We start from the raw sequence: 112,203 nt of genomic DNA on the forward strand, positions 1-112,203 counted from the left end.
GCGTAACCCAGCTGCTGCGCCTCGGCCAGCACTTCGGCGAAACTCGCGCCCTTGTCGCGCATCTCGGTCAGGATGAAGTTGGAGGTGCCGTTGATGATGCCGGCTATCCACTCGATGCGGTTGGCGGACAGGCCTTCGCGCAGCGCCTTGATGATGGGGATGCCGCCGGCCACCGCGGCCTCGAAGGCCACCATCACGCCCTGTTCTTGGGCGCGGGCGAAGATTTCGGTGCCGTGCAGCGCCAGCAGTTTCTTGTTGGCGGTGACCACGTGTTTGCCGTTGGCGATGGCCTTGAGCACCAGTTCCTTGGCCACGGTGTCGCCGCCTATCAGTTCCACCACGATGTCGACGTCGGGGTTGTTCACCACCTGCATCGCGTCGGCCACCACGTCCACGTCCGGACCCAGCAGCGATTGCGCGCGCGCCTGATTGCGGTTGGCCGCCTGCAGCAGGCGGATTTGACGGCCGGCGCGGCGGCTGATTTCCTCGGCGTTGCGTTTGAGAACGGTGGCGGTGCCGCCACCGACAGTCCCCACGCCCAATAGGCCGATATTGATCGGTTTCATTCTTGCTCCCTGTCTCTAGTATTCTGTCCCTGCCCGCGGCGGCCAGGCGCAAGATCCTTGCGCGCGGCCCGCGCCGGCGGCCGGCCCTGATCAAGAGCCGCGCCGCCAGGCCGCTGCTGGCGCAGCGGGCGCGTGTCCCAAGTTTTCCTTGGCAGCGGACGCTATCCGCTGTCAAGGAAAGCCTGATGGCCAAACGGGGGCCGCAGCCCCCGTCCGCCGGCTCAAGCCGCCATGATTTCAGGCTTCGCCGCCGTGGCGCTTGCGATAGTTTTCCAGGAAGCGCGCGATGCGGCCGATGGCCTCCACCAAATCGTCCGAGTTGGGAAGGAATACCACGCGGAAGTGATCGGGCGCAATCCAGTTAAACCCTGAACCCTGCACCAGCAGCACCTTTTCCTCCTGCAGCAGTTCCAGGATGAACTGCTGATCGTCGCCGACCGGGTAGATCTTGGGATCCAGCTTGGGGAACAGGTAGAGCGCGCCCTGCGGCTTGACGCAGCTGACGCCGGGGATGTCGGTCAGCAGTTTGTGCGCCAGGTCGCGCTGACGCGCGAGGCGGCCGCCCGGCGCCACCAGATCGTCAATGCTCTGGTAGCCGCCCAAGGCGGTCTGGATCGCGAACTGCGCCGGCACGTTGGCGCACAAGCGCATCGAGGCCAGCATGTTCAGGCCTTCGATATAGTCCTTGGCGTGTTTCTTCTCGCCGGACAGAATCATCCAGCCGGCGCGGTAGCCGCAGGCGCGGTAATTCTTGGACAGGCCGTTGAAGGTGACCACGAACAAATCCGGCGCCAAGGAAGCGATGGAGGTGTGCTTGACCTCGTCGTACAGCACTTTGTCGTAGATTTCGTCGGCGTAGATGATCAGCTGGTGCTGGCGCGCCACTTCCACGATCTGCTTGAGCAGCGCCGGCGGGTAGACCGCGCCGGTGGGATTGTTGGGGTTGATCACCACGATGGCGCGGGTGGCCGGCGTGATCTTGGCGCGAATGTCGTCGATGCTGGGGAACCAGCCCTGCTCTTCGTCGCACAGATAATGCACCGCCTTGCCGCCGGCCAGGCTGACGCCGGCGGTCCACAGCGGGTAATCCGGCGCCGGCACCAGCACTTCGTCGCCGTTGTCCAGCAGCGCCTGCATCGACATCACGATCAGCTCGGACACGCCGTTGCCGACGATGATGTCGTCCATGCCCACATTGGGCAGCTGCTTTTGCTGGGCGTAATGCATGATCGCCTTGCGCGCGGCGAACAGGCCCTTGGAATCGGAATAGCCGGAGGCGGACGGCAGGTTGACGATCACGTCCTCGATGATTTCGTCCGGCGCGAAAAAGCCGAACGGCGCCGGGTTGCCGATGTTCAGCTTGATGATGCGATGGCCTTCGTCTTCCATCTTCTTGGCGTGCTCAAGCACCGGACCGCGGATGTCGTAACAAACGTTGGCGAGTTTTTGCGATTTATGGACTGGCTGCATGACGACAATGGTTTCCGTGGCTTGCCGCCCGCCGGAGACGGCGGTCTTGCCCTGGCGGCGCGGTTTGTGTTCTTTCATCTGATCTCTTTGGATGTCCCCGCTGAAGCGATGACCACGTTGACGTTGTGGCGGCAATCAGCGGCGGGGTCGAGTTATAATCCTATCCCAATCTCTGATGCACTGCAGCAGGTATTCGCGCCCGGAAAGGGCCGTCCGCCGCAGCGCTCGCAATCGGGAATCCGCTCACATGAAAATGCAGCAATCGCTGGGGCAAGGCCGCAACTTGTTCACCGGCTATGGCGACGGCCATGTTCTAATCAACGCCCAGCGCCACGAGGGCAATCTGATCGTCACCGCGGACAGCGTGGCGCCCTGGCCGGTGGACGCTTTCGAGGATTTGCAGGAAAGCCATTTCAGCACGCTGCTGGCGCTGCAGCCGGAAGTGGTGTTCTTCGGCACCGGCAAAAGCCTGCGCTTTTGCCATCCGCGCCTGTCCGCCGCGCTGGCCAACGCCGGCATAGGCGTGGAGACCATGGACACTCAGGCCGCCTGTCGCACCTTCAACATCCTGCTGGCGGAAGACCGCCGCGTCGTCGCCGCATTGCTGGCGATCTGACTCAGACGGCGGCCGGCCGCGCCGCCTGCGGGCACATCCACACCAGCCAGGCCGCCAACAAGGCCGGCGTCGCCGCCAGCATGAACAGGCTGGCCAGGCTCCAATCCTGGCGCAGCAGCTCGCCGCCCAGCCACGGTCCCAACACCGAGCCCACCCGGCCCACGCCCAGACTCCAGCCCACGCCGGTGGCGCGCAAGGACGTGGGATAGGCGTTGGCCGCCAGGGCGTTGATCGCCGGCTGGCCGCCCACCACGCAAAAACCGGCGGCGAACAATAAGCCGAACAAGCCGGCCTGCTGCGCCCCCCACTGCCCCAGCATGGCCACGGCGGCGGCGGCCAGCGCGAAACTAGGCAGCATCACCCGCAAGAAACCCAGTCTGTCTATCCAGACCCCCAACAGCAAGGTGCCGGCCACGCCGCCCAGTTGCAGCGCGGCGCCGGCGAGGATGGCGTTTTGCGTGTTCAGGCCGGCGTCCCGCGCCAAGGCCGGCATCCAGTTGGACAGGAAATAGAGCAAGAGCAGGTTCAGAAAGCTGAGCGCCCACAAGGTCAGCGTCAATCGCGCGCGGCCGGCCCGAAACAAATGCGGCAACGACGCCGCGGCGACGGGTTCGCGCAGCGCCAGGCTGGACGCCGCCGCCCCGCTCATCGCCGGGTCCAGACGACGCAGCCAGGCCAGCGCCTGTTCCCGCCTTTGCCGCGACAACAGAAACTGCAGCGACTCCGGCAATTGCCGCCACATCCACAGCGCCAGCAGCAGCGGCGCGACGCCGCCGGCCAGGAACACCGCGCGCCAGCCGTGCGCGGGCACCAGCCAGGCCGCCAACAAGCCGCCCAGCAGCGCGCCGACGGTAAAGCCACAGGAAATCAGCATCATCATGCTGACTCTGCGCCGGCTCGGGCTGTACTCGCCGGCCAGCGCCATCGCGTTCGGCATGATGCCTCCCAGGCCCAGGCCGGTCAGGAAGCGCAGCCACAGCAGCTGCTCCAGCGTGGCGGCGAAGCCGGTGGCCAACATGCCCAGGCTGAACCACACGGTGCACAGCAGCAGCAAGGCGCGGCGGCCGAAGCGATCCGCCAGCGGGCTGAACAGCAAGGCGCCCAGCAGCAGACCCAGCAAGCCGGCGCTGAACACCGGCCCCAAGGCCGGCTTGGCCAAGCCCCAGTCCGCCAATAGCGCCGGCGCGACGTAGGCCATGGCCTGCACGTCGAATCCGTCCAGAATCATCAGCAAGCCGCAGATCAGCAGCAGCCGGCGCTGAAACCTGCCCAGCGGCCGTTGATCCAGCCAGGCGTCTATCTCCAGGCGAGAAGCTTGCGTCATCCCCATCCCCATTTATGCAAATGGCAATAAAGATGTTCGCAAACCGCCGCCCGGTCAAGCCGCGCCAACGAAAAGCCCACCTCGAAGGTGGGCTTGGCATTGGACGGGAGCGGCTCAGTGCAGCTTCAAGGACGGCCGCGCGGCGCGGCGCAGCTTGTCGCCGACGTAGAGCAGAGTGGCCAGCACCCAGCCATGCACCGCCGCCTGATGCATGCGGTACAGCGAGCTGTAGATCAGTTTGGCGCCGAGGCCTTCCACATAGTAATCGCGTTTGGGGCCGACCACCGCCGCCAGGCTGCCCACCGCGCTGTGCTTGCCCAGCGACACCAGCATGCCCTGCGGTTTGAAGACGAAGGGCTTGCCCTGGCGACCGGCCACGCGCCGGCTCAATTCGTCCGCCAGATAACGCGCCTGCTGGTGCGCCACCTGGGCGGTGGCCGGCAGATTGCGGCCGCTGTCGCCGTCCGGCGCCTCGGCGCAATCGCCCAAGGCGTAGACGCAGGCGGCGCCCTGGCAACGCAGCCACTTATCCACCTGCAGTTGATTGATGCGGTTGGTCTGCAAGCCGGCGAGGCCGGCCAGCCAGGTCGGCGCCTTGACGCCGGCGGCCCAGACGGTGATGTCGGCCGCCACCTTGTCGCCGCCCTGCAATTCCACGCCGTCGGCGCGCACCGCCGCCACCCGGCTGCCGGTCAGCACCTTGATGTTGCGCGCGGCCAATTGCTCCTGGGCGTAAGCGGACAAGGACGGCGGCGCGGCGGCGAGGATGCGGTCCGCGCCTTCGATCACGCTGATTTCCACGCGCTCCGGCTGCAGGCGCGCGCCGTAATGATGCAGTTCGCACAGGGTGTGGTTCAGCTCCGCCGCCAGTTCCACCCCGGTGGCGCCGCCGCCGACGATGGCGATGCCCAGCTTGGACAGCGGTTGCTGGCCGCTGCTGCAGCGGAAGGCCAGTTCCAGCACCCGGTGACGCAGTTTCTCCGCGTCGTCCGGGGTGTTCAGGAACATCGCGTGCTCGCCGACGCCGGGCGTGCCGAAGTCGTTCGCTTCCGCGCCCACCGCCAGCACCAGCCAGTCGTAGGGCACCTCGCGCGGCGGGCTCAGCTGCTCCCCGCCGGCGTCGCGCACTTCGGCGAGCTGAATGCAGCGCCGCTCGGTGTCCAGCGACTGCATATAGCCGAATTCGAACTCGTAGCCGTTGCGATAGCCATGGGCGAAGTAATTGACCTCGTCCTCGCCGGTGTTGAGCGCGCCGGTGGCCACCTCGTGCAGCAGCGGTTTCCAGATATGGGTGGGCGAACCGTCGACCAGCACGACGCGGGCCTTGTGTTGCGCGCCCAAGCTGCGTCCCAGACGAGTGGCCAGCTCCAGGCCGCCGGCGCCGCCGCCGACGACGACGATGCTGGGCAATGCGGAATTGCGACTTAACATGACAGATCCTTACAAGGTAGAAATCACTAAACAAGCGTTCTGGCGGCAGCACGCTTGTTTAGTGAGTTCTTGCTTCAGATCAAAACGGAAGTATGCACAGACTGGCAGGGCAAGCCAATCTTTCCGTGCCACAAAATGCCGAAGACATTATAAAAAGCCGCCTCCGGGCAAGGCGCCGCCGCGCTGTGGACGGTACAAGGGGGAAGATCAGGGCGAGACGCGGCCGTCAAGGATGGCCGCGCAAGAGGAGAGGAACGGCGGCGCTGCCAGGCCGCGCGCTGACTGCCGACTTAGAATGGCGCTTTGGCGTCGAAGCTCATCTCTTCGCGAGTGATGGGATGGCGCAGCGTCAGGCGATCCGCATGCAGCAGCAGGCGATCGGCCTTGGCCAGCACCGCTTCCGGCGCGTAGATGTCGTCGCCCAGGATGGGGTGGCCCAGATGCAGCATATGCATGCGCAGCTGATGGGCGCGGCCGGTCAAGGGCTCCAGCTCCACCCGACTGGTCTGGCGCAAACCGTCGCGCAGCACCACACGGAAATGGGTGATCGCCTGCTTGCCATGTTCGAAATCCACCTTCTGACGCGGACGGTTCGGCCAGTCTATGATCAGCGGCAGATCCACGGTGCCACTGTTCTGTTCCACGATGCCGTCCACCACCGCCACATAGCGCTTGTCCACCTTGCGGTCCATGAAGGCGATGGACAGTTCTCGCTGCATGCTGGCGCCGCGTCCCATCACCACCAGGCCGGACGTCGCCATATCCAGCCGGTGCACGGTCAGCGCGTCCGGATAGACCCGCTGCGCGCGGCTGATCAAGCAGTCCGCCTTGTCTTCGCCGCGCCCCGGCACCGACAGCAAGCCGGAAGGCTTGTTCAGCACCAGCAAGGCCTCGTCGGCGTAAATCACGTCTAGGCCCGCGTCCGGCGGCGGATTGTAATGTTCCAGATTATGGCGAATGGTCATGAGAGCAATGGGCAGGAAGGCGGAAAAAGTCGGCGATTATCTGCGCTAAACGCTGTTGCGACAAGCTGTTGCCATGATTTTTCGCCAGCGCTGTCTCTTGAAATACACAGCCGGCGGCAGCATTCTCAAAATTATCGGGACCGGCGGCGACAAGCGACGCCGGTCTTCCCAGCATAGTCTGAAAAGGAATCACCGCATGGCAGAGCGCTTTTACATCGATCCCTACCAAACCCGCCTGGAAACCCGCGTGGCGCGGCATGACGACGCCGGCCTGGTGCTGGAGGACACGCTGTGCTATCCGCTGGGCGGCGGCCAGCCCGGCGACAGCGCCGCGCTGAGCTGGGACGGCGGCGGCTGTGCGATCAGCGATACCCGCCGCGACCGCGAAACGCGCGCCATCATCCACCTGCTGCCCGCCGATGCGCCCCGGCTCGCCGCCGGCACGCCGGTCGTCCTGGAACTGGATTGGGCGCGCCGCCACCGCCACATGCGCATTCACACCTGTCTGCACTTATTGTCCGTGGTGATCAAGGCCGGCGTCACCGGCGGCAATCTGAGCGCCGAATCCGGCCGTCTGGACTTCGATCTGCCGGAAGGCATGGAGTTGGACCGCGAGCACATCGAGCGCGAGCTGAACCGGCTGGTGGCGGAGAACCGCGCGGTGCGCATCGAAATGAGCAGCGGCGAGGCGCTGCAGCGTCAGCCGGAGCTGATCAAGACCATGTCGGTGACGCCGCCGCTGCACCTGCCGGAAATCCGCTTGATCAATATCGACGGCATCGATCTGCAGCCCTGCGGCGGCACCCATGTGCGCAGCACCAGCGAGATCGGCCCGGTCGTGGTCAAGAAGATTGAAAGCAAGGGCGCGCGCAATAAGCGGGTGGTGGTGGCGCTGCGCGACTAAAAACCGGCTCAAAGCCTGCGCTCAGGCTAGCTCGCGAGACTTTGCACTGCCGCTAAGCCCCCGTCGGCGCGGCCAGCCTCCGGCTGACCGCGGCCAGCTCGGCCTTCAGACTGTCGACGAAGCGCTCCAGCAGCGGGGAGGCGGGCCGGTGCAGCGGCCGCACCAGATTGACCGCGAACGGAATCGACACGCTGAAGCGCCTTGCGGCCAGGCCTGAGCCGGCATAATCCAGCGCCGTCAGCGGATTGACGACGGCCACGCCTATGCCCTGCCGCGCCATCGCGCATACCGAAGCGGCGCTATGCGTCTCCACCACCATGCGCCGCTTGACCCCCCGCTCGGTGAACACCTGATCCAGCTGTTGCCGATAGCTGTCGGTCGCCGCCAGACTGATGAAGGCCTCGCCTTCGAAATCCTCCGGCGCCAACACCGTCTTGCTCAGCAGCCTATGCCCCTCCGGCAACACGCACAGCTCGTCCGCCAGCAGCAAGGGCTCCATCCGCGTTCCCGCCGGCGCGTGCGCGCTCTCGCTCAAGCCCAGGTCATGACGCTGCGCCGCCAGCCACTCTTCCAGCAAAGGCGACTCCTGCGGCGCGATGTTCAGGCTGATGCCCGGCGCTTGCGACAGAAATCGCCGGCACGCCGCCGGCAACAGCGATTGCGCGAATACCGGCAAACAGGCAATCGATAACTGCCCCTGCTCGAACTGGCGAATCGCCACCGCGCTGCTGACGATGCGTTCCAGGCCTTGATAGCTGCGCTGCACTTCCTCGAACAACTGCAACCCCTGTGCGCTTGGCCGCAAGCGGCCGCGGCTGCGCTCGAACAAGACCATGCCCAGCAATTGTTCGCAACGCGCCAGTTCTCGGCTGACCGTGGGCTGCGAGGTGCGCAGCAGGACGGCCGCCTCGGTGACGCTGCCGGTGGTCATCACCGCGCGAAACACTTCAATGTGGCGCAGACTGATTTCCATCCCCTACCCCTTGCGCATAGGCGGCGCCAAGCCCGCCTTTCCCCTTGGCAATCCATATCATAAATGAAAGAGGCAGCGATAATTTGATATTTTATTTTTGCCGCGGCGCACGCCATGATGCAGCTGTCTATCACCTACGCCATCGCCACGCCATGAAATGCTTCGACGCCCGCCAACTGGCCGAACTCGCCCGCCAATACGGCAGCCCGCTCTGGGTGTACCACGCCGACACCATTCGCCGGCGCATTGCCGAGCTGAAAGGCTTCGACGTGATCCGCTATGCGCAAAAAGCCAACTCCAACACCCACATCCTCAGCCTGATGCGGGAACAGGGCGTCAAGGTGGACGCGGTGTCGCTAGGCGAAATCGAACGCGCGCTGGCCGCCGGCTATCGGGCGGACTCCGCCGAGCCTTCCGACATCGTCTTCACCGCCGACGTGCTGGACCGGGCCACGCTGGCGCGAGTGGCGGCCGAAGGCATCGCCGTCAACGCCGGTTCCATCGACATGCTGCGTCAGCTGGGCGCGGCTTCGCCCGGCCATAGGGTCTGGCTGCGCGTCAACCCCGGCTTCGGCCACGGCCATAGCCAGAAAACCAATACCGGCGGCGAGAACAGCAAGCACGGCATCTGGCATGAACAGGTGGCCGACGCGCTGGCGGTGATCCGCCAGTTCGGCCTGCACTTGGTGGGCTTGCACATGCATATCGGCTCAGGCGTCGATTACGGCCACCTGCAACAGGTCTGCGGCGCCATGGTCAGGCTGGCGACCCAGTTGGGCCACGACATCGAGGCGATCTCCGCCGGCGGCGGCCTGTCCATCCCTTACCGCGACGGCGACGCCCGCATCGACACCGCGCATTATTTCGAGCTGTGGGACGAGGCGCGGCGGCGGATCGCCGCTCACCTGGGCCACCCGGTGCGGCTGGAGATCGAGCCCGGTCGTTTCCTGGTGGCGGAATCCGGCGCCCTGATCTCCGAGGTGAGGGCGGTCAAAACCATGGGCAGCCGGCGCTTCGTGCTGGTGGACGCGGGATTCAACGACTTGATGCGCCCCGCCATGTACGGCAGCCACCACGATATTTCCGTCCTCAGCGCGGACGGCGAGGAAAAATCAGGCGAGCGCGCCCCCTGCGTGGTGGCGGGCCCCCTGTGCGAATCGGGGGATGTCTTTACCCAACAGGAGGGCGGCCTGGTGGAAAGCCGCCTGCTGCCGGAGGCTCAGGTAGGGGATTTGCTGGTGTTTCACGACGCCGGCGCTTACGGCGCCACCATGTCGTCTAACTACAATAGCCGGCCGCTGCTGGCCGAGGCCATGATAGACGGCGCCTCCAGCCGGCTGATCCGCCGCCGTCAAACCATGGCGGAGTTGCTGGAGCTGGAACGCGTCTAAGTCCTGCTCAGCTGAGCTTCAGGTCGGCCAGCGTCTCCTGGAAGGCCTGATAGATATCCTGATAACTGGCGTAGCCGTCGAACACGCCCACCACCTGGGGCGATTGCAAGCCGCGCGCCAGCAATTGCTGGCCGCGGCGCGAACGCGGACTCAGCGCGCGCAGCCGCTGGCTGCGTTCGTCCCAATACACCAGCTTGGCTTCGTCCGCGCCCTCCAGCCGTGAAATCAGTTTGTCCACCTGCTCCGCCGGTTGCAGCATCATGCGGTGGGAAACCCTCTTGCCAAGTGCGGATGCATATTCCATGAGTCGTGTCCGGTGCTTCGCAGTGGGCCGCGAGCGATCCATACTGCTGATTGGAAAAACCTTGCCGGCTCCAGCCTCCGGAAAGGCCGTCAGCCGGCAACACCACATATTTTTCGCAATAAGAGAAGGCACCACAATCGGATTAATCTTAAATTCCCGGCGAAAACTGGATGGATAAAATGACAAAAGGGCGCCGAAGCGCCCTTTGCTGCCGCCGGACAAGCCGCCGGAGCAAACCTTTTTAGTTTTTCAGCACCATATTGTTGATGACAAACTTCACGCCCGGCACTTTTTCGGCAATCTGCCCCGCTTTGAACATCTGCTGGTCGTCGGTCATGCCGCCTTCAATCGTCACCTCGCTCTTCTTGCTGCTCACCTTCAGGCTCAGCGGCTGCAGTTCGGCATCGCCGTTCAAGGCCTGTTGCACGCTGGCGGCCAACTCTTCATCGGTCGGCGGGGTCTGCTCGGCGTAAGCCGGCAGGCCGGCGGACAGCAAGGTGGTCAACAACAAGGCGCGGATGCAAAAACGTTTCATCAGATTCTCCAGTGATATGGCCTGCATGCGCTCAAGCCCAAGCTTCAGCGCGAATGTTTTACCGCATACTAGCGAGGAAACTTTTCAATTTTGTTGCCGGTCCATGACAACGCGGCGCGACGGTCTCGCCTGTTGGCGCCGCCGCAACAATCGCCGCGGCCGTCATCGCCCCGTCATGCGCGTCCCAGCGTAGAATCAGACCGGTTCGCAGCGCGTCGCTGCCCTAGCCCCGTTTCAGAGAACTTAGCGCATGTTAAAAAAATGGCTGTTGTTACTGCTTGTCGTCGGCCTGGCCGCCTGCTCCACTTCCAGTCCGCCCGGCAAGACGGGCGGCGCGGCGCGGGAAAGCGGCGCGCCGACCGCCTTGCCGGCCTGGAGCCAGCAGGACTTGGGCGATACCCTCGTCGCGCTGAAGCAAAGCTGTAAGGCCATCGCCAGAAAACCGGGCTGGACCGAAGTGTGCCGGCAAGCCGACGGCATCGCCGCCGACAACGCGCAGGCGGTGCGCCAGTTCTTCGAAAACCGCTTCGCCGCCTGGAAGGTCAACGACGGCAGCCGCGACAGCGGCTTGATCACCGGTTATTACGAACCGCTGCTCAGCGGCAGCCGGACGCGCAGCGAACGCACCCCCTGGCCGGTATACGGCATCCCTGCCGATTTTTACAGCGTGGACGTTCCGCCCTCGGTTCGCGGCAAGTCCAGCCTGACGGCGCGCCGCAGCGGGCCCAACCGGCTGGCGCTGAGCGCGGCCGGCGATATTGAAATCCGCCCCGGCGACTTTCCCGCCGACAACCGCGGCACGCGGCTGAAGGGCCGCCTGGAAGGCAAACGCCTGCTGCCGTATTACACCCGCGCGGAAATCAACCAGGGCAAGGGCGTGGCCAACGCGCCCATCCTCGCCTGGGTCGAAGATCCGGTGGAGCTGTTCTTCCTGCAAGTGCAGGGCTCGGGCCGCATCCAGCTGGACGACGGCAGCTTCATCCATATCGGCTACGCCGAGCAAAACGGTTACGGCTATCAATCTATCGGCAAATGGCTGGTGGACAAGGGCGAGCTGACCATGGGCGACGCGTCCATGCAGGGCATCAAGGACTGGCTGGCGCGCAATCCGCAACGCCGGCAAGAGCTGTTCGCGGTGAATCCCAGCTATGTGTTCTTCAAAACCTTGCCGGGCGACAACGGCGGCCCCATGGGCGCGCTGGGCGTGCCGCTGACCGGCGGCTACAGCATCGCGGTAGACCCGCGCTACATCCCGCTGGGCGCGCCGGTCTACCTGCTCACCACCTGGCCTCATTCCACCCAGCCGCTGGCGCGGCTGGTGCACGCCCAGGATACCGGCAGCGCGATCAAGGGCGCGGTGCGCGCGGACTTCTTCTGGGGCTTCGGCACCGAGGCCGGCATGTACGCCGGCAGGATGAAGCAGCAAGGCAATCTGTGGATGCTGCTGCCCAAAGGCATGAACCCGTCCCAGGCCCTGTAAACCTTTAGCCTTCTCCGGCGGCGCATCCCTGCTTGCGCCGCCGCTTCCGCGCCCCGCGGTCCTCCTCCAGCACACCCATCCCGTCTTCTCGCCGTCCCGCGACGTCAGCGCCGCCTCACACTCTGCTGCGCCTGGCGTGACGCAAAGCGCTGAGCGCCGCCCGAAGCCCTCATCCGCCGTGCGTGGGTTCCGTTTCTCAGCCGCAAGGCCTTGTCTCTCTCGCTTGCGAGAACGTAAACAGGCGGCCAAAACCGCCGCCGCGCCAGCGCCAAGCCAAATTCATCCTCAATAGCCTGATCCGCCCCAAGACCAATCAAAGCCTTGCCTGGCAAGGCTTTTCCGGCCCATTCCAATTATTCCATACGAATTATCGTTTATCGAATTTTCCTAATATTGACTTTCATCAAACGCTGAACATGGCGAAATAAATAATATTTTCGAAATTTTATGTTTGAACGTTTTTATTTATTTGTTCGATGGAGATGAAAATGACGACAATCGATAAGGCGCCTCCCAAGATCAGCGTCTTCGCCTTCGTCATGATCACCGCCGCCGTGGTCGTCAGCGTCCGTACGCTGCCGATGACGGCGCAGCCGGGGATGATGACGATTTTCCTGACCTTGGCGGCCGCGCTGCTGTTCCTGGTGCCCACCGCGCTGGTGTCCGCGGAGCTGGCCACCGCCTGGCCGCAGGACGGCGGCCTGTTCATCTGGGTGCGCGAGGCCTTCGGCGAGCGCATGGGCTTTGTCGCGGTGTGGATGCAGTGGATACAGATGGTGTTCGGCATGACCTCCATCATCATGATCATCGCCGCCACCTTCGCCTATGTGTTCGACCCTGCGCTCGCCAGCAACAAGCTCTATATGCTGGCGATGATTCTGGGCATCTGGTGGGCCTGCACCCTGGTCAACATGCGCGGCGTGAAAACCCTGGGTTGGGTCTCCACCATCTGCGTGAGCCTGGGCGTGTTCCTGCCCGGCGTGGTGCTGATCGGCTGCGGCATCGCCTATCTGGCCGGCGGCCACCCCATCATGACCGACGTGTCCTGGAGCTGGAACAATCTGGTGCCCAGCTTTAGCGACAGCGGCACCCTCGGCCTGTTCATCGGCTTCATCTTCGTGGTGATGGGCATGGAGGTGTCGGCGTCCAATGTGTCCTCCATCAAGGATGCCCGCCGCAATTATCCGATCGCCATCATCCTGGTGTCGGTCATCATGGTGCTGCTGTCCGTGATCGGTTCCGCCGCGATCTTCATCGCCATCCCCAAAGAGAAGATCTCGATGACCGCCGGCCTGATGCAGGCCTTCGAGCTCTACTTCAATCAATGGGGCATGGGCTGGCTGGCCCCGGTCATGGGCCTGTGCATCGGCCTGGGCCTGGTGGGTCAGGTGAACTCCTGGGTGCTGGGCCCGGTGCGCGGCCTGCAAGCCACCGCCGACTCCGGCGCGCTGCCCAAATTCCTGCAGACGACCAATCGCCATGGCGTGCCGGTGACCCTGGTGCTGATCCAGGCGGCGGCCATCACCATCGTCGGCGTGCTGATCACCGTGATGCCCAATGTGGACAACTTCTACTTCATGCTGATGGGCCTGACCGGGCTCGTCTATCTGGTGGCCTATCTGTTCATGTTCTCCGCCGCCATCTATCTGCGCTACAAGCGCCCGGACGTGGAACGCAGCTTCCGCGTCCCCGGCGGCAAGGCGGGCATGTGGATCTGTTCCGGCCTGGGCATCGCCATCTCCCTGCTGGCCGGCTACCTGGGCTTCATCCCGCCGGGCAGCTTCCATGGCTCCGCGCATGAATACCTGCAGTTCCAGCTCATCGGCCTCGCCGTCATGCTGGTGATTCCCTTCCTGGTGTACGCCTACGGCCAAAAAGCCAAGCACGCCCGTTCCGCCGGCGCCGCCCCGCGCACCTCGCCCGCCAGCAAGGCTCGTCCCGCCGAAGGCAAATGAGCCGGCTCACGCCTCTCTTAAATAACAAGGTTACTCAGTCATGACCAATCCGACTTTCTCCCCGCTTAACGTCGATGCCCTGTTCATCGGCCCCAAATCCGAAAACCGCGTGTTCTTCAAGGAAATGATGGAATACGCCGTGTCCGAACACCTGCACTGGCGCGCGGACTTTCACCCGGAAGACCCGGCGCTGGTCACCCCGGTGGAACAGCACGCCGGCGATTTCCGCCAGACCCTGTATCGCACCGAAGGCATCTTGCGCCAGCTGTCCTCCAAGCTGAAGAACACCTCGGTGCCCTGGTTCTCGCCGCGTTATCTGGGCCATATGAATGCGGACACGCTGATGGTGTCCAATCTGGCCTACGTGATGACCATGATGTACAACCCGAACAACTGCGCGCACGAAGCCTCGCCCACCACCACCGAACTGGAAGTGGAAGCCGGCCTCGATCTGTGCCGGATGTTCGGCTACGACCCCAAGCGCAGCTGGGGCCACATCACCTCCGGCGGCACCGTGGCCAACTACGAAGGCATGTGGGTGGCGCGCAATCTGAAGACCATGCCGCTGGCCATCGCCCAGCATGAAAAAGCCCGCGATCTGGTCGCCGGCAAGAGCGAGCGCGAACTGCTGAACCTGTCGCCCAGCGCGGTGCTGGACCTGACCGACGAATTGAAAAAACGCGGCCTGTTCGAAGAAGTGCGCGCGATGTCCTGCCGCGGCGTCGGCATCAAGCAAGGTTCGCTGGGCAAGATCCTGGTGCCGCAATCCAAGCACTACTCGTGGATGAAGGCGATGGACGTGCTGGGCATCGGCCAGGAACACATCGTGCCGCTGCCGGTGGACGAGAACTACCGCACCGACGTGGCCAAGATGCGCGAGATCACCTTCCGCCTGATCGAGGAAGGCCACCCCATCCTGGCCATGGTCTCCGTGGTGGGCACCACCGAGGAAGGCTCGATCGACCATGTCGACGAAGTGATCAAGCTGCGCGCCGAGTGCGAACAGAAATACGGCGCCTCCTTCTACGTGCACGTGGACGCGGCCTACGGCGGCTATGTCCGCGCGATGTTCCTCGATGACAACAATCAGTTCATGGACTACGACGCGCTGCTGGCCCGCTACCGCGCCGAAGACATCATCCCGGCCGGCGTGACCTGGCCCAAGCGCGACGTCTACGAAGGCTTCAAGGCGATGGCGGAAGCGGACTCCATCACCGTGGACCCTCACAAGGTGGGCTACATCCAGTACGCGGCCGGCGCCGTCTGCATGAAGGACAAGCGCATCGTCGACCTGATCTCCTACCACGCGGCCTATGTGTTCGAAGAAGTGGACGAGGCCGAAGGCGCGGACACCAAGGTGGTGCTGGGCTCCTCCATCATGGAAGGCTCCAAGGCCGGCGCCACCGCCGCCGCGGTATGGGCGGCCCACCGTCTGGTGCCGCTGAACATCGGCGGCTACGGCAAGGTGATCGGCCGCGGCATCGTCACCGCCGACTGGTTCGCCCAGCGTCTGGCCGCCGCCAAGCCGCTGACCGTCGGCCGCCGCCAGTTCGAAGTGCGTCCCATCATGCACCCGGACTTCCACATGGTGAACTTCACCTTCAAGGAAATCGGCAACGACAGCCTGGAAGACCACAACCGGCTGAACAAGAAGATGTACGAGATCTGCTCCTACGCTTCCGGCCGCACCTACACCAACGACTTCCTGACCTCCTCGACTTCGCTGTCGGTGGAAGAGTACGGCGACACCCCTTGGCACTACGTGGCCAGCCGCGGCTTCAGCCGCGCCGAATGGGACAAGGTGGAAAGCGTCTACATCCTGCGCGCCGCGGTGATGACCCACTTCCTGCGTAAGGCCGAGGACTTCGACGCCTACTGGGAACAGCTGCGCGAAGTCTTCGCCGCCAAGCTGGCCCAGATCGTGGACATGGAAGACAAGACCGGCGCCGACGCCCTGATCGCCGCCTGATTCCCCTCCGCTCCCGGCCTGGCCGGGAGCGTTTTTTTCACTACCAGACCCAATACCGACTATGAGTTTGTCCGGTTTTTACGAACGCATCCTTCTCTTCATCAAGGATGGTTGAGGATTCCACATGCAAGTCAATTTCAAGGCCATCGGGGCCACCTTGCTGATTTCCGGCACCATGCTGGGCGCGGGCATGCTGGCGCTGCCGCTGGTGTCCGCCGGCATGGGCTTCGGCTACGCCTGCCTGACCCTGTTTCTGATCTGGGCGCTGATGACCTATACCGGCCTGATGCTGCTGGAGGTCTGTCTGTCCTTTCCCGAAGGCTACGGCTTCGACGCCATCGCCCGCTCGCTGTTCAACGCCAAGGGCAGCTATCTGATCAACGCCAGCCTGTTGCTCCTGCTCTACGCGCTCTCCTCCGCCTATATCTCCGGCGGCGGCTCCACCTATCAATCCGGCCTGCACCAATACCTGGGCCTGACCCTGTCGCCCGGCCAAGTCTCGCTGGCCTTCACCGCGCTGATCGGCGGCATCGTCTTCGCCAGCACCACCGCGGTGGACAAGGTCAACCGACTGCTGTTCAGCCTCAACATCCTGATCTTTCTCTCGCTCAGCGCGGTCATTCAGCCCTATGTCGACACCGGCAACCTGTCGGAAAACACTGACTCGGCCAAATACATGCTGGCCGCCATCCCCATGTTTCTGACCGCCTTCGGCTTTCACGGCAGCGTGCCCAGCATGGTCAAATACCTGGGCCGCGACCAGCCCCGCACGCTGCGCAATGTCTTCATCGCCGGCAGCCTGATTCCCATGGGCGTCTACCTGCTGTGGGTGTTCAACACGCTGGGCGCGCTGCCGCGCTACGGCAGCCACAGCTTTCAGGCCATCTCCGCCCATAACGGTTCGGTGGGCATGTTCCTGGACGAATTCCACGCGCTGGTGCCCACGCCGCAAGTGCCCTCCCTGCTGTCCGCCTTCTCGTCCATCGCGCTGTTCACTTCTTATCTGTGCGTTTCGCTCGGCCTGTTCGACGCCATGGCCAGCACGCTGAAACGCGGCGACAGCCTGCGGCAGCGGCTGCAGACCGCGCTGATCACCTATCTGCCGCCGCTGGGCTTCGCCCTGTTTTTCCCCAGCGGCTTCATCGCCGCGCTGGGCGCCGCCGCCATCTTCCTGGTGATTCTCGCCATCCTGTTCCCGGCGCTGGCCCTGATCAAGCTGCGCCGCCAGGACAACTACCGGCCCGGCTACCAGGTCAGCGGCGGCGGCACCCTGCATTGGGCGATAGGCGGTTCCGGCCTCGCCATCATCCTGTTCCAGATCCTGGTGATGCAAGGACTGCTGCCCGTGTTCTGACGGCGCAAGCGCGCCGTCGTCCGGACGCGCGGCCAATACGGCCGCGCGCCGCAATCATGGAGGTAAACGAAATGAAGCAATCGACCCTGATCCGGGATCTGCAGCAACGCGGCCTGATCTCGCAGGCCACCGACGCGGACGCGCTCGACGCGCTGCTGTCCCGGGAAACGGTCACCCTGTACTGCGGTTTCGACCCCACCGCCGACAGCCTGCACCTCGGCCACCTGGTGCCGCTGCTGTTGCTCAAGCGCTTCCAGATGGCCGGGCACCGCCCTATCGCCCTGGTCGGCGGCGCCACCGGCATGATAGGCGACCCCAGCTTCAAGGCCAGCGAGCGCAAACTCAACACCTCGGACGTGGTGGCCGGCTGGGTGGACAAGATCCGCCGCCAGGTGGAGCCCTTCCTCAGTTTCGAAGGCGACAACGCCGCCCTGATGGCCAACAACCACGATTGGTTCGCCCAGATGAGCGCGCTGGACTTCCTGCGCGACGTCGGCAAGCATTTCTCGGTCAACGCCATGATCAAGAAGGAGTCGGTGCAGCAGCGGATCAACCGCGACGATGTCGGCATCTCCTTCACCGAGTTCGCCTACAGCCTGCTCCAGAGCCACGACTTCGTGGAGCTGAACCGCCGCTTCGGCTGCAAACTGCAGATCGGCGGTTCCGATCAATGGGGCAATATCACCGCCGGCGTCGACCTGGTCAGACGGGTGACCCAGCAACAGGCCTTCGGCCTGACCATGCCCTTGATCACCAATAGCGACGGCACCAAGTTCGGCAAAAGCGAAGGCAACGCGGTGTGGCTGGACCCGAGCAAGTGCTCGCCCTACGCCTTCTACCAGTTCTGGCTGGGCGCGGCCGACGCCGACGTCTACCGCTTCCTGCGCTACTTCACCTTTTTGTCCAACGAGGAGATCGAGGTCATCGAGGCCGAGGACCGCGCGTCCGGCGGCAAGCCGCGGGCGCAACGCATCCTGGCCGAACAAGTGACCGAGCTGGTTCACGGTCCGGCCGCGCTCGCCGCCGCCCAGCGCATCACCCTCAGCCTGTTCGACAACGATGTGGAGCGGCTCGGCGCCGCGGACTTCGCCCAACTGGCGCAAGACGGCATGCCCCGGCTGGCCTTGCCGCGGCAGTCCACGCCCTTGGTCGACGCCTTGGCGGCCAGCGGCCTGGCCGCGTCCAAAAGCGAGGCCCGCACGCTGCTGCAAAGCGGCGCCGTCAGCGTCAACGGCGCCAGGGCGGACGCGTTGGACGCGCGCCTGGAGCAGGCCGACCACCTTCATCAGCGCTACACGCTGTTGCGACGCGGCAAGAAACAGTACTGTCTGTTGATTTGGGAGTAAGCGCGTGAAACGGCCCGGGCGCTGAAGCGCCGGGCTCGCCCCGTCCGGCCGCCCAAGCGCGCATGGGCGGGGCAGCCGGCTGGATAGGCTAGCGGGGCAGAAAAGCCTCTGTGCTCAGGCCTTCCACCACCTGCATCACGTGGGAATAATGCTGATCCAGCAATTGCAGCGTCCGGTCCGCGTCTCTGGCCAGCACCGCCTGCATGATGGCCTGATGCTCGCCCTCGTCGCTATAGCGCTTGGAGGTCGGCAAGGCCGGGTCGAACCAGATGTGCCGATAGCGCTCCAAGCGGTTGTACAAGGACTCCATCACCTCCACAATCACCGGCGAGTGGCTGCCGCTGATGATGGCCAGGTGAAACGCCATGTGGCGGTCCGCCCAGTCCTGCAAATCCACATTCACGTCGTTCAGATCTATCCGGCTCAAGCGGTGATAGCTGGCCAACACCTCCAGCTCCCACGCCTCGTCGCCCTGCGCCAGAGAACGGCGCACCGCCTCCTCCGCCAGCACTCGGCGCACCAGCAGGATGTCGTAAAGCTCATGGTGGGAAATCGGCGCCACCCAAAAGCCGCGCTGCGGCTCCATCACCACGTATTTGCACCAGCTCAGGCGCAGCAGCGCCTCGCGGATCGGCGAGCCGCCGGCGTCGTAGCGCGCCTTGAGATCATGCAATAGCAGCTTCTGCGACGGGCGGTACACGCCCAGCAGAATGTCCCGCCGCAACTCCTGGAATACCTTGTCGGCCAATGTGGCGTTGCTGCTTGCCGCCTTTTTTTCCTTCTGGGGCATTCGGTCTTTTCCACATGAGAGCGCGCAATGATGCGCGAAACGCTAGATAGTAACTTAAAATGGCGCAGCATATTGATTTTCCCCATCGGCATAGCAGGGAAATAGCTAAAAGCTACGTCTCTCCGGCATGGAGATCGGGCGGGGAAACCCCAAAGAAAAGGCGGATAGGGAGGCCGCGGCGGCCCGGCCGCCGCAACAAAAAAGCCGACTTGAGCGTCGGCTTCCGATATCAATGCGCCAAGCGCCGCCGCATGCTGCGCGGGAGTCTTGGTGGGCCCCCGGGGAGTCGAACCCCGCACCAACGGATTATGAGTCCGCTGCTCTAACCAAGCATGAGCTAGAGGCCCAGAGCAGCGCATTATAACAGCCAAAAAGCAAAACCCCAAGCGTCGAATTCCGACGGCTTGGGGTTTTCAACCGGCTCAGGCCATCGGCCTAGACCCGGTCTCGCGATCCGATCACTGACCGCCCGGCTCGTTGTCCAGGAAACTGCGCAGGCGTTCCGAACGGGTCGGATGACGCAGCTTGCGCAAGGCCTTGGCTTCGATCTGGCGGATGCGCTCGCGGGTCACGTCGAACTGCTTGCCCACTTCTTCCAGCGTGTGGTCGGTGTTCATATCGATGCCGAAGCGCATGCGCAGCACCTTGGCTTCGCGCGGCGTCAGCGTGTCCAGCACTTCCTTGGTGGCGTCCTTCAGGCTGGAATACATCGCAGCGTCGGACGGTGCCAGGTTGTTCTGGTCCTCGATGAAATCGCCAAGATGGGAATCGTCGTCGTCGCCGATCGGGGTTTCCATGGAGATGGGCTCCTTGGAAATCTTCATGATCTTGCGAATCTTCTCTTCCGGCATCTCCATCTTTTCCGCCAACTCGGCCGGATCCGGCTCGTGGCCGGTTTCCTGCAGAATCTGACGGCTGATGCGGTTCATCTTGTTGATGGTCTCGATCATGTGCACCGGGATGCGGATGGTGCGCGCCTGGTCCGCGATGGAGCGGGTGATCGCCTGGCGAATCCACCAGGTGGCGTAGGTCGAGAACTTGTAGCCGCGGCGGTATTCGAACTTGTCCACGGCCTTCATCAAACCGATATTGCCTTCCTGGATCAGATCGAGGAATTGCAAACCGCGGTTGGTGTACTTCTTGGCGATGGAGATCACCAGGCGCAAGTTGGCCTCGATCATCTCTTTCTTGGCGCGGCGCGCCTTGGACTCGCCCGCCGACATCTGGCGGTTGATTTCCTTCAGCGCCTTGATCGGCAGCATCGCGCGATCCTGCAGCTCGGACAGCTTGGTCTGCTTCTCGATGATCGCGTATTTGAAGCGGGTCAAGGCTTCCGCCCAGGCCTTGCCGGAATGGATTTCGTCTTCCACCCAGTCAAGATTGGTCTCGTTGCCCGGGAACACCTTGATGAAGTGGGCGCGCTCCATGCGCACGCGGCTGACACAGATATCCTGGATGTCGCGTTCGTACGTGCGGATTTCGTTGACGCGGCTGCGCAGCGAGTCGCACAGGCTTTCCACCTGGCGGGTGGAGAAGCGCACCAGCATGAACTCGGTGGTGATCGCGTCCTGCAGCTCCAGGTATTCCTTGCTCTGCGCGCCCTTGACGGACAGCACCTTGACCATCTTGTCGAACAACATGCGCACGCCGGTGAAATGCTCCAGCGCCTGCTGCTTCAGCTCTTCCAGGTTGACGCCGGCGGCGTCGGCGGCGTCGCCGTCCTCGTCCTCGCTCTCGTCTTCCTCTTCGGCCTCGGCTTCGAGCAACTCGTCTTCGTCCGCCGGCTCGGCGAACGCGGCGTCCTCTTCGGACGGCGCGTTCAGATCGATGAAGCCGTCAACCACTTCGTCCACGCGCACTTCGTCGCGGCCGACGCGCTCAACCAGCTCCAGCACTTCGGCGATGGTGCCCGGACAAGCCGAAATCGCCTGGATCATGTACTTCAGGCCGTCTTCGATCCGCTTGGCGATTTCGATCTCGCCTTCGCGGGTCAGCAGCTCCACCGAACCCATTTCGCGCATATACATGCGCACCGGGTCCGTGGTGCGGCCAAATTCGGAATCCACCGAGGACAGCGCCGCTTCGGCTTCTTCCACGGCGTCTTCGTCGGCCACCGGCGGGGTGGCGTCGGACATCAGCAGCGTGTCCGCATCCGGCGCCTCGTCGTAAACCTGGATGCCCAGACCGGAAATCATCGTGACGATGTTTTCGATCTGCTCTGCGTCGGACACGTCTTCCGGCAGGTGGTCGTTGATTTCCGCGTAGGTCAGATACCCACGCTCCTTGCCCAAGGCGATCAGCTGGCGCAGGCGTTTACGCTGCTCTTCCAGGCTCATCACTTCGGTTTCGTTTTCCTGCACGTCTTTTTGATTTTCGGGAGAGGCCGCCATTTCGCTTCCTGCTTGAAATAAGCCGAAAAAAACAGTTGATAATAACACAAGCAAATAACGCTGTTTGTGTAGCCCTGCGGGGCGCTTTCTACCGCCGCGGCATCGCTTTCGGCAGTCCGGCGCGTACGCCAGACCACTCTGCGATCTGCCGGGGCGGCGACGTCGTCAAGCGTTTGGCGTCAGCAAATCCCGCAGCAATTCCCCTAGCAATCTGACTTCTTCCGGAGTCAGGCCTTCGTTCCGGTCCTTTTGTTTTAGCCGCTCCACCTGAGTTTGATGCAGCATTTTCAGGAGCTTGGCCGCGCCGTCCTGAAACTGCTGCCTATCTTCCTCGCTGGGATCGGCGAACTCATCCGGATCCTGCATGGCCTGCTGCAGAACACTATCCACCAGCCCTTCATATGGAGTGCCACGCAGGCTTTCCATCAATTGCGCCGTATTCGGCGGCTGGTCGTGCCCTTGCACGCATTCGGCCAACATGGCAAAACAGGCAAGCTCGTCGGACAGCGCCATGCTGTCCGGCAAGCGCACATCGCCAGCCCAACCAGGATTCAACAGCAGCCATTTGATCAGGCGCGTCACCATGGAGGACTGTTGCGGACGATGCGATACCTCCGGCAAACGGTGCTCCCGCTTGCCTTTGCGCTCCGACTTCCTTTGGCCCGTCGTCAACATGTCGAATTCGTCGACATCCACACCGGCAAGTTCTGCCAGTCTTTTCTTGATGATGAAGCCCAGTGCCGGAGCGGCAATCTGCGCCAGAAGGGGGGCGGCCTGACGGATCAGATCGGCCTTGCCTTCCGGCGTGGTCAGGTTCACCTCGCGACACAGCTCGCGGGTGAAGTAAACGGACAGAGGCAGGCTCTGCTCTTCCAATACTTTTTCAAAGGCCTCGGCGCCGAACTCGCGGATATAGCTGTCCGGATCATGCTCCTGCGGCAGGAACAGAAAGTTCAGCGCCTTGCCGTCCTGCAATTGCGGCAGGCTGTTTTCCAGCGCGCGCCAAGCCGCTTTTTGACCGGCCTTGTCGCCGTCGAAGCAGAAGTACACCTGGTCCGCGTGGCGCATCAGCTTGCGCGCGTGCTCGCCGGTGGTGGCGGTGCCCAGCGTGGCCACCGCGTAAGCGACGCCGAACTGAGCCAGCGCCACCACGTCCATATAGCCTTCGACCACCAGCACGCGGTTTTTATCCCGTATCGCCTGCCGCGCCTCGTAGAGGCCGTACAACTCCCGGCCCTTCTCGAACAAGGGCGTTTCCGGCGAATTCAGATACTTGGGCTCGCCCTTGCCCATCACCCGGCCGCCGAAGCCGATGATGGCGCCGCGCTGGTTGCGGATGGGGAACATCACCCGATCGCGAAAGCGGTCGTAACGCTGGCCCTTCTCTTCATTGACGATGACCAGGCCGGTATCGACCAGCTTGTCGTCCTGGTAGTCCGGAAACACCGCTTCCAGGTTCTGCCAGCCGTCCGGCGCGAAGCCAAGACCGAAGCGGCCGGCCACTTCACCGCTCAAACCCCGGCCTTTCAGATAGGAAATGGCGTTGGGCGCGGACTTCAGCTGCTGTTTGTAGTAGCCTGCCGCCATCTGCATCATTTGTTCCAGCGACAGCTTGCGCTCGCGCGCGGCGCGGCTGGCTTCCGGGTTGGCGTGGGCGCGGCTGTCCGGCACCTGCATGCCGATGCCTTCGGCCAGCAGCTTCACCGCGTCGACGAAGCCCAGCCCCTGGTATTCCATCACGAAGCCGATGGCCGAGCCGTGAGCGCCGCAGCCAAAGCAGTGATAGAACTGCTTGGACGGGCTCACCGTGAACGACGGCGACTTTTCCTTATGAAACGGGCAGCAGGCCAGATAGTTCTGGCCACCCTTTTTCAAGGGGACGTAACGGTCCACCACGTCGACGATATCGACGCGGGACAATAACTGATCGACAAAATCCTGAGGGATCAAACAAGGTCACCAATGGCGCGGGCCGCACACGCGGCCCGAAGCCGGCTAGCCGGCCAGCTTGGCCTTGATGGAGGCGGAAACCTGCGCCATATCGGCGCGGCCGGCCAATTGCGGCCGCAACAGCCCCATCACCTTGCCCATGTCCTGCATGCCGGCGGCGCCGCTGTCGGCGACGGCCTTGGCCACCAGCGCGTCAATCTCTCCGGCGGACAATTGCTGCGGCATATAGGCCATCAGCACGTCCATCTCGAATTTTTCCTTGTCGGCCAAATCCTGGCGCTGAGCTGCCTCGTACTGGCTGACCGAATCGCGGCGCTGCTTGAGCATCTTGTCGATGACGGCGACCACGCCGGCGTCGTCCAGCTCCACGCGCTCGTCCACTTCCTTCTGCTTGATGGCCGCCAGCAACAGGCGGATAGCCGCCAGCTTGTCGCTTTCCCGCGCTTTCATTGCAGATTTCATGTCGTCGCTGATTCGCTGCTTGAGGCTCATTGCTTGCTTTCCGGAAGATGACCGCCACTCGTCGCCGGCGGCGAGCGCGCACTTTAGAGAGAGTCAAACCCTGATGACATTGGTTTTGAATCGTTCAAAACCCATGCCGTCAGAGTCTGCAAACGGGGAACTACAAATGGCAAAACCGCAGGCTAAGCCTGCGGTCCTGCTTACTGACCAGACGAACTCTTAGTAGAGTTTCGGCGGCAGCATTTGGCTGCGGATGCGCTTGTAGTGGCGCTTAACGGCAGCTGCGTGCTTGCGCTTGCGCTCGGCAGTCGGTTTTTCGTAGAACTCGCGGGCGCGCAGTTCGGTCAGCAGACCGGTTTTTTCCACCGCGCGCTTGAAGCGACGCATTGCAACTTCAAACGGCTCGTTCTCTTTAACGCGAATGTTCGGCATTGAATCTAGTATCCTTAGTTCCTAGCGTCCAGACGTGGCTGGAGCTATAAAAAACAGCATTTTAACAATCTTACGCGGTTTGGAAAAGTCTGAAGCGTTCCGACCAAGCAATCTGTGGCGCTTTACGCATCACGGCTTGACGGAAGAAATCACCCCCTCACTAGGAGAACTAGGTACTGCACTATAAAAACGTTTCGGCATCCGGCCGGCAAGATATGCCGATCGGCCTGCTTCTACAGCCTGTTTCATGGCGTGGGCCATCAACACCGGTTGTTGCGCGGCGGCAATCGCGGTGTTCATCAGCACGCCATCGCAGCCCAGTTCCATCGCGATCGCCGCGTCGGACGCGGTGCCGACGCCGGCGTCAACCAGCACGGGAACCTTGGACTGCTCGATAATCAACTTCAAATTCCACGGATTCAGAATCCCCATCCCGGAGCCGATCAGGCTGGCCAGCGGCATGATGGCGCAGCAGCCCATTTGCTCCAGCTCCCGGGCGATGATGGGATCGTCCGAGGTGTACACCATCACGTCGAAACCTTCGGCCACCAGCACTTCGGCCGCTTTCAGGGTTTCCTTGACGTTGGGGAACAAGGTATTCGGATCGCCCAGCACTTCCAGTTTGACCAGACGATGGTCGTCCAGAAGCTCTCTGGCCAGGCGCAAAGTGCGAACGGCGTCGTCGGCGGAATAACACCCCGCCGTGTTGGGGAGAAGGTTATACCGGTTTTTCGGCAAAAAGTCCAGCAAATTGGGTTCGCCGGCATTCTGACCCAGGTTGACGCGACGAATGGCGACGGTGACGATTTCCGTTCCCGACGCGTCCAGCGCCCGGGCCGTTTCCTCAAAATCCCGATACTTGCCGGTTCCCACCAGCAAACGCGAATTGTAAGCCTTGCCTGCGATGATCAGTTGATCCGCCACTCCTGCACCTCTATCAGCTTTGCCGCTCAGCCTCCGCCGACGGCCACCACGATTTCGAGTTCGTCGCCGTCGGCCAGCCCGGTGGCCGGATACTGGCTGCGCGGCACGATCTCGCCATTCTTTTCCAGCGCCACGCGCTTGCCGACAAGGCCCAGCGCCGCCACCAGCTCGGCCACATTGGCGACGCCGCCCAGTTCGCGGCCCTCGCCGTTGATCTTGAGTTTCAGCATCTCATCTCCTTTGCACGCGCTGCACCACCGGCAGCACGCGGATGGCGCTCAGCACGCGCTCCAGATGCTCGACGCCCTCCACCTGCAAGCGGAAGTGGATGTTGAACAGGCCGTCGCCGTCGCGGCTGCTGTCCTGGGTGTCGGCGCTTTCGATATTGGCCGAGGCCTGGGAAATCGCGGTGGCGATGTCGGCCAGCGCGCCGCGCTCATTGCGGGACAGCACGCCGACGGTGACGCCGAACATGCGGTCGCGCTGCGCTTCCCAATTGACATCCAGCAGCTTGTCGTGATCCGCCCGCCGCGCGTTCGGGCAGCCCTTGCGGTGGATGACCAGGCCCTGGCCCTTGGTGATGACGCCCAGAATGTCGTCGCCCGGCAGCGGGTTGCAGCACGGCGACAGCTGCACCATGCCGCCCTCATTGCCGCGTATGGTCACCGGCCCCACTTTCACTTCCTCGCCCAAGCGCTCGCCGGCCAGCTCCAGCAGCCGGCGCGCCACCACGATGGGCATCAGCTTGCCGGCGCCGATGTCTGCCAGCACGTCCTGCTGCGAGGCGAGCTTCTCGCCGAAAGCGGCCAGATACTCCACCCACAGCTCCTCGCTCAAGGCCAACGGCGTCACCGCCAGCGCGCCTATCGCCTGCTTGAGCAGCTTCTCGCCCAGGCCGACCGCTTCTTCCTGCTGCAAACTCTTCAGGTAATTGCGGATGCCGGAACGCGCGCGGCCGCTCTGCACGAAGGTCAGCCAGGACGGATTGGGCTTGGCCTGGGTGGAGGTGATGATTTCCACGGTGTCGCCGTTGCGCAGCACGGTGCGCAGCGGCACCAGCGCGTGATTGACGCGCGCGGCGATGCAGCGGTGACCGATGTCGGTGTGCACCGCGTAGGCGAAGTCCACCGGGGTCGCGCCCTGCGGCATCACCATGATCTTGCCCTTGGGCGTGAACACGTAGACTTCGTCCGGGAACAGGTCGATCTTGATGTGCTCGAGGAATTCGACCGGATCGTCGCTCTCCTCCTGCATGTCCATGATTTTTTGCAGCCACTGGTGGGTGCGCTGCTGCGCGGTGTTGACGCCATCGCCGCTCTTGTACATCCAGTGCGAGGCCACGCCGGCCTCGGCCACGCTATTCATTTCGCGGGTACGGATCTGCATCTCCACCGGCGTGCCGTAGGGGCCGAACAAGGTGGTGTGCAGACTCTGATAGCCATTGCCCTTGGGAATGGCGATGTAATCTTTGAATTTGCCGGGAATCGGCTTGTACAGGCTGTGCAGCGCGCCCAGGGCCAGATAACAGCCGGGAATGTCGTTGACGACGACGCGGAAGCCGTAGATGTCCAGCACCTCGGAAAACGACAGGTGTTTTTCCTGCATTTTCTTGTAGATGCTGTAGAGGTTTTTCTCTCGCCCCTTAATGGTGGCTTCGATATTGCTCTGCACCAGCTTCTGGCTGACGGATTGCAGGATCTTGGTGACCACTTCGCGGCGATTGCCGCGCGCGGCGCGCACCGCCTTGGACAACACGCCGTAGCGATGCGGGTGCAGATGCTTGAACGCCAAGTCCTGGAGTTCGCGGTAAACCTTGTTCAGGCCGATGCGGTTGGCGATCGGCGCGTAGATTTCCAAGGTTTCCAGCGCGATGCGGCGGCGCTTGTCCTCGCGCATCGAATCCAGCGTGCGCATATTGTGCAGCCGGTCCGCCAGCTTGACGATGATGACGCGGATGTCGCGCGCCATCGCCAGCACCATTTTGCGGAAGCTTTCCGCCTGCGCGGTTTCCTTGGTCTGGTATTCCAGCCGCTCCAGCTTGGAGAGGCCGTCCACCAAATCGGCGATGATCTTGCCAAACTTTTCGATCAGCGTCGGCTTGGTGACGCCGGTGTCTTCCAGCACATCGTGCAGCAAGGCGGCGGCGAGGCCCTGCACGTCCAACCGCCACTCGGCCAACATGCAGGCCACCGCCAGCGGGTGGGTGATGTAGGGTTCGCCGCTCTTGCGGGTCTGCCCTTCATGCGCTGCGCGGCTGACTTCGAAAGCCTGCCGCAACAGCTGGACGTCCTCCGGCTTGAGATAACGCGCGACAGACTCGAAAAACGCTTGCGCTTCGCTGTCGATCAGGGCGTCGTAGTCGATTTCATCCTCAATGCCGGTTGCCATAACCCACCACCCACTTGCAATCAGGCTTTGCCGCGGCTCAGAACTTCCTTGCCGACGTGGCCGGCGGCGATTTCACGCAGCGCGACGACGGTGGGCTTATGGCGGCCGGCTTCAACGAAGGGGCTGGCGCCGGAAGCCACTTGGCGCGCGCGGTAGGCGGCGGCCAGGGTCAGGTCGAAACGGTTCTGGATGCGGTCCAGGCAATCGTCAACAGTAATACGGGCCATGTGCTTTCTTTCTTCCTAAAGTTGCCAAGGGCGTTGTCGGTCGCCGTTCTTGCGGCCGCGGCAACGCCCAGAGGGATCACTATATCTAAATTTTAGTCGACTCACCAACAAACGGTCGGATCAGCCGGTCTGTCCCATCCGCGCCAGCATCGTCGCCAGCTTGCGGCATTGGATGGCGCTGCGCAGCCGATTGGCGCGCACGACGCTGATCAGGTCGAGGCGGGCGCGCTCGAAATCGTCGTTGACCACGATGTAGTCGTATTCGGCGATCTTGTCGATCTCGGCGCGGGCGGAAGCCAGCCGGCGGCGGATCACTTCCTCGCTGTCGGTGGCGCGTCCGCGCAGGCGGCGCTCCAGCTCTTCTATCGACGGCGGCGCGATGAAAATGCCTATCGCCTCGGGGAAGACCTTGCGCACTTGCTCGGCGCCCTGCCAGTCTATCTCCAGCAGAATGTCCTGCCCCACGGCCAGGCGGCTGCGTATCCACGGCGCGCTGGTGCCGTAGTAGTTGCCGTAGACTTCCGCGTACTCGAGGAAATCGCCGCGTTCGATCATGGACTTGAACGTGGCCTGATCGACGAAGTGGTAATGCTTGCCGTCCTCTTCGCCCTTGCGCGGCGCGCGCGTGCTATAAGAAATGGACAGTTCCACAGACGGCTCCGCCTGGAGCAAGGCCGCCACTAGCGAGGTTTTCCCCGCGCCGGAAGGAGCGACCACGATAAAAATATTACCGGTTGGCTGGCTCATGAAAGGTACTTCCTGCCAAATGAGTAATTCTCCAGAATACCATAAGCGCGTACCGGCTGTTAATCGCCAAGTTATTTTCACGTCAAGATTTAGGTAAATCTCTTCAGGCTGAATAAAATGGCTGGTTTTTTCCTACCTATCTCCTTTGGAGCGCGTTTCGCCATGCAATTCCTTGACAGCTTCTTCAAGCTGAAAGAAAACGGCACCACGGTGAAGACCGAAGTCATCGCCGGCTTTACCACCTTCTTGACCATGGCTTACATCATCCTGGTCAACCCGCTGATCCTGTCGAGCACCGGCATGGACCTGAACGCCGTCTTCGTCGCCACCTGTCTGGCCGCGGCGCTGGGCACCGCCATCATGGGCCTGGTGGCCAATTACCCGATCGCGCTGGCGCCGGGCATGGGCCTGAACGCCTACTTCACCTTCAGCGTGGTCAAGGGCATGGGGCTGTCCTGGGAAACCGCGCTGGGCGCGGTGTTCATCTCCGGCATCGTGTTCCTGGCGGTCAGCCTGTTCCGCGTGCGCGAGGCCATCGTCAACGCCATCCCGCAGTCGCTAAAATTCGCCATTTCCGCCGGCGTCGGCATGTTCCTCGCCATCATCGCGCTGAAGAACGCCGGCGTGATCGCGCCGCACCCGGAAACTTATCTGACCCTGGGCGACATCCACAAACCCACCACCCTGCTGGCCATTCTGGGCTTCTTCCTGATTGTGGCGCTGGAATACCGCAAGGTGCCGGGCTCCATCATCATCGGCATCCTGGTGGTGACGGTGCTGTCCATCGCCATGGGCCTGTCTCCGTTCAAGGGCGTGGTGGCGCCGGTGCCGAGCATGGCGCCCACCTTCATGCAGATGGATATCGCCGGCGCCTTGCAAGCCGGCCTGATCGGCGTGATCTTCGTCTTCTTCTTCGTCGATCTGTTCGACACCACCGGCACTCTGGTGGGCGTGTCTCACCGCGCCGGCCTGCTGGACAAGGACGGCAAGCTGCCGCGCCTGAAGCGCGCGCTGCTGGCCGACTCGGTGGCGATCACCGCCGGCGCGGTAATGGGCACTTCGTCCACCACCGCCTATGTCGAGTCCGCCGCCGGCACCGCCGTGGGCGGCCGCACCGGCCTGACCGCCATGGTGGTGGCGCTGCTGTTCCTGGCCTCGCTATGGCTGTCGCCGCTGGCCGCCACCGTGCCCGCCTACGCCACCGCGCCCGCGCTGTGCTATGTGGCGGTGCTGATGGCGCGCGGCCTGGCCGAGATCGACTGGAGCGATCTGACCGAATCCGCGCCGGCGGTGATGACCGCGCTGGCGATGCCCTTCACCTTCTCCATCGCCGACGGCATCGCCTTCGGCTTCATCAGCTACGCGGTGATCAAGATTCTGGCCGGCCGTTTCTCCGACCTAAAGCCGCCGGTGCTGGTGATCGCCGCGCTGTGGATCTTCAAGCTGGCTTTCTTCCACTGAAACGTCAATAATTGATGCGGACTCCTAGCCTGCCGCGCTGCGCGGCGGGCTTTTTCTTGTGGGGCGCGCGGCGACTCTCTTTATTTCGAAGTACAATAAGGCCATGGAAAACCTTAGCAATCTCGACTACTCCAGCTATCTGAAAGGCTGGATCCGCACTGTGCCCAACTGGCCGCAACAAGGCGTGATGTTCCGCGACATCACCCCGCTGCTGCAGAACCCCAAAACCTTCCGCATGCTGATCGACATCTATGTGCATCGCTACATGATGGAGAAAGTGGACCTGGTGGCGGGCCTGGACGCGCGCGGCTTCATCATCGGTTCGGTGCTGGCTTACGAGTTGAACGTAGGCTTCGTGCCCATCCGCAAACGCGGCAAGCTGCCCTTCACCACGGTGGAGGAGGAGTACGAGCTGGAATACGGCAATGCCGCGGTGGAAATGCACACCGACGCCTGCAAGCCGGGCGACCGCGTCATCCTGATTGACGATCTGGTCGCCACCGGCGGCACCATGATGGCTGGCTACAAGCTGCTGAAGCGCATGGGCGCCGACGTGCTGGAAGCCGCCGCCATCATCGAGCTACCCGAACTGGGCGGCGGCAAGCTGGTGCGCGACGGCGGCCTGGAGTTGTTCACCGTCTGCGCTTACTGAGCCGGATTCGTCGGCCAAGCGAACGGAGCCCTCGGGCTCCGTTTTTGTTTGGCCGCGTCTTAATCCGCCTCCACCGCCACTTTCAGCGCCTGCCCGCGCGCGCTCAGCTTCAGCGGCGCGCCGGCGGTGCTGGGCAGCTTGCTGTCCACCGAGGCCGCCGTGCCGCGCACCTCGTATTGCAGCGTTGCGGACTTGGGCAGCGTCAGCGACAACTTGCCGGTGGTGGCGTCCAGCGACAAGGAGCCGCTGGGCTTGGCGTCGGTCAGCTTCACCTTCGCCTTCACCGCCTGGCCGTCAAAAACCATGTCGCGGCTGCTGCCTTCGAAACCCAAGGTCAGCGCCTGCCCCTTGAGCGCCAGCTTGTCGTAAGCGCCCTTGGCCTGCGCCCTGATCGCGTCGGCGGACATGGACAGGCTGGCGGCTTTGCCGTCCAGCGTTAGATCCACCGCCCGGCTGTCCACCCGGATCGCCGAATACGCGCCGCGGATCGACCCCTTGACCGCAGCCAGCCCCAATTCCACCTGTTTGCCCGGCTTCAGATTGCCGGCGATCTCCAACCCGCAACTGCTGCCCAACAGCTTGTCGTTGAGCTTGACCGTGATGGTGACCACGCCGCCTGCGCGCCGCACCAGGGCGCTGCACTGCTTGGCGTCCCAATTGCTTTTGTTCAGGTCCAGCTGATACGGCCGCTTGTCGTCCGCGCTCAGCTTGAGCACGGCCGCGTCGCCGTTGATCACCAGCTTTTCAATCGGCGCTTCCGCCGCGTAAGCCGCTCCGCCGCCCATCAGCCCCGTCAATGCCAGCAAGCGCACTATCCCACGCCTCATCACGCACCCCTTTCCCAAGTAGAGGCCGCCGCCTTGGCCGGCGGCGGCGGTTTTCCTCACTGCATGAACAACCAGTACATCGCGATCACGCCACAAGCGGCCGCCATCCCGCCCACCGCGTGGCGGGCCAAGCGCGCCCACTGAGCGCTCAGCGAGCCTTTGCGCGCAAGAATCGAAACGGTCCGCCGCGAATCCGCCCACGCGGCGATCAGGCGGCTCTCATTGCGCTGATCGGCCACCGCCTCGCGAATGTATTCGCGATAGTCGCTGAGAATCTTGCGCAGCTCGGCTTCGGGCAAGCGCTCCATGGTCAGCTGCAATTGTTGAATGCATGCATCGTGTTTCATGTTTCTCTCCCAAGTCCGGTCAAAAACACCACTCCTCACACCACGTTGCCGCCCAAGCCCCTGCCCGCCACCAAGTCGATCTGATAACGGACGTAACGCACCAGCCCGCGCCAGGTCAGCCGCGTCAGCCATACGCAGAACACCAGCCCCAATCCGCCAACCAATAACAGCACCAGACCGCTGACCGCCGCCGAGCCCTGCAGCGACAAGCCCGGAATGCCGTCGATCTCGATATGGTCCTTGCCGTCCTTCAGCGACAGCCGGTTATCCTTGATCACCAGCGAGCTCTCGCCGTCGTTCAACACCAGATCGCCGGCTTCTCCGGCTTCGCCTACGGCGGCGGAAGCCTGCGCCGAGATCATCCGCCAACGCAGCGAACGGCCATCCCCATCCTGCGCCAGCACCATGCTGTCGCCGCCGTCCGAAACCAGCGTCAGCGCGCTCAGCTGGCCGCGCTCCAGACTGACGGAGCGTTCGCCCTCGCGTTTGATCGTTTGCCGCGCCGCCGGATTGCTGGCGTCCACTTTCAACTCGCCGCCGTCGTAGCTGACCCTGACCGGCTCTCCGCTACGCAACTTCAGGCTGGCGGTTTCATCCTCCTCCAGCCTCAGCAACAGCCTCCCCTGCTTCAGGCTCACGCCGTGGACCGGCTCCCCGTCGGCTTGAAGCTTGAACTCGATCTTGCCGTTCTCGGGCGACAGGCTGGGCTCCAGTTCCGGCCAGCCGAACAGGCTGTTGCCGCCCCAGGCCGCCACCAGCGCCACGCCGGCGATCAACAGGCTGCCGGACACCATATAGCCTATGGACAGGCATAGCAGGTAGATCATGAAGGGCAGCGCCAGGAAGAAGTTCAGCACGCCCAGGCCGGCGACCGAAGCCACCACCCTCATCAAATTGCCGAAGGAACGATGGCTTTCCCATTGGCGGTAATGCGCCTGCGCCTTCAGTTCCTTGGCCAGCTTCTGCGGACTGCCCAGGGCGGCGACCACCTCGTCCTCGTCGCGGCCGGCTTCTTGCGCGTCGCTGAAGTACTCTTGGTAGTCGGCGACGATTTCACGGATTTCCTCGGCCGGCATCCCCGCCAGGGCCTGTTCCAATTGCGCCAAAAACGCTTTGCGGTTCATGCTTGTTGTTCTCCCGGCTGGCCGGCCGCCGGCAGGCGGCTCAGCACGCTGTCCACTTCGCTGACGAATTCCTGCCACTCGCGCCGCATCAATTCCAACTCCCGTTTGCCCGCCTCGGTCAGCGTGTAATATTTACGCGACGGCCCGGACGCCGACTCCACCAGATAGGTGCTGACCCAGGATTCATTCTGCAGCCTACGCATCAACGGATAGATCGTCCCTTCGCTGATTTCCATCGTGCGCGACAAAGTGCTGACCAATTCGTAGGCATAGCTGTCGGACTGGGCCAATACCGCCAATACGCACATGTCCAGGGTCCCCTTCTTCAACTGGGTTTTCATCTTGCCTTCCTTGAAACCGCCCGGTTCTTTCCACCCAACTACCTTGCATTGCAAGATAGCTAGACGGACCAAGGCATCGATCTGCTTGTGATTGCACTATACAAACCACTACCTTGTACCGCAAGGTATCTTTCATTACCCAATGACAAATCACTGCCACTGCGGCTTTCTCGCAACAAATCAGAATGTCATTACTGACACCATATTGCGTTGCAAAATACGCCTTGGCATCCATAATTCAACAGCAACAATGACATTGAACTAAATCATACTCCCAACCGGTTGCAACAACCGGCCACTCTCTCGACGAGGACTCCGATGGCAAAAGCAAACAGGCCCAGCATCGCGCTGGTCTTGGGCGGCGGCGCGCCCAACGCAACCTTGATGGCCGGCGCGCTGGTCGCACTGATGGAGGCCGGCGTCGAATTCGACATCATCTCCACCTCCGGCGCCGGCGCCATCGTCGGCCTCTTGTACGCGGCGCCGCGCAAGGGCTCGCCGCTGGACAATTTGCGCCGGCTGGCCGATCTCGGCGTATCCGATCCGATCTACCGGCTGCTGCCGATCAACTACAAGGTGTTCAACAAACCCGGCCCGGCCGCCGACCTGTGGCGCAGCTGGCAAAGCCAGAACCCCCTGTTGCAGAGCATTCAACAACAGGCCGATCAAGGGCCTTGGCAGCGTCTGCTGGCCGACTGGACATCGCTGCTGCTGGCCACGCTCTGCCCCAGCGATCTGGGCCCCAACAGCCAAGGCCTGTGCGCGCACGTGCCCTTCATCGAGGAGATCGTGGATTTCGACCGCCTCAAGACCATTGCGCCGCAGTTCTACCTGAACGCCTACAACATCAGCCGCGGCGAGATGCGTTGCTGGGACAAGAGCGAGATCGGTCATGAACACTTCCTGGCCGCGCTGTCCTTTCCCTTCATCTACCCGCCGTATCCGCTGGCCGACGGCGATTACATCGAAGGCGCGGCCATAGACACGCTGAACTTCAAGCAATTGTTCCGCGATCATCCTCACATCGACTACACCCTGGTGTTCGATGTGCTGGGCAGCGACCGGCTCCTGCATCCGCCGCGCGGCCTTTACGACGCCTGGGTGCAATCCATCATCACCCCGCTGACCGAAATCGCGCGCGACGACCTGAAACTGTTCGAAGCCTTGCACAATAAGGACGAGCAAGGCCGGCCGCGCACCGAGGTGCTGAAGATCCAGTTCGACCAGCTGATTGACCCGCAACGCCGCGCGGAGGAGCTGGACTGGTCGCACTCCAATCTGTCCCAGCTCTACCAGATCGGCTATCAAGCCGGGCAGGACCTCCTCCGCCAGCACCGCGGCAAGCTGCTGGGCTAGACGCCGCCAATAAAAAAGGGCTGCCTGACGGCAGCCCTTGACGCTTGGCTAAGCACAAACGGCATCAATACCAGCTGATGCCGGCCTGCTCGGTGGAGATCACCGTGCCGGCCTCGCCCTTGACGATTTTCTCGATGTCTTCCAGCGCGCCGATCACAGCCTTCTTGCCGGTCAGACGGGCAAACTCGCAAGCCGCCTCCACTTTCGGGCCCATCGAGCCGGCGGCGAAACCCAGTTTGTCCATCTCGTCCGGATGCGCCTGCTTGATCGCCTTGGCTTCCGGCGTGCCCCAACCGATGAATACGCTCTTCACGTCGGTGGCGATCACGAAGTAATCGGCGCCGATTTCACGCGCCAGCAAGGCGGAAGCCAGATCCTTGTCGATCACCGCTTCCACGCCCACCAGCTTGTCGCCCTCGTACATGGTGGGGATGCCGCCGCCGCCGGCGGCGATCACCACCACGCCTTTTTCGATCAGCCACTTGATCGGGCGCATTTCGAAGATGCGCTTCGGTTTCGGGCTGGGCACCACGCGGCGGAAGTATTCGCCGTCGGCCTTCACCGTCCAGCCTTTTTCCGCGGCCAGCTTGTCCGCCTCTTCCTTGCTGTAAACCGGGCCGACGAATTTGGTCGGATTCTTGAAGGCCGGGTCCTTGGCGTCCACTTCGGTCTGGGTCAGGATGGTGGCGATCGGCACTTCGAAGGGCAGCACATTGCCCAGTTCCTGCTCAACCATGTAGCCGATCATGCCTTCGGTCTGCGCGCCCAGCACGTCCAGCGGATAGGGCGTCACTTTTTCGTCCACGTGGCGGGCGTAGGCGTCGTTCTGCAGGCCCAGCAGGCCCACTTGCGGCCCGTTGCCGTGGCACATCACCAGGTTGTGGCCCAGCCGGGTCACGCCGGCCAGTTGTTCGGCGGCCACTTTGACGTTGGCGCGCTGGTTGTCGGCGGTCATGGCCTCGCCGCGACGTTGCAGGGCATTGCCGCCCAGAGCTACGACGACTCGCATATTCTATTCCTCGCTATTGCCGCGCCCGCCGTCTGCGACGGCGAGCCGCGTGCTTGATGTGAAACCGGCCAAGGTTCCCGGTCAGGGAAGCCTTGGCCGGCAAAGTGCAGCTAGGGATGCCTAGGGCCGGATCAATCGCCCAGCGTGGCCACCAGGATGGCCTTGATGGTGTGCATGCGGTTTTCGGCCTGTTCGAAAGCGATGCAAGCTTCGGACTCGAACACGTCCTCAGTCACTTCGATACCGTTGGCCAGGTCCGGATATTGCGCGGCGATTTCCTTGCCCACCTTGGTTTCGCTGTTGTGGTAGGCCGGCAGGCAGTGCATGAACTTCACTTGCAGGTTCTCGGCGGCGGCCATCAACGCGGCGTTCACTTGGTAAGGCTTCAGCAGCTTGATGCGTTCGGCCCAGACTTCGGCCGGCTCGCCCATGGATACCCATACGTCGGTGTGGATGAAGTCGGTGCCCTTGACCGCCGCTTTGGCGTCCTCGGTCAGCGTGATGCGCGCGCCGGTCTTGGCGGCGATTTCGCGGCACTGAGCCACCAGTTCGTCGGTCGGCCACAGGTGCTTGGGCGCGCCGATGCGCACGTCCATGCCCAGTTTGGCGCCGATCACCAGCAAGGAGTTGCCCATATTGTTGCGGGCGTCGCCCAGATAGGTGTAGCTGATCTGGGAGATGGGCTTGTCGCTGTTTTCCCACATGGTCAGCACGTCGGCCAGCATCTGGGTCGGGTGCCATTCATCGGTCAGACCGTTGTATACCGGCACGCCGGCGAACTTGGCCAGCTCGGTTTCCACCATGTGCTGGTCGAAGCCGCGGTATTCGATCGCGTCGTACATGCGGCCCAACACGCGGGCGGTGTCCTTCATCGATTCCTTGATGCCGATTTGCGAACCGGACGGCCCAAGGTAAGTCACGTTGGCGCCCTGGTCGTAGCAAGCCACTTCAAACGCGCAGCGGGTGCGGGTGGAGGTTTTTTCAAAGATCAGGGCGATGTTTTTGCCCTTCAGGTGCTGCTGTTCGGTGCCGGTGTACTTGGCGCGCTTCAGGTCGCGGGCCAGGTCGAGCATGTAGCGGATTTCGCGCGGGGTGAAGTCCAGCATGCGGAGGAAGTTACGGTTGCGCAGATTGAAAGCCATGATATTGCTCCTGATTAGAGTCTGGGCAAGCCGGCCGTCGTTTCCGGGGAAACCGGCGGTCAACCTGTCTTTTTGCACATGAATCTTGGGTTTTCCTCCCGGCCGCGCCTGCGGCCGGGACACTACAGCTGAATTACAGTTTCACTTCGTCGCGAGTGATCGGGCAGGTCATGCAGTGACCGCCGCCGCGGCCGCGGCCCAGCTCGGAAGCCGGGATCTCGATCACTTCCACGCCATGCTCGCGCATCAGGCGGTTGGTGTAGGTGTTGCGGTCGTAGGCCACCACCACGCGGCGATCCAGCGCCACCACGTTGTTGCCGTCGTCCCACTGTTCGCGTTCGCGCTGGTAGGCGTCGCCGCCGGTCTGGATCACGCGGATTTCCTTGAGACCCAGCGCCTGGCGCACCACTTCCACCAGATGCACGCCTTCGTGGCGTTCGAAGCGGATTTCGCCCTCGCGGTCGCCAACGTACATGCTGGTGCAAGTGATGTCGTCCACCACGTCCGGGAACAGCGACAAGAGATCGATGTCGAGGAAGCTGAACACGGTATCCAGGTGCATCGCCGCGCGGGACTTCGGCATCTGGCAAGCGATCACGCGAGTGGCGCCGCCTTCCTTGCCCAGCACGCGCTTGGCCACTTGCACCACCGCCTGCGGGCTGGTGCGCTCGCCCATGCCGATCAGGACCACGCCGTTGCCGATAGGCATTACGTCGCCGCCTTCCAGCGTGGCCGGGCCGTGCTCCTGGTCGCAATCGCCCCACCATACTTTCACCTTGCCGGCGAACATCGGGTGGAATTTGTAGATGGATTGCAGGATCAGGGTTTCCTGACGACGCGCCGGCCAGTACATCGGGTTCAGCGTCACGCCTTCATAAATCCAGCAAGACGGGTCGCGCTGGAACAGGCTGTTCGGCACCGGCGGCAGCACGAATTCGGATTGGTCCAGGTAGCCGCCGAACAGGCCTTTCGGGTCGAACGGCAGTTCGAATTTGGCGATGCCGCCCACCAGATGCTCGGCCAGTTGCGAAGACGGCATTTCGTCCAGCCAGCTGCGCAGATCGCGCAACATGCCGATACCTACGTTGTCGGCCTTGACCTTGCGGTCCAGGATCCAGGCACGGGAAGCTTTGTCGTCCAAGACCTTGGCCAGCGCGTCGTGCACCTCCACCACTTCGATGCCGCGGGAGCGCATTTGCTCAACCATGTAAGCATGGTCTTTCTGTGCGCGTTCCACCCAGATCACGTCATCGAACAACAGGCCGTGGCAGTTGTCCGGGGTCAGGCGCTTATGCGCCAGGCCGGGACGGCACACCATCACAGTTCGCAACTTGCCGCACTCGGAATGAACACCAAACTTGGTCATGACAAACTCCTTAATGATATTGGGGGAGCTGGTGGAGGCCCGTGGATCTCGCGCGCCTCCGGTAATCTTCTTACAAGGTTCCGGCTTAGAGCGTCAGCGCTCCGGTTGCCAGTTCGTAGGCGGCGAACAAGCCCGCCACTACAATCAGTGCAGCCAGTACCGCCTCGGCGCCGGTGAACGCTTTCTCGCCGCGTTCCTTGCGAGCCCACAGGTAGAACAGCAGGCCCGGGGCGTACAGCACCATGGACAGGAACAGATACTTCAGACCGGCGGCGTAGATCAGCCAGACACCGTAGACCGAGGCGACGGCGGCGATGCTGAACTCTTTGCCGCTGGATTCGCCCTGGGCGTAGCCCTCGCCGCGCTTGGCCACCAGCAAGGCGTAGCCGGAGCACAACAGGTAAGGAATCAGAATCATCGAGGTGGCCAGCGACAGCAGCGCCAGGTAGCCCGCGGAACTGAACAGCGTGATGATCAGGAACAGTTGGATCAGGCCGTTGGTCAGCCACAGCGAGGCGGCCGGGGAGCCATTGGCGTTGGTGGTGCCGAACACTTTGGGCATCACGCCGTCTTTGCCCGCCAGGTAGGGCGCTTCGGAAGCCAGCAGCGTCCAGGCCAGCAGCGCGCCGCCCACCGAGATCACCAGACCGGCGTTCATCAGATTGGCGCCCCAGGGGCCGATGGCTTTTTCCAGCACATAGGCGGTGGACGGGTTCTTCAGCGCGGCCAGTTCAGTTTGCGACATCACGCCCAGCGACAGCACCGATACCGCAACCAGCAGGGCGATGGTCAGCAGGAAGCCGATCACGGTGGCCTTGCCCACTTCTTTCATGTTTTCCGCACGGCTGGAGAACATCGACGCGCCTTCGATGCCGATGAACACCCATACCGTCACCAACATGGTGCTCTTGACTTGATCGACGACCGAGCCGAGTTTGGCCGAGCCCCAGAAGTCCAGATTAAAGGTATCCACTTTGAAGGCGAAAATGACCAGCAGGATGAACAGCGCCAGCGGCACCAGTTTGGCCACGGTGGTGATGGTGTTGATGAAGGCCGCGCCGTGCACGCCGCGCAACACCAGGAAGTGCAAGGCCCACAACAGAATGGACGCGCAGACGATGGCGGTGGTGGTATTGCCTTCGCCGAACACCGGGAACCAGAAGGCCAGCGCCGAGAACATCACCACAAAGTAGGATACGTTGCCGATCCAGGCCGAAATCCAGTAACCCCAGGCCGAGTTGAAGCCCATATAGTTGCCGAAACCCGCCTTGGCGTAGCCGTAGACGCCGCCCTCCACTTCCGGTTTGCGATTGGCCAGCATCTGAAAGGCGAATGCCAGAGTCAACATCCCGAAGAAGGTAATCACCCAACCGATCAAGATGGCGCCGGCTCCGGCGCCCGCCGCCATGTTCTGCGGTAGCGAGAAGATGCCGCCGCCGATCATGGAGCCCACCACCAGAGCGGTCAGCGCGCCAAGCTTGAGCTTGGGAGCGCCGCCGCCTTGGGTTTCAGTTTCCGTAGACATTTTCGTTCTCCGTGAGAGTACATTAACCTGCAAATCTGTTGTTATATAATTAAATTCTTATCATCTGAGACAATGGTATACCCCGGATTTAGTGATCGCCAGAACAGTCGAACATCCGTTTGACCTGCGTCAAATAGCGTCCTCCCGCTCCATTCGCCCCATCCCGACATTAGAACAAAAGCTTTATAGAAGCCCCAGGCACAATTGGCAGAACTAACAATTGTGCTGCGCACAAAACATTTAATTAATTTTGTATTTAATTTTTATTAAAAATAAAACGCAATATCAGATTGTCTGAACGCGTCCAATAGAGAAGAGCCGCAAACGGCCAAAAGAGACGGGACAAAGAAGCAGTGAGATAAAGATGGAGAGAGGAGACGGAGAATAAGGCAGGCGGCCACGGCAATTGCGGGCAAAAAAAAAGTGGATGCGGCCCACCACCGCATCCACCAACACACACATCAAGAGGATAAACACATCCTGTTTGCCCAGGCGCTCACTCCGGTTTTTTCACGTTCTTGAAAATCGCCACCAGAGCGCCCAGCACCACCAAGGTGGTCACCACAATGGTCACCAAGCTTAAAATGCCGACATCGTCGGAAAGAAGAAGAGTCAGAAGTTCCATCGCCACTCCTTTTCCGGGGCCACGCCCCATATAGGTTTCTTGATCCTCATCTTAGCCAGTTGGGCGGCCCGTCCATTGACGCAAATCAAATGGCATGACCCCCAAGTTTGATGCAAGACAAATAAAAAGCCCCTGGCTCGCGCCAAGGGCTCATTTCCTAAAAATCAGCAACTTATATCATTACAGTTGTGCGTCAGGCGATACAGTTCAAATCAGTTCAGCTGAAAAAATCGGCTTACGTCATCCCTGTCTCGCCGGCGTGTTCACTTGCTGCCGCCCATGTCCTTGGACAGGAAGAAGGCGTCGGAGAAGAACTCGTCTTCCGGCAAGCCGCGCTCGCGGGTGAAGCTGCCGTGCGCGGCCTCCACCATCAGCGGCGCGCCGCAGGCGTAAACCTGATAGCCGGCCAGATCGTCGAAATCCTCCAGCACCGCCTGGTGAACAAAACCAGTGCGGCCCGCCCACTCGTCGCCCGGCAGCGCGTCGGACAGCACGGGGATGAAGGTGATGTTGGGATGCTGCGCCTGCCAGGCGCCGGCCAGATCCGCCATGTAAAGATCCGCCTTGGCGCGCGCGCCCCAGTAGAACACCATCTCGCGCTGGATGCCGCTATGAATCGCGTGCTCGATGATGCCCTTGACCGGCGCGAAGCCGGTGCCGCTGGCCACGAAGAGAATGGGCTTGTCGGAGTCCTCGCGCAGGAAGAAAGAGCCCAGCGGGCCTTTGAAGCGCATGATCTCGCGCTCCTTCATCTGACTGAACACATACTCGGAAAAAGAGCCGCCCGGCTGATTGCGGATATGCAGTTCCAGGAAAGCGTCGTCATGCGGCGCGTTAGCGATGGAGAAACTGCGCTTCTTGCCGTCCTTCATCAGGATGTCGATGTATTGGCCTGCCTTGAACTGCAAGCGCTCGGACACCGGCAGCTTGAGCTTGAGCACCGCCACGTCGTGGATTTTTTCGATTTTCTCTACGCGGCACGGCAAGGTCTTGATCTGGATGTCGCCGGCGCCGGCCACTTCGCGCGCCTCGATGGCGATGTCGCCCTTGGGGCGGGCGCAACAGAACAGCGCCATGCCCTGGGCGCGTTCGGCCTCGGTCAAGGCCTTTTCCTGGAAACCGTCCTGGCTCACTTCGCCTTCCACCACCTTGCCTTTGCAGGCGCCGCACGCGCCGTCGCGGCAGCCGTAAGGCAGGCCCACACCCTGGCGCAACGCCGCTTCCAATACGGTTTCATGCGGCTCGACGCCAAATGTATGCCCGCTGGGGAGCACTTTCACCTGCGCTGTCATCTGTTTCCTCTACTCAATATCTGGCTAAAATGCGCATCATGCGAACCTTAATGATCATCGGCGCCGGCGATGTCGCGCGCCGCGCCCTGCCGGAACTGACCCGCCGCTGGCGGGTGCTGGCGCTGTGCCGTTCCAACGCTAGCGCGGAAGCGCTGCGCCGCCAGGGCGTCACGCCCATCCGGGGCGATCTGGACGACCCCCGCGCTTTGCGCCGTTTGGCCGGCCTGGCCGACGATCTGCTGCTGACCGCTCCCCCCCAGGAAATCGGCCGCAAGGACTTGCGCATGCGCAAGTTGTTGTCTGCGTTGGCAAAAGGTTGCAGGATACCACAGCGTCTAGTCTATATCAGCACCAGCGGCGTGTACGGCAATGCCGACGGGGCTTTGCTGGACGAAGGCGCCCGCCTCCGCCCGCACAATGACCGCGCCTGGCGCCGCCTGGACGCGGAAACCTGCTTGCGCGGCTTCGCCGCCGCCCACGGCTGCCAGTTGACGGTGCTGCGCGCGCCGGGCATCTACGCCGACGACCGCCTGCCGCTGAGCCGCTTCGCCTCGCAAACGCCGCTGATCCGGCCGGAGGAGGACAGCTGGAGCAATCACATCCACGCCGACGACCTCGCCGCCGCCTGCGTGGCCGCCTTGCTGCAATGCCGCGGCGGTCCGCGCGTATTCAACGCCAGCGACGATCAGCCGCTGCCGATCAGCGAATGGTATCGCCGGCTGGCCGCCGCGCTGGACCTGACCTTGCCGCCCCTGTTGCCGCGGGAGGAGGTCCGCGCCCGGGTCTCCGCTGGTCTATGGTCTTATATGATGGAGTCCAGACGGCTTAGCAACCGGCGCTTGCGCCGGGAATTGCTGCCGGCTCCCCGCTGGCCCGACACCGCCGACTACCTGGCGGCGCTGGCCCAAGCGCCGGAGCGCATCGCCGCCGCGCTCGCTTCGGCGGCCAAGATTCGGTAACATCGCGGTTTTTTTGAGTTTTTAAGCAGGCTTCTCTATGGAAAATCCGGCATTTCAACGCGCCATCCGCAGCTTCGTGCTGCGCCAAGGCCATCTGTCTCCCGGCCAGCAACGCGCGATGGACGAAGGCATGCCGCGCTGGGGCATCGAATACCGCCCCGAGCGCATCGATCTGGAGCAGGCCTTCGGCCGCGCCGCGCCCAAGATCCTGGAAATCGGCTTCGGCATGGGCGGCGCCACCGCCGAAATCGCCGCCGCCAATCCGGCTCAGGACTACCTGGGCGTGGAAGTGCATTCGCCCGGCGTCGGCAATCTGTGCAAGCTGATCGCGGAAAAGGAATTGAGCAATCTGCGTATCATCCGCCACGACGCGGTGGAAGTGCTGGACCACATGCTGGCCGACGGTAGCCTGGACGGCGTGCATATTTTCTTCCCCGACCCCTGGCACAAGAAGCGCCACAACAAGCGCCGCCTGATTCAGGCCCCGCTGGTGGAGAAGCTGGTCGCCAAGCTCAAGCCGGGCGGCTATCTGCACGCCGCCACCGACTGGGAAGACTACGCGCTGCAGATCATGGAGGTGTTCAGCGGCCAGCCTCAGCTGGTCAACACCGCCGACGGCTACGCGCCGCGCCCGGACTACCGCCCGCTGACCAAGTTCGAAGCCCGCGGCATCAAGCTGGGCCACGGCGTGTGGGACGTGATTTTCCGCCGGCGCTGATGTCCGCCCGGACCCGCCGCCAGCGGCGGGTCTCAGCCGCCTTTAGGCAGCAAGGCCTCGATATCCTCCAGCAATTCATGCGGCTCCACCGCCGGCTCGTAGCGCTTGACCACCCTGCCCCTGGCGTCGATCAGGAATTTGGTGAAGTTCCACTTCACCGGGTGCGGGTGGGTGGAATCCGCCTGGGTCAGCCAACGCCACAGCGGATGGGCGCGCGGCCCGTTGACTTCCACCTTGGCGAACAGAGGGAAATCCACCTCGAAACGCGTCCGGCAAAAACGCTCGATCTCGGCCTCGTCACCCGGCTCCTGGCCGCCGAACTGATTGCAGGGGAAACCCAGCACCGCCAGACCGCGGCCGCCCAGACTATGCTGCAAGTCCTGCAAGCCGGCGTATTGCCGGGTGTAGCCGCACTCGCTGGCGGTATTCACCACTAGCGCCACTTGGCCGGCGTACGCCGACAGCGGCTGTTCGCTGCCGTCTATGCGCGCGGCGGAGAAGTCGTAAAGCGTGGTCATGGCCACCTCCGTCTCGTATAATGAGCGCTCCCGAGAATCCACTCAGGCACTATCCGATGTTGTTCAATCCCAGCCGGCAGGACGCCCGGCGCTTCTTCTTCGACACCTGGCAGAAATCCAAATCCGGAACGGACCTGTCCGACCTGGAAAAACTGGTGCTCCCCATTCTTATAGACCACCCGGAGTATCACGCCATTCTGGATCGGCCGGAACAGTATATGGAACAGGAGTGGACGCCGGAAATGGGCCAGAGCAATCCCTTCCTGCATCTGGGCCTGCATGTGGCGATTGAGGAACAGCGCTCCATAGACCAGCCCTTCGGCATCCGCTCTCTGTACGCGCAGCTGGCGCTGCGCCTGGGCAGCGAGCATCAGGCGCAACACGCGATGATGGACTGTCTGGGCGAAATGATCTGGCACGCTCAGCGCCATGGCGGCGGTCCAGACGTGAACCGCTACATCGGCTGTATTCGCGGCAAGCTGGGCATGGGGGCGGAGGAACAGCCTCGCATCAACCCCAACGACGTCCCGGACTGACGCCGCACGTCCGGCAGACGCCGACTCAAGCCCAACGCCCGGTTCCGCCGGGCGTTTTGCATGGCCGCGAAACAGGCAAAAAAAGAGCCGTGGGGGGAAACCCTCCACGGCGATCAAGCGGGGCAGCTCGTACTGGCAAAGCCAGAAGAGCCTCCTCATGCTATTCTCACAATAAACAAAATGCAAATAGTTTTTTAACAGTTAACAATAAATAAAATATCCAATCATTTATATGAATATATAATTTAAAATACGCCGCCAAAAAAGCCGGCCTACGCCGGCTTGACGCCCCAAACTCACAACAAACGATTGCGCTCGATGCCCGCTACGAAAGCGGCGATATTGTCCACCAGCTGCGCGGCCAAACGCTCCATCGCCTGCCGGCTGGCCCAGCCGATATGAGGGGTGACGATCAGATTGGGCAAGCGGGTTTTCAGCAAGGGATTGCCGTGAACCGGCGGCTCTTCGCTCAGAACGTCGAAACCGGCGCCGCCCAACTGCCCATACTTGAGCGCGGCCACCAGATCTTCCTCGTTGACCAGGCCACCGCGCGCGGTATTGATCAACAAGGCACCCGGCTTCATCACGATCAATTCCGGCTGGGCGATCAGGTCCCGGGTGTCCTCGGTCAACGGACAATGCAGCGAAATCACATCGGCCTGCGCCAGGGCCTCGGCAAAAGCCACATGCCCGGAACGCACTTCCTTGGCGCCTTTGCGTTCGACGAACATCACCTGCATGCCAAGCGCGCCGGCCAGCTCCGCTAAGCGCAGGCCGATGCCCCCCGCGCCGACGATGCCCAGGGTCGCGCCGCGCAAATCTCGGATCGGCGCGCCGAAATGGCAGAACTGCCGCGACTGCTGCCACACCCCCGCGGCGACGTCGCGCTGGTAGGCCGGCAGGTTCTTGGCCAGGGCCAGCATCAGGGTCAAGGCGTGTTCGGCCACGGTGTCGTCGCCGTAATGGCGAATATTGCACACCGCGATGCCCAAGTCGCGACAGGCGTCCAGATCGACGTGGTTGTAACCGGTGGCGGCGATCGCCACCAGCTTCAGGCCGGGCAGTTGCTCCAGGGTTTCCCGCCGCAGCGGCACCTTGTTGGTGATAACAATGTCCGCTCCCGAACAGTTCATCGCCGCGTCTTCGACGCTGGTGGAGGGGAACTCGTGATATTCGGACGGGAACGGCAAAAGCGGAACCGGGACAGGCAAGCTGTCCCGGTCAAGAAACACGACGGAGTGGGTCATCAGCTATTCAGTCATCTCTCAAAGGTGATCAAATCGCGGTAAGCATGCCAGCTGGCCAGCGCCAGCACCGGCATGATGATGATCAGGCCCAGGAAATAGGTCACAAAGCCCACCGCGCTCAAGGCCACAATGATAGCCGCCCATATCCCCATCGTCAGCACATTCTTCAACACCGCCTGCACGCTGGCGATCATCGCGGTGACGGTGTCCACTTCCTTATCCAGCATCAAGGGAATGGAGACCACGCTGACCGAGAACACCACCTGAGCGAACACAAAGCCCACCGCGAAATAGGCCACCAGGAAGACGACATTGTCCGGGTTGAAAGCGTTGGCCACGATGTCGTTCAAGGACGGCAAGGCCGCGGTGTCGTAGAACAGCGCGAACATCAGCAAGGACACCCGGAACCAGCCGAACACCAGCACCGCCAGCAAGGCCGCGTACAAGGTGAAGGCAGGCAGATTGACGCGCCAGGCCGCCATGCTGTGCGCCAGCTTGACCCTGCCATGGCCGTCGAAAGCCTCCATCTGCTTGGCGATGTCGTACAGGCCTATCGCCAGGAAGGGGCCGGCCAACAGGAAGATGGTGGCGAAGGTGATGATCAGTTCAGGAGAGTGCTCGGAGTACAAGGTCAGCAAATACCCCATCAACACGAAAACCGCGCCGTAAAACAGGCAGTCGGCCGGGGCTTTTTGAAAGTCGCGGAAGCCTTTTTTCAGCCATTGCAACGGCCGGGAGGTTTCCACCCTGCGCGCAACCGGGCGGTCGCGCGGGATATCGTGAGTCGCGTCCATGACAAGTCCCCCTCAAGGATACGATGCGAGGCAGCCCCGCATCCTTACCGTTATACGCCACGCGTCGTAAAACACAAGCCGGCCGTCCGGCTGCTATAATCCCGCGATTGCCACGGCCCTTGGCGAGCGCCGCCTTCCGCGCCGCCGGGCCGGGCCTCATTCAGCGCTTGCGCGACAAGGACATATCATGAGCGAACTGATTATCGAAGAACTGGCGATAGGCGACGGCGCCGAAGCCGTCATCGGCCAGGAAGTCACCGTGCATTACACCGGCTGGCTGACCGACGGCACCAAGTTCGATTCCAGCAAGGACCGCTTCCAGCCGTTCAGCTTCCCGCTGGGCGACGGTTATGTGATCAAGGGCTGGGACCAGGGCGTGGTCGGCATGAAAGTGGGCGGCAAGCGCAAGCTGACCATCCCGGCCGAGCTCGGCTACGGCGCGCGCGGCGCCGGCGGCGTGATCCCGCCCAACGCCACCCTGGTGTTCGAAGTGGAGCTCTTGCAAGTGGGTTGAAACCCAAGAGCGCAAGGACGTAAAAAAAGCTTCCTCAGGGAAGCTTTTTTTATGGGATGACGCGGGCTTATTTCTTCACGCACTGATGCTGACGACGACGACGCATCCAGACGAAGGCCACGCCCAGCAGCAAGGCCGCCACCACCGCCAGAATGCCGGCCTGACCGCGGTGCACCATGGTCATCAGCCACTCGCGATTGGCCGCGCCGTAATAGCCTAGATACACCCAGACCGGCACCGAAATCAGCGCGGCGAAGCCGTCCATCACCAGGAAACGCCAGTAGGAAATGCGGCGGGTCATGCCAGCGGTGATGAAGATGGGGGAACGCAGTCCAGGCAGGAAACGGGCGACGAACAGCACCCAATTGCCGTATTTTTCGAACTTTTCCTGCACCGCCTCGAAACGCTCCTGGGTCAGAATGCGCGCGATCGGCCGGAATTTCAGCACCCTGTTGCCGAATACTCGCCCGGCGGTGAACATGATGCCGTCGCCGGCCAGCACCCCGGCCATGCCGACGAAAAACATCCAATGCACATTGGTGTAGCCGAGGCCGGAAATGATGCCTCCGGCCACCAAGGTGATGTCCTCGGGAATCGGCACGCCGAAACCGCATACCAGCAACACGGTGAATACGGCGATGTAGCCGTAGCCAGTGAAAAAATCGAGAAGTATTTGCAGAGTGTCCATTTTGTTCCGCTTGCCGCCATGTCTCCGTTCAGGACGATCCTGGCGCGGCTGCGTTATCGGGGTACATCACCAGGGGCTTATAATAGCACACCTCCAACGCAGACTTTCTTGACATGACTCGCCCTATCCAGGTGGAAATCCATCGCGCCGCCATCCGCCACAACTACCTGCTATCCCGCGCCCAAGCCCCGCAATCCAAGGCCTACGCCGTGCTCAAGGCCAATGCCTACGGCCATGGCCTGCTCGACGCGGTCCAGGCGCTGGCCGATGTCGCCGACGGCTTCGCCCTGCTCAATATCGAGGACGCCGTCCGCTTGCGCGAAGCCGGCGTCCAGCAGGACATCGTGCTGCTGGAAGGCGCCTTCGACGCCGAAGAGGCCGCGGCGATGGCGCATTACCGGTTGGGCGGCGCGATACATTCCCAACAACAGATAAGCTGGCTGGCCAAAGGTTCCGCCAAACAGCCGGTTTCCTGCTGGCTCAAGATCAATAGCGGCATGAACCGGCTGGGTTTCACGCCGGCGGAAGCCGCGCACGCGCTCGCTCAATTGCGCGCCTTGCCCGGCGCGCGCCTCGACGCCTTGATGACCCACTTCGCCACTGCCGACGACGACTACGGCGTCGCCGAGCAATGGGGACGCTTCCAGCCTTTGATCGCCCCCAGCGCCTTGCCGGTCAGCGCCGCCAACTCCGCCGCCTTGTTCCGCCACCCGCATACCCACGGCGCCGTCGTGCGCCCCGGCATCGTGCTCTACGGCTGTTCGCCCTTCGCCGACGTAGACGGCGCCGGCCTGGGCCTGCAGGCGGCGATGACGCTGAGCAGCCGCGTCATCGCGGTGCAAAAGGTGCCGGCCGGCGACGCCGTAGGCTACGGCCGCCGTCTGGTGGCCGAAGGCGAAATGCGCGTCGGCATCGTCGCCTGCGGCTATGCCGACGGCTATCCGCGCATCGCCGACAACGGCACGCCGGTCGCAGTGGACGGCCAGCCGACGGGTACGGTCGGCCGGGTGTCCATGGACATGCTGGCGGTGGATTTGAGCAAGCTGCCCCAGGCCGGCGTCGGCAGCCGGGTCGAACTATGGGGTCCGCAAGTGCCGATAGAACGCGTCGCGGCTGGCGCCGACACCCTGGGCTATGAGCTGATGTGCGCGGTGGCGCCGCGAGTGCCGCGCCTCGTCCATAACTGAAGCCAGCAGCAAGCGGCCAGCAAACCCAAGGCGGCGCCGCTCCAATGCGCCGATACCAATACCGGCTCGCCGCCGCTCCAACTACCCGGCGACAGGCTCTGCCAAGCCAGCCGGCCCAACAAGGCGGCCAGCCACAGACCGCGCCAGTTCGGCTGCGTCAGCGCCAGCGCCGCCCACCAGCAATACACCAGGCCGGAGGCGCCGACGAAGGCCTGCGGCGCCGGCCACAGCCATTGCATCGCGGCGATGGCCGGAGGCGCCGCCAAGGCCAGCGTCAGCAACAAGGGCGCCCTATCCCGCCCCAGCCACGCCAGCGCCGCCAGCGCGGCGCTGTTGAGGCAGGCGTGGCGCGCGTCGGCGTGCACCCAGCCTCCGCTCAGCATCCGCCACCATTCCGCGGCGTTCCACGGCTCGAAGCGCCAGGCCAAAGCCGCCGCGCCCCAGGGCGCGGCCAGCGGCAGCAGCGCGGCCAGGGCCAGCCATAACGACCGGCCGCCGGCCATGGACCTTAGCGCTTGCGGCGCCACAGCGCCGTCGCTCCCAGCGCCCCCAAGCCCAGCAACAGGGCCAGACCGCCTTCGTCCGCCGCCGCCACCGCGTTGCCGCGGCGCGCCACGTCGACGTACAGGGGATCATGGTCCGAAGAACGATAGGCGTCCGCCGCGTAGTACTTCTGCTGCTGTTCGGCGCTCTTGAACTCGCTGCTGTACTCCAGCGCCGTCGGCTCGTCGGCGTTGATGTGCCACTCGCCCGCGGCCAGCACCATGGCGCTCAGCGGCTTGTCGGCCAAGGCGTGGTCCAGATTGCCGGATTCGCCGTTGAACACATAGGAGTAAGCGTCGCGGCTCCAGCGCGCCAACAGATTGTTGAAGCCGGCGCTTTCAAACGCGCGGATCGGATCTTCCTTGGCGTAGGAGTTCATATCGCCCAGCAACAACATGCCGTCGTTGGGGCCGGGCTGCGGGCGGGTGGCGTACCAGGCCATCAGATCGCGCACCGCCTGCACCCGGGTCAGATTGCAATTGCCCTGGCCGTCGCCCTTATCCACATCGGCCTGGCCGTCCACCACCACGTCGGCGCAGCTGCTGCCCTTGGACTTCAGATGATTGACCGCCACGGTGACCCGGGTCTTGCTCTTGGCGTCCAGCACAAAGGTCTGCAGCAGCGCCGGCCGGTTCTTCTGCGGATTGCCTATCGTCCTGACCTCGGCCTTGCCTTGCGCCGTCACCGCGGCCGGACGGTAGATCAGGCCGGTGGTGATCGCGTCGCTGCCCACCTGCGGCAGGCCGGGATTGGCGAACTGGTATTGCTTGGGCTGCGGCTGGCCCTGATTCAAGGCGTTGACCAGGTCCTGGATCGCCGAATAGCGGTCGAAACCGTCGTTCTCGATTTCCATCAGGCCCACCACGTCGGCGTCCAGCTGGCGAATCGCCGCCACGATCTTGGCGCGCTGGCGCTCGAAATCCTGCGGGGTCTTGGCGCCGCGCGGGGTTGGGAAGCCCTTGCCCTGACCGTCGCCGTTGAAGAAGTTGAGCACGTTGAAGCTGGCGAAGCGCACGCTCTCCGGCTGGCGCTTGGGCGCGCCCGGGCGCGGATTGCCGGCCGCGACGCGCGGCGCGGCCAGCGGTTGCAGCCGGTATTTTCCGAAGGCGTAGCTGACCACGCCGGTCACGCCGTCCAGACGGTCGCCGCTGCGCAGGGTGCGGCTGGCGGAGAGGCCGCCGGGCGCCGGCAGCCAGGCGTCGGCGTTCTGGATCTGCAAGCCGTCGTCCAGGGTCAGCTTGTCCAGCTGATTGGCCTCGCTCAACGCCTTGGCCTCGGCGCTGCCGGGCAGGAAGCGCTGGGTGGCGGTCCATAACCTGGGCCGGCTGGACAAGGTCAGTTCGCCGTAACGGCCGTAGTCGTAATTGGCGACGACGTGGACCGGGCCTTCCAGGCGCACGGCCATGCCGGCCAGCGCCTCCAGCTGGGCGCTGGACTGCAAGGGCAGCCGCAGGCTGGCGTAAGTCAGCGGCTCGCTGTAAGCGCACTGCTCCACCGCGGCGAGATTGGCCGGGGTGATCTGGGTTTCGCTGGCGGCGTCGCCCTTGCGGCTGTACTCGGACACCTTGCCGGTGACGCGCACCACGTCGCCGGGCTTGAGCGTCGGCGCGGCCAGGTTGCCGAGGAAGACGAACACGCCTTCCGAGGTGGCCGGATCGGCGTCCTGATCCCGCGCCTCTTCCTGCAGATAAAAGCCGCGCAGCTGGCCGGCGCCGGTGAAGGCGCCGCTGACCACGCCCTCTACGGTGACGGTCTTGCCTTGCAGCGGGCTGCCGATGACGCGGCCCTGCACATCATGGATCAAGGTGGCGCCGGCGGCGCCGCAAGCGGCCTGGGCCAGGGCCGGAATCGCCAGCGCCACTGCCATGGCGATGGGGCTCAAGGCCTTCAATGCGTTTGCTGTTTTCATGGTATGGATCATCACGAGCGTAAGGAGCGCTGATTCTAACCAGTGCGCAATGACAAAAAGATGTCATTAGATACAGTTGCACGCAAAGTCACTATCTGTATGTTTCATCTGAAAACAGTAAGCGCCGTTTCTTTCCCCATTCAGGCAATAAAAAAACGCCAAACAAATAATGTCTGGCGTTTTCGTGCTGACGCCGGCGCAAGCCGGCTGTCGCGATCAGGCGACTCTCTGGATGGCCGCCGCGATGGATTGCGCCCACTGATCGGCCAGCGCCTTGTCGTCGGCCTCCACCATCACCCGCACCACCGGCTCGGTGCCGGACGGGCGCAACACCACGCGGCCGCGGCCTTGCAGCGCCTGTTCGGCGGCGGCCAGCGCTTCCGCGGACGCGCCCTTCCAGTCGCAGCCGTTGTGGCGGACATTGATCAGCGTCTGCGGATAGGGCTGCCAGTCGCTGCAGGCGTCGGCCAGGCTCATGCCCAGATCGGTCAGGCTGGCCAGCACTTGCAGGCTGGAGATGATGCCGTCGCCGGTGGAATGGCAATCCAGGCACAGGATGTGGCCGGAAGCTTCGCCCCCCACCTGCCAGCCCTGGCCGTGCAGCATTTCCAATACGTAGCGGTCGCCCACCTTGGCGCGGCCGAAGGCCACGCCCTGCTTGTTCAGCGCCAGTTCCATCGCCAGATTGGTCATCACCGTGCCCACCACGCCGCCCTTGAGCTCGCCCTTGGCCGCGCGCGCCTTGGCGATCACGTAGATCAGCTGATCGCCGTCGTACACCGTGCCCTCGCGGTCCACCATGATCAGGCGGTCGCCGTCGCCGTCCAGCGCGATGCCGTAATCGGCGTGATGCTCCAGCACCGCCACCTGCAAGGTCTTGGGATAGGTGGCGCCCACCTTCTCGTTGATGTTGTAGCCGTCCGGCTCTCCGCCTATGGTCACCACCTCGGCGCCCAGTTCGTGGAACACCTTGGGCGCCACGTGGTAGGTGGCGCCGTGGGCGCAATCCACCACCAGTTTCAAACCCTTGAGGTCGCGGTCGTTGGGGAAGCTGCTCTTGCAGAATTCAATGTAGCGTTCCACCGCGCCTTCGATGCGGCGCACCCGGCCCAGCTCTTCGGACGGATTGGTCGCCATCGGCTGCTCCAGCATCGCCTCGATTTCCAGTTCGACGGCGTCGTCCAGTTTCTTGCCGCCTTCGGCGAAGAACTTGATGCCGTTATCCTGGAAGGGATTGTGCGAGGCGGAGATCATCACCCCGGCCTCCAGGCGCAGCGCGCGGGTCAGGTAGGCAATGCCCGGCGTCGGCAACGGGCCGGTCAGCAGCACATTGACGCCGGCCGCGGAAAAACCGGCTTGCAGCGCCGCTTCCAGCATATAGCCGGAAATCCGGGTGTCCTTGCCGATCAAGACCGTGGGGCGATGCGCCTTGTCGTGGTCGACCAGTACGCGGCCGGCGGCATAGCCCAGTTTCATCACGAATTCCGGCGTGATCGGGAATTGACCGACCTCGCCGCGCACGCCATCGGTGCCAAAGTATTTACGGCTCATGTTTTTCTCTCGAATCCGGCCGGCTTCAGGCCAACCGCGGTAATCGCTACGCCGGCTATTGTGCGCCAGACACCGCGCTCAGTTCAAACTTTCCACAGCATCCAGCACTTGCAAGGCCTGATGCGTGGCCTTGACGTCGTGCACGCGGATGATGCGCGCGCCGCGCCGCGCCGACTCCAGCGCCACGGCCACGCTGGCGCCCAGGCGCTCCGCCGGCACCGCTTCGCCGGTGATTGCGCCCAGCATGGATTTGCGGCTCAAGCCCACCAGCAGCGGCGCGCCGGCGGCGCGCTCGATCCCGGGCAGGCCGCGCAGCAGGGCCAGATTGTGCTCCAGCGTCTTGCCAAAACCGAAGCCGGGGTCCACCAGCAAACGCTCGCGGGCCACGCCGGCGTCCAGACACAGCCGGACGCGCCGCGCCAGGTAGTCGGCCACTTCGGCCACCACGTCCGCGTATTCCGGACGGTCCTGCATGGTGTCCGGATTGCCCTGTTTGTGCATCAGGCAGATCGCCGCGTCCGCGCCCGCCACCAATTCCAGCGCGCCCGCGTCTTCCAGCGCCGACACGTCGTTGACCAGGTCCACCGCGCCCAAAGCCAAGCCCTCGCGCATCACCGCCGCGCGGCGGGTATCCAGCGACAGCGGCGCGCCGATGTCGCGCAGACGCTCCAGCACCGGCAGCACCCGCTCCATCTCCTGCTCCGGGCTGACATGGGGCGCGTTGGGCCGCGTCGATTCGCCGCCGATGTCTAGAATGGCCGCGCCTTCGGCCAGCATCCGCTCGGCGTGGCGCAAAGCCTGGTCCAGCGCGTTGAAGCGGCCGCCGTCGGAGAAGGAATCCGGCGTGACGTTCAGAATGCCCATCACCAAGGGACGGGACAGATCGAGCGTGAAGCGCCCGCATTGCAAAGAGGGTTTCATGATCTGACTGCGCTCATGGATGGGGGAGGATGTCGCAAAAAAGCCGGGCAAGCCTGTCTAGGCTTGCCCGGCTTCGTCGCTTAAGGACTCAGACTTCCTGCGCCGGATCGGCGGTCGGCTCGGCGGCCGGCGGAGTCGGTTTGTCTTCCTGCGGCTTGGCCGCGAAACCGGCGCCCGGCTTGGGCGGACGCGGCGGCTTGCCGTCCATCAGATCGTTGATCTGATCGGCGTCTATGGTTTCCCATTCCAGCAGCGCGGCGGTCATCGCTTCCACCTTGTCGCGGTTCTCTTCCAGCAGGCGGCGCGCCAGCGCGTACTGCTCGTCGATGATGCGGCGGATTTCAGCGTCCACCTGCTGCATGGTGGCTTCGGACAGGTTCTTGTGGGTGGTGATGGAGCGGCCGAGGAAGACTTCGCCCTCGTTCTCGCCGTACACCATCGGGCCCAGCTTGTCGCTCATGCCGTAGCGGGTCACCATGTCGCGCGCCATTTGCGTGGCGCGCTCGAAGTCGTTGGAAGCGCCGGTGGTCATCTGGTTCATGAACAGCTCTTCCGCGATGCGGCCGCCGAACAGAATGGCGACGCGATCCAGCAGATAACCGCGGTCGTAGGCGAAGCGGTCCTGCTCCGGCAGCTGCATGGTCACGCCCAGCGCGCGGCCGCGCGGGATGATGGTGACCTTGTGCACCGGGTCCGCCTTGGGCAGCAGCTTGGCGACGACGGCATGGCCGGACTCGTGATAAGCGGTGTTGCGCTTTTCCTCGTCGGTCATCACCATGCTGCGGCGTTCGGCGCCCATCATGATCTTGTCCTTGGCGGACTCCAGATCCTCCATGTCCACCAGACGCTTGTTGCGGCGCGCGGCGAACAGGGCGGCTTCGTTGATCAGGTTGGCGAGGTCGGCGCCGGAGAAACCCGGCGTGCCGCGCGCGATCACCTCGGCGTTGACGTCGGCGGCGATCGGCACCTTGCGCATGTGCACGCCCAGGATCTGTTCGCGGCCGCGGATGTCCGGCAGCGGCACCACCACCTGGCGGTCGAAACGGCCCGGACGCTGCAGGGCCGGGTCCAGCACGTCCGGACGGTTGGTCGCGGCGATCACGATCACGGTGGAATTGGTGTCGAAACCGTCCATCTCCACCAGCAGTTGGTTCAAGGTCTGCTCGCGTTCGTCGTTGCCGCCGCCGAGTCCGGCGCCGCGCTGACGGCCGACCGCGTCGATCTCGTCGATGAAGATGATGCACGGCGAGTTCTTCTTGGCCTGCTCGAACATGTCGCGCACGCGGGCCGCGCCCACGCCGACGAACATTTCAACGAAGTCGGAACCGGAGATGCTGAAGAACGGCACCTTGGCTTCGCCGGCGATGGCCTTGGCCAGCAAGGTCTTGCCGGTACCGGGCGAGCCGGCCAGCAAGATGCCGCGCGGAATGCGGCCGCCCAGGCTCTGGTAGCGGGAAGGATCGCGCAGGTAATCGACGATCTCCTTCACCTCCTCCTTGGCCTCGTCGCAACCTGCGACGTCGGCGAAGGTGACGGTGTTGGCGTCCTGGTCCAGCATTCTGGCCTTGCTCTTACCGAAGGAGAACGCACCGCCCTTGCCGCCGCCCTGCATCTGGCGCATGAAGAACACCCAGACGCCGATCAGCAACAGCATCGGGAACCAGCTGATGAAAATATTCATCAGCATGGACGGCTCTTCTTCCGGCTTGGCGGAGAAGCGGACGTTGTTTTTGATCAGGTCGTCGACCAGCTGCGGGTCGTAAGGCGCGTAGGTGCTGAACGCGGAGCCGTCGGTCAGCTTGCCTTTCAGCCATTGCCCGCGCAGCGGGTGGCCTTCTATGGTCAGGGACTGGACCTTGCCGGATTCGACATCGCTGATGAACTGCGAATACTCAAGCTGATTCTGGGTATCCTGACGCTTGTTGAACTGATTGAATACCGTCATCAGTACCAAACCGATGATGACCCATATCGCGATGTTTTTGCCGATATTGTTCACGAGTAGCGGACTCCTCTGTGCCCTGACTTTTTGGTTGCTTGTCTAGATATTTGCTTTGATTGTACGCCGCGAGCCACTTTATGTCAGCGTCGGCCTTTGCCCAGCAGGTAAATTTCGCTGGAACGGTCGCGCGACGCTTTCGGCTTGCGGGTGACTACCTCGTCGAACAGCTCGCGCATGGACTTGAGATAGGCTTGGAAATCGCTGCCCTGGAACACTTTGACGAGAAAATGGCCGCCAGGTTTCAAATGATCTCGCGCAAATTCCAGCGCCAGCTCGCACAGCAGGAAACTCCTGGCCTGGTCGATGGCGCTCATGCCTGACATATTGGGCGCCATATCGGAAATTACAAGGTCCAATTCGCGGCCGCCGAGCAATTGCACGAATTGCGCCAGCACCTCTTCCTCGCGGAAGTCTCCCTGGATGAAGTCGACGCCGGGCACCGGGTCCATGTCCAGGATGTCGAGCGCGAACACCTTGCCGCCGTCGCCGACGATGCGCGCCGCCACCTGCGACCAGCTGCCGGGCGTGGAGCCCAGATCGGCCAGCACCGTGCCGGGGCGGATCAGCTTGTCCTTGTCGTTGATTTCCAGCAGCTTGTAAGCGGCCCGCGCGCGGTAACCGTCTTTCTGCGCCTGGTTGACGTAGGGATCGTTGACGTGTTCCTGCAGCCAGCCATTGCTGCTCTTGCTTCTAGCCATTGCGCTATGCTCTCAAAGGTGGGCAACAGGCCAGCCGCGCTATCCTGTTGTTTTTCATTTATTTTAGGTCCGGACTTTGGGAAAGCGCCCAACTCGAGTAGAATCGGCTTTTGCTTTGTAAATCCGTATTTCTCATGAAAATTGAACTCAAGCCGTTCCAGCGCAAGTATCTGCAGGGACTGGCGCACGGCCTCAACCCGGTGGTGATGATAGGCAACAACGGCCTGACCGAAGCGGTGATCCGCGAAGTCGCCATCAATCTGGACGCCCACGAACTGATCAAGGTTCGCGTGCTGGGCGACGACCGCGAAGCGCGCGTCGCCATGTTCGAGCAGATCTGTGAAGACCTGGGCGCCGCCCCGGTCCAGCACATCGGCAAGCTGCTGGTGCTGTGGCGCCCCAGCGATAAAGAGCGCATCGTTCTGCCCAAGAACAAGCAGGCGCTGAAGGGCTGAACGCCGTTCGCGGCGATCGCGCTTCGTAGAAAAGCGGTGGCATGCCACCGCTTTTGTTTTGTCCGCTCCCAAGGGAGCGCTACGGCGAACAGTCGCTTAATCGTTGCGCCAGACGTAGACCAAGCCCATCAGGCTCTGCACCAGATAGATCAGGCTGGAAATCGCGTGCCAGGTGGCGAAGCCGCCGCCGAACAGGCCTTCGGCCGCATGATTCATCTGCGCCTTGAGATTGGCGATGATGGGGGTGACGGCGAAGTGATTGATCAGCGTGCAGGCCAGCATGCCCATCACCAGCCAGAAACCGCTTTCCTTGACCCCGGCCGCGCCATTGCGGCGGATATGGTCGACCAGCAGGATCACCCCGCACACCAAGCCTACCCAGGCAATGCTGGCGAACAGCTTGCCAGCCACCATGCCGGCGGTGACCCGGTCCAGCATGGCGAACAATACCGGCGCCACCACGATGCCGATCACCCACAAGCCGCCAATCCAGAAGGTCTTGGCGATGGAACGCAATCCATCCATGTCTCAGCCCCTCTCCCGCGCCGCGCCGCACGCGGACCGCCAAGCCCGCGCGCCGGCGGGATTCAGATGTATTTGACGTCGAGCACTTCGTATTCGCGAATACCGCCCGGGGCCACGACTTCGGCCACGTCGCCGGCTTCCTTGCCGATCAGCGCGCGCGCGATCGGGGAGTTCACCGACACCTTGCACACCTTGATATCAGCCTCATCGTCGCCCACGATCTGGTAGGTGACGTTTTCCTCGGTCTCCAGATCCATCAGCTCGACGGTGGCGCCAAACACCACGCGGCCATCGGCGTCCAGTTCGGCCGGGTTCACCACCAGCGCATTGGACAATTTGGCCTCCAGCTCGGCGATGCGGCCTTCGACAAAGCCCTGACGCTCCTTGGCGGCGTCGTATTCGGCGTTCTCGGACAGGTCGCCATGCGAGCGAGCCTCGGCAATCGCCTCGATCACGGCCGGACGTTCCACGCTCTTGAGGCGCTGCAGCTCTTCTTTCAGCAGCTCTGCACCGCGCACGGTCAACGGGACTTTGATCATTTCAGAATTCTCTCCAGAGGCGGCATCCGCCTTCATCAAAAGCACAAGCCGCCGTACTGGACGGCGGCTTGAAGTAGCGGGTTATGGGAGGGATTGTAACGGCAAACCCCTCCCGCTTCCAAGCCCCCGCGTCAGGACTCAGCCCTGAATCTGGCTGTGCAGTTCCTGCACGCTGTAGACATCGAACTCCTCGGCGTGGGCCATGCCCACGCACACCGCCTTGGCGCCGGCCAGGGTAGTGTATTGCGGAATCCGCGCCTGCAGCGCCGAACGGCGGATGGAGTGGCTGTCCTGAATCGCCTGGCGCTTCTCGTCCACGGTATTGATCAGCAGATCGATTTCCGAGTTCTTGATCATGTCGACGATGTGCGGGCGGCCTTCATTGACCTTGTTGACCACCTGCACCACGATGCCGGCGGCGGACAGATGCTTGGCGGTGCCGCGCGTCGCGCAGACGCCGAAGCCCAGGCGCTGCAGTTCGCGCGCCACTTCCACCGCGCCGTTCTTGTCGCTGTCGCGGACGGACAGGAAGACCTTGCCGGTCTTGGGCAGGCGGTCGCCGGCGCCCAGCTGACCCTTGACGTAGGCTTCGGCGAAGGTCTTGCCCACGCCCATCACCTCGCCGGTGGACTTCATTTCCGGCCCCAGGATGGTATCCACGCCGGGGAACTTGATGAAGGGGAAGACCGCTTCCTTGACCGCGTAGAACGGCGGAATCACTTCCTTGGTGAAGCCCTGCTCGTTGAGGCCGATGCCGGCCATCGCCCGCGCGGCGATCTTGGCCAGCGGCGCGGAAGTCACTTTGGAGACGAAGGGCACGGTGCGGCTGGCGCGCGGATTCACTTCCAGCACGTAGATGGTGTCGCCCTGGATGGCGAACTGCACGTTCATCAGGCCGATCACGTTCAGCGCGCGGGCCATGGCCACGGTCTGGCGGCGGATTTCATCCTGCACCGCCGGGAACAGGCTGTACGGCGGCAGCGAGCAGGCGGAGTCGCCGGAGTGAACGCCGGCCTGTTCCACGTGCTGCATGATGCCGCCGATCACCACGTTCTCGCCGTCGGACACGCAGTCCACGTCGACTTCGATGGCGTCGTTGAGGAAGCGGTCCAACAGCACCGGGCTGTCGTTGGACACCTTCACCGCCTCGCGCATATAGCGCTCCAGGTCGGCCGGCTCGTGGACGATTTCCATCGCGCGGCCGCCCAGCACGTAGGACGGGCGCACCACCAGCGGGTAGCCGATTTCCTCGGCCAGCTTCATCGCTTCGGCCGGCGCGCGCGCGGTGCGGTTGGGAGGCTGCTTCAGACCCAACTCGTTCAGCAGCTTCTGGAAGCGCTCGCGGTCCTCGGCGGCGTCTATCATGTCCGGCGTGGTGCCGATGATGGGCACGCCGTTGGCTTCCAGCGCGCGCGCCAGTTTCAACGGAGTCTGGCCGCCGTACTGGACGATGACGCCGAACGGTTTTTCGATGCGGCAGATTTCCAGCACGTCTTCCAGCGTCAGCGGCTCGAAATACAGGCGGTCCGAGGTGTCGTAGTCGGTGGACACGGTTTCCGGGTTGCAGTTGACCATGATGGTCTCGAAACCGGATTCGCGCAGCGCCAGCGCCGCGTGTACGCAGCAGTAGTCGAACTCGATGCCCTGGCCGATGCGGTTGGGCCCGCCGCCCAGCACCATCACCTTCTTGCGGTCGGACGGATTGGATTCGCACTCTTCCTCATAGGTCGAGTACATATAGGCGGTATTGGTGGCGAACTCGGCGGCGCAGGTGTCCACGCGCTTGTACACCGGGTGCAGGCTCAAGCTCCAGCGCTTGGCGCGCACCGCGGCCTGATCCGAGCCCAGCAGCTCGCCCAGACGGCGGTCGGAGAAGCCCTTGCGCTTCAGGCGGCGCAATTCGGCGTAGTCCAGTTCTTCCACCTTGCGGCCGGCCAGCGCTTGTTCTTCGCCGATCAGGTCTTCGATCTGGGCCAGGAACCAGGGATCGATCTTGCTGACCGCGTGGATATCGTCGCGGCTCATGCCGATGCGGAAGGCGTCGGCCACGTACAAGATGCGTTCCGGTCCCGGCGTGCCCAGTTCGTGGCGGATCGCCGCTTCGTCGCTGGTCACCGGGTCGAAGCCGGCCAGGCCGGTTTCCAGGCCGCGCAACGCTTTCTGCATCGATTCCTGCAAGGTGCGGCCCATCGCCATCACCTCGCCCACCGACTTCATCTGGGTGGTCAGGCGGTCGTCGGCCTGCGGGAATTTCTCAAAGGCGAAACGCGGAATCTTGGTGACCACGTAGTCGATGGACGGCTCGAACGAGGCAGGGGTGGCGCCGCCGGTGATGTCGTTCTTCAGCTCGTCCAACGTGAAGCCCACCGCCAGCTTGGCGGCGATCTTGGCGATGGGGAAGCCGGTGGCCTTGGACGCCAGCGCCGAGGAACGCGACACGCGCGGGTTCATTTCGATGACGATCATCTCGCCGGTGGCCGGATTGGTGGCGAACTGCACATTGGAGCCGCCGGTGTCCACGCCGATCTCGCGCAGCACCGCCAGGCTGGCGTTGCGCATGATCTGGTATTCCTTGTCGGTCAGCGTCTGCGCCGGCGCCACGGTGATGGAGTCGCCGGTGTGCACGCCCATCGGGTCGAAGTTCTCGATGGAGCAGATGATGATGCAGTTGTCGTTCTTGTCGCGTACCACCTCCATCTCGTACTCTTTCCAGCCCAGCACCGATTGTTCAATCAGCAGCTCATGGGTGGGCGAGGCTTCGAAGCCGCGCTCGCAGATGGCCAGGAATTCTTCGCGGTTGTAGGCGATGCCGCCGCCGGAACCACCCATGGTGAAGGACGGACGGATCAGCGTCGGGAAGCCCACCTTGGACTGCGCTTCCAGCGCCGCCTCCAGGGTGTGGCAAACAAAGGACAGCGGGCAGGACAGGCCGATCTTGGCCATGGCCTCCTTGAAGCGGCCGCGGTCTTCGGCCTTGTCGATGGCGTCCTCGGTGGCACCGATCAGCTCCACCTTGTATTTTTCCAGCACCCCGTTCTTGGCCAGGTCCAGCGCGCAGTTGAGCGCGGTCTGCCCGCCCATGGTCGGCAGGATGGCGTCCGGACGCTCCTTGGCGATGATTTTTTCCACCACCTTCCAGGTGATGGGTTCGATGTAGGTGACATCGGCCATGTCCGGGTCGGTCATGATGGTGGCCGGGTTGGAGTTCACCAGAATGACTTTGTAGCCCTCTTCGCGCAGGGCCTTGCACGCTTGCGCGCCGGAGTAGTCGAATTCGCAGGCCTGGCCGATGACGATGGGGCCGGCTCCGATGATCAGAATGCTTTTGAGGTCGCTACGCTTTGGCATGGTTCTACTCTTTATGATTGCATTTTGTGTGCCGCGAAGCCCGGACGCCTGAGACGCCCGGCCGCTTCGCGGCGAATATTAAATCTCTGCCTTACAGGCTGGCCGCGGCCAGTTTGGCGCCGAAGCCGACGAACAGCGCGCCCACCGAGCCGCCCAGCGCCGCGCTCAGCTTGCGCCGGCGGCGGAAAGCCTGGGCCAGCCGGTGGCCGGCGACGATCAGCGCGGTCAGGTACAGCGTGCTGCACACTTCCACGATCAGCCCCAGCGCGACGAAGGTCAGCGCCGGATGCGGGTAGGCGGGATCGACGAACTGGACGAAGAAGGACACGAAAAACAGGATGGCCTTCGGATTCATCAGGCTGATCAGCAAGGCTTTGACGAAGGGATTTTCCTCGCCCACCAACACCGACTTGGCCTCGGCGGCTTCGCCGCGGGCGGCGCGGCGCCAGGCCGTCAACGCGCCGCGCAGCATATTGAAGCCCAGCCAGGCCAGGTAGCCGCCGCCCAGGTACTTGACCACGGCGAACAGCGCCGGATTGGCCTTCAGCAGGCCGGCCGCGCCGGTGGCCGCCAGCGTCATCAGGATGAAGTCCCCGATGATGATGCCGCCGGCGCCGGCAAAGCCGGCGCGGGTGCCGCGCTGCGCCGCCACCGACAGCACGTACATGGAGTTGGGCCCCGGCAGCAATACGATGAGCACGGCGCCCAGCAGATAGGTGGTGAGATCGGTAATCCCCAGCATGTTCCCGCTCCCCGGCTTAAACGCGTTCCGCCATCGAGGCGATGAAGCGATCGAACAGATAGGCGACGTCTTCCGGGCCCGGACTGGCTTCCGGGTGGCCCTGGAAGGAGAAGGCCGGACGGTCGGTCAGCGCGATGCCCTGCACCGTGCCGTCGAACAGCGAACGGTGAGTAACGCGCACATTGGCCGGCAAGCTGGTTTCGTCCACTTGGAAACCGTGGTTCTGGCTGGTGATCATCACCCGGCCGCTGTCCAGGTCCTGCACCGGGTGGTTGGCGCCGTGGTGGCCGAACTTCATCTTGGACGTCTTGCCGCCGCTGGCCAGGCCCAGCAGTTGATGGCCGAGGCAGATGCCGAACACCGGCAGCTTGGCGTCCAGGATGTCGCGGATGGCCGCGATCGCGTAATCGCAGGGCTCCGGATCGCCGGGGCCGTTGGACAGGAAGACGCCGTGCGGATTCAGCGCCAGCACGTCGGCGGCCGGGGTCTTGGCCGGCACCACGGTCAGCTGGCAGCCGCGCTCGGCCAGCATGCGCAGGATGTTGTGCTTGACGCCGAAGTCGTAGGCGACCACATGGAAACGGGTGGACGCCTGCACCTGATAGCCGGCGCCCAATTTCCACTCGCGCTCGGTCCAGGCGTAAGGCTTGTCGCAGCTGACCACCTGGGCCAGATCCTGCCCTGCCATGGAGCCGAAGCCGCGCGCCAGTTCCAGCGCGCGCGCCTCATCAACGTCCCCGGCCATCACGCAGCCGGCCTGAGCGCCCTTCTCGCGCAGGATGCGAGTCAGACGGCGGGTGTCGATGTCGGCGATGGCGACGACATTGTGCCGCTTCAGATAAGCGGACAAGGAGTCTTCAGCGCGGAAGTTGCTGTGCAGCAGCGGCAGATCGCGAATGATCAGGCCGGATGCAAAAACGGCGCGAGATTCGGTGTCTTCCGAATTCGCGCCGACGTTGCCGATATGGGGATAAGTCAGGGTGACGATCTGTTTGGTATAGGAGGGGTCGGTCAAAATCTCCTGATAGCCGGTGATGGCGGTATTGAAAACCACCTCGCCCACCGTATGTCCGGCGGCCCCGATAGCACTGCCCTTGAACACGGTGCCATCGGCCAAGACAAGGATTGCGGGTACGGTTGACACAAGCTGCTCCTATTGCGTTTGCGGCGGGTAAGGAAAAACCGGCTGCGCCGGTTTTTGTTGACCCCCTCCGCCGGCCCGGCCGCCTCGCTCGCGCAAGGCCTCCGCCGCGACAGATGGGATCTGTCCCTACCCTAAGTTTTCGAATTGCTTTATGTGAAGAACGGGACTCGATGCCTGGCGCATCAGTCCCGTTTGGTTAAACCTTTCTATAGTAACGCCGTGCCGGAAAAATCACAAGAAAATTCGATAACATGACAAATGAACCGTCATCAAGCCCCTGGACGAATCTGCCATTGCACGCTGGTCGGTCCGCTCGGTTTGCCCAGCATCAGCATCAGCGGTTTCAAGGCGTCGTATTTTTCCGGCGGGCTGTCGGCGCTGCCGCTCAGCGCGAAAGCTGCACCCGGCTGCCACTGGCCCTGACCGCTCAGATTCAAGGGTCCGTCCAGCGTCGCCACGTTCAAGGCCACGCCCGCGCCGGCGCCGTTGACGTCCATCTGGTAAGAACCGAACGGCGACAACGGGCTCAAGGGCGAGGCCGCGCCCAGCCAGCTGAGCTGCAGATTGCCGGCCAGTTGCCCTCCCTTGCGGCTGAACTGGCCGACCTTGAACTGCAGATCGCCGCCCAAGCGCGCCGCCTGCCAGGTCTTGGACAGATTCGCCAAAGCCGCCACCGGCACCGTCAGGTTGACGCCGTTCACTTCCACGCCGCCCCAGCTCCACTCCAGCTTGCCGTCCTGACCGTCGCTCTCCAGCAGCCAGATCGCCCGCCCCGACAACAAGGCCTTGGGCTGAAAGCGCCAGCCTATCCGGCTCATCGGCAACACCTCGCCCTTGTCGCCGACATAGACCAGCTGCGTCTTGCCCTGCCACACCGTGCCTTGCGCGCCGCTGAACTGCCAGCGCTCGCCGGTGGCGCGCAACAAGGGCAGCGACAGCAAACTCGCCGGCAAGGCGGCGATCAGGCCGGCCAGGAACAGCGCGCCCAATAGCGCGCCAATCAGCATTTTACGTTTCATGCGCCGCCTCCGGCGTGCGCCAGCAACGCCTTGATATGCACTTGGCCCGGCATCGGCTGCGCCTCCGCCCGCACGCTGAGCACCCTCACCTGGTGCTGAGCCGCCAGCACGCCGGCCAGCTTGACCCAGGCGTCGAACGCCATCGTCCCCTCCATCGCCACGCCGGACTCGCCCTCCGGGCTCAGCTGCCAGCCGGCCTCGGACAAGCCTTGGCTCTGCGCCACCTGACGGATCACCGGCAAGAGTTCCTTGGCCGGCAGCGCCGCCTGCGCCGGCTGGCGCTTCAGTTGCTCGGCCTCCCGCGCCAGAGACTGCACATAGCTCAGCTCGGCTTGCAGCCGGGACGCGGCGGCGCGATTGCGCTCCACCGATTTGCCCGCCGGCTCCCAGACCCCGGCGTAGAGCACGCCGACGCCGAGCACCGCGGCCATCGCCAGCAGCAGCCCTTGTTCGCGACGGCTGCGCTGCCGCCAGTAGGCGGCGAATTGTTCACGGTATTGCTTCATTTCACGGCTCCCGGGACAGGCTGAGTTCTTTGGTCCCCTGCTGGGTGGCGGTCACGTCCAGGCGGATCTGCTTGGCCGCCAGTTGCCCGCGCCAGCGTTGCAGGGTTTCCGCCGGCACGTCCGCCACTTGCAGCTTGAGCCGGCCGCCGTCGTAGCTGAGGGAGCGGGTCTGCAGATCGCGGCCGCTGAGCGCGGCCAGCGCGCCCATCAGTTCCAAGGCGTCGTCGCGCGCCGGCTGGCCGTGACTCAATCGCAGCTTGTCCACCGCGCGCGTCATCGCCAGCGCGCTGCTGCCCGGCATCGCCTGACCGCCGATCCAGGGCTTGGCCGCGGCGCGGATGTCCGCCGACAGGCTTTGTTTCTGCCAGGCGTACCAAGCGGCCTGGCCCAGGGTCAGCGCCAGCTGCGCCGCCAGCAAGCCGCCCAGCACCAAGCCGGTCCGCCGCAGCGCCGGCCCCCAGTCGCGCCAGCGCCGATTGGCCGCCAGTTCGCCGTTGGCGAAGTCGAAAGCCTGTTGCGCCAGGCCCTGCCGCCAATCATGAGCGGCCAATTGCTTGGGCTCGCCTTGCCACGCCGGCAGGCGCGAGCCGATCAGGCCGGCCGCTTCGGCGCCGCACACGGTCAGGCTGGCCGGCGGCAGCTGCGCCGCCAGCCGCGCGAACAGCAGTTGTTCCGTCGTTTCGCCGCAGTAGGGCAGCCAGGCCGCGCGCGTGGCGCTCAAGCGCAGCAGCCAGCCCTCGCCGCCGCGCGCCACGCTCCAGCCGTCGCGCGCCGGCGGCGGCAACAGGCTTTCCTCCGGCAGGATGCGGTCGCACAGCCGCCCCGCGCTCTTGAGCATGGCCACGGCGCGGCGCACCGGAAAAGCCTCGGTCACCGCCACCGCTCGGCTGCCGTCCGGCAACTCCCCGCCGATGGCGTAAAGATTGGCGGAGGGATCGTTAATCAAGCCTTCTTCCAGGGCGAAGCCCATCATCGCCGCCGTCGGCTGTTTGACCGAGGCCGGCAGCCGCGCCTGGGTGAACAGGGTGCGGCCGGCGGGCAGGATCAATTCGCAGCGATCGGCGCGCGGCCAGCCGGCCGGCGCGCTGTCGCCCTGAGCGCTGGGTTCGCCGCGCGTGCCCAATAGGGCCCAGGGCAGCCCCGGTTCGCTATCGGGCCAACCGGCCCGCAGATACAGTCTAAGCGTTGTCATTCTGGTTTCCGTTTCCCCTGGCCGGCGGCGGACGTCCCGCGCCGTCTTGCCGCCACAGCGTCTTCACCACGTTCATATTGCTGTAGATCAGCGCCCGCATTTCCAGCCGCGCCCGCTCCAGCCGGGCCGAGCTGTCCAGCATGAAGTAATTGGACGCCGCCGCGATATCGGTGTCGGCGATGATGCCCGGCGCCGGCAGCCGCGCCTTGAAATCGTTGGCGTCCTTGTAGTAATTGACCTTGCGCTGATTGAGCAGCACCAGCAGATTGCCTTCGCCCACGCCCGGCAGCAGCGTCTTCATCACCGCCGGCGTGGCGGTGTTGATGTTGATCTGGCTGACGTCGGCCGGCAAGGCGGCCACATGCGGCAGCAGCTTGTCCAAGACCTCCGGGGTGTAACCCGGCAGCCAGCGCAGCATCTCCACCCGCAGCAAGGGGTAGCCGGGCAGGGCCGCGCCCGGCTCCGGCGGCCGGCCCTCTCCCGCCGGCTGGCTGGCGTCCTCCGGATCCTTGCCGCCGCGCAGTTGCTTGACCAGCGGTTCGGACAAGCGCGTGGGCAGGCCCAGCGTGGTCAATAGCCGCTTGTAGAACACCAGCTGGCGCGCATTGGTCTGACCGTTCTGCACCAGCGAATTCAGATTGAAGCGCCCTTGCAAATCGCTCAGCCGGCCGGACACGGTCACGCCCTGGGCCTCGGTCTGCGGCAAGGGCTGGGCCCACAGCTGCGACAGGGCCACCACGCCGTTGCCGGCCGCGCCGTTGTTGAAGCGCAGGATTTCCATCGCCCAGCCCAGGCCGGCGTCGGCCACCAGGCGCAGCTGGGCGCGATTGCGGTCGTTGTCGAGCTGGTGCCACCACAGGCCTTGCTGCCACAGCACCAGCGAGGCGGCGGTGGTGGCCAGCGCCACGATCAACAAGGCCATGATCACCGCCATGCCGCGCTGCTTCCGGCTTCCCGGCGTCCTCATGGCAGCGCCCATATCCGTTTCGCCCATTCATTGCCCGGCATGCGGATGCGCATTTCCAGCGCGCGCGGGCTGTGCGCCGGGCTGGCCTCGCGCGGCGGCCAGTTGTCCAGCCAATTGCCGTCGTCCAGCAGCACGCGCCAGCGCACCGCGGCGTCCTTGCCCAAGAGCACGTAGGCGGTCGGCGCCGCGCCCTGGGCGTCGCCCGCCGCCCAGCTGAGGCCCTGAGCGCCGGCATGGTAGCTGATGCGCTCCTGGCCGCCGGGATAGCGGGCGGAAAAACTCTGCAAGGTCAGCGTCTGGCCGTCGCCGTCGCTTTGCAGCAATAGCTGGCTGCCGCCCAGACTGGGCCCTTGCCCTTGCGTCGGCGCCGGCATCTGGCCGGTCAGATCGCCTTCCAGCCGCCGGAAGGCGCGCGCGGCGTCCACCCATTGCTCGCTGGTCTGCATCAGCCGCTCGCGCGAGATCAGCAAGGAGCCGAAAGCCTTATAGCCCAGCACCGACAAGATGGCGAGCAAGCTCATCGCCACCAGGATCTCGATCAAGGTCATGCCGTCCTGCCGGCCGCGCATCACGAACCGCCTCCGGCGTTCATCCGCAGATAGCCGGTCATCTCGGCCAGCACGTAACGGCCGTCGCCCTGCGCCAGCACGCGCACCACCACCTTGCGGAAATTGGGATTGGGCGTCTGGCTGATCACGCGCTGCCAACGCCAGCGCGCGCCGTCGTCGTCCAGCTCTCCCGCCTGTTCGCCCACGTCCGGCCATTCGCGGCGCGCCTGCATCAGCGCGATCATGTTCTGCGCTTCCCAAGCGGCCTGCATCCGGCGCTTCATGCCTTCGCCGTTGTCGGCGGCCAGGCCGGTGGCGCGCAACAAAGCGCCCAAAGCCACCGCGATGATGGCCAGCGCCACCAGCACTTCAAACAATGTGAACCCGCGCTCGCGCTTCATGAGCCTTCGTCCACCCGGCTGCGGCCCAACGGCGACAGGGTCACGGCCAGGCCGCGGGTCTCGGTCTTGATCTGCAGGGCCAGCGCGTTGGCGCGCCCGTCCTGCCACAAGGGCAGCGGCCGTCCCGCCGGCCAGGGCTGGCCGTCCAGCAACAAAGCGCCGCCATGCACGCCCTCCGGCCACAGCCGGTCGGCCAGCAATTCGTCGTTGGCGCCGCCCCATTCGCCGTTGTCGCCGCGGCGCCGGAAGCCGTAACCCTTGGCGTCCCACATCAGGGCCAGCGGATCCCCCATTTCGGCGGCGTCCGCCGCCTGCTCCAGCACCCGCGCCAAGCGGTAGGCCTCGTCCGAAGCCTGGCGATGCGTGTCCGGCCGCATGCTGAGCGTCACCGTGGTGGCCAGCACGCCGATGATCAGCATCACCACCATCACCTCGATCAGGGTGAAGCCGCGCGCCGGAACGGAAGAGCCCATCAACGACTCCGGTCTTACTTGACCGCGTCCCAGTTGCCGATGTCGGCGTCCACGCCCTCGCCGCCCGGCTCGCCGTCGGCGCCGAAGCTCCAGATGTCGATCTCGCCGTGCGTGCCCGGGTTGGCGTACTGGTAGGGATTGCCCCACGGGTCCTTGGGCAGGCGCTCCAGGTAGCCGCCCGGCTTCCAGTTCTTCGGCTCCGGCGCCGAAGTCGGTTTCTGCACCAGCGCCTGCAGGCCCTGCTCGCTGCTGGGATAGCGACCGTTGTCCAGACGATACAGTTTCAGGGCCTGGCTCAAAGCGCCCAGATCCTGCTTGGCGGCGACGGCGCGCGCCTCGTCCGGACGGCTCATCACCTTGGGCACCACCAACGCCGCGAGTACGCCGAGAATCACGATCACCACCATGATTTCGATCAGGGTGAAGCCTCGCTGGGCCGCTTTGGAAAGGTGTCGCATATCTACTCCTACTACCGAGGTTTCAAAGGGTCAAAACAGGGAGGGGCCGTCGCCGGACAACTCCCAGACGCCGGCGGGTCCGGCATTGGCCGGCTTGAGCTGGCCCAGCTTTCTCAACTCGCTCGCCGCCCAGCTCATATCGTATTGCCAGGTGTAGAACAACTCGGTGCCTTCCAGCTCGCGAGCGCGCGCATGCCAGATGTGTTTGGCCACCGTCAGCCGGTCCGCCTTGCCGCCATGCGCGGCCAGCGCTTCCAACACCCATTGCTGTAAAACTGCCTTGTGAGACATTCCGTGCTTCTTTCCGCGAAAATCAATGCACCATCTGGTTCATGTCGATGATGGGCATCATGATGGCCAGCACGATCAACAAGACCATGCCGCCCATGAACAGGATCAGCAGCGGCTCCATCAGCGTGGTGAAGGTGGCGAGCTTGCGCTCCACCTCCTGCTCCTGCTGCTGGGCGGCGCGGTCCAGCATATGGGCCAGCGTGCCGCTGGATTCACCGCTGCCGATCAGATGGATCAGCACCGGCGGGAATTGACGGGTGGCGTGCAGCGCGCGCGACAGCGCCACGCCCTCGCGCACCTTGGCCATCGCCTCGCTGACCGCGTCCTGCATCGGCAGCAGGGTCATCAGGCCGCGCGCGGTTTCCAGCGCGGTCAGCAAGGGCACGCCGCTGCCCACCAGGATGGACAGGGTGCTGGCCATGCGCGCGGTGTTGAGGGCGCGCAGCAGGCGGCCGAACACCGGCAGCTTCAACAGCCGGGCGTGGAAGCGCCGTTTCAGCGCCGGTGCGCGCAAGGCGCGCACGGTCAGGAACAGCGCGGCGACGATGCCGGCCAGCAGCGCGACGCCCCATTGCCGCAGGAAATCGCTGGCGGCCACCAGCGCCCGGGTCAGAAAAGGCAGGGCCTGCTTGGTCTGCGCGAACACGCTGACCACCTGCGGCACCACATAACTCATCAGACCGGCCACCACCAGGATGGCCACCACGGTGACCACGGCCGGATAGGCCATCGCCAGCATCACTTTTTGTTGGGTGTTCTGGCGCTTGTCCAGGTATTCGGCCAAGCGCGCCATCACGGTGTCGAGATGGCCGGACTGTTCGCCGGCCTGCACCAGCGAACGATAAAGCGGAAAAAACACGCCCGGCGCCGAAGCCAGCGCCTGGGCGAAGCTCTTGCCTTCCAGAATGTCGCTGCGCAAGGCCGCCAGCACGGTGCGGCTGCGCGGGTGTTCGCACTGCTCGGTCACCGCAGTCAGCGCCTTTTCCAGCGGCAGGCCCGCGTTGAGCAGGGTGGACAGCTGTTCGGTGATCATCACCAGTTCCGCGCGCGGCAGGCCGCGGCGCAGCGCCGAGCTGCCGGCGTCGCCGTTCTTGGCGCTGACGCTTTCCACCTCCAGCGGCAGCAGGCCGCGCTCGCGCAGCTGGCTGCGCGCGGCGCGCGCGGAGTCCGCCTCCAGCAAGCCTTTCTGCTCCTTGCCGGCGGGGTCGAAAGCGGTAAAACGGAAGGCGGCCATCAGTTCCTCGTCACCCGCATGATTTCTTCCAGCGAGGTTTCGCCGGCCTTGACCCAACGCAAGCCGTCGTCGCGCAGCGAACGCATGCCGTGGCGGGCGGCGTAATCGCGCATTTTCTGTTCGGAGGCGCGATCGTGGATCAAGCGCTGCAATTGATCGTCGACCAAGAGCAGTTCATAAACGCCGTAACGCCCCTTGTAACCGGAATGGCCGCAGCTCGGGCAGCCCGCCGGCCGGTAATGCGGAGCGTCCGCCTCCCCTTCCAGCGGCACCGGATGCGGCGCCTTGCAGTGCGGGCACAGCCGGCGCACCAGCCGTTGCGCCATCACGCCCAGCAGGCTGGAGGCCAGCAGGAAGGGTTCGACCCCCATGTCCACCAGCCGCGTCACCGCCGAGGCGGCGTCGTTGGTGTGCAGCGTGGCCAGCACCAGGTGGCCGGTCAGCGAGGCCTGCACCGCGATCTGCGCGGTTTCCAGATCCCGGATCTCGCCTATCATCACCACGTCCGGATCCTGGCGCAGAATCGCGCGCAGCGCCTTGGCGAAACTCATGTCGATGCGCGGATTGACCTGGGTCTGGCCGACGCCGTCCAGGTGGTATTCCACCGGGTCTTCCACCGTCATGATATTGGTGTGGCGCGCGTCCAGCCGCGACAAGGCCGCGTACAACGTGGTGGTCTTGCCCGAGCCGGTGGGGCCGGTGACCAGCAGGATGCCGTGCGGCTGGCGGATCACCTTGTCCACCGCCTGCAGCGTGTCCGCCGCCATGCCCAGCGTGGCCAGATCCAGGCGGGCGTTTTCCTTGTCCAGCAGACGCAGCACCACGCGCTCGCCGTGGCTGGTGGGCAGTGTGGAGACCCGCACGTCCACCGGGCGGCCGCCCAGACGCAGCGAGATGCGGCCGTCTTGCGGAATGCGTTTTTCGGCGATGTCGAGATTGGCCATGATCTTGATCCGCGACACCATGGCCGCGTGCAGCGCGCGGTGCGGGCTGACCACGTCGCGCAGCGAACCGTCCAAGCGGAAGCGCACCACCGAGCGGTCTTCAAAGGCTTCGATGTGGATGTCCGAGGCGCCGTCGCGCAGCGCCTGGGTCAGCAAGGCGTTGATCATGCGGATGATGGGCGCGTCGCCCTCGCTCTCCAGCAAGTCCTCCACCGTTGGCAAGGACTCCACCATCTGGGTCAGATCCAGGTCCTGGCCGATATCGTCCACCACCTCGGCCGCCGCGCCGTCGCGATTGGCGTAATGCTCGGACAGGCGCTTGTCGAACAAGGCCGCCTCCAGCGTCTCGACGCTGGCCAGCCCCTGGCCGTGCAGGCGCAGTACTTCGGCCCAGGCCTCCGGCCGGCTGTCTTCGCGCAGCAGCAGATGACGGCCGCTTTCCCCGTCCAGCAGGATCACGCCGTTGGCGCGCGCGAACGGAAAGCCCAGCGCCGGCGACAGCTTGGGCTTGTTCATTTCGGCTGCGCCTTCAGGCTCTGTTCCAGCGTGGAGCGGATGCCGCCCTCCGGCAGGGACTTCAGCGCCGAATCCAGATTCATCTGCAGCTTTTCCCTCTCCGCCTTATGGCCTTCGCCGATGATGTAGTTGTAGCGATCGGTGGCGATGGAACGCGCGCCCAGATCGTCGCGGATGATGGTGGGCTTGATGAAGATCATCAGATTGGTCTTGTTGCGCTGCTTGTTGCTGTAACGGAACAAGGCGCCCAGCCACGGGATGTCGCCCAGCAGCGGCACCTTGCTTTCATTGTCGCTGACCGTTTCCTGCAGCAGGCCGCCGATGGCGATGATGCCGCTGTCGTCCACATTGGCGATGGTCTCTATCGTCCGCTTGTTGGTGGTTGGACCTTGCGGGTTTTTCTCGGTGCCCGGCACGATGGTGGACGCCTCCTGCAAAATCTTCATGCGGATGGAACCGCCTTCGGAAATCTGCGGCGTGATCTCCAGATTGAAGCCTATGGTCTTGCGGTCGTAGGTCTGGAAGGGATTGACCGAGCCGCTGCTGCTGCTGCCGGTATTGCTGTACTGGCCGGTCAGGATAGGCACTTCCTGGCCGATCTGGATCTTGGCCTTTTCATTGTCCATCGCCATCAGGGACGGACTGGACACGATGTTGCCCCCTACCTCGGTCTCCATCGCCTTGGCCAGCGCTCCCATGTTCAGCACGGTGCCGATGCCGGGAATATTGACCGTGCCCTTGACCCAGCCCACGTTCAGGCCGCCGGAGCCCGCCAGGGTGCCAAGCGGCGTGGCGGCGGTGCCGCCGGCCAGCGCGCCGCCGGACAAGCCGATGATGCCGGGGCCGCTGTTGCCGGGGAAGTTGGTGCCGCCGAACACGCCGGCGCCGTTGCCGTTGAGCGCGCCCAAGGCCTGCCATTGCACGCCCAACTCCATCGCCCTTTGCGCGGCCACTTCCACCACCAGCGCTTCCACCAGCACTTGGGCGCGGCGCTTGTCCAGCAGGTCGATGACATTGCGCAGATTCTGGTACATGGAATCCGGCACGTTCAGAATCAGCGCGTTGTTGGTGGGGTCGGCCTGGATCATGGATCCGCCGCCGCCGGCCCCGCTGCCGCCGCCGCTGGACGCGCTGTCGCCGCCCACCGGGCTGGCCGCCTGCGCGGCGCTGGCGGAGCCGCTGGACGAGGCGCCGGAACCGCTGCCCGAACCGCTCTGGTTCAGCAGGCTGGTACTGGAGCCGCCGTTGGTGCTCACCGCGGTGCGGCCCTGCAAGGGCCCCGCGTCGCCGGTCATCAAGGCTCGCAGCGTCTGCGCCACCTTGCCGGCCTCGGCGTTCTTCAGATAGACCACGCGCACATTGGCGCCCGCCTGGCTGGGCTGATCCAGGAGCTTGAGCAGGCTTTTGATCTTGCCGATCTTGCCCGGGGTGTCGGCGCGCACCATCAGCACATTAGCGCGCGCGTCCGGGATGATGGTGGTCTTGCCGCCGTCAGCGCCGGCGCCGCTGTCCTGCAACAACTTGTTCAGGCTGCCGGCCAGTTCCACCGCGGAGCCGAACAGCACCGGCACCACCACGGTGTCGCCGGCAGCCGCGCTCTCGATCGAATCGATGATGGACTCGATGCGCTGAATATTGTCCGCGTAGTCGGTGACGATCAGCGCATTGGACTGCGGGTAGGCGGCGATGGTGTTGTTGGGCGACACAATGGGCCGGATCACCGGCACCAGCTGATTGGCGTTGCCGTATTTAAGCGTGAACACCTTGGTGATCAGGCGGTCGCCGTCGCCGCGCGGGATGCCCTTGCTGGCCTTGGCGTGCAGCTTGGCGTCGGCCTCCGGCACGATCTTGACCACGCCGCCGCCCTCCACCGCGGAGAAGCCCTGCAGGCGCAGCGAGGACAACAGAATCTGGTAAGACAGCGCGCGCGGCACCGGCTTGCTGGACACGATGTTGACCGTGCCCTTCACCCGCGGGTCGATGATGAAGTTCTTGCCGGTGATCTCGCCTATCGCCTTGACCACGGTTTCGATGTCGGCGTTGACGAAGTTGAGCATCACTCCGTCGTTCTGCGGGGTAGCGGCCAATACGGCGTTGCAACCGTAGACCAGGGCCAGGATGGCGACAAGTTTGTGGATACGCATATTCAGTCTTCTTATTGGCGAACCATGCTGGCGGAATCCAGCCCAGGTTGCGGCGGGGTTTCAGGATTCACAGGAACCACGGCGGGGGGCGAAACGGGAGCCTGGGAAGGAGGAGAAATCGGAGGCGGCATCGGCGGCGGCGCACTGCCGCCGACCGCGCCGCCCGCGCCGGGCACGCGCTCGACCAGCGGCACGAACTGCTCGCTGCCGCCGGAACGCATCAACACGCCGGAGGCGGTGATCTGGGCCAGTTCCCAGCCGTCGGGCGTAGTCTTGCCCAGCAATAGGGCGACGGAGCGGCCATTGTCGTCTATCACCGCGAAACCGGGCGCGCCGGAAACCTGAGGCGCGTAGACGCCGATCAGCTTGACCGGCGGCAAGGCCGCCGCCTGCTGCGCCACCGGCTCGCCGAACCAGTGCGCCATCGCCACATTGGCGGCGGCGGACTGCGGCGCCGGCTCGCTTAAGCCTCGCCATTGCTTGGCCGCGGGACCCAAAATCGGCGCCACGGTCATGCCCAGCCACACGGCGGCGCCTGCCAGCGCCAGCCAAGGCAAAGCGGCGACCAGACGCCCCAGCGTCGCCGCCGACGGCAACAACCGCTTCCCCTTTTCACTCCAATGGACCACTTGCTTCATTGCATCCTGGCTTCTGTATTCATTCTTGAAATCTAAGCGCGGACCTTGCGGCCAAGTTCAAGCGGGCGCCTCGCGCCGCGATGGGATCGGCCGGGACTTGGCTCGAGCTTGGCTGTGAGTCATGCAGCGGATTATTTGCACGCCATCAGGATACGGTCAATCCAAAAAAAGACCGAATTGCATAGCCAGGCAATATTCAAGCGAATATCAGCGCGCCATGCGATTAATTCTTCTATTAAGAACTATTTTTCCGCCTGATTTCGCACACCGCCCGTAGCTAGGGGCGGAGCAAACACTATGCGGCAAAATATTTTTAATGACAAACGGTTTTTGATGCCGCGCCGCAGCAACCCGCAACAAGGTCTTTTCCATTATCTCAAAGCCTGATTACACGCTCATGCAATAATCGCTCTTGCATCGGTCAGGCAACAAAAAACGCCGCGGCATCCCGCGGCGTCTGTTGCGCCTCTTCCTAGAACCACCTCAGAACCAGGCTTCGTCCATCTCCAGCACGCTGTCCGCGCCGTCAACGATGGCGGCCGCCAAACCGCCCGCCTGCGGCAACAGATGTTCGCCGTAGAAACGCGCGGTGGCCAGTTTGGCGCGCATGAAGTCCTGATCGGACTCACCGTCGCTCTGCTTTTCCTTGGCGATCAGGGCCGCGCGCGCCATCTGCCAGCCGCCCAGCACAATGCCCATCAGCTTGAGGAAGGGCACGGACCCGGCCGCCGCCCGTTGCGGCTGTCCGGCGAAGGTATCCAGGATGAAGTCGACGCTGCGGCGCGCCTGCTTGACCGCTTCGTCCAGATTGTCCGCCAGGCTGGCCAGCCCGGCGCCGCGCAGCTTGGCCACGCAGCCGGCGGCCTCTTCCAGCAAGGCGCGCGCGGTGACGCCGCCCTCGCCCGCGGTCTTGCGGCCGATCAAATCCAGGGCCTGGATGCCGGTGGTGCCTTCGTAGATGGCGGTGATGCGCGCATCGCGATAGTACTGCGCAACGCCGGTTTCCTCGATATATCCCATGCCGCCGTGCACCTGCAGCGCCAGGCTGGTGATTTCGTTGGCCTGCTCGGTGTTCCAGCCCTTGACGATGGGGATCAGGAAATTGGCCAGCGCCTGGTTGCGCGCTTTTTCGCTCGCCACCGGATGGCGCGCCGCGCGGTCCAGCGCCGCCGCGGTATACAGGGCCAGCGCGCGCTGCGCCTCCACCTGGGCGCGCATGGTCAGCAGCATGCGACGCACGTCCGGATGCTGGATGATGGCCACACCGGACGGATCGGGAGAACCCACCGCGCGGCTCTGCACCCGTTCGCGCGCGTATTCCACCGCCTTCTGGTAGGCGCGCTCCGACACCGCCAGGCCTTCGATGCCCACGCCCAGACGCGCGTGGTTCATCATGGTGAACATATAGTTCAGGCCCTTGTTGGCTTCGCCGACCAGATAGCCGATCGCGCCGTCCTGATCGCCGAAGCTCATCACCGCGGTGGGGCTGCCGTGGATGCCCAGCTTGTGCTCCAGCGACACGCAGCGCACATCGTTGCGCGCGCCCAGGCTGCCGTCGGCGTTGACCAGGAATTTCGGCACGATGAACAAGGAAATGCCCTTCACCCCGGCCGGCGCGTCCGGCAGGCGGGCCAGCACCAGGTGGACGATGTTGTCCGCCATATCGTGCTCGCCCCAGGTAATGAAGATTTTCTGGCCGCTGATGCGATAACTGCCGTCAGCCTGCGGCAAGGCCTTGCTGCGCACCTGGGCAAGGTCGGAACCGGCCTGCGGCTCGGTCAAATTCATGGTGCCGGTCCAGGCGCCGCTGGACATCGGCGGCAGATAGACGCTCTTGAGTTCTTCCGAGGCGTGATGATGAATGGCCTCGATCGCGCCCAGCGTCAACAGCGGCGCCAGCGAGAAAGCCAGATTGGCGGAGCACCACATTTCCTCGGCCGCGGTGGCCACCAAGGCCGGCATGCCCTGGCCGCCGTAGGCTTCCGGCGCGCGCAGGCCCACCCAGCCGGATTCGACGTACTGACGCCAGGCGTCCTTGAAGCCGGGCGCGGCGCTGACTTCGCCGTCGCGCCATTTGGCGCCCTGATCGCCCTGCTTGTTGATCGGCGCCAGCACGCCTTCGGCGAACTTGGCGCCCTCCTCCAGAATGGCGTCCACCAGCTCCACCGAGCATTCGCCGTAGCCCGGCAGGCCGCAGACGGCCGGCAGCTCGGCCAGCTCATTGAGCGCGAATTGAATGTCCTTGATCGGTGCTTGATAAATCATCGCCTTCTCCTCGTGTTTGGATGGCTGGGACCGCCGGTTCGGCCGGCAATCGGTTTCTATTCGCAGACATGAAAAAGCCGGCAAGCGCCGCGGCGGGTCCGGCCCGCATCGGGCCGATGACTGCGCGCGGGCGTTGCCGGCTGAATATTATTGTTCCGGGCGGCTCGCCCGGCCCGCTGTCCGCGCCGGCGAGAGACTCGCGGCGCGGATCCGGGATTATTTGGACAACTCGGCCATCAACTCCGGCACTACGGTGAACAGATCGCCGACGATGCCGTAATCCGCCACCTGGAAGATGGGCGCTTCCTCGTCCTTGTTGATGGCGACGATCACCTTGGAGTCCTTCATGCCGGCCAGGTGCTGGATCGCGCCGGAAATGCCAACCGCGAAGTACAGCTGCGGCGCCACCACCTTGCCGGTCTGGCCCACCTGGTAGTCGTTCGGCGCGTAGCCGGCGTCCACCGCGGCGCGGGAAGCGCCCACGGCGGCGGAGAGCTTGTCCGCCAGCGGATCGATCACCGCCTTGAACTGCTCCTCCGAACCCAGCGCGCGGCCGCCGGAAACGATGACCTTGGCCGAGCCCAGTTCCGGACGGTCGGACTTGGTCAGTTCCTGGCCGACGAAGCTGGACAGCTGCGCGTCCGCTGCCGCGGCCACGGTTTCCACCGCGGCGGAACCGCCCTGGCCCGCCGCGTCGAAGGCGGTGGTGCGCACGGTGATGACCTTGATCGGGTCGGCGGACTGCACGGTGGCCAGCACGTTGCCGGCGTAAATGGGCCGCACGAAGGTGTCGGCGGATTCGATGGCGACGATCTCGGAGATCTGCGCCACGTCCAGCAAAGCGGCTACGCGCGGCAGCAGGTTCTTGCCGAAGGAGGACGCCGGCGCCAGCACGTGGCTGTAGCTCTTGGCCAGGCCGGACACCAGCGCGCCCAGGTTCTCGGCCAGGCCATGCGCGTAGTGAGCGGCGTCGGCCAGCAGCACTTTGGCGACGCCGGCCACGCCCTTGGCGGCCTCGGCGGCGGCGGCGGCGTTGTGGCCGGCCACCAGCACATGCACCTCGCCCAGCTTGGCGGCGGCGGTGATGGTATTCAGGGTGCCTGCTTTCAGGCTCTGGTTGTCGTGTTCAGCGATAACGAGAATGGCCATGGCTTACAGCACCTTTGCTTCGGTTTTCAGTTTGGCGACCAGCTCGGCGGCGTTGGCCACCTTGATGCCGGCGCTGCGCTTGGAAGGCTCGGCCACCTTCAGCGTCTTCAGACGCGGAGCGGCGTCCACGCCCAGTTCCGCCGGCGTGGTCTTGTCCAGCGGCTTTTTCTTGGCGGCCATGATGTTGGGCAGCTTGATGAAGCGCGGCTCGTTCAGGCGCAGGTCGGAGGTGACCACCGCGGGCAAACGCAGCTTGACGGTTTCCAGGCCGCCGTCGATCTCGCGGGTGACGTCCACGGTCTCGGCCGACAAGTCCACCTTGGAGGCGAACGTGCCCTGGCCCCAGCCCAGCAGCGCCGACACCATCTGGCCGGTCTGGTTGGCGTCGTCGTCGATCGCCTGCTTGCCCACGATCAAGAGCTGCGGCTGCTCCTTGTCCGCCACCGCTTTCAGCAGCTTGGCCACCGCCAGCGGCTGCAGCTCCGCATCGGTTTCAACCAGGATGGCGCGGTCGGCGCCCATCGCCAGCGCGGTGCGCAGCGTTTCCTCGCATTGCTTGACGCCCAGCGACACCACGACGATTTCGCTGACCTTGCCGGCTTCCTTGAGACGCACCGCCTCTTCCACCGCGATTTCGTCAAACGGGTTCATCGACATCTTGACGTTGGCGATATCCACGTCAGTGCCGTCGGCCTTGACCCGAACCTTCACGTTGTAATCCACAACGCGTTTCACAGCGACTAGAACTTTCATATTCCTCCAACAAACCTCTGGACATCTCTAAAAAGAAACCTGGAGCGGACCGTCGCCGCCGCCGCGCCAAGCGCGGCCGTTTCAGAAATGCCGCCGTCTGGATTGATCGAACGCGGAAGCAGCAATTGCCGAAGCAAGCCTGATTATGCCCCAAGCACAAATTCAAACGAGCGTTTGGTTGATTTGTATTGCATACAGCGTGGCAAAAACGCAACTTATCGCCGATAGTACGTGATTTCTCGGTAATTTGCATTCCGGCCAAAAGCTGTCACAATGCACTGCAACATTTCCCCGTCATATCAAGTCAGGAGCGGTCATGACTGTTTGGTTTGAAGATCTTGGCCTCGGCGACTTCGCCGAATTCAGCAAGACCATCACCGAAGCCGACGTGCTGATGTTCGCCGCCGTGTCCGGCGACAACAATCCGGTGCACATCAATCAGGAGTACGCGGAACAGACGCCGTTCGAAACGCGCATCGCGCACGGCATGCTAACCGCCAGCCTGATTTCCACCGTAGTGGGCACCCAGTTGCCCGGCCACGGCACCATCTATCTATCGCAATCCACCCGTTTCAAGGCGCCGGTGCGCATCGGCGACACCGTGACCGCCCGCGCCACCGTGATCGAACTGAATCCGGACAAACACTTCGTCAAACTGGCGACCCAGTGCTCGGTCCGCGGCAAGGTGGTGCTGGAAGGCGAATCCCTGGTCAAGGCGCCCAGCAAACCCTGAGCTTCAAACGATGACGCCGTGCCGGCCCAGCGCCCAACGCACCGGCTCGGCCACCATCTCGTCGGGAAAATCCAGACGCGCGCGCAAGCCCGCCACCACCTCCGGCGCGGTGGGCGCGTTGCCCAGCCCCACCGCCAGATTGGACAGCCACTTGAGGTAGCCGATGCGGTAAATCGGGCTGCCGGCCATCTTCTCCTTGAATTCGGCCTCGCTCCAGGCGAACAACTCTAGCAAGCTCACGTCGTCCAAACCATGACGCACCGCAAAATCGGTCTCTCGAGTGTCGACCGCGAAACGGTTCCAAGGACAGAACAGCTGGCAATCGTCGCAGCCGTAGACGCGGTTGCCGATCAAGGGCCGCATCTCCTCCGGAATCGCCCGCTTCAGCTCTATCGTCAGATAGGAAATGCAGCGCCGCGCGTCCACGGTATAGGGCGCGACGATGGCCGCGGTGGGACAGACATCGATGCAACGAGTGCAGCGGCCGCAATGGCCGTCCTCCGCCTCGTCCTCCGGCAGGGGCAGGTCGGTGAAGACCTCTCCCAGGAAAAACAGCGAGCCCTCGTTCTTGGTCAGCAACAAAGTGTGTTTGCCGCGCCAGCCCAGGCCGGCCTGCGCCGCCAGCGCCACCTCGGCCACCGGCGCGCTATCGGTGAACACCCGGTAGCCGAACTCGCCTATCTCCCGCTTGATCCGGTCCGCCAGCGCCTGCAGCCGGTTGCGCAAGACCTTGTGATAGTCGCGCCCCAGCGCGTAGCGCGATAAATAGGCTTTGCCGCCGTCGGCCAGCACCTCGGCCGACGCGCGCGCCTGGGGCCAGTAATGCATGCGCAGGGAAATAACGGACAGGGTGCCGGGCACCAGATCCGCCGGCTTGACCCGCAAAGCGCCGTGGCGGGCCATATAGTCCATCTCGCCGTGATGGCCGGCGGCCAGCCAGGCGTTCAACTTCTGTTCCGCCTCCGGCGGCAGGCCGGCGCGACCGATTCTGGCGTCGGCAAAACCCAATTCGCGCGCCCAGGCTTTGATTTGGCGCGCCAATTCGGGATAATCCGGTTTTTGTAAAGAGTTTTCGGTCATGGCCATGGATGATACCAGCGTTCGCTGCGGCTACCTGGAAGATGAAACCGCCACCCTGGCGCTGGGCAAAGCCTTCGCCGAAGCGGCGCAAGCCGGCCTCGTCGTCTATCTATTGGGCGATCTGGGCGCGGGCAAGACCACGTTCACGCGTGGTCTGCTGACCGCGCTCGGCCATGCCGGCAAGGTCAAAAGCCCCACCTATACTCTGGTGGAGAGCTATCCTTTTCCTCACTATAGCGTGCACCATTTCGACCTGTACCGTTTCGCCGACCCCGAGGAATGGGAGGATGCCGGCTTCCGCGAATACTTCGGCCCAGACAGCCTGTGCCTGGTCGAGTGGCCGGACAAGGCAGCGGAGCTCTTGCCCCGCGCCGACATCGTGCTGGAACTAGCCGTGGCCGGAAATGGTCGCAATTATCGTTTACTTGCCCACTCAGAAACCGGACAGTCATGCCTGATTCGACTTTCGATCCCCTCCGCCGCCGCTTGATCGGCGCCGCGGCCGCCACCTTCATGCTGTCGGTGAGCCGCGTCGGCTTCGCCGCCAACAGTCAGATCGTCGCCCTGCGCATCTGGCCGGCGTCGCTTTACACCCGCATCACGCTGGAGGCCAGCGAGGCCATCCAATACAAGCAGTTCACCATCGCCAACCCCAACCGGCTGGTGATCGACCTGCAAGGCGTGCAGCTCAACAGCGTGCTCAAAGACATCGGCGGCCAGATTTCCGCCGCCGACCCCTATATCAAGACCGCCCGCGCCGGCCAGTTCGATCCGGACACGGTGCGCCTGGTGCTGGAGTTGAAAGCGGACATCACACCGCAGGCCTTCACCATGACGCCGGTGGCCGAGTACAAACACCGGCTGGTGGTAGACCTCTACCCGGCCGGCAAGCAGGACGATCCCTTGCTCGCCCTGCTTCAGGACTACAACAAGGGCAAGCTGGAACAGCCTGCGCCGCAGATCAAGCCCAAGAAAAAAGACAGCAATCGTCCCATCATCGTGATGCTGGACCCCGGCCACGGCGGCATCGATCCCGGCGCCGTCGGTCTGAACGGCACGCGCGAGAAGGACGTGGTGCTGAGCATCGGCAAACAGTTGAAGCGCATGATAGACGCGGAAAGCAATATGAAGGCCTATATGACCCGCGACGAAGACGTGTTCATCCCGCTGGGCGTGCGCGTGGCCAAGGCGCGCAAGCTGAACGCCGACCTGTTCGTGTCCATCCACGCCGACGCCGCGCCCAACCGCGCCGCGCGCGGCTCCTCGGTGTTCGCGCTGTCTGAAAAAGGCGCCACCAGCGCCTTCGCCAAGGCGCTGGCGCAAAGCCAGAACGACGCCGACCTGGTCGGCGGCGTCAAGATAGGCAGCAAGGACAAATACCTGGCCCACACCCTGCTGGACCTGACCCAGACCGCCACCATCAACGACAGCCTGAAACTGGGCAAGACCGTGCTGGGCCATCTGGGCGGCCTCAACAAGCTGCACAAGAGCGCGGTGGAACAGGCCGGCTTCGCGGTGCTGAAAGCGCCGGACATCCCGTCCATCCTGGTGGAAACCGCCTTCATCTCCAACCCGGAGGAAGAGCAGCGTCTGCTCAGCAGCGATTTCCAGCAGCAAATGGCCAATGCCATCTTCACCGGCATGAAAGGCTATTTCTCGCAGGGCGCGGCGCTGGCGGCCAGGGCCTGAGTCCGTCCCGCGGCCAAAACAAAACAGGTCCCGCTCAGGGACCTGTTTTTCATTGCGGCCGGGCGCTCACTCTCCGCGGCTCGCCTCGCTCGGCGACTCTTCCTGCGCCGGCACCCGATAGCTTTCCGTCGCCCACTCGCCCAAATCGATCAGACGGCAGCGCTTGCTGCAAAACGGGCGGAACTGGCTTTGCGGCTCCCAGCGCACCGGCGCGCGACAAGTGGGACAGGCGACAACGCGAACAGAATCAGACATGGCTTCTCAAAACGGGGCAAGGACCGGCGCGCGCGCCGGTCAGAACTTGCAATTGGTCAGGTGAAACTCGACATCCTGCTCGGTCTGCCGCGGCCGGGATTCCCCGGTCACCGCGCTGACGAAGCGGATATTGAGCGCGTATTTATTGGCGGACAGTTCGGGCAGCAGCTCCAGGCCGCCATCGTAGGCCACCCGGATCAGCTGCACCACCTTGCCGCCGGACATCTGCTGGAACACGCCGCGGCGCGCCACGTAATGATGGGTCTTGCCGCTGTCGCGCAACAGGGTCAGCAGAATGCCCGCCGCCTCGGCGGTGGGCATCAGCGGCGACGCCCAGCGCTTGATGTCCTGACGCCGCACCTCGGCCGACTTCTGCTGCCACTGGTGGTAAGACGGCAAATCGAACTGGCAGGTGCCGCCGGGGATGCCGGCGCGCTGCTTGATCGCCATCAGCCACTCGTTTTCGCGCAGATGCTGGCCGAACTTGCCGGTCAGCGCCAGCAGCCGGCTGGACGCGTGCTCGATGTCCTCCAGCACGCCCTCCAGGGTCTCTTCCGCCACTTGCGGATTCTCGCGCAGCGCTTCCAGCATCTGTTTCTGCCGTTCCAATTCCTGCAGCAGATCCGCCTTCAAGTCCGCGCGCGAGGCGGTTTCCATCAGCTCGAACAACACCAGCAGGGCCGCATGATGATCATACGGATGGTCCTTGCCGATGAAATACCCAAGACGTGCGTAGAGATGCTCCAGGCGGAGCAGGATGCGGGTTCGCTCGGTGACGGGAAACTCAAAACTGATCACGGCGCATCGGCCCTTCTGCTTGGCTCGCGAGAGCCCGGTTATGATCTATCGGCTAGGCTGGCAAGATAATAATCGTGTTTGGCGTCGACTTGAAGCCTCAACGCAGCCAAGCTGTCATTATTACAAATTATATCGTCGGCGCGTTCGCATCGCTGCGCTCTCGAACATTGCGCCGCCATGATCGCGCGCACGGCCTGTTCGTCCATGCCGTTGCGCCGCATCACCCGCTCCAGTTGCGCCGACTCCTCGCAATCCACCAACAAGGTGCGCGCCAGCATCGGCAGATAATGCCCGGTTTCAAACAATAAGGGCACCACCAACACGCAATACGGCCCGCGCGCCTCGGCCACCCTGACCTCGCTCTGCTGCCGGATCAGCGGATGCAGCACGCTCTCCAGCCGCTGCCGGCTGCCGGCGTCGGCGAACACGCGCTCGCGCATCCAGCCTCGGTCCAAAGCGCCGTCCGCTCGCACCGCGCCCGCGCCGAAAGCCGCCGCCAAGGCCGGCATCGCCGCGCCATGCGGCCCGGTCAGCTCGTGCGCGATGGCGTCGGTGTCGACCACCGGCACGCCCAATTCGGCGAAGCGATCGGCCGCCGCGCTCTTACCGGAACCAATGCCGCCGGTCAGCCCCACCACTTTAATAGCCATGCAAATACCAATACACGATGTCTTGCCCCCAGATCAGGGCAATCCAGCCGGCGGCCGCGAGATAAGGGCCAAACGGCAAGGGCTGGCCACGACCGTGCTTGGCCAGCAAAATCAAGATCACGCCCACCACCGCGCCCACCAGCGAGGACAACAGGATCACCAAAGGCAGCAAGGTCCATCCCAGCCAGGCGCCCAAGGCGGCCAACAGCTTGAAGTCGCCATAGCCCATGCCCTCCTTGCCGGTGACCAGCTTGAAACCGTGAAACAACAGCCACAAGCTCAGATAGCCGGCCATCGCGCCTATCACCGCGTCGGCCAAGGGCACGGTTCCGGTCAGCAGGTTGAACAGCAAACCGCCCCACAGCAAGGGCAAGGTCAGGTTGTCCGGCAGCAGCTGCGTGTCCGCATCGATGAAGGTCAGCGCCAAGAGCACCGCGGTCAAGGCCATATAGGCCGGCAACTGCGCCGACCACCCATAACGCCAGGCCAGGAAAGCGAACAACACGCCGGCCGACAGCTCCACCGCCGGATAACGCCAAGGGATGTTGACTCGGCAGCTCGCGCAGCGGCCGCGCAGCAACAGGAAGCTCAACAGCGGAATGTTCTGCCACGGACGCACCACGGCCCGGCATTGCGGGCAGTGCGAGGCCGGCCGCATTAAATTATAGGGCTCGACCGCCTCGCTCTCCTCCAGCTGCAGACAATCAACGCAATTCCGCCGCCATTCGGCTTCCAGCATCTTGGGCAAACGATGGATGAGCACATTCAGAAAACTGCCAAGCAACAAACCCAGCACCAGCGCCGCGCCGGCGAAAGCCAGCGGGTACGAGCCGGCGATCCAGCGCCACTCCTCGATCATCCAACCACCTGCCCCATTTTGAAAATCGGCATATACATCGCAATGATCAAACCGCCGATCAAGATCCCCAGAATCACCATGATGGCCGGCTCCAGCAAGCTGGACAGCGCGGCCACCGCATTATCGACTTCTTCTTCGTAAAAATCCGCCACCTTGTCCAGCATCTGGTCCAGCGAGCCGGACTCCTCGCCGATCGAGGTCATTTGCAGCACCATATTAGGGAACAAGTCGGTGCGCTGCATCGAATAATTGAGGCTGGAGCCGGTGCTGACGTCGTTCTGAATCCGCTTGGTGGCGTCCGCGTACACCTGATTGCCGGAGGCGCCGCCCACCGAATCCAGCGCTTCCACCAGCGGCACCCCGGCGGCGAACAAGGTGGACAAGGTGCGCGCCCAGCGCGCGATGGTGGCCTTGCGGATGATGTCGCCGATCACCGGCATGCGCAGCAGAATGCGGTCCATCCGCTCTTGCAGCTTGGGCGTGCGCTTGAAGGCGTAGAGAAAGCCGAACAGGCTGCCGAAGATCACGCCGAAGATCAGCCACCAGTAATGGACGAAGCCATCCGACAGCCAGATCACGAACAAGGTCGGCGCCGGCAAATTGGCGCCGAAGCTGGAGAACAAATCCTTGAACGCCGGAATCACGTAAATCATGATGACGGCGGTAATGATGAAGGCGGTGCCGACGATGGCCGACGGATAGATCAGCGCCGACTTGATCTTGCCCTTGATCGCCATCACCTTTTCCTTGTAGGTGGCCAGCTTGTCCAGCAAGGAGTCCAGTACGCCGCCGGTTTCGCCCGCGGCGATGATGTTGCAGAACAGCTTGTCGAAGTACAAGGGCCGCTTGCGGAAGGCCTCCGCCAGCGACAGGCCGGTTTCCACATCCGCGCGCACTTCCAGCAGCATCTTAGTCACGGCGGGGTTGCCGTGGCCCTTGGCTGCGATGTCGAAAGCCTGCAACAGGGGCACGCCGGCGCGCATCATGGTCGCCAGCTGCCGGGTGAACAAGGTGATGTCCCGCTCGGTGATGCGCTTGCCGAACCCGGCGCGCCGGCGCTTGATCTTGACGACATTGATGCCTTGACGCCGCAGCTGAGTCTTGGCCACCGCCTCGGACTCCGCTCTCAATTCCCCGCGTATCGCCTTGCCCGCCTTGTCCTTGCCTTCCCACTCCCAGACAAAGCCCGGCGTCGCTTTTTTCGCTACCGTGACTGCCATTCCATGGCCTCTTTCTTATTCCAAGCCGTTAAGTCAGCTTTCCGGCGGCTGCCGGAGGCGCGAAACCGCTTTTATTCGTTGGTCACCGCCTCGATCTCGGTCAACGAGGTCAAGCCCGCCTTGACCTTCAGCAGGCCGGCGTGGCGCAAATCCACCATGCCCTCCTTGCGCGCCAGATCGGCGATATCGATGGCGGTGCCGTTCTGCATGATCAAACGCGTCATCGCGTCGGTGATGGGCATCACTTCGTAAATGCCGGAGCGGCCGCGGTAGCCGGTATTGCGGCACTCCTCGCAGCCCACCGGCGCATAGGGCTTCCAGCTGCCGTCCAATTCCTCTTTCTTGAAACCCGCCCGCAACAGCGCCTCTTCGGGAATGTCCGCCGGCTTCTTGCAATGCGCGCACAGACGGCGCGCCAGGCGCTGCGCCATGATCAGCAGCACCGAGCTGGCGATATTGAACGGCGCCACCCCCATGTTCAGCATCCGGGTCAAAGTCGCCGGCGCGTTATTGGTATGCAGGGTGGAGAACACCATGTGACCGGTCTGCGCCGCCTTGATCGCGATGTCCGCCGTTTCGAAGTCCCGGATCTCGCCCACCATGATCACATCCGGATCCTGCCGCAGAAAGGCCTTCAGGGCCGAGGCGAAGGTCAGCCCGGCGCGCTCGTTGACGTTGACCTGATTGATGCCCGGCAAATTGATTTCCACCGGGTCCTCGGCCGTGGCGATATTGATGTCCGGCTTGTTCAGCAAATTAAGACAGGTATACAGCGACACCGTTTTACCGCTGCCGGTGGGGCCGGTCACCAGCACCATGCCGTAGGGGCGCCCGATCGCGTCCAGCAACAAACGTTTCTGCTCCGGCTCGAAGCCGAGCTGCTCGATATCCAGATTCGCGGCCGACGAGTCCAGGATACGCATCACAATCTTTTCGCCGTACAAAGTGGGCAAGGTACTGACCCGGAAATCGATCGCCCGCGCCTTGGAAATGACCAGCTTCATCCGGCCATCCTGCGGCACCCGCTTTTCCGAAATATCCAGCTTGGAAATCACCTTGATCCGGGAGGCGATCTTTTCCTTCAACACCAAGGGCGGCTGCGAGATCTCCTTCAACACCCCGTCCACCCGGTAACGAATGCGGTAGAACCTCTCATAGGGTTCGAAATGGATATCGGACGCGCCGCCATTGATCGCGTCCAGCAACACCTTGTGGATGAATTTGACCACCGGCGCGTCGTCGACGTCCGGCTGCGCGCCGGTATCCGCCGGCGCGTCCGGATCGGCGAATTCGAGATCGCCAAAATCCTCGTTTTCCAGGGCCTTGATCGCGGCGGTGGCATCCTCGCCGTACTTGCCGAGCATCTTGCCCAGCTTGTCGTCCTCCACCACCACCACTTCCACCGTCATCCCGGTCTTGAAGGTGATGGCGTGATAGGCCGAGGTCTGAGTCGGGTCCGAGGTGCCGACATACAGCTTGTTGCCGCGCTTGAGCAGGGGCAGCAAGCGCCGGCTGGCGATCAGCTCGTCATCCACCACGCCCTTGGGCAACTGATCGAGATCGATGGCCGACATGTCCAATAAGGGATAGCCAAAGGTCTTGGACGCGAACATCGCGACATCCTGCGCCGTCATCTTCTTGCTCTGAATCAGCTGCTCGACAAAGCTGATATGCGATGCCTGAGACTGACGCAGAATGGCGTCCGCATCCTGCTGCAACAGCATATTGTTTTGCACCAAGGCCCGACCCAAGCCGGAAATGCCAGCCGAAGCTTCCATACGCTTGCAACTCACCAGTAAACAGATTTGAGGACACCGCGCGACGCTCCCGTGCCAGAGCCCGCCGCCTTCAAGACAGCCGCACTACCGTTACAACATTATATGCAAAATGCGGATGCTGCTTTGACTTAAATCCCGGCGTGGCTGGATAGGTCCGGCTTAGCGCCAAAACAAAAAGGACTGCCGAGGCAGTCCTTTTCAAGGTGGTACTCAAGTGCGCTTAGAAGCGGTGCACCAGACCCAGGCCGAAGGAGTTTTCCTTGTCCAAAGCGCCGTCTTTCCACTTCACGTGACCGTAGGAAGTGTAAACCTCGGTACGCTTGGACAAAGCGTAGTCCAGAGCCAAGACAAACTGATCGTAGCCGGACTTGTCGATGGTATTGCCGTTCAAGCTGGCGTCATACCCTTTGACATAGGAGAAGTACGGAGTGAAGGCGCCAAAAGTGTAACCAAGAGTCAAAGCGAGTTCTTTGGTTTTCAGTTTGGCCGCATTAATTTGTGCCTGGGTATAGCCCGCGTTCACCACTGCGGTATTAACGCTGGAACTCAGCGACCCATTGTAGAAGGTTCCGAGACCATAACCTTGAATCTGTTGATAACCCAAAGCGGCGTAGAGGTTGTTGGCCATATAGCCGGCCTCAAGGCGGTGCCAGTCTTTAACGCTAGTGAGCTTGTCGGCATCGTTCCAGTTCTGGTAGTTGTATTTACCGAAGAAGCCGGAGTTTTCGTAGCTCAGGCCCAGGTTCCAGGTCTGGTTATTAGTCGAACCACTGGACGAGGGCGTGCGTTTTTCATCAGTGCCATACAGCAAGGCAAAACTGAAACCATTCCAGTTCGGGCTGTCATAACGCACTGCGTTGTTTTGACGGCCATCCAGGCGCGTGAACATGCCCAAACCACCAACGCTTTCATCGCTGTAGTAGCCTGGATCCACTTGCTCCATCATGTCGTTGGCGTAGTTAGACAGACGGCCCAAACGGAACTTACCCCAGCTGTCGCCGGCCAAGCCGATGAAGCTGTCGCGCGTGGCAAAGGTATCCTGAGAGGAGCCCGCTCCAGTGGTACCGTCGATATGTACGCGGTTTTCCACTTGCCAGATTGCCTTCAGGCCATTGCCCAGGTCTTCGTTGCCCTTGAAACCGATGCGCGAAGTCCAGTCGTTGATTTGGGAGCCCCCTTGCAACTTGTTGTTGCCATCCAAACTGAATGTGGAGCTATAAGTCTTGTTGTACTCGTAACCACCGCGGATTTCACCGTAGATGGTGACGTCGGCCATTGCGGCGGCGGCCGGCATCAGGGCGGCGATTGCAAGAGCGATATGCGTCTTGTTCATTGCAGTTCCTTTCAAGTCAGTTGATATTGTCCTGTTGATTTCGCTAGTTCTAAGGCCAGAGAACCCGGACATTTATGTGTCGCCGATATGCTTCGGTGATCGCTAGGCTCAATATAAGACCGACGTTGCGAAAAAACAAAAACAGCATGCACTTCCAACAAAAAAGCACTCAAAAAAACAACACATGCATCACAAACCCTTGTTTTACATGAACAGCAGACTGAAGCGCCACCAGCCATGAGATGCAATTACGCAACACAAGCAGCAACTTAGTGCAAAAAAGCAACAAATCACAAAGCATAAAATGGACCATCCACTGTCAGACAATCAAACCATGACGAGCTTACCCATGAGCAAGGTTTCGCTTTACTGGCTCAGGCGCGACTTGCGCCTGGAGGACAACCACGCTTTGCAGCAAGCGCTGGCCTCGGGCCGCCCGGTGCAGTGCGTCTTTGTTTTCGACAGCAATATTCTCGACACGCTCTCCCCCGCCGACAGACGCATCGGCTTCATCTGGCAATCCTTGCAGGAAGTTCAGACGTCCCTGCGCGCAGCGGGCGGGGAGCTATGGTGTGCGACAGGGCCAGCGCAAGACATCATCCCGAGGCTGGCGGCGCAGCTAGACGCCGAGGCCGTTTACGTGAACGAGGATTACGAGCCCTATGCGCGCCAGCGAGATCAGGTGGTTGCCCAGACCCTGGCAACAATGGGCAAGAGCTTGCTCTCATACAAGGACCAGGTCATTTTCGCCAGGGACGAGCTGCTCACCTCCAGCGGCAAACCCTTCACCGTGTTTACCCCCTACTGCAATGCCTGGCTCAAAAGACTGAGCCCACAGCACAGCCAATCGCTGACCATGCCTCCGCTGGCGGGCCGCTTGCGCCCGCCAGCGGGCACGCCGGCCATGCCCGACCTGGCGGAATTGGGCTTCGCCCAGGCAGAACCCTGCTTGCTGACCCCCGGGGCCTCCGGCGCCCAAGAGCGGTTCGCCGATTTCTGTCAGCAACGCATCCAACGCTACCATCAACAAAGGGACTACCCCGGCGTAAAGGGCGTGTCCTATCTGTCCACCCATTTGCGCTTCGGCACCATCTCGATTCGCCAGTTGGTGCAATTCGCCAGTTTCGACGGCGGAGAGGGCGCGATGTGCTGGCTGAAGGAGTTGATCTGGCGAGAGTTTTATCAGCAGCTGCTATGGCACTTCCCTGATATCGCCGCTCACAGCTTCAAGCCGCAATACCGAGACCTTCCCTTTCCCAACCGCCAGGACTGGCTGGAAAGCTGGCAAAAAGGACTAAGTGGTTATCCGTTGATTGATGCGGCCATGCGACAACTGAACCAAACCGGCTATATGCACAACCGGCTGCGCATGATCGCCGCCAGTTTTCTGGTCAAGGATTTGCTGATTGACTGGCGTCTGGGCGAACGCTATTTCGCGGAGAAGCTGCTGGACTTCGACCTGGCCTCGAACAACGGCGGCTGGCAATGGGCGGCCTCCACCGGCTGCGACGCGCAACCCTATTTCCGCATCTTCAACCCGGTGACGCAATCGCAGAAATTCGATCCGGACGGCCGCTTCATCCGTCGCTACGTGCCGGAGTTGGCCGCGCTCAGCGATCAGGCGATCCACGCCCCCTGGCAAGCCAAGGCGCTGCCGGAAGGCTTCGTGCTGGGCCGGGACTATCCACGCCCCATCGTCGACCACGCCGAGCAAAGGCAATTGGCGCTGGCTCTGTTCGGCAAGCAATGAAAAACGCCCGCATCCGCGGGCGTTGTTTCCAGCAAACCATTGACAGGTAAACGTCAGGGCTTTTTCTTGGCCGCCGGTTTGGAGGCTTCTTTCTTGACGCCGGCCACCGGTTTGGCCGCAGCGGCGGCGGGCTTGGCGGCGGCGGCGGGTTTGGCCGCGGCTTTCGGCGCGGCGCTGGAAGCGCCGCTGACCGCGATCTCGCTGCGCAGTTTTTCCAAGGTCTTGTCGCCAATCCCGCTGACGTTTTTCAGATCGTCAACGCTCTTGAACGGTCCGTTCTTGGCGCGGTAATCCACAATGGCCTTGGCCTTGACCGGGCCGATTCCGTTCAGCGCCTCCAGCTCCTGCTGGTTGGCGGTATTGATGTTGACGGCGGCGAAAGCGGTGCCGCAAATCAGCATCAGGGCGGCAAACAGGGCTAACAATTTTTTCATCATTGATCTCCTTGTGAGACAGGACTGGCAACCTCAACCGCGTTGCAGGATCAATTCTATGACGACCTTGCTGCCAATGTAAGCTAGCGCCAAGGACAGGAAGCCGGCCAAAGTCCAGCGAATCGCCACCCGGCCGCGCCAGCCTTGCAACTTGCGGCCGATCAACAGGCCGCCGAACAATAGCCAGGACAACACGGCGAAGATGGTCTTGTGCGTCAGCGCCGCGGCATGTCCCAACACTTCTTCGGAAAACACCACGCCGGTCAACAAGGAAACCGTCAGCAGCAAGAAGCCGACGCCTATCACCTGGAACATCATTTTTTCCAGAGACAGCAAGGGCGGCAATTGCTTGACCAGCGGAGAGGCCCGCTTATCGTGCAGGGCTTTCTCCAAAAACAGCATCAGAATGGCGATCAGCGCGCCGATGGCGAACAGGCTGTAAGCAAACAGGGAGACCAGGATATGCAGCACAAAAGCCGGATTGCTCAGGTCTTGCACCACGTGCTGGCCGGGGAACAGCAGGGCGAAGCCCAGCGCGGCCATCGCCAGCGGCATCATGAACAGCTGCAGGCCTTCCACGCGATAGAAGAAGCTGCAAGTCCAATAAATCAGCAGCATGATCCACACCATCACCGACAGCGCGCGGCCAACCCCCAGGGACAGCAAAGCGCCCTGAGTCAGCGGCAACAACACCGCAATCGCCTGCAGCAGCAGCAGCACGCCCAATAGGCTGTGTTCCAGCCGCGGCTTGCGCGGCCAGCACGCCAGGCCGCGCCAGTTGGCGAAGTAGTGCCAGCTGAAAACCCCGTAAGAGAGGATCAGCGCAATAGAAAGTACGAGCAGGAAACGGGTCATGTCGGGTGTTTTATCAAAACCGGGCGCAGCCCCGGCGGCTCGTGGTAAAATCGATAGTTTGAGAGTCTACACCAACCGGCAAGCCGTTGGCAGAAGTAAGGACGCACCATGCTAGACAACCTGACCAGCCGCCTGTCCGGCGTGATGAAAAATCTGCGCGGCAATGCGCGCTTGACCGAAGCCAATATCCAGGACGCGATGCGCGAAGTGCGCATGGCCCTGCTGGAGGCCGACGTCGCCCTGCCCGTGGTCAAAACCTTTATCGCCCAGGTCAAGGAGCGCGCGCTCGGCCAGGACGTGGCCGGCAGCCTGACGCCGGGCCAAGCCCTGGTGGGCGTGGTCAATGAGGAATTGACCAAATTGATGGGCGAGAAGAACGACGCCCTCAATCTGGCCGCCGTGCCGCCCGCCATCGTGCTGATGGCCGGCCTGCAGGGCGCCGGCAAAACCACCACGGTCGGCAAGCTCGCCAAGCTATTGAAAGAGACCCAGAAGAAAAAAGTGCTGGTCGTCTCCGCCGACGTTTACCGCCCCGCCGCCATCGAGCAGTTGAAACTGCTGGCCCAGCAGGTCGGCGTCGAATGGTTCCCGTCCTCAGGCGACCAGAATCCGGTCGATATCGCCCGCGCCGCGGTGGATCACGCCAAGCGCCACTTCTTCGATGTGCTGATGGTGGATACCGCCGGCCGTCTGGCCATCGACGAGGCGATGATGGCCGAGATCAAGGCGCTGCACGCGACGCTGAATCCGGTGGAGACCTTGTTCGTCGTCGACGCGATGCAGGGCCAGGATGCGGTCAACACCGCCCAGGCTTTCAATGAAGCGCTGCCGCTGACCGGCGTCATCCTCACCAAGATGGACGGCGACTCGCGCGGCGGCGCCGCGCTGTCGGTCCGCCACATCACCGGCAAGCCGATCAAATTCATCGGCGTCGGCGAAAAAGTGTCCGGCCTGGAGCCCTTCCACCCGGACCGGATCGCCAGCCGGATTTTGGGCATGGGCGATGTGCTGTCGCTGATCGAGGAAGTGCAAAAAGGCATCGATCAGGACGAAGCCGCCGCCATGGCCAAGAAGTTGAAGTCCGGCAAGGGCTTCGACCTCGAAGACTTCAAGGCCCAGATGCAGCAGATGAAGAAAATGGGCGGCATGAGCAATCTGCTGGAGAAAATGCCGGGGCAACTGGGCCAGATGGCCAAGGGCGTGCAGGGCGCGGAGGCGGAGAAAGCCATGCGCCGCATCGAAGGCATCATCAACTCGATGACGCCGCAAGAGCGCCATAAGCCGGAATTGCTCAAGGCCAGCCGCAAACGACGCATCGCCGCCGGCGCCGGCGTGACGGTGCAGGAGGTCAACAAGCTGCTGAACCAGTTCGAACAGACTCAGAAAATGATGAAGCAGTTCTCCTCCAAGGGAGGCATGATGAAAATGCTTCGCGGCATGAAGGGCATGATGCCCGGCATGTAAGCTGAAACGGGTGCCTGGCACCCGTTTTTCTTGATGTAAAAGGATTTCGATGTCGCTCGATGTTGCCGTTCTGACCGATTCGCGCCTGCTGCCGCCTGACGACGGCGACTGGTACCGCCGCCAGGTTCATCATGAAGACGGCCTGGTGCTGGCGGCGCTGCAGCGCCAGGGCTTGCGCGTCCGCCGCCTGGCCTGGGACGATCCGGACATGGACTGGGCCGACTCGGCTTGCGCACTGTTCCGCACCACTTGGGATTACTTCGAGCGCCTGCCCGCGTTTTCCGACTGGCTGGCGCGCGCGGCCGCTCAAACCCGCCTCTTCAACGAGATTGAGCTGATTCGCTGGAATCTGGACAAACACTACCTGTCCGAGCTGCAACAAAACGCTGTTCATACGGTGGACACGCGCTACATTGAGAAAGGCGCGCCGCAAACGCTGCGCCAGTTACTGGAAGAGCGGAACTGGGACGACGCCATCTTGAAACCGGCCGTCTCCGGAGCCGCCCGGCACACTTATCGCGTCGCCCCGACAAACGCGGAATCGCTGGAATGCGTATACGCCGAGCTGATCCAGCAGGAGACCATGCTGCTGCAGCCCATGCAACACAATGTGCTGAGCCAGGGAGAATTGTCCCTGATCGTCATCGACGGCCGCTTCAGCCACGCCATCCGCAAAACGCCGAAGTCCGGCGACTTCCGCGTGCAAGACGATCACGGCGGCCAGGTCCACCCGCATCAGGCCGACGCGCAAGAGATCGCTTTCGCCGAAGCCGCCGTGCGGGCGGTCCCTTTCGACGTGCTGTACGCGCGCGTCGACATGATTCGCGACAACCATGACCGCCTGGCGGTCATGGAGCTGGAAATGATTGAACCGGAGCTGTTTTTCCGCTTCCGACCGCAAGCCGCGGAGGAGTTGGCCGCGGCGCTCGCGCGCCGTCTGCGCTGAGCAATGAGCGATTTTGTACCGCAACCCGCCAGAACACCGGCAACCCACGTTTGGAACTACCCAGCATGAACCTGACCACGCTGACCGCCCTAAGCCCCCTGGATGGCCGCTACGCCGGCCAAGTCGAGGCCTTGCGCAATCTGTTTTCCGAGTACGGCCTGATGAAGTTCCGCATCAAAGTGGAGCTGGAATGGCTGAAGATGCTGGCCGCCGAGCCGGGCATCGAGGAAGTGCCTTTCTTCTCGGAGGCCACCATCCGTGAAATCGACGACGTGATCGCCAACTTCAACGTGCAACACGGCGAAGAAGTCAAAGCCATCGAGGCGCGCACCAATCACGACGTGAAAGCCATCGAATACTGGCTGAAGGAACGCCTGTCCGGCAATCCGGAAGTGATGGCGGCCAGCGAGTTCATCCACTTCGCCTGCACCTCCGAAGACATCAACAATCTGTCGCACGCGCTGATGCTGAAAACCGCGCGCAACACCGTGGTGCTGCCCGCGATCGACGAAGTCATCCACAAGCTGCAAAAACTGGCCCACGAACTGGCCGACACCGCGATGATGTGCCGCACCCACGGCCAGCCTGCGACCCCGTCCACGATGGGCAAGGAGTTGGCCAATACGGTCTACCGCCTGAAACGTCAGCGCGAACAGCTGGTGCACCAGGAAATCCTCGGCAAGATCAACGGCGCGGTGGGCAATTACAACGCCCATCTGGTCGCCTACCCCGACATCGACTGGGAAAGCTTCTGCGGCCGCTTCGTCACCGGCCTGGGCCTGACCTTCAATCCCTACACCATCCAGATCGAACCGCACGATTACATGGCCGAGCTGTATCAGGTCCTGGCGCGGGTCAACACCATCTTGATCGATCTGAACCGCGACATCTGGGGCTATATCTCGCTGGGCTATTTCAAGCAAAAAGTGAAGAAAGACGAAGTCGGCAGCTCCACCATGCCGCACAAGGTCAATCCGATCGACTTCGAAAACGCCGAAGGCAATCTGGGCATGGCCAACGCCATCCTGGGCCACTTGGCGGAAAAGCTGCCGGTATCGCGCTGGCAGCGCGACCTGACCGACTCCACTGTGCTACGCAATATGGGCGTGGGCTTCGGCTACACCATTCTGGGCCTCAAAGCCTGCCTGAAAGGCCTGAACAAGCTGGAAATCAATCCGCAGGCAATCGCATCCGAGCTGGACAATAGCTGGGAGCTGCTGGCGGAGCCGGTGCAAACCGTAATGCGTCGCCATGGCGTGCCCAACCCCTACGAGCAACTGAAAGAGCTGACGCGCGGCAAGGGCGGCATTACCCGTGAAACCCTGCATGCCTTCATCAAGAACCTGGAGTTGCCCGAAGCGGAGAAAGCCCGCCTGCTGGAATTGACCCCGGCCAGCTATATCGGCAAGGCCGCGGAACTGGCCAAGCGCATTTAATCTCGCCTGCGCGAGCAATAAAAAAACCGCCCTCACCCGGCGGTTTTTTTATTCAACGACCATTTAAAAAACGGATCGGCGCGAAAAACGAAAAACCCAGCTTTCAAAAGAAAGCTGGGTTTTTGAATTTGGTTGCGGGGGCAGGATTTGAACCTACGACCTTCGGGTTATGAGCCCGACGAGCTACCAGACTGCTCCACCCCGCGTCAGAGAGGTTGCATATTATACAAGCCCGCTTTGACTGTCAAGATATTTCTACCTTGAGCCAGTTCAGGCGCTCCAATTCACCCAGCCCAGCTGCCATGTCGCCAAGATCACCAAGCCAAAGACGATGCGGTACCAGGCGAACGCATTGAAATTATGGCTGGACACATAGCGGATCAAACCACGCACGGCGAAGAAGGCGCTGATGAAGGCCGCGACAAAGCCAACGCCTATCACCGGCACATCGGCGGCGGTGAATTGGTGCCAATGCTTGTACACATCGTAGAAGGTGGCCGCGAACATGGTCGGCACCGCCAGGAAAAAGGAAAACTCGGTGGCGACCTTGCGATCCAGGCCAAACAGCATGCCGCCGATAATGGTGGAGCCCGAACGCGACGTGCCGGGCACCATGGCGAACACTTGGGCACACCCCACTTTCAAGGCGTCCTGCCAGCTCATTGCGTCCACGCTGCTCACCCGCGGCACGCGCTGTTTGCGCTCAACCAGCAGAATGATGACGCCGCCCACCACCAGGGCCAGCGCCACCGTCACCGGATTGAACAAATAGTGCTTGATCGCCTTGATCGCGAAAAAACCGATGACCGCCGCCGGCAGGAAAGCCACCAGCAAATTACTGATGAAGCGCAGCGATTGGGCCTCCCGCCGCAAAGCCCCCTGCGCCACGCCCAGAAAGCGCTGCCGGTACTCCCAAACCACCGCCAGGATCGCGCCCAGCTGTATCACCACCTCGAACACGTCGGCATTGTTCTGAAAGTCGATCAGATCCCCGACCACGATCAAGTGCCCGGTACTGGAAATCGGGAAAAACTCCGTCACCCCTTCGACAATGCCCAGCAATAAAGCCTTGGCCAACAGCATCACATCCATGTCCACCCATCCCCCATCAAGGATTAATACGCACAAAAGGCAGCCCCAGGGCTGCCTTCTGCACCAAGCGTCTTGCTCGATTCTTATTTTTTCTCGGCTCGGGCTTTGGCCACCAGCTCGTTGATCACCTGCACCATGCGCTCCGGCGCCACCGGCGTCACCACGTACTTGCCGTTGACGATCACCGTCGGGGTGCCCTGGATCGCGTAATCGCGGGTCATCTTGGCCGCCTTGGCCACCTGCGCGTTCACGCCGAAGGATTTGTACGCCTGCATCACCTTGGCGGCGTCAACGCCCTTCTGCTGCTTCAGCCAGTTGGCGAACACGCCCTCGTCCGACAGGTTGACGCGCGACTTCACCACGGCCTCGAAAGCCGGGCGATGCAGTTTGTCGTAAGTGCCGGAGGTCTTGAAGGCGGAGAACATGCGCACAAAGCCTTCCATCGACTTCTGCCACACGATCTGTTCTTTGGAGAAGGCCACGTCGGCGGGCTTGCTCTTCTCCCAGGCGCTCATCGCCGGCTCAAGTTCCAGGCAGTGAATGCAATGGTAGGAGAAGAACTCGATCACCTCGACTTTTTTCGGATCCGCCACCGGCTGCGGCGTCGCCAGCATGGTGTAATCCTTGCCCAGCTCAATCGCCGCGTTTGCCAGGCCGCTGAACAGCATCAACGAAAGCAATAACCACTTTTTCATTATCGATTTCCTAAATAGAGGAAGAGTTTATTCCGCCTTGACGACCGTCGCGCCAATGCCGTCCTGCTTCAACTGGGCCTTCACCCGATCCACCTCGTCCTGGCGGTTGTACGGCCCCACCCTGACGCGATGCACCAGCCCCTTTTCCGGCACAGTCACCGACTGGATTTTGGCTTCCACGCCCAACAAGGCCAGCTTGGCCTTGAGGTTGTCCGCCTCGTCCTGATTCTGGAAGGATCCCAGCTGCAAGTAGACCTTTTTGGCCGGCTGCTGCGCAGAAGGTTCCGTCGCTTTGCCGTTCTTGCCGGGCACCGCATCCACCTGTCCTGGCAGGATCTTATAGAAATCAAAGCGTTGCTCGTCCTTGCCGGCGTCCTTGGCCGCCGGCGCGGCCGGGGCCGGCTTGGCCGGGGTTTCCGTCGGCATCGGCGGCGGAGCGGAAGGCGGCTCCTGAGCCGGCTTGACCGCCGGCGCCGGAGCGGCGGCGGTTTCCGAGGCGGCGTCGGCAATACGGGTGCCCGGCGCCAGCAGCTCCGTCGGCGGCGCGGAAGCGCCGGCCGCCTTGCGATCCAATTTCTCCAAGTTGCTGAACGGCGTAGAGGACTTATTCAGATACATGGCGAGGCCGACCGCGACGGCAATGCCGACGATCAGACCGATGACGATGCCCGCCACCATGCCGCCGCCTCCGCTTTTGGAGCTGGATGAGCGACCGCGGGAACCACGGGAGGAATTTTTTAAATCTCGATTTGCCATGCAGCACTTACGCTTTTAACTAATCAAATAGTTCAACAAACTATCTGGATTGATCAATTCTTTATTTATTGTTAGCCATTAGGCATTGCGGCGCGTCGTAATTGAATCGCCTGCAACACATGCTCCCGCATGACCATTGCCTGACCCTGTAAATCGGCAATGGTTCTGGAAACTCGAAGTATCCGATGATAACTGCGCGCAGACAAGCCGATCTTGTCCAAAACTTGCCGCAATAATGCCAGCGCCTCGGCATGAAAATCGCCAATCGCCTCCAGTTCGGCCCCGCTTAAGCCGGCATTCGCCTTGCCCTGCCGGGCCAATTGCAGACGATACGCCGTCTCCACCCGTTCGCGCACCAAAGCGCTGGACTCGCCGGCGGCCCCGCCCACCAACTGCTCCGCCGGCAAGGACTGCACTTCAACGTGCAAATCGATACGATCCAATAAGGGACCGGAGATTTTACCTCGATAGCGCCCCACTTGCTCGGGCGTGCAGCTGCATTTTCCGCTGAAATGCCCAAGATAACCACACGGACAGGGATTCATGGCCGCAATCAGCTGGAAGCGCGCGGGAAAACTGGCTTGGCGCGCGGCGCGCGAGATGTGGATCACCCCGGCCTCCAGAGGCTCGCGCAGCACTTCCAGCACCTTGCGATCGAACTCGGGCAATTCGTCCAGAAACAAAACGCCGTGATGCGCCAGGCTGATTTCTCCCGGCCGCGGATCGCTGCCGCCGCCCACCAGCGCCACCGCGGACGCGGTATGGTGCGGTGAGCGGAACGGCCTTACGCCCCAATCGTCCAGCGCGAAGCCGTCGGTCCCCAAGGAGCGCACGGCGGCGCTTTCCAGCGCCTCTTCGTCCGGCATGCCGGGCAAGATGCCGGGCAGACGCGCGGCCAACATGGATTTGCCGGTGCCGGGCGGCCCCATCATCAAAAGACTATGCCGTCCGGCCGCGGCCACTTCCAACGCGTGGCGCGCCAGCGGCTGGCCTTTGATGTCTTGTAGATCGGGGTAGTCCGGGGCCGAACGAGGCAAACCGCCTTCTGGTCGATACGGTACCAGCTCGGAGAGGCCGTTGAGAAAGGCGCAGGCTTCCACCAGAGTGCTCACGCCGTACAAGGACATGCCTTCCAGCACCGCGGCCTCCTTGGCGCTGGCCATCGGCAAGATGAAGGCGCGCCCCGCTTCCCGCGTCCGGCACGCCATCGCCAAGGCGCCGCGGACCGGCCGCAAGGCCCCGGTCAAAGCCAGTTCTCCCGCGATCTCATACTCCGCCAGACGGGGGCAACGCACCTGTCCGCTGGCCGCCAGAATGCCGATGGCGATGGGCAGATCGAAACGGCCGGAGTCCTTGGGCAGATCGGCCGGAGCCAGGTTGACGGTGATTCGCCGGGCCGGAAACTCAAAACCCGAGGTTAGAATCGCCGCGCGCACACGCTCCCGGCTTTCCTTCACCTCAAGGTCAGGCAGGCCGACAATGGTGAATGCGGGCAAACCGTTGGCCAGATGCACTTCCACCGCGACCTCGGGCGCTTCCAATCCTGCCAGCGCCCGGCTTGCCACCACGGCCAGCGTCATATCGCTAGGAGTGGCCGAGTTCTGATTGCGCTTCTACCGCGGCCTGCGTTTCCTCCGGGAATACCTGCGCCTCCAGGCGCGCCAGCTTCAGCTCCAGTTGTGCCAGCTTCTCCCGGGTGCGCACCAACACCTCCTGCTGCACGTCGAACTCCTCGCGCGTCACCAGATCCATCTTGCTGAAGGTGGAAGCCATCATCGCTTTGACGTTTTTCTCGATGTCCTTGGCCGGGCTGGCGGCGATGGTTTCGCTGATCTTGTTGCCGATTTCCTCAAACAGCTTTTGGCTCAACATGACGCGGCTCCTTATGAGTAAGTGATAACAGTGCAGAGTGTAGCAAAAAGCCAAGTCCGCCACCCGCCGGCGCGCACCCGGCCTAGAGCGATCCGGCCAGGCCCCTCCCCTGACGCCGCAGCGCTTGCGGCACCAAATCAGTGCGGCCCGCCGCAACCCCATGCACCGGGAAAGTGCCAAAACGGCCAGTACAGGCCTTTTTTGCGTTGCAACATGATCTTAGGGTTTTCTTTTGCGCCAATCAGGCCTGGCACGATTCATGCGTATCGACGCTACAGCAGCGCTCATCTCAAGCCACCGGATCATCAGACCCTAAGGAGCAGTCATGAAACTCGTTTCCGCCATCATCAAGCCCTTCAAGCTGGATGAAGTCCGCGAAGCCTTGTCCGCCATCGGCGTGCAAGGGGTCACGGTTACCGAAGTCAAAGGCTTCGGCCGTCAAAAAGGACACACCGAACTCTATCGCGGCGCCGAATACGTGGTGGACTTCCTGCCCAAGGTCAAGCTGGAGATCGCCATAGACGACGCTTTGCTGGATCAGGTGGTGGAAGCCATCGAAAAGTCCGCCCGCACCGGCAAGATCGGCGACGGCAAGATCTTCGTCTACGACCTGGAACAAGTGGTGCGCATCCGCACCGGCGAAACCGGCGCCGACGCGGTCTGAACCGCGATAGAGACACAGGGGAAACGACAATGAAAAAACTGCTCGCAACCATTCAGCTCGCCGGCTTGAGCCTGGCGGCTCCGCTGGCCTTGGCCGCCGCGCCGGCGGGTCCGGCGATTGCCGACGCCAAGAGCATCAGCGCCGGCGACACCGCCTGGATGCTGATCTCCACCGCCCTGGTGCTGTTCATGACCATTCCCGGCCTGGCGCTGTTCTATGGCGGCATGGTGCGCAAAAAGAACGTGCTGGCGACGCTGATGCAAAGCTTCGCCATCACCGCGCTGATCACGGTGCTGTGGGCGGTCATCGGCTACAGCCTGGCCTTCACCGTCGGCAGCCCCTATCTGGGCGATTTGAGCCGCGTGATGCTGGACGGCATGGTTTACCTGAAAGAGGCCGGCAAACTGGCCGTGCACCCGCTGGCCGGCACCATTCCTGAATCAGTGTTCATGACCTTCCAGATGACCTTCGCCATCATCACTCCGGCGCTGATCACCGGGGCCTTCGCCGAGCGGATGAAGTTTTCCGCCATGCTGGTCTTCATGGCCCTGTGGTCCTTGCTGGTCTACGTGCCAGTGGCTCACTGGGTCTGGGCGCCGGGCGGCTGGATGGCGGACAAGGGCGTGCTGGACTTCGCCGGCGGCACCGTGGTGCACATCAACGCCGGTATCGCCGGCCTGGTGACCGCCTTGGTGCTGGGCAAGCGCGTCGGCTTCGGCAAGGAGGCGATGCCGCCGCATAACCTGGTGCTGACCCTGGTGGGCGCGTCCATGTTGTGGGTGGGCTGGTTCGGCTTCAACGCCGGCTCCGCCGCCGCGGCGGACGGCCGCGCCGGCATGGCGATGGTCACCACTCAGCTCGCCACCGCCGCCGCCGCGCTGGCCTGGATGTTCGCCGAATGGCTCACCAAGAAGAAGCCTTCGGTGCTAGGCATTGCCTCGGGCGCGGTCGCCGGCTTGGTCGCCATCACGCCCGCCGCCGGCTTCGTGGACGTCAAGGGCGCGCTGATCATCGGCCTGGCGGCCGGCGTGGTGTGCTTCTGGGGCGCCACCGGGCTCAAGCACATGCTGGGTTATGACGACTCCCTGGACGCCTTCGGCGTGCATGGCATCGGCGGCATCCTGGGCGCGCTGCTCACCGGCGTCTTCGCCGTCAAGGAAATCGGCGGCGCGGAAGGCAGCCTTGCCGCGCAAGCGCTCGGCGTCGGCGTCACCGCGGCTTATTGCGCCGTCGTCACTTTCATCTTGCTGAAGCTGATCGATATCGCGATCGGACTGCGTGTCGCGGAAGACGAGGAACGCGAAGGGCTGGACGTGATCCTGCACGGGGAGCGCGTCGAATAAATCCGGATTTTCTTGTTGTGGTAAGGGACTTTGGGCGCCGCTGGCGCCCTTTTTTTGGAAAGCCGCCCATGAAAAAGCCGGCCCTGACGGACCGGCTTTCGCTTGCGGAGTTGAAACCGCTATTTGACGATGCGCAGGCTGGGGCGGCCCGTCGGCTTGGCCGGCGCATCCGGCTCGGACGGCGCTTCCGCCGGCTTGGCCTCCTCGTCGGCCGCCACCGGTTTCAGCGTCGGCGCGGGCGCTTCCGCCTCGCCCAGCTCCACCTCGAATCCCATGCCTTCGCCGGTTTCCCGGGCAAAAATCGACATCACATTGCCTATCGGCACCCAGATGTCGCGGGACACGCCGCCGAAGCGGGCGGAAAACGACAACCAGTCATTGTCGATACGCAGATTCTTGGTGGCCGACAGACCGATATTCAGCACGATCTCGTTGTTTTTCACGTACTCGCGCGGCACATCGGCACGCTCGTTGACCCATACCACCACATAGGGCGTGAAGCCGTTGTCGCCGCACCACTCGTGCAGCGCTCGGATCATGTAGGGCTTGGTGCTGGAGCTCATTGGCAATCCTTATTTGCGCATGGCCTTTTCGGACGGCGTCAGCGAGTCGATGAAGGACTGGCGCTGGAAAATACGCTCGGCGTACTTGAGGATAGGCGCGGAGTTTTTGCCCAGATCGATATTGTAATGCTCCAGACGCCACATCAAGGGCGCGATCGCCACGTCGATCATGGAGAAATCGTCGCCCAACATGAACTTCTGCTTGGCGAAAATCGGCGCGATCGTGGTCAGGCCGTCGCGAATGGCTTCGCGAGCCTTGTTCGCTTCCTTGCCGGTGGCGCCGGCTTCCAGCGCCTTCACATGGATGAAGAGCTCGTTTTCAAACCGGTAGAGGAACAGACGGGCGCGCGCGCGCATTACCGGGTCCGCCGGCATCAGCTGCGGGTGCGGGAAACGCTCGTCGATGTACTCGTTGATGATATTGGATTCGTGCAGGATCAAATCGCGCTCGACCAATACCGGCACCTCATTGTAGGGGTTCATCACCGCCAGATCTTCCGGCTTGTTATGGATGTCCACATCAATGATTTCGAAATCCATTCCCTTTTCAAAAAGCACGATGCGGCAACGCTGGCTGAACGGGCAGGTAATTCCGGAGTAAAGAGTCATCATGGCAGGAGGAAATCCTTAACTAACAATGGGTTGATTCAGCTGGGCATTCTAGCACTTTCCATCCACCAATTTCCAGCGCCGCATCATAAGCCAATGATTAAAAAGAAAAAAGGCGGATTTCTCCGCCTTGATCAAATCAAGCAACCGGGCTTAATGCACGTCGCGCCAGTACTCTTTCTTCAGGAAATACGCCAGCGGCAACAGCAACAGCGACAGGAACATCAACACGACATAACCGATCTGCTGACGCTTCACCTGAGCAGGTTCGCCCACATAGACCAGGAAGTTGGTCAGGTCCGCCATCCGCTTGTCGAACTCCACGGTATTGGCTTTGCCGTTCTCCAGCTTGGTCAGGGTGCCGGCCTTGATCAGCTCCAGCTTGTGCTCTTCGTGGCCTTCCGCGTTCTTCTCGGTCTTCAGCACCTGCTCGCCTTGCCACTCCCAGAAGATGTGCGGCATGCCCACCTTGTCGAACACCGCGTTGTTCCAGCCAGTCGGCCGGCTCGGGTCCCGGTAGAAGCCACGCAGATAACCATACAGGTAATCTGCGCCGCGGGAACGCGCGATCAGCGACAAGTCCGGCGGCGTGGCGCCGAACCAGGCTTGAGCGTCCTTCTTGTTCATCGCGATATTCATCGGATCGCCGATTTTGGCGCCCACCGGCAGCAGATTCGCCTTGATCTGCTCTTCGGTCAGGCCGATATCGGTCAGGCGGTTGTAACGCATCGCGCTGGCCGAATGGCAGGACAAGCAGTAGTTGGTGAAGATCTGCGCGCCGCGTTGCAGGCTTTCCGTATCTTGAATATTGATCGGCGCCTTGGGCAGCTTGGGGCCTTCGCCGGAAGCCAGGGCCGTAGCGCTGAACGGCAGCGCCAGCGCCATGGCCGCGATCAGGTGGCGGATTTTGCTTTTCATGAGTCCTCTCCCCTTTTTACACGTTCATGGCGAATACGGCGGCGGCCACCACGGTCACCACCACCAGCACCGCAAACCGGATCTGACGCTTGGCGTTGGTATCCGTCACCCGCGTCGGCACCGGGATGCTGCCTACATCGTTCTTGGTGTAGAACGGCATGCCCAGGAAGAAGACGAAGTAGACGAACGAGAGCACCTGCGCGATCACGGTGCGGGCATTGGTGGACGGCAAAGCGCCCAGAATGCCAAGACCGATGAAGGACACGATGAACAGGACCAGCATGAACTTGAACTTGGGACCGCGGTAGCGGATGGATTTCACCGGCGAGCGATCCAGCCACGGCAGGAAGGCGATCAACACCACCGCCGCGCCCATCGCGATCACGCCCCATACCTGGGTGCCCAGGAAGGACGGGATGGCGCGCAAGATGGCGTAGAACGGCGTGAAGTACCATACCGGCGCGATATGCGGCGGGGTCTTCAGCGGGTCGGCCTGGTCGAAGTTGGGTTTCTCCAGGAAGTAACCGCCCATTTCCGGCATGAAGAAGACAATGGCCGAGAACACGATCAGGAACACCACCACGCCCAGCACATCCTTGACGGTGTAATACGGGTGGAAGGGAATGCCATCCAGGGGAATGCCCTTGTCGTCCTTCAGCTTCTTGATCTCAACGCCGTCCGGGTTGTTGGAGCCCACTTCGTGCAAGGCGATCAGGTGAGCCACCACCAGCGCCAGCAGCACCAGCGGCACCGCGATCACGTGCAGCGCGAAGAAGCGGTTCAGCGTGGCGTCGGACACCACGTAGTCGCCGCGGATCCACACCGACAGATCCGGACCGATCACCGGGATAGAGCCGAACAGGTTGACGATCACCTGCGCGCCCCAGAACGACATCTGGCCCCAAGGCAGCAGATAACCCATGAAGGCTTCCGCCATCAGGCACAGGAAGATCAGCGTGCCGAACACCCACACCAGTTCGCGCGGTTGCTTGTAGGAACCGTAGATCAGGCCGCGGAACATGTGCAGATAGACCACCACGAAGAACATCGAGGCGCCGGTGGAGTGCATGTAGCGGATGATCCAGCCGCCGGCCACATCGCGCATGATGTATTCGACCGAGGCGAAGGCGACCGGAATGCCGGCGCCATTCAAGGTGCCGTCCGGCTTGTAGTTCATGGTCAGGAAGATGCCGGTAACGATCTGGATCACCAGCACCAGCATGGCCAGCGAACCGAAGAAGTACCAGAAGTTGAAGTTCTTCGGCGCGTAATACTCGGTGACGTGCTCTTTGAGCATCGACGATAACGGAAAACGTTCGTCCACCCAGTTGAGCAGCTTTTGTCCTTTAGTCATGTAGCCCCCTCAGCTTATTTGTCTTCGCCAATCAGCAGGCGGGTATCGGACAGATATTTGTGCGGCGGAATTTCCAGGTTCTTCGGAGCCGGCACGCCTTTGTAGACGCGCGCGGCCAAGTCGAACTTGGAACCATGACAGGGGCAATAGAAGCCTCCCACCCAGTCCGGGCCCAGATCGGCGGGCGCGATGTCCGGACGGTGGGTCGGCGAACAGCCCAAATGCGTGCAGATGCCGACGGCGATCAGCAGCTCAGGCTTGATCGAACGGTGCTCGTTCTGGCAATACGTCGGCTGCTGATCCATTTCGGACTTGGGATCCACCAGCTTCTCGTCCAGCTTCGGCAGGTTTTTCAATTGCTCCGGCGTGCGGTTCAGCACCCATACCGGCTTGCCGCGCCACTCGACGTTGATCTTCTGGCCCGGCTCGATCTTGCCGATATCCACCTCGACGGGAGCGCCGGCGGCCTTCGCCCTCTCGGACGGGAAGAAACTCATCAGAAACGGCGTCGCCACTCCGGCCGCCGCCACACCACCAACAGCGCTGGTTGCAACCGTCAGAAAGCGACGGCGCCCCGCATCGACTTGTTGTTCACTCATTACAGTCATCCTCAAACGTGGAAACCGAGCCCAAAACTGCCTGATTTTACCCGATTCCGAGTAGGGACTTGAAGCTTCTATGCAAATAAATTGGCCGAAGCCCTGCCTAGCCGCCTAAACCGGGTTGGAAATGTCTACAAATTCAACACTTATGCCATGAAGCTGAGCCAGGCGCTCGCCCAAAGCCTTGATGCCAAAACGCTCCGTGGCGTGATGCCCCGCAGCGATGAAAGCCACATCACACTCCATTGCCATATGATGATTTTGCTCGGACGCTTCGCCGGTGATGAAGGCGTCCACGCCCAGATCGATGGCTTCGGCGAAAAAACTCTGCGCGCCGCCGGTGCACCAGGCTATGCGCGAAATAGGTTTGTCCGCCCTGCCCAACAACAAAGCCTCGCGCCCCAGACGAGCGGAAACGTGTTCACGGAAATCACTCGCACTGCCGCCTCGTCGCCACGCCCCATGCCACAGCAAACCCTGTTCACCGCCCTGCCCCTGGGCCTCCAAATCCAGCACCTTGCCCAACATCGCGTTATTGCCCAGCTCCGGATGCGCGTCCAAAGGCAGGTGGTAAGCCAGCAAGTTAAGATCATGCTCCAGCAGCGTCTTGACCCGCTGGCGCTTCATTCCGCAAATCCGGGCGTCTTCCCCCTTCCAGAAATAACCGTGGTGCACCAGCACGGCGTCCGCTCCGCGCGACGCCGCGGCATCGATCAAAGCTTGCGAAGCGGTGACACCGGTCACCAGCTTGCGCACCGCCTGCCGCCCTTCCACCTGCAAGCCGTTAGGCGCATAGTCTTTGAAGCGCCAGGGCTCCAAAATCGTGTCCAGACTGCTCAGCAAGGCCTTCAATTCCATCACGCACTCCTTAACTTAATATATGCCCCGGCCTTATTTTGCCAGAAGCCAACGCATTTTAAGCCCGCAAAAGAAAAACCCCGCCGTAGCGGGGTTTTTCAAAGCCTAAGGAGGCGTTGGCTTACATCATGCCGCCCATGCCGCCCATGCCGCCCATATCCGGCATGCCGGCCGCCGGCTTGTCTTCCGGCAATTCAGCGATCATGCAGTCGGTGGTCAGCATCAGGCCAGCAACCGAAGCCGCGTGCTGCAGAGCGGAGCGGGTTACCTTGGCCGGATCCAACACACCCATTTCCAGCATATCGCCGTACTCGCCGCTAGCCGCGTTGTAACCGAAGTTGCCCTTGCCTTCCAGCACCTTGTTCACCACGACCGACGGCTCTTCGCCGGCGTTCTTGACGATCTGGCGCAGCGGCGCTTCGATGGCCTTCAGCACGATCTTAACACCGGCGTCTTGATCGGCATTGTCGGTTTTCAGGCTGTCCAGAGTGGAGCGGGCGCGCAGCAGAGCAACGCCGCCGCCAGCCACAACACCTTCTTCCACAGCGGCGCGGGTAGCGTGCAAGGCGTCTTCAACGCGAGCCTTTTTCTCTTTCATTTCCACTTCGGTGGCAGCGCCAACCTTGATCACCGCAACGCCGCCGGCCAGCTTGGCCACGCGCTCTTGCAGTTTCTCGCGATCGTAATCGGAAGTGGCTTCTTCCATCTGCTTGCGGATCTCGCCCACGCGCGACTGGATCTCGGCCGCTTGGCCGGCGCCGTCGATGATGGTGGTGTTTTCCTTGCCCACTTCAACGCGCTTGGCTTGGCCCAGCATTTCCAGCGAAGCTTTTTCCAGGGTCAGGCCCACTTCTTCGGCAATCACGGTGCCGCCGGTCAGGAAGGCGATATCCTGCAACATGGCTTTGCGACGATCGCCAAAGCCCGGGGCTTTAACGGCTACCACTTTCAGGATGCCGCGGATGGTGTTGACCACCAGAGTGGCCAGCGCTTCGCCTTCCACGTCTTCTGCGATGATCAGCAGCGGGCGGCCGGACTTGGCCACTTGCTCCAGAACCGGCAGCAGATCGCGGATATTGGAGATTTTCTTATCGAACAGCAGGATGAAGGGATTGTCCAGAGCGGCAATCTGTTTGTCCTGGTTGTTGATGAAGTACGGGGACAGGTAGCCGCGGTCGAACTGCATGCCTTCCACCACGTCCAGTTCGTTGTTCAGGCTCTTGCCGTCTTCAACGGTGATCACGCCTTCCTTGCCCACTTTTTCCATGGCATTGGCGATGATGTCGCCGATGTCGGAATCGGAGTTGGCGGAGATGGAGCCAACCTGAGCGATTTCCTTGGTGGTGGCGCACGGCTTGGCGATCTTGGCGATCTCACCCACCAGCGAGGCAACGGCCTTGTCGATGCCGCGCTTCAGGTCCATCGGGTTCATGCCGGCGGCAACGTACTTCATGCCCTCCAACACGATGGCTTGAGCCAGCACGGTGGCGGTGGTGGTGCCGTCGCCGGCCACGTCGGAAGTCTTGGAAGCGACTTCTTTCACCATCTGCGCGCCCATGTTCTCGAACTTGTCCTTCAGTTCGATTTCCTTGGCGACGGATACGCCGTCCTTGGTGATGGTCGGCGCGCCGAAGGAGCGGTCCAGCACCACGTTGCGGCCTTTCGGGCCCAGAGTCACTTTAACGGCATCAGCCAGAATGTTGACGCCGGTTACCATCTTGGCACGAGCGGAATCACCAAACTTTACGTCTTTAGCAGCCATTCTTTAAATCTCCAGAATTCTGAGTAGGGAAAGTTCAGATGTGGGTCGGATTACTCAACGATGCCCATTACATCTTCCTCGCGCATCACGAGGACTTCATCGCCGTCAACCTTGACGGCCTGACCGGAATACTTGCCGAAAATGACTTTGTCGTTAGGCTTCAGTTCCAGCGGACGGCGCTCGCCGTTCTCCAGAATCTTGCCATTGCCTATGGCCAAAACGATGCCCATATCCGGTTTTTCTGCGGCTGCGCCCGGCAGAACGATGCCGGAAGCGGTTTTTTCTTCAGCCTCGAGGCGCTTGATAACAACACGGTCGTGCAAAGGACGAATTGCCATGGATCTCTCCTGTTACAGTGGCTGTTGAGAGTGGAAACCTGTGTGAGTTGAGGCGGGCGTTAGCACTCACCTGCTGCGAGTGCTAATGATAGGGACGAGCGGGAGGGTTTTCAAGAGCCTGCCACAGCAATTTTCTGCAAGCCCATAGTTGGGGATGGTCAAAGTTTACGGGAAGACGGGGGACTTGCTCTGACCGCCCCCTGCCGAGTCATAGGCGAGCGGATCTGCGCAGCAACATCCAACGCGGCGTACGGAAGCGGATGATCATGCGATACAACTTAACATAGGTAACCATGAAGGCAAGCACGAATCCAATCAATACCGGAGTATTGTTCCAGAAAAGCATAGCTGGAACTACTGATACGGAAGACAGAGCCCACAGATAGGGTGATGTCAAACTATTCCGCATGGTCTTATGATCAACATCTTTACTGCCAACCATCCAGCGGACAAGACGCATATAAACCAATTGATGCAAGTGCAGAGCATCCGGGTAACCAATGCGACGACCTTGCAAGAATTTACGACGATAAATCGAGAACATTGTCTCAAATACAGGATAAATGACACATAGAAGCGGAAACCAAGGGGAAACCTGCTCATGGCGTGCGACCAACAACACAGACACTTCTGCAATCATGAAGCCTACTAGATAAGCACCACCATCCCCTGCGAAAATAAGACCGCGCGGAAAGTTCCAGAACAAGAAACCGGCAATAGCCCCCACCATGGCGAAACAAATGCCCATCAAGACAGGATCTTGAACCTTGAAAGCCACATACGCTATCGCCAAGCAGATAAAAATTGATACCACTCCCGAAAGGCCGTTGTACCCGTCAATGATATTGACTGCATGTGCAACTCCTCCAACCGCTACAACAGTTAGCAGCAAGGACAGGAACCATAATTGCGACAGTAAACCATCCAGCATAGGGATATCCAAACGCTGGAGTCCAGCACCTAACATGAAATAACCCAAGGCAGCAGCGACGAACGTTGCTAGCAACCGCGGGAGCGGCCCAACCCGTTTCGTAACATCCTCAGCTATCCCGGCAGCAAATGCAGGCAGCGCCACAACTAACAATAGCAAAACCGTATTATCTTTTTGCAACCATGCTTGAAAACCACAAGCCGCAACCATGCCAACAGCAATCGGCACGCCACCAATACGTGGCACCGGCCTTGCATGAAATTTTTGTACGCCGCCCAAATCATGATCAGCAGAAAATCCTTCATGAAAATGGGAAAAATGTATCAAACACATACCGATAAGCAAGGACAAAAATGTAGCTAACAGTAGGATTATCAGCATCGATATATCTCTTCAGTATTTTGTCGGAAATTAATATTGAATTGCATTTCAACACTACAGCTACAATATAACATTTCAGACAAAGTGAGGTGCCTCACTTAGCGAAGCACCCCACCAGCTCCAAGGCTGAAAATGGATGCTCATTTAGCTGACAGCGCTGCCACAATTTGCTGCACAGCCCTCTCAACAGCGAAATCACGATAAAAGAGACTCCTACAACGATCGGGTAGACTTACGTCCACCTCAATTTGGGCCAGTAATTTTTCTGTCAACTGCAACAGCTCATCGACTCGGTTGCTTTCGCAGACTTGCCCCACCTGTTCACTACGAATTAACTGGGCAAGGTCGTTACCAGCATTGACGCTAGCCAACACAGGCAATCCACACTGCATATAGGTCAAAAATTTGCCTGGAATATTGTGAGATTTGTGTCGCGGATCCAATGCCACGATACCTGCACTACACTGCGCGTAGAGGTCGGGGATTTCATCAGGGTGGATTTCATCGAAGAAAATAACGTTGTCAAGTCGCCGCGCCTGAGCCTCCACCTTAAGCCGAGCCGCATCGCTACCACGACCCACAAATAAGAAGCCGACATCTGACCTGGGGCGCAGCTTCTCTGCCAAATCCAACAATATATCCATACCTTGAGCCACACCCATATTGCCGGCATACACCAACACCTTCCGCTTCCCAAGGGAGGTATCTTCAACACGGATCGAACAAGCAGTAAGAGCTGGCTTGTCAAGCCAATTCTGCAGCACCTCCAACTGGCGCCCAAATTTTTGTTGCCACCTATCAAAGTACCCAAGATTTCCAGGCGTTTGCACTCCAATCACATCGGCAATTGAATACTGATAGCGAGCTACCGCAGCAAAAAATTGATATGGTAACCCACGCCCCATCAAGCCCATATCCACCGCCCACTCAGGAAATATATCACGGACAATCAGGTAGCCTTTGCAGCCACTCATTTTTTTAAGAGCACGGGCCAAAGGCCCGTGGAAGATCGATGGTGCGTACCAAACCACCCCCCCCCAACGCTCATGGGCCAACGGACTTTTGCGTAACTGTCTCAGCATAGCAAATGGCATGACAAGTTCAGCTAACGTACGGCGCACGTAACCAATGTCTTTGGTACAGGGAGCTCTCAGGCGTAGCACTTGTACGCCATTAAGCTCTTCCAGAA

General features: G+C 62.6%; 110 protein-coding genes and 2 tRNA genes (2 of these 112 cut by a window edge). 26 read left to right on the forward strand and 86 right to left on the reverse strand.

Annotated elements, in window-relative coordinates:
* Positions 1–566, reverse strand: the 5' end (the start) of a protein-coding gene (locus tag ACODSD_RS03835; RefSeq protein ID WP_107800513.1) for a homoserine dehydrogenase. It extends 745 nt beyond the left edge of the window; only the first 566 of its 1,311 coding nucleotides appear in the window; the start codon lies at positions 564–566; its stop codon lies beyond the left edge, outside the window.
* A gap of 237 nt (positions 567–803) precedes the next feature.
* Positions 804–2,036 carry a pyridoxal phosphate-dependent aminotransferase gene (locus tag ACODSD_RS03840; protein ID WP_227108608.1) on the reverse strand — a complete coding sequence of 411 codons (1,233 nt, stop codon included), beginning with the start codon at positions 2,034–2,036 and terminating at the stop codon, positions 804–806.
* A gap of 247 nt (positions 2,037–2,283) precedes the next feature.
* On the opposite strand from ACODSD_RS03840, the gene ACODSD_RS03845 reads away from it, so the two are divergent.
* Positions 2,284–2,652, forward strand: coding sequence for an Mth938-like domain-containing protein (locus ACODSD_RS03845; protein WP_488876824.1), 369 nt, complete (start codon positions 2,284–2,286; stop codon positions 2,650–2,652).
* 1 nt (position 2,653) lies between these two features.
* Here the strand turns inward: ACODSD_RS03845 and ACODSD_RS03850 are convergent, their stop codons facing one another.
* The 3 genes from ACODSD_RS03850 to ACODSD_RS03860 form a co-directional block, all read right to left on the reverse strand.
* Positions 2,654–3,976 (reverse strand): MFS transporter, encoded by a 1,323-nt coding sequence (locus ACODSD_RS03850; RefSeq protein WP_488876825.1) that lies wholly within the window; start codon positions 3,974–3,976, stop codon positions 2,654–2,656.
* Between the two features lie 114 nt (positions 3,977–4,090).
* A complete protein-coding gene (locus ACODSD_RS03855; protein WP_107800516.1) occupies positions 4,091–5,407 on the reverse strand; it encodes an NAD(P)/FAD-dependent oxidoreductase in 1,317 nt (438 codons plus the stop codon).
* A gap of 290 nt (positions 5,408–5,697) precedes the next feature.
* Positions 5,698–6,372: a pseudouridine synthase gene (locus ACODSD_RS03860; protein WP_107800517.1), complete on the reverse strand. Its 675-nt coding sequence runs from the start codon at positions 6,370–6,372 to the stop codon at positions 5,698–5,700.
* A gap of 196 nt (positions 6,373–6,568) precedes the next feature.
* Here ACODSD_RS03860 and ACODSD_RS03865 point away from each other — a divergent pair, with 196 nt between their 5' ends.
* Complete coding sequence (locus ACODSD_RS03865; RefSeq protein WP_488876826.1) at positions 6,569–7,276, forward strand: alanyl-tRNA editing protein; 708 nt, start codon at positions 6,569–6,571, stop codon at positions 7,274–7,276.
* A 52-nt stretch (positions 7,277–7,328) separates the two neighbouring features.
* Here ACODSD_RS03865 and ACODSD_RS03870 read toward each other — a convergent pair whose 3' ends face one another.
* Entirely contained in the window at positions 7,329–8,249 is a 921-nt protein-coding gene (locus tag ACODSD_RS03870) for a LysR family transcriptional regulator (protein WP_488876827.1), read from the reverse strand.
* 152 nt (positions 8,250–8,401) lie between these two features.
* Here ACODSD_RS03870 and lysA point away from each other — a divergent pair, with 152 nt between their 5' ends.
* A complete protein-coding gene (gene lysA / locus ACODSD_RS03875) occupies positions 8,402–9,640 on the forward strand; it encodes a diaminopimelate decarboxylase (RefSeq protein WP_488876828.1) in 1,239 nt (412 codons plus the stop codon).
* A gap of 7 nt (positions 9,641–9,647) precedes the next feature.
* On the opposite strand, the gene ACODSD_RS03880 is transcribed toward lysA, so the two are convergent.
* Together ACODSD_RS03880 and ACODSD_RS03885 are read right to left on the reverse strand one after the other, a co-directional pair.
* Positions 9,648–9,944, reverse strand: coding sequence for a hypothetical protein (locus ACODSD_RS03880; protein WP_146176707.1), 297 nt, complete (start codon positions 9,942–9,944; stop codon positions 9,648–9,650).
* Between the two features lie 241 nt (positions 9,945–10,185).
* Positions 10,186–10,479 carry a BON domain-containing protein gene (locus tag ACODSD_RS03885; protein ID WP_158274334.1) on the reverse strand — a complete coding sequence of 98 codons (294 nt, stop codon included), beginning with the start codon at positions 10,477–10,479 and terminating at the stop codon, positions 10,186–10,188.
* A gap of 250 nt (positions 10,480–10,729) precedes the next feature.
* On the opposite strand from ACODSD_RS03885, the gene mltA reads away from it, so the two are divergent.
* The 5 genes from mltA to tyrS all read left to right on the forward strand — a co-directional run bounded on the left by mltA (position 10,730) and on the right by tyrS (position 18,583).
* Positions 10,730–11,959, forward strand: a complete 1,230-nt coding sequence (mltA, locus tag ACODSD_RS03890; RefSeq protein ID WP_227104886.1) for a murein transglycosylase A — start codon at positions 10,730–10,732, stop codon at positions 11,957–11,959.
* Between the two features lie 488 nt (positions 11,960–12,447).
* Entirely contained in the window at positions 12,448–13,914 is a 1,467-nt protein-coding gene (locus ACODSD_RS03895; RefSeq protein ID WP_488876829.1) for an amino acid permease, read from the forward strand.
* A 40-nt stretch (positions 13,915–13,954) separates the two neighbouring features.
* Complete coding sequence (locus tag ACODSD_RS03900; RefSeq protein WP_227104888.1) at positions 13,955–15,883, forward strand: pyridoxal phosphate-dependent decarboxylase family protein; 1,929 nt, start codon at positions 13,955–13,957, stop codon at positions 15,881–15,883.
* Between the two features lie 124 nt (positions 15,884–16,007).
* Positions 16,008–17,237 carry an amino acid permease gene (locus tag ACODSD_RS03905; RefSeq protein ID WP_235086655.1) on the forward strand — a complete coding sequence of 410 codons (1,230 nt, stop codon included), beginning with the start codon at positions 16,008–16,010 and terminating at the stop codon, positions 17,235–17,237.
* Positions 17,238–17,308: 71 nt separating this feature from the next.
* Positions 17,309–18,583, forward strand: coding sequence for a tyrosine--tRNA ligase (gene tyrS, locus ACODSD_RS03910; protein ID WP_227104890.1), 1,275 nt, complete (start codon positions 17,309–17,311; stop codon positions 18,581–18,583).
* Between the two features lie 88 nt (positions 18,584–18,671).
* Here tyrS and ACODSD_RS03915 read toward each other — a convergent pair whose 3' ends face one another.
* The 11 genes from ACODSD_RS03915 to gmk form a co-directional block, all read right to left on the reverse strand.
* Entirely contained in the window at positions 18,672–19,373 is a 702-nt protein-coding gene (locus ACODSD_RS03915; protein WP_107800528.1) for an FCD domain-containing protein, read from the reverse strand.
* 268 nt (positions 19,374–19,641) lie between these two features.
* Positions 19,642–19,720: transfer RNA gene (locus ACODSD_RS03920), tRNA-Ile, on the reverse strand.
* 111 nt (positions 19,721–19,831) lie between these two features.
* Positions 19,832–21,763: an RNA polymerase sigma factor RpoD gene (rpoD, locus tag ACODSD_RS03925; RefSeq protein ID WP_107800529.1), complete on the reverse strand. Its 1,932-nt coding sequence runs from the start codon at positions 21,761–21,763 to the stop codon at positions 19,832–19,834.
* Between the two features lie 165 nt (positions 21,764–21,928).
* Positions 21,929–23,713 (reverse strand): DNA primase, encoded by a 1,785-nt coding sequence (dnaG, locus tag ACODSD_RS03930; RefSeq protein ID WP_107800530.1) that lies wholly within the window; start codon positions 23,711–23,713, stop codon positions 21,929–21,931.
* A 45-nt stretch (positions 23,714–23,758) separates the two neighbouring features.
* The gene (locus ACODSD_RS03935; protein ID WP_107800531.1) at positions 23,759–24,205 is read right to left on the reverse strand and encodes a GatB/YqeY domain-containing protein; all 447 of its coding nucleotides are present in this window, start codon (positions 24,203–24,205) and stop codon (positions 23,759–23,761) included.
* Between the two features lie 189 nt (positions 24,206–24,394).
* Positions 24,395–24,607 carry a 30S ribosomal protein S21 gene (gene rpsU, locus ACODSD_RS03940; RefSeq protein WP_039756346.1) on the reverse strand — a complete coding sequence of 71 codons (213 nt, stop codon included), beginning with the start codon at positions 24,605–24,607 and terminating at the stop codon, positions 24,395–24,397.
* A 129-nt stretch (positions 24,608–24,736) separates the two neighbouring features.
* On the reverse strand, positions 24,737–25,531 hold the full coding sequence (locus ACODSD_RS03945) for a thiazole synthase (RefSeq protein WP_488876830.1): 795 nt from the start codon (positions 25,529–25,531) through the stop codon (positions 24,737–24,739).
* A gap of 26 nt (positions 25,532–25,557) precedes the next feature.
* On the reverse strand, positions 25,558–25,761 hold the full coding sequence (thiS, locus tag ACODSD_RS03950; RefSeq protein ID WP_255701199.1) for a sulfur carrier protein ThiS: 204 nt from the start codon (positions 25,759–25,761) through the stop codon (positions 25,558–25,560).
* Position 25,762: 1 nt separating this feature from the next.
* Positions 25,763–27,919, reverse strand: a complete 2,157-nt coding sequence (locus tag ACODSD_RS03955) for a RelA/SpoT family protein (protein ID WP_107800534.1) — start codon at positions 27,917–27,919, stop codon at positions 25,763–25,765.
* Between the two features lie 20 nt (positions 27,920–27,939).
* The gene (rpoZ, locus tag ACODSD_RS03960) at positions 27,940–28,146 is read right to left on the reverse strand and encodes a DNA-directed RNA polymerase subunit omega (RefSeq protein ID WP_019103869.1); all 207 of its coding nucleotides are present in this window, start codon (positions 28,144–28,146) and stop codon (positions 27,940–27,942) included.
* A gap of 120 nt (positions 28,147–28,266) precedes the next feature.
* Positions 28,267–28,893, reverse strand: a complete 627-nt coding sequence (gene gmk / locus ACODSD_RS03965) for a guanylate kinase (RefSeq protein ID WP_107800535.1) — start codon at positions 28,891–28,893, stop codon at positions 28,267–28,269.
* Positions 28,894–29,055: 162 nt separating this feature from the next.
* Between gmk and ACODSD_RS03970 the strand changes: the two genes are divergently transcribed.
* Together ACODSD_RS03970 and ACODSD_RS03975 are read left to right on the forward strand one after the other, a co-directional pair.
* The gene (locus tag ACODSD_RS03970) at positions 29,056–30,354 is read left to right on the forward strand and encodes an NCS2 family permease (protein WP_107800536.1); all 1,299 of its coding nucleotides are present in this window, start codon (positions 29,056–29,058) and stop codon (positions 30,352–30,354) included.
* 103 nt (positions 30,355–30,457) lie between these two features.
* Positions 30,458–31,006, forward strand: a complete 549-nt coding sequence (locus ACODSD_RS03975; RefSeq protein WP_019103866.1) for an adenine phosphoribosyltransferase — start codon at positions 30,458–30,460, stop codon at positions 31,004–31,006.
* 59 nt (positions 31,007–31,065) lie between these two features.
* Here ACODSD_RS03975 and ACODSD_RS03980 read toward each other — a convergent pair whose 3' ends face one another.
* Genes ACODSD_RS03980 through ACODSD_RS03995 form a run of 4 tightly spaced genes read right to left on the reverse strand, consistent with a single transcriptional unit; the run spans position 31,066 to position 33,645 of the window.
* On the reverse strand, positions 31,066–31,833 hold the full coding sequence (locus ACODSD_RS03980) for a hypothetical protein (RefSeq protein ID WP_227104896.1): 768 nt from the start codon (positions 31,831–31,833) through the stop codon (positions 31,066–31,068).
* Between the two features lie 56 nt (positions 31,834–31,889).
* Positions 31,890–32,180 carry a DUF1700 domain-containing protein gene (locus tag ACODSD_RS03985; protein ID WP_146176709.1) on the reverse strand — a complete coding sequence of 97 codons (291 nt, stop codon included), beginning with the start codon at positions 32,178–32,180 and terminating at the stop codon, positions 31,890–31,892.
* Between the two features lie 35 nt (positions 32,181–32,215).
* Positions 32,216–33,304 carry a DUF1700 domain-containing protein gene (locus tag ACODSD_RS03990; RefSeq protein ID WP_488876831.1) on the reverse strand — a complete coding sequence of 363 codons (1,089 nt, stop codon included), beginning with the start codon at positions 33,302–33,304 and terminating at the stop codon, positions 32,216–32,218.
* Positions 33,301–33,645 carry a PadR family transcriptional regulator gene (locus ACODSD_RS03995; RefSeq protein WP_107800540.1) on the reverse strand — a complete coding sequence of 115 codons (345 nt, stop codon included), beginning with the start codon at positions 33,643–33,645 and terminating at the stop codon, positions 33,301–33,303. The genes ACODSD_RS03990 and ACODSD_RS03995 overlap by 4 nt, the downstream gene beginning before the upstream one ends.
* Positions 33,646–33,963: 318 nt before the next feature.
* On the opposite strand from ACODSD_RS03995, the gene ACODSD_RS04000 reads away from it, so the two are divergent.
* Complete coding sequence (locus ACODSD_RS04000; protein WP_107800541.1) at positions 33,964–35,001, forward strand: patatin-like phospholipase family protein; 1,038 nt, start codon at positions 33,964–33,966, stop codon at positions 34,999–35,001.
* Positions 35,002–35,065: 64 nt separating this feature from the next.
* On the opposite strand, the gene arcC is transcribed toward ACODSD_RS04000, so the two are convergent.
* From arcC to ACODSD_RS04030, 6 genes are all read right to left on the reverse strand, one after another.
* Positions 35,066–36,010, reverse strand: a complete 945-nt coding sequence (arcC, locus tag ACODSD_RS04005) for a carbamate kinase (RefSeq protein WP_488876832.1) — start codon at positions 36,008–36,010, stop codon at positions 35,066–35,068.
* A gap of 131 nt (positions 36,011–36,141) precedes the next feature.
* Positions 36,142–37,152, reverse strand: coding sequence for an ornithine carbamoyltransferase (locus ACODSD_RS04010; protein ID WP_048409588.1), 1,011 nt, complete (start codon positions 37,150–37,152; stop codon positions 36,142–36,144).
* A 133-nt stretch (positions 37,153–37,285) separates the two neighbouring features.
* Entirely contained in the window at positions 37,286–38,518 is a 1,233-nt protein-coding gene (locus ACODSD_RS04015) for an arginine deiminase (protein WP_043637845.1), read from the reverse strand.
* Positions 38,519–38,603: 85 nt separating this feature from the next.
* A complete protein-coding gene (gene arcD / locus ACODSD_RS04020) occupies positions 38,604–40,043 on the reverse strand; it encodes an arginine-ornithine antiporter (RefSeq protein ID WP_107800543.1) in 1,440 nt (479 codons plus the stop codon).
* A gap of 496 nt (positions 40,044–40,539) precedes the next feature.
* A complete protein-coding gene (locus tag ACODSD_RS04025) occupies positions 40,540–40,668 on the reverse strand; it encodes a DUF3149 domain-containing protein (RefSeq protein ID WP_019103856.1) in 129 nt (42 codons plus the stop codon).
* A gap of 263 nt (positions 40,669–40,931) precedes the next feature.
* A complete protein-coding gene (locus tag ACODSD_RS04030; RefSeq protein ID WP_107800544.1) occupies positions 40,932–41,960 on the reverse strand; it encodes a CDP-6-deoxy-delta-3,4-glucoseen reductase in 1,029 nt (342 codons plus the stop codon).
* 38 nt (positions 41,961–41,998) lie between these two features.
* On the opposite strand from ACODSD_RS04030, the gene ACODSD_RS04035 reads away from it, so the two are divergent.
* Positions 41,999–42,919 (forward strand): NAD-dependent epimerase/dehydratase family protein, encoded by a 921-nt coding sequence (locus tag ACODSD_RS04035; protein WP_253313731.1) that lies wholly within the window; start codon positions 41,999–42,001, stop codon positions 42,917–42,919.
* A 37-nt stretch (positions 42,920–42,956) separates the two neighbouring features.
* Complete coding sequence (gene trmB / locus ACODSD_RS04040) at positions 42,957–43,637, forward strand: tRNA (guanosine(46)-N7)-methyltransferase TrmB (protein WP_107800545.1); 681 nt, start codon at positions 42,957–42,959, stop codon at positions 43,635–43,637.
* A gap of 32 nt (positions 43,638–43,669) precedes the next feature.
* Here the strand turns inward: trmB and ACODSD_RS04045 are convergent, their stop codons facing one another.
* Positions 43,670–44,155: a glutathione peroxidase gene (locus ACODSD_RS04045; protein ID WP_227104904.1), complete on the reverse strand. Its 486-nt coding sequence runs from the start codon at positions 44,153–44,155 to the stop codon at positions 43,670–43,672.
* Positions 44,156–44,211: 56 nt separating this feature from the next.
* Between ACODSD_RS04045 and ACODSD_RS04050 the strand changes: the two genes are divergently transcribed.
* The gene (locus ACODSD_RS04050; RefSeq protein ID WP_199225926.1) at positions 44,212–44,691 is read left to right on the forward strand and encodes a DUF1841 family protein; all 480 of its coding nucleotides are present in this window, start codon (positions 44,212–44,214) and stop codon (positions 44,689–44,691) included.
* A 296-nt stretch (positions 44,692–44,987) separates the two neighbouring features.
* On the opposite strand, the gene ACODSD_RS04055 is transcribed toward ACODSD_RS04050, so the two are convergent.
* The gene (locus ACODSD_RS04055; RefSeq protein ID WP_227104906.1) at positions 44,988–45,938 is read right to left on the reverse strand and encodes a D-2-hydroxyacid dehydrogenase; all 951 of its coding nucleotides are present in this window, start codon (positions 45,936–45,938) and stop codon (positions 44,988–44,990) included.
* Between the two features lie 11 nt (positions 45,939–45,949).
* Positions 45,950–46,732: a DUF2189 domain-containing protein gene (locus tag ACODSD_RS04060; RefSeq protein ID WP_107800548.1), complete on the reverse strand. Its 783-nt coding sequence runs from the start codon at positions 46,730–46,732 to the stop codon at positions 45,950–45,952.
* 187 nt (positions 46,733–46,919) lie between these two features.
* On the opposite strand from ACODSD_RS04060, the gene ACODSD_RS04065 reads away from it, so the two are divergent.
* Positions 46,920–47,246: an FKBP-type peptidyl-prolyl cis-trans isomerase gene (locus ACODSD_RS04065; protein WP_199225927.1), complete on the forward strand. Its 327-nt coding sequence runs from the start codon at positions 46,920–46,922 to the stop codon at positions 47,244–47,246.
* Positions 47,247–47,313: 67 nt separating this feature from the next.
* Here ACODSD_RS04065 and ACODSD_RS04070 read toward each other — a convergent pair whose 3' ends face one another.
* Positions 47,314–47,934 (reverse strand): DedA family protein, encoded by a 621-nt coding sequence (locus ACODSD_RS04070; protein ID WP_107800550.1) that lies wholly within the window; start codon positions 47,932–47,934, stop codon positions 47,314–47,316.
* A 113-nt stretch (positions 47,935–48,047) separates the two neighbouring features.
* Between ACODSD_RS04070 and alr the strand changes: the two genes are divergently transcribed.
* Positions 48,048–49,121 (forward strand): alanine racemase, encoded by a 1,074-nt coding sequence (gene alr / locus ACODSD_RS04075; RefSeq protein ID WP_235086633.1) that lies wholly within the window; start codon positions 48,048–48,050, stop codon positions 49,119–49,121.
* On the opposite strand, the gene ACODSD_RS04080 is transcribed toward alr, so the two are convergent.
* The 6 genes from ACODSD_RS04080 to rlmE form a co-directional block, all read right to left on the reverse strand.
* On the reverse strand, positions 49,067–49,624 hold the full coding sequence (locus ACODSD_RS04080) for a rhomboid family intramembrane serine protease (protein WP_253313728.1): 558 nt from the start codon (positions 49,622–49,624) through the stop codon (positions 49,067–49,069). The genes alr and ACODSD_RS04080 overlap by 55 nt on opposite strands.
* 5 nt (positions 49,625–49,629) lie before the next feature.
* A complete protein-coding gene (locus ACODSD_RS04085) occupies positions 49,630–51,573 on the reverse strand; it encodes an ExeM/NucH family extracellular endonuclease (RefSeq protein ID WP_253313727.1) in 1,944 nt (647 codons plus the stop codon).
* Positions 51,574–51,789: 216 nt separating this feature from the next.
* Positions 51,790–53,124, reverse strand: coding sequence for a phosphoglucosamine mutase (glmM, locus tag ACODSD_RS04090; protein WP_107800554.1), 1,335 nt, complete (start codon positions 53,122–53,124; stop codon positions 51,790–51,792).
* A 78-nt stretch (positions 53,125–53,202) separates the two neighbouring features.
* On the reverse strand, positions 53,203–54,045 hold the full coding sequence (gene folP, locus ACODSD_RS04095; RefSeq protein ID WP_488876833.1) for a dihydropteroate synthase: 843 nt from the start codon (positions 54,043–54,045) through the stop codon (positions 53,203–53,205).
* 88 nt (positions 54,046–54,133) lie between these two features.
* Positions 54,134–56,044, reverse strand: coding sequence for an ATP-dependent zinc metalloprotease FtsH (ftsH, locus tag ACODSD_RS04100; protein WP_107800556.1), 1,911 nt, complete (start codon positions 56,042–56,044; stop codon positions 54,134–54,136).
* Positions 56,045–56,127: 83 nt separating this feature from the next.
* Positions 56,128–56,745, reverse strand: coding sequence for a 23S rRNA (uridine(2552)-2'-O)-methyltransferase RlmE (gene rlmE / locus ACODSD_RS04105; protein ID WP_227104917.1), 618 nt, complete (start codon positions 56,743–56,745; stop codon positions 56,128–56,130).
* Positions 56,746–56,879: 134 nt separating this feature from the next.
* Between rlmE and yhbY the strand changes: the two genes are divergently transcribed.
* Positions 56,880–57,200, forward strand: a complete 321-nt coding sequence (yhbY, locus tag ACODSD_RS04110) for a ribosome assembly RNA-binding protein YhbY (protein ID WP_107800558.1) — start codon at positions 56,880–56,882, stop codon at positions 57,198–57,200.
* A gap of 96 nt (positions 57,201–57,296) precedes the next feature.
* On the opposite strand, the gene ACODSD_RS04115 is transcribed toward yhbY, so the two are convergent.
* The 21 genes from ACODSD_RS04115 to ACODSD_RS04215 all read right to left on the reverse strand — a co-directional run bounded on the left by ACODSD_RS04115 (position 57,297) and on the right by ACODSD_RS04215 (position 78,996).
* Positions 57,297–57,725, reverse strand: a complete 429-nt coding sequence (locus tag ACODSD_RS04115) for a DUF4149 domain-containing protein (protein ID WP_488876834.1) — start codon at positions 57,723–57,725, stop codon at positions 57,297–57,299.
* Positions 57,726–57,787: 62 nt separating this feature from the next.
* Positions 57,788–58,264: a transcription elongation factor GreA gene (greA, locus tag ACODSD_RS04120; RefSeq protein ID WP_488876835.1), complete on the reverse strand. Its 477-nt coding sequence runs from the start codon at positions 58,262–58,264 to the stop codon at positions 57,788–57,790.
* A 138-nt stretch (positions 58,265–58,402) separates the two neighbouring features.
* Positions 58,403–61,612 carry a carbamoyl-phosphate synthase large subunit gene (carB, locus tag ACODSD_RS04125; RefSeq protein WP_488876836.1) on the reverse strand — a complete coding sequence of 1,070 codons (3,210 nt, stop codon included), beginning with the start codon at positions 61,610–61,612 and terminating at the stop codon, positions 58,403–58,405.
* A gap of 91 nt (positions 61,613–61,703) precedes the next feature.
* A complete protein-coding gene (gene leuE / locus ACODSD_RS04130) occupies positions 61,704–62,354 on the reverse strand; it encodes a leucine efflux protein LeuE (protein ID WP_107800560.1) in 651 nt (216 codons plus the stop codon).
* Between the two features lie 16 nt (positions 62,355–62,370).
* On the reverse strand, positions 62,371–63,498 hold the full coding sequence (gene carA / locus ACODSD_RS04135; protein ID WP_107800561.1) for a glutamine-hydrolyzing carbamoyl-phosphate synthase small subunit: 1,128 nt from the start codon (positions 63,496–63,498) through the stop codon (positions 62,371–62,373).
* Between the two features lie 269 nt (positions 63,499–63,767).
* Entirely contained in the window at positions 63,768–64,517 is a 750-nt protein-coding gene (locus ACODSD_RS04140) for a type II secretion system protein N (RefSeq protein WP_488876837.1), read from the reverse strand.
* Positions 64,514–65,023: a type II secretion system protein M gene (locus ACODSD_RS04145; RefSeq protein WP_107800563.1), complete on the reverse strand. Its 510-nt coding sequence runs from the start codon at positions 65,021–65,023 to the stop codon at positions 64,514–64,516. The genes ACODSD_RS04140 and ACODSD_RS04145 overlap by 4 nt, the downstream gene beginning before the upstream one ends.
* Before the next feature lies 1 nt (position 65,024).
* On the reverse strand, positions 65,025–66,215 hold the full coding sequence (gene gspL / locus ACODSD_RS04150) for a type II secretion system protein GspL (protein WP_488876838.1): 1,191 nt from the start codon (positions 66,213–66,215) through the stop codon (positions 65,025–65,027).
* The gene (gene gspK / locus ACODSD_RS04155) at positions 66,202–67,149 is read right to left on the reverse strand and encodes a type II secretion system minor pseudopilin GspK (protein ID WP_158274337.1); all 948 of its coding nucleotides are present in this window, start codon (positions 67,147–67,149) and stop codon (positions 66,202–66,204) included. The genes gspL and gspK overlap by 14 nt, the downstream gene beginning before the upstream one ends.
* 29 nt (positions 67,150–67,178) lie before the next feature.
* Positions 67,179–67,751, reverse strand: coding sequence for a type II secretion system protein GspJ (locus ACODSD_RS04160; protein WP_227104923.1), 573 nt, complete (start codon positions 67,749–67,751; stop codon positions 67,179–67,181).
* A complete protein-coding gene (gspI, locus tag ACODSD_RS04165; RefSeq protein ID WP_107800567.1) occupies positions 67,751–68,131 on the reverse strand; it encodes a type II secretion system minor pseudopilin GspI in 381 nt (126 codons plus the stop codon). The genes ACODSD_RS04160 and gspI overlap by 1 nt, the downstream gene beginning before the upstream one ends.
* A complete protein-coding gene (locus ACODSD_RS04170; RefSeq protein WP_107800568.1) occupies positions 68,128–68,604 on the reverse strand; it encodes a prepilin-type N-terminal cleavage/methylation domain-containing protein in 477 nt (158 codons plus the stop codon). Before ACODSD_RS04170 ends, gspI begins: the two co-directional genes overlap by 4 nt.
* A 14-nt stretch (positions 68,605–68,618) precedes the next feature.
* Positions 68,619–69,062, reverse strand: a complete 444-nt coding sequence (gene gspG, locus ACODSD_RS04175; protein WP_019100905.1) for a type II secretion system major pseudopilin GspG — start codon at positions 69,060–69,062, stop codon at positions 68,619–68,621.
* A gap of 30 nt (positions 69,063–69,092) precedes the next feature.
* On the reverse strand, positions 69,093–69,353 hold the full coding sequence (locus ACODSD_RS04180) for a hypothetical protein (protein ID WP_107800569.1): 261 nt from the start codon (positions 69,351–69,353) through the stop codon (positions 69,093–69,095).
* 22 nt (positions 69,354–69,375) lie between these two features.
* On the reverse strand, positions 69,376–70,587 hold the full coding sequence (gene gspF / locus ACODSD_RS04185) for a type II secretion system inner membrane protein GspF (protein WP_488876839.1): 1,212 nt from the start codon (positions 70,585–70,587) through the stop codon (positions 69,376–69,378).
* Positions 70,587–72,047: a type II secretion system ATPase GspE gene (gene gspE / locus ACODSD_RS04190; RefSeq protein WP_107800571.1), complete on the reverse strand. Its 1,461-nt coding sequence runs from the start codon at positions 72,045–72,047 to the stop codon at positions 70,587–70,589. The genes gspF and gspE overlap by 1 nt, the downstream gene beginning before the upstream one ends.
* A complete protein-coding gene (gene gspD, locus ACODSD_RS04195; protein WP_107800572.1) occupies positions 72,044–74,191 on the reverse strand; it encodes a type II secretion system secretin GspD in 2,148 nt (715 codons plus the stop codon). Before gspD ends, gspE begins: the two co-directional genes overlap by 4 nt.
* A gap of 11 nt (positions 74,192–74,202) precedes the next feature.
* Entirely contained in the window at positions 74,203–74,829 is a 627-nt protein-coding gene (locus ACODSD_RS04200; RefSeq protein ID WP_235086602.1) for a hypothetical protein, read from the reverse strand.
* A gap of 483 nt (positions 74,830–75,312) precedes the next feature.
* The gene (locus ACODSD_RS04205; protein WP_488876840.1) at positions 75,313–77,094 is read right to left on the reverse strand and encodes an acyl-CoA dehydrogenase C-terminal domain-containing protein; all 1,782 of its coding nucleotides are present in this window, start codon (positions 77,092–77,094) and stop codon (positions 75,313–75,315) included.
* Positions 77,095–77,310: 216 nt separating this feature from the next.
* On the reverse strand, positions 77,311–78,243 hold the full coding sequence (locus ACODSD_RS04210) for an electron transfer flavoprotein subunit alpha/FixB family protein (protein WP_253313720.1): 933 nt from the start codon (positions 78,241–78,243) through the stop codon (positions 77,311–77,313).
* Between the two features lie 3 nt (positions 78,244–78,246).
* Positions 78,247–78,996, reverse strand: coding sequence for an electron transfer flavoprotein subunit beta/FixA family protein (locus ACODSD_RS04215; protein ID WP_227104935.1), 750 nt, complete (start codon positions 78,994–78,996; stop codon positions 78,247–78,249).
* Positions 78,997–79,312: 316 nt separating this feature from the next.
* On the opposite strand from ACODSD_RS04215, the gene ACODSD_RS04220 reads away from it, so the two are divergent.
* A complete protein-coding gene (locus tag ACODSD_RS04220; RefSeq protein ID WP_107800577.1) occupies positions 79,313–79,729 on the forward strand; it encodes a MaoC family dehydratase in 417 nt (138 codons plus the stop codon).
* A gap of 3 nt (positions 79,730–79,732) precedes the next feature.
* Here the strand turns inward: ACODSD_RS04220 and queG are convergent, their stop codons facing one another.
* Positions 79,733–80,815 carry a tRNA epoxyqueuosine(34) reductase QueG gene (gene queG / locus ACODSD_RS04225; protein ID WP_370445204.1) on the reverse strand — a complete coding sequence of 361 codons (1,083 nt, stop codon included), beginning with the start codon at positions 80,813–80,815 and terminating at the stop codon, positions 79,733–79,735.
* On the opposite strand from queG, the gene tsaE reads away from it, so the two are divergent.
* Positions 80,814–81,299, forward strand: a complete 486-nt coding sequence (tsaE, locus tag ACODSD_RS04230; RefSeq protein WP_370445205.1) for a tRNA (adenosine(37)-N6)-threonylcarbamoyltransferase complex ATPase subunit type 1 TsaE — start codon at positions 80,814–80,816, stop codon at positions 81,297–81,299. The genes queG and tsaE overlap by 2 nt on opposite strands.
* Positions 81,260–82,498, forward strand: coding sequence for an N-acetylmuramoyl-L-alanine amidase (locus ACODSD_RS04235; RefSeq protein WP_107800579.1), 1,239 nt, complete (start codon positions 81,260–81,262; stop codon positions 82,496–82,498). The genes tsaE and ACODSD_RS04235 overlap by 40 nt, the downstream gene beginning before the upstream one ends.
* A gap of 66 nt (positions 82,499–82,564) precedes the next feature.
* Here ACODSD_RS04235 and yacG read toward each other — a convergent pair whose 3' ends face one another.
* From yacG to ACODSD_RS04270, 7 genes are all read right to left on the reverse strand, one after another.
* Positions 82,565–82,753 (reverse strand): DNA gyrase inhibitor YacG, encoded by a 189-nt coding sequence (yacG, locus tag ACODSD_RS04240; RefSeq protein ID WP_048409544.1) that lies wholly within the window; start codon positions 82,751–82,753, stop codon positions 82,565–82,567.
* Positions 82,754–82,792: 39 nt separating this feature from the next.
* The gene (gene zapD, locus ACODSD_RS04245; RefSeq protein WP_019100891.1) at positions 82,793–83,551 is read right to left on the reverse strand and encodes a cell division protein ZapD; all 759 of its coding nucleotides are present in this window, start codon (positions 83,549–83,551) and stop codon (positions 82,793–82,795) included.
* Between the two features lie 38 nt (positions 83,552–83,589).
* Complete coding sequence (gene coaE / locus ACODSD_RS04250; protein ID WP_488876841.1) at positions 83,590–84,201, reverse strand: dephospho-CoA kinase; 612 nt, start codon at positions 84,199–84,201, stop codon at positions 83,590–83,592.
* Positions 84,191–85,060: a prepilin peptidase gene (locus tag ACODSD_RS04255; RefSeq protein ID WP_488876842.1), complete on the reverse strand. Its 870-nt coding sequence runs from the start codon at positions 85,058–85,060 to the stop codon at positions 84,191–84,193. Before ACODSD_RS04255 ends, coaE begins: the two co-directional genes overlap by 11 nt.
* The gene (locus ACODSD_RS04260) at positions 85,057–86,280 is read right to left on the reverse strand and encodes a type II secretion system F family protein (protein WP_107800582.1); all 1,224 of its coding nucleotides are present in this window, start codon (positions 86,278–86,280) and stop codon (positions 85,057–85,059) included. The genes ACODSD_RS04255 and ACODSD_RS04260 overlap by 4 nt, the downstream gene beginning before the upstream one ends.
* A 71-nt stretch (positions 86,281–86,351) precedes the next feature.
* Positions 86,352–88,058 carry a type IV-A pilus assembly ATPase PilB gene (gene pilB, locus ACODSD_RS04265; RefSeq protein WP_488876843.1) on the reverse strand — a complete coding sequence of 569 codons (1,707 nt, stop codon included), beginning with the start codon at positions 88,056–88,058 and terminating at the stop codon, positions 86,352–86,354.
* A gap of 220 nt (positions 88,059–88,278) precedes the next feature.
* Entirely contained in the window at positions 88,279–89,391 is a 1,113-nt protein-coding gene (locus tag ACODSD_RS04270; protein WP_488876844.1) for a porin, read from the reverse strand.
* A 349-nt stretch (positions 89,392–89,740) separates the two neighbouring features.
* Here ACODSD_RS04270 and ACODSD_RS04275 point away from each other — a divergent pair, with 349 nt between their 5' ends.
* The gene (locus ACODSD_RS04275; RefSeq protein WP_488876845.1) at positions 89,741–91,141 is read left to right on the forward strand and encodes a cryptochrome/photolyase family protein; all 1,401 of its coding nucleotides are present in this window, start codon (positions 89,741–89,743) and stop codon (positions 91,139–91,141) included.
* Between the two features lie 53 nt (positions 91,142–91,194).
* Here ACODSD_RS04275 and ACODSD_RS04280 read toward each other — a convergent pair whose 3' ends face one another.
* Positions 91,195–91,575 (reverse strand): ComEA family DNA-binding protein, encoded by a 381-nt coding sequence (locus ACODSD_RS04280; RefSeq protein WP_107800586.1) that lies wholly within the window; start codon positions 91,573–91,575, stop codon positions 91,195–91,197.
* Between the two features lie 33 nt (positions 91,576–91,608).
* Positions 91,609–92,430: a cytochrome C assembly family protein gene (locus ACODSD_RS04285; protein ID WP_107800587.1), complete on the reverse strand. Its 822-nt coding sequence runs from the start codon at positions 92,428–92,430 to the stop codon at positions 91,609–91,611.
* A 108-nt stretch (positions 92,431–92,538) separates the two neighbouring features.
* Here ACODSD_RS04285 and ffh point away from each other — a divergent pair, with 108 nt between their 5' ends.
* The 3 genes from ffh to purB all read left to right on the forward strand — a co-directional run bounded on the left by ffh (position 92,539) and on the right by purB (position 96,276).
* Positions 92,539–93,894: a signal recognition particle protein gene (gene ffh / locus ACODSD_RS04290; RefSeq protein ID WP_227104941.1), complete on the forward strand. Its 1,356-nt coding sequence runs from the start codon at positions 92,539–92,541 to the stop codon at positions 93,892–93,894.
* A gap of 49 nt (positions 93,895–93,943) precedes the next feature.
* Positions 93,944–94,840 carry an ATP-grasp domain-containing protein gene (locus tag ACODSD_RS04295; RefSeq protein ID WP_486635853.1) on the forward strand — a complete coding sequence of 299 codons (897 nt, stop codon included), beginning with the start codon at positions 93,944–93,946 and terminating at the stop codon, positions 94,838–94,840.
* A gap of 65 nt (positions 94,841–94,905) precedes the next feature.
* The gene (purB, locus tag ACODSD_RS04300) at positions 94,906–96,276 is read left to right on the forward strand and encodes an adenylosuccinate lyase (protein WP_488876846.1); all 1,371 of its coding nucleotides are present in this window, start codon (positions 94,906–94,908) and stop codon (positions 96,274–96,276) included.
* Positions 96,277–96,405: 129 nt separating this feature from the next.
* On the opposite strand, the gene ACODSD_RS04305 is transcribed toward purB, so the two are convergent.
* The 6 genes from ACODSD_RS04305 to ACODSD_RS04330 form a co-directional block, all read right to left on the reverse strand.
* Positions 96,406–96,482: transfer RNA gene (locus ACODSD_RS04305), tRNA-Met, on the reverse strand.
* Between the two features lie 64 nt (positions 96,483–96,546).
* Complete coding sequence (locus ACODSD_RS04310; protein WP_107800591.1) at positions 96,547–97,368, reverse strand: undecaprenyl-diphosphate phosphatase; 822 nt, start codon at positions 97,366–97,368, stop codon at positions 96,547–96,549.
* Positions 97,369–97,451: 83 nt separating this feature from the next.
* The gene (locus ACODSD_RS04315) at positions 97,452–98,063 is read right to left on the reverse strand and encodes a thiol:disulfide interchange protein DsbA/DsbL (RefSeq protein WP_107800592.1); all 612 of its coding nucleotides are present in this window, start codon (positions 98,061–98,063) and stop codon (positions 97,452–97,454) included.
* A gap of 27 nt (positions 98,064–98,090) precedes the next feature.
* Entirely contained in the window at positions 98,091–98,741 is a 651-nt protein-coding gene (locus tag ACODSD_RS04320) for an SPOR domain-containing protein (RefSeq protein ID WP_235086587.1), read from the reverse strand.
* A gap of 149 nt (positions 98,742–98,890) precedes the next feature.
* Positions 98,891–100,399 carry a YifB family Mg chelatase-like AAA ATPase gene (locus tag ACODSD_RS04325; protein WP_488876847.1) on the reverse strand — a complete coding sequence of 503 codons (1,509 nt, stop codon included), beginning with the start codon at positions 100,397–100,399 and terminating at the stop codon, positions 98,891–98,893.
* A 4-nt stretch (positions 100,400–100,403) separates the two neighbouring features.
* Positions 100,404–100,691 carry an accessory factor UbiK family protein gene (locus tag ACODSD_RS04330; RefSeq protein ID WP_107800595.1) on the reverse strand — a complete coding sequence of 96 codons (288 nt, stop codon included), beginning with the start codon at positions 100,689–100,691 and terminating at the stop codon, positions 100,404–100,406.
* Positions 100,692–101,016: 325 nt separating this feature from the next.
* Between ACODSD_RS04330 and glnK the strand changes: the two genes are divergently transcribed.
* Both glnK and ACODSD_RS04340 read left to right on the forward strand, forming a co-directional pair.
* The gene (glnK, locus tag ACODSD_RS04335; RefSeq protein ID WP_043591378.1) at positions 101,017–101,355 is read left to right on the forward strand and encodes a P-II family nitrogen regulator; all 339 of its coding nucleotides are present in this window, start codon (positions 101,017–101,019) and stop codon (positions 101,353–101,355) included.
* A gap of 29 nt (positions 101,356–101,384) precedes the next feature.
* Positions 101,385–102,698 (forward strand): ammonium transporter, encoded by a 1,314-nt coding sequence (locus tag ACODSD_RS04340; RefSeq protein ID WP_107800596.1) that lies wholly within the window; start codon positions 101,385–101,387, stop codon positions 102,696–102,698.
* A 119-nt stretch (positions 102,699–102,817) separates the two neighbouring features.
* On the opposite strand, the gene ACODSD_RS04345 is transcribed toward ACODSD_RS04340, so the two are convergent.
* The 10 genes from ACODSD_RS04345 to ACODSD_RS04390 form a co-directional block, all read right to left on the reverse strand.
* Positions 102,818–103,261, reverse strand: a complete 444-nt coding sequence (locus ACODSD_RS04345; protein WP_227104953.1) for a ClpXP protease specificity-enhancing factor — start codon at positions 103,259–103,261, stop codon at positions 102,818–102,820.
* Between the two features lie 9 nt (positions 103,262–103,270).
* Positions 103,271–103,873, reverse strand: coding sequence for a glutathione S-transferase N-terminal domain-containing protein (locus ACODSD_RS04350; protein ID WP_039756141.1), 603 nt, complete (start codon positions 103,871–103,873; stop codon positions 103,271–103,273).
* 150 nt (positions 103,874–104,023) lie between these two features.
* Positions 104,024–104,788, reverse strand: a complete 765-nt coding sequence (locus ACODSD_RS04355) for a cytochrome c1 (protein WP_107800598.1) — start codon at positions 104,786–104,788, stop codon at positions 104,024–104,026.
* Between the two features lie 16 nt (positions 104,789–104,804).
* Entirely contained in the window at positions 104,805–106,142 is a 1,338-nt protein-coding gene (locus tag ACODSD_RS04360) for a cytochrome b (RefSeq protein ID WP_107800599.1), read from the reverse strand.
* 14 nt (positions 106,143–106,156) lie between these two features.
* Positions 106,157–106,741 (reverse strand): ubiquinol-cytochrome c reductase iron-sulfur subunit, encoded by a 585-nt coding sequence (petA, locus tag ACODSD_RS04365; RefSeq protein ID WP_107800600.1) that lies wholly within the window; start codon positions 106,739–106,741, stop codon positions 106,157–106,159.
* A gap of 114 nt (positions 106,742–106,855) precedes the next feature.
* The gene (locus ACODSD_RS04370; RefSeq protein ID WP_107800601.1) at positions 106,856–107,602 is read right to left on the reverse strand and encodes a Nif3-like dinuclear metal center hexameric protein; all 747 of its coding nucleotides are present in this window, start codon (positions 107,600–107,602) and stop codon (positions 106,856–106,858) included.
* Between the two features lie 121 nt (positions 107,603–107,723).
* Entirely contained in the window at positions 107,724–109,364 is a 1,641-nt protein-coding gene (groL, locus tag ACODSD_RS04375; protein WP_048414165.1) for a chaperonin GroEL, read from the reverse strand.
* 50 nt (positions 109,365–109,414) lie between these two features.
* Positions 109,415–109,702: a co-chaperone GroES gene (locus tag ACODSD_RS04380; RefSeq protein WP_235086449.1), complete on the reverse strand. Its 288-nt coding sequence runs from the start codon at positions 109,700–109,702 to the stop codon at positions 109,415–109,417.
* A gap of 208 nt (positions 109,703–109,910) precedes the next feature.
* Positions 109,911–111,014, reverse strand: a complete 1,104-nt coding sequence (locus ACODSD_RS04385) for an MraY family glycosyltransferase (RefSeq protein ID WP_488876848.1) — start codon at positions 111,012–111,014, stop codon at positions 109,911–109,913.
* A 140-nt stretch (positions 111,015–111,154) separates the two neighbouring features.
* On the reverse strand, positions 111,155–112,203 hold the 3' portion of the coding sequence (locus tag ACODSD_RS04390; RefSeq protein WP_488876849.1) for a glycosyltransferase family 4 protein. 85 nt of this gene lie beyond the right edge of the window; the window shows 1,049 of its 1,134 coding nt (coding positions 86–1,134); the start codon falls outside the window, past its right edge; it ends in the stop codon at positions 111,155–111,157.

This window comes from Chromobacterium sp. FG22 (assembly GCF_057809415.1).

Excerpts from the sequence above, each read along its gene's own strand:
- ACODSD_RS04295 (WP_486635853.1), top strand. The coding sequence starts at position 93,944 with ATGTCGCTCGATGTTGCCGTTCTGACCGATTCGCGCCTGCTGCCGCCT.
- ACODSD_RS03840 (WP_227108608.1), bottom strand. The coding sequence starts at position 2,036 with ATGCAGCCAGTCCATAAATCGCAAAAACTCGCCAACGTTTGTTACGAC.
- ACODSD_RS03970 (WP_107800536.1), top strand. The coding sequence starts at position 29,056 with ATGCAATTCCTTGACAGCTTCTTCAAGCTGAAAGAAAACGGCACCACG.
- ACODSD_RS03990 (WP_488876831.1), bottom strand. The coding sequence starts at position 33,304 with ATGAACCGCAAAGCGTTTTTGGCGCAATTGGAACAGGCCCTGGCGGGG.
- ACODSD_RS04180 (WP_107800569.1), bottom strand. The coding sequence starts at position 69,353 with ATGTCTCACAAGGCAGTTTTACAGCAATGGGTGTTGGAAGCGCTGGCC.
- ACODSD_RS03870 (WP_488876827.1), bottom strand. The coding sequence starts at position 8,249 with ATGGAAATCAGTCTGCGCCACATTGAAGTGTTTCGCGCGGTGATGACC.
- ACODSD_RS04260 (WP_107800582.1), bottom strand. The coding sequence starts at position 86,280 with ATGGCAGTCACGGTAGCGAAAAAAGCGACGCCGGGCTTTGTCTGGGAG.
- ACODSD_RS04355 (WP_107800598.1), bottom strand. The coding sequence starts at position 104,788 with ATGAAAAGCAAAATCCGCCACCTGATCGCGGCCATGGCGCTGGCGCTG.
- ACODSD_RS04270 (WP_488876844.1), bottom strand. The coding sequence starts at position 89,391 with ATGAACAAGACGCATATCGCTCTTGCAATCGCCGCCCTGATGCCGGCC.
- ACODSD_RS03895 (WP_488876829.1), top strand. The coding sequence starts at position 12,448 with ATGACGACAATCGATAAGGCGCCTCCCAAGATCAGCGTCTTCGCCTTC.
- purB (WP_488876846.1), top strand. The coding sequence starts at position 94,906 with ATGAACCTGACCACGCTGACCGCCCTAAGCCCCCTGGATGGCCGCTAC.
- ACODSD_RS04035 (WP_253313731.1), top strand. The coding sequence starts at position 41,999 with ATGCGAACCTTAATGATCATCGGCGCCGGCGATGTCGCGCGCCGCGCC.
- ACODSD_RS03900 (WP_227104888.1), top strand. The coding sequence starts at position 13,955 with ATGACCAATCCGACTTTCTCCCCGCTTAACGTCGATGCCCTGTTCATC.
- ACODSD_RS04080 (WP_253313728.1), bottom strand. The coding sequence starts at position 49,624 with ATGGCCGGCGGCCGGTCGTTATGGCTGGCCCTGGCCGCGCTGCTGCCG.
- ACODSD_RS03985 (WP_146176709.1), bottom strand. The coding sequence starts at position 32,180 with ATGAAACACGATGCATGCATTCAACAATTGCAGCTGACCATGGAGCGC.
- gspL (WP_488876838.1), bottom strand. The coding sequence starts at position 66,215 with ATGACAACGCTTAGACTGTATCTGCGGGCCGGTTGGCCCGATAGCGAA.
- ACODSD_RS04200 (WP_235086602.1), bottom strand. The coding sequence starts at position 74,829 with ATGAAGCAAGTGGTCCATTGGAGTGAAAAGGGGAAGCGGTTGTTGCCG.
- ACODSD_RS04340 (WP_107800596.1), top strand. The coding sequence starts at position 101,385 with ATGAAAAAACTGCTCGCAACCATTCAGCTCGCCGGCTTGAGCCTGGCG.
- ACODSD_RS03845 (WP_488876824.1), top strand. The coding sequence starts at position 2,284 with ATGAAAATGCAGCAATCGCTGGGGCAAGGCCGCAACTTGTTCACCGGC.
- pilB (WP_488876843.1), bottom strand. The coding sequence starts at position 88,058 with ATGGAAGCTTCGGCTGGCATTTCCGGCTTGGGTCGGGCCTTGGTGCAA.
- ACODSD_RS04115 (WP_488876834.1), bottom strand. The coding sequence starts at position 57,725 with ATGGATGGATTGCGTTCCATCGCCAAGACCTTCTGGATTGGCGGCTTG.
- ACODSD_RS03860 (WP_107800517.1), bottom strand. The coding sequence starts at position 6,372 with ATGACCATTCGCCATAATCTGGAACATTACAATCCGCCGCCGGACGCG.
- tyrS (WP_227104890.1), top strand. The coding sequence starts at position 17,309 with ATGAAGCAATCGACCCTGATCCGGGATCTGCAGCAACGCGGCCTGATC.
- gspG (WP_019100905.1), bottom strand. The coding sequence starts at position 69,062 with ATGCGACACCTTTCCAAAGCGGCCCAGCGAGGCTTCACCCTGATCGAA.
- tsaE (WP_370445205.1), top strand. The coding sequence starts at position 80,814 with ATGGATGATACCAGCGTTCGCTGCGGCTACCTGGAAGATGAAACCGCC.
- ACODSD_RS03865 (WP_488876826.1), top strand. The coding sequence starts at position 6,569 with ATGGCAGAGCGCTTTTACATCGATCCCTACCAAACCCGCCTGGAAACC.
- mltA (WP_227104886.1), top strand. The coding sequence starts at position 10,730 with ATGTTAAAAAAATGGCTGTTGTTACTGCTTGTCGTCGGCCTGGCCGCC.
- arcD (WP_107800543.1), bottom strand. The coding sequence starts at position 40,043 with ATGTCTACGGAAACTGAAACCCAAGGCGGCGGCGCTCCCAAGCTCAAG.
- queG (WP_370445204.1), bottom strand. The coding sequence starts at position 80,815 with ATGGCCATGACCGAAAACTCTTTACAAAAACCGGATTATCCCGAATTG.
- ACODSD_RS03955 (WP_107800534.1), bottom strand. The coding sequence starts at position 27,919 with ATGGCAACCGGCATTGAGGATGAAATCGACTACGACGCCCTGATCGAC.
- ACODSD_RS03975 (WP_019103866.1), top strand. The coding sequence starts at position 30,458 with ATGGAAAACCTTAGCAATCTCGACTACTCCAGCTATCTGAAAGGCTGG.
- ACODSD_RS04330 (WP_107800595.1), bottom strand. The coding sequence starts at position 100,691 with ATGTTGAGCCAAAAGCTGTTTGAGGAAATCGGCAACAAGATCAGCGAA.
- ACODSD_RS04275 (WP_488876845.1), top strand. The coding sequence starts at position 89,741 with ATGAGCAAGGTTTCGCTTTACTGGCTCAGGCGCGACTTGCGCCTGGAG.
- yhbY (WP_107800558.1), top strand. The coding sequence starts at position 56,880 with ATGAAAATTGAACTCAAGCCGTTCCAGCGCAAGTATCTGCAGGGACTG.
- ACODSD_RS04050 (WP_199225926.1), top strand. The coding sequence starts at position 44,212 with ATGTTGTTCAATCCCAGCCGGCAGGACGCCCGGCGCTTCTTCTTCGAC.
- rlmE (WP_227104917.1), bottom strand. The coding sequence starts at position 56,745 with ATGGCTAGAAGCAAGAGCAGCAATGGCTGGCTGCAGGAACACGTCAAC.
- petA (WP_107800600.1), bottom strand. The coding sequence starts at position 106,741 with ATGAGTGAACAACAAGTCGATGCGGGGCGCCGTCGCTTTCTGACGGTT.
- ACODSD_RS04220 (WP_107800577.1), top strand. The coding sequence starts at position 79,313 with ATGACTGTTTGGTTTGAAGATCTTGGCCTCGGCGACTTCGCCGAATTC.
- ACODSD_RS04015 (WP_043637845.1), bottom strand. The coding sequence starts at position 38,518 with ATGACCAAGTTTGGTGTTCATTCCGAGTGCGGCAAGTTGCGAACTGTG.
- ACODSD_RS04140 (WP_488876837.1), bottom strand. The coding sequence starts at position 64,517 with ATGAAACGTAAAATGCTGATTGGCGCGCTATTGGGCGCGCTGTTCCTG.
- gspE (WP_107800571.1), bottom strand. The coding sequence starts at position 72,047 with ATGAACAAGCCCAAGCTGTCGCCGGCGCTGGGCTTTCCGTTCGCGCGC.
- gspI (WP_107800567.1), bottom strand. The coding sequence starts at position 68,131 with ATGAAGCGCGAGCGCGGGTTCACATTGTTTGAAGTGCTGGTGGCGCTG.
- gspD (WP_107800572.1), bottom strand. The coding sequence starts at position 74,191 with ATGCGTATCCACAAACTTGTCGCCATCCTGGCCCTGGTCTACGGTTGC.
- ACODSD_RS04280 (WP_107800586.1), bottom strand. The coding sequence starts at position 91,575 with ATGAAAAAATTGTTAGCCCTGTTTGCCGCCCTGATGCTGATTTGCGGC.
- ACODSD_RS03995 (WP_107800540.1), bottom strand. The coding sequence starts at position 33,645 with ATGAAAACCCAGTTGAAGAAGGGGACCCTGGACATGTGCGTATTGGCG.
- rpoD (WP_107800529.1), bottom strand. The coding sequence starts at position 21,763 with ATGGCGGCCTCTCCCGAAAATCAAAAAGACGTGCAGGAAAACGAAACC.
- ACODSD_RS04350 (WP_039756141.1), bottom strand. The coding sequence starts at position 103,873 with ATGATGACTCTTTACTCCGGAATTACCTGCCCGTTCAGCCAGCGTTGC.
- gspF (WP_488876839.1), bottom strand. The coding sequence starts at position 70,587 with ATGGCCGCCTTCCGTTTTACCGCTTTCGACCCCGCCGGCAAGGAGCAG.
- rpsU (WP_039756346.1), bottom strand. The coding sequence starts at position 24,607 with ATGCCGAACATTCGCGTTAAAGAGAACGAGCCGTTTGAAGTTGCAATG.
- groL (WP_048414165.1), bottom strand. The coding sequence starts at position 109,364 with ATGGCTGCTAAAGACGTAAAGTTTGGTGATTCCGCTCGTGCCAAGATG.
- ACODSD_RS04010 (WP_048409588.1), bottom strand. The coding sequence starts at position 37,152 with ATGGCTTTCAATCTGCGCAACCGTAACTTCCTCCGCATGCTGGACTTC.
- ACODSD_RS04385 (WP_488876848.1), bottom strand. The coding sequence starts at position 111,014 with ATGCTGATAATCCTACTGTTAGCTACATTTTTGTCCTTGCTTATCGGT.
- ACODSD_RS04025 (WP_019103856.1), bottom strand. The coding sequence starts at position 40,668 with ATGGAACTTCTGACTCTTCTTCTTTCCGACGATGTCGGCATTTTAAGC.
- arcC (WP_488876832.1), bottom strand. The coding sequence starts at position 36,010 with ATGCGAGTCGTCGTAGCTCTGGGCGGCAATGCCCTGCAACGTCGCGGC.
- leuE (WP_107800560.1), bottom strand. The coding sequence starts at position 62,354 with ATGCTGGGGATTACCGATCTCACCACCTATCTGCTGGGCGCCGTGCTC.
- ACODSD_RS03855 (WP_107800516.1), bottom strand. The coding sequence starts at position 5,407 with ATGTTAAGTCGCAATTCCGCATTGCCCAGCATCGTCGTCGTCGGCGGC.
- folP (WP_488876833.1), bottom strand. The coding sequence starts at position 54,045 with ATGAAACCCTCTTTGCAATGCGGGCGCTTCACGCTCGATCTGTCCCGT.
- carB (WP_488876836.1), bottom strand. The coding sequence starts at position 61,612 with ATGCCAAAGCGTAGCGACCTCAAAAGCATTCTGATCATCGGAGCCGGC.
- thiS (WP_255701199.1), bottom strand. The coding sequence starts at position 25,761 with ATGCTGAAACTCAAGATCAACGGCGAGGGCCGCGAACTGGGCGGCGTC.
- ACODSD_RS04160 (WP_227104923.1), bottom strand. The coding sequence starts at position 67,751 with ATGCGCGGCCGGCAGGACGGCATGACCTTGATCGAGATCCTGGTGGCG.
- ACODSD_RS04360 (WP_107800599.1), bottom strand. The coding sequence starts at position 106,142 with ATGACTAAAGGACAAAAGCTGCTCAACTGGGTGGACGAACGTTTTCCG.
- gspK (WP_158274337.1), bottom strand. The coding sequence starts at position 67,149 with ATGGCGGTGATCATGGCCTTGTTGATCGTGGCGCTGGCCACCACCGCC.
- ACODSD_RS04345 (WP_227104953.1), bottom strand. The coding sequence starts at position 103,261 with ATGAGCTCCAGCACCAAGCCCTACATGATCCGAGCGCTGCACGAGTGG.
- ACODSD_RS04320 (WP_235086587.1), bottom strand. The coding sequence starts at position 98,741 with ATGGTGGCGGGCATCGTCATCGGTCTGATCGTCGGCATTGCCGTCGCG.
- gmk (WP_107800535.1), bottom strand. The coding sequence starts at position 28,893 with ATGAGCCAGCCAACCGGTAATATTTTTATCGTGGTCGCTCCTTCCGGC.
- ACODSD_RS04255 (WP_488876842.1), bottom strand. The coding sequence starts at position 85,060 with ATGATCGAGGAGTGGCGCTGGATCGCCGGCTCGTACCCGCTGGCTTTC.
- ACODSD_RS04000 (WP_107800541.1), top strand. The coding sequence starts at position 33,964 with ATGGCAAAAGCAAACAGGCCCAGCATCGCGCTGGTCTTGGGCGGCGGC.
- trmB (WP_107800545.1), top strand. The coding sequence starts at position 42,957 with ATGGAAAATCCGGCATTTCAACGCGCCATCCGCAGCTTCGTGCTGCGC.
- ACODSD_RS04210 (WP_253313720.1), bottom strand. The coding sequence starts at position 78,243 with ATGGCCATTCTCGTTATCGCTGAACACGACAACCAGAGCCTGAAAGCA.
- ACODSD_RS04315 (WP_107800592.1), bottom strand. The coding sequence starts at position 98,063 with ATGAAAAAGTGGTTATTGCTTTCGTTGATGCTGTTCAGCGGCCTGGCA.
- lysA (WP_488876828.1), top strand. The coding sequence starts at position 8,402 with ATGAAATGCTTCGACGCCCGCCAACTGGCCGAACTCGCCCGCCAATAC.
- ACODSD_RS04310 (WP_107800591.1), bottom strand. The coding sequence starts at position 97,368 with ATGGATGTGATGCTGTTGGCCAAGGCTTTATTGCTGGGCATTGTCGAA.
- ACODSD_RS04325 (WP_488876847.1), bottom strand. The coding sequence starts at position 100,399 with ATGACGCTGGCCGTGGTGGCAAGCCGGGCGCTGGCAGGATTGGAAGCG.
- yacG (WP_048409544.1), bottom strand. The coding sequence starts at position 82,753 with ATGTCTGATTCTGTTCGCGTTGTCGCCTGTCCCACTTGTCGCGCGCCG.
- coaE (WP_488876841.1), bottom strand. The coding sequence starts at position 84,201 with ATGGCTATTAAAGTGGTGGGGCTGACCGGCGGCATTGGTTCCGGTAAG.
- ffh (WP_227104941.1), top strand. The coding sequence starts at position 92,539 with ATGCTAGACAACCTGACCAGCCGCCTGTCCGGCGTGATGAAAAATCTG.
- ACODSD_RS04065 (WP_199225927.1), top strand. The coding sequence starts at position 46,920 with ATGAGCGAACTGATTATCGAAGAACTGGCGATAGGCGACGGCGCCGAA.
- glmM (WP_107800554.1), bottom strand. The coding sequence starts at position 53,124 with ATGAGCCGTAAATACTTTGGCACCGATGGCGTGCGCGGCGAGGTCGGT.
- ACODSD_RS04055 (WP_227104906.1), bottom strand. The coding sequence starts at position 45,938 with ATGACCCACTCCGTCGTGTTTCTTGACCGGGACAGCTTGCCTGTCCCG.
- ACODSD_RS04370 (WP_107800601.1), bottom strand. The coding sequence starts at position 107,602 with ATGGAATTGAAGGCCTTGCTGAGCAGTCTGGACACGATTTTGGAGCCC.
- ACODSD_RS04205 (WP_488876840.1), bottom strand. The coding sequence starts at position 77,094 with ATGATTTATCAAGCACCGATCAAGGACATTCAATTCGCGCTCAATGAG.
- ACODSD_RS03905 (WP_235086655.1), top strand. The coding sequence starts at position 16,008 with ATGCAAGTCAATTTCAAGGCCATCGGGGCCACCTTGCTGATTTCCGGC.
- ACODSD_RS04380 (WP_235086449.1), bottom strand. The coding sequence starts at position 109,702 with ATGGCAATTCGTCCTTTGCACGACCGTGTTGTTATCAAGCGCCTCGAG.
- ACODSD_RS03880 (WP_146176707.1), bottom strand. The coding sequence starts at position 9,944 with ATGGAATATGCATCCGCACTTGGCAAGAGGGTTTCCCACCGCATGATG.
- ACODSD_RS04215 (WP_227104935.1), bottom strand. The coding sequence starts at position 78,996 with ATGAAAGTTCTAGTCGCTGTGAAACGCGTTGTGGATTACAACGTGAAG.
- ACODSD_RS03850 (WP_488876825.1), bottom strand. The coding sequence starts at position 3,976 with ATGACGCAAGCTTCTCGCCTGGAGATAGACGCCTGGCTGGATCAACGG.
- ACODSD_RS04285 (WP_107800587.1), bottom strand. The coding sequence starts at position 92,430 with ATGACCCGTTTCCTGCTCGTACTTTCTATTGCGCTGATCCTCTCTTAC.
- ACODSD_RS04070 (WP_107800550.1), bottom strand. The coding sequence starts at position 47,934 with ATGGACACTCTGCAAATACTTCTCGATTTTTTCACTGGCTACGGCTAC.
- glnK (WP_043591378.1), top strand. The coding sequence starts at position 101,017 with ATGAAACTCGTTTCCGCCATCATCAAGCCCTTCAAGCTGGATGAAGTC.
- alr (WP_235086633.1), top strand. The coding sequence starts at position 48,048 with ATGACTCGCCCTATCCAGGTGGAAATCCATCGCGCCGCCATCCGCCAC.
- ACODSD_RS04030 (WP_107800544.1), bottom strand. The coding sequence starts at position 41,960 with ATGACAGCGCAGGTGAAAGTGCTCCCCAGCGGGCATACATTTGGCGTC.
- ACODSD_RS04085 (WP_253313727.1), bottom strand. The coding sequence starts at position 51,573 with ATGAAAACAGCAAACGCATTGAAGGCCTTGAGCCCCATCGCCATGGCA.
- ACODSD_RS03915 (WP_107800528.1), bottom strand. The coding sequence starts at position 19,373 with ATGCCCCAGAAGGAAAAAAAGGCGGCAAGCAGCAACGCCACATTGGCC.
- ACODSD_RS03885 (WP_158274334.1), bottom strand. The coding sequence starts at position 10,479 with ATGAAACGTTTTTGCATCCGCGCCTTGTTGTTGACCACCTTGCTGTCC.
- ACODSD_RS04170 (WP_107800568.1), bottom strand. The coding sequence starts at position 68,604 with ATGGGCTCTTCCGTTCCGGCGCGCGGCTTCACCCTGATCGAGGTGATG.
- ACODSD_RS04235 (WP_107800579.1), top strand. The coding sequence starts at position 81,260 with ATGCCTGATTCGACTTTCGATCCCCTCCGCCGCCGCTTGATCGGCGCC.
- rpoZ (WP_019103869.1), bottom strand. The coding sequence starts at position 28,146 with ATGGCCCGTATTACTGTTGACGATTGCCTGGACCGCATCCAGAACCGT.
- ACODSD_RS04060 (WP_107800548.1), bottom strand. The coding sequence starts at position 46,732 with ATGGACGCGACTCACGATATCCCGCGCGACCGCCCGGTTGCGCGCAGG.
- ACODSD_RS03935 (WP_107800531.1), bottom strand. The coding sequence starts at position 24,205 with ATGAGCCTCAAGCAGCGAATCAGCGACGACATGAAATCTGCAATGAAA.
- ACODSD_RS04045 (WP_227104904.1), bottom strand. The coding sequence starts at position 44,155 with ATGACCACGCTTTACGACTTCTCCGCCGCGCGCATAGACGGCAGCGAA.
- greA (WP_488876835.1), bottom strand. The coding sequence starts at position 58,264 with ATGATCAAAGTCCCGTTGACCGTGCGCGGTGCAGAGCTGCTGAAAGAA.
- ACODSD_RS04145 (WP_107800563.1), bottom strand. The coding sequence starts at position 65,023 with ATGAAGCAATACCGTGAACAATTCGCCGCCTACTGGCGGCAGCGCAGC.
- ACODSD_RS03980 (WP_227104896.1), bottom strand. The coding sequence starts at position 31,833 with ATGAGGCGTGGGATAGTGCGCTTGCTGGCATTGACGGGGCTGATGGGC.